We start from the raw sequence: 115,343 nt of genomic DNA, 5'->3' as shown, positions 1-115,343 counted from the left end.
ACATTGGTATGATGGTACAGATGATCGTGGTAGTATTCACTTTGATGGTGGTCTAGGTGATCATAACAAGAAGATCTTTGGTGATAAGGACAACATTGCTACTGATATGCTCTTTGCTAATTACAACTGGGGTAATTGGCATCTAAACGGTTCTGTCAGCACTGCTAATAGATTAGGTAGAAGTAGCTTCGACTATTATGCAGGTTTCGATATACAAGGACGTGCGTTGCGAAATAACAACTGGAGTGCATTATTGAACAATGACATCTCTATTGGCTTTTGGGGTGCTCACTCGCAAAGTCTCATCCATCAGAGTGCAACCGACGATGGAACTTCAGACATCGCAATACAGAAAGCCTATCTAAAGAAGCAAGAATTGATATTCAGTGGAGGTAATAACAACCCTGGTTATCTGCCTGGTATCAACACAAATTGTACGTTGGCTAACTCTAGCCTGAAGAACTTCCATGGGCTTGCAACCTTCCTTACAGCGAAGTCAACCATACAGCAGATACCATTTGTCTCACGTTTCAACCTTGGTAATGGATTGAGTTTCCGCAAGGATGGACAGGTCGCTTTTGATCATAAGTGGTATAACCTCAATACTCAAGACTTCATGCCAACATGGCGTTGGTGGATTACTGATAGCAATGATGAAGTGAATGGAAGCAACATCAACGGACTAGTGAAAGCAGAACTCACCTTCGATGATGCTTATTGGGGAGGCTCTTGTTTGTCACTCTCTGGACAGACAGACTTCTCTCGTGTGAAGCTCTTTAAGACCATGCTTGAGGTGCAACCTGACTATGAGTTCTCGGTTACCTATAAGACATTGAAGGGTACAGATTCTCATGCAAAACTCTTTGTTGCATTGAAGGATCACACCACTGACTACAAACAAGTTGATTTACCAGCTACAGAGACAGCAGGTAAATGGAGCACATTCACCGTTAAGGCTTCCGATTTAGGGCTTGCTGCAGGTGATAAGGTGGCTATGATGGGACTTGTTGTAGAGAATAGTCCTGCTGATTACCAGCTCCATGTTGGTGAGATGGCATTGCGTAATTCGACTCAATTATTCAATACTGCAACTCCAACCATTAAGCAAGTACAGGTGCTCCGTGGTCGTTACAATGCTTGTGACTTCAAGTTGCAATATGCTTCAAAAGATGAGTCAGACTGGGAGAAAACCTATAATGACGAGGTTGGAACATGGTATTATGAAATCTACTTCCAACAGAAAGACCAGCCACAGCAGTTGCTTACCGCTACAACTTCTTGGGCAGCTTATGTTGTTGATGCACCTATGGTATCAGGCAACGATAAGCGTGATTGTCGCTTTGGTGTACGTGCCGTTGCACCTGATGGCAAGCAGGGTTCTGAGATTGTTTGGACTCCTTACCAGAGAGTTGAATACAACCAGCCATTGAGCGATGTAGTTGCTGACCGTCCAGTTATCAAGCCAGGAGAGGAATTCACACTCAAGTATCTTGATGAGATGGTGCCTGCTGCTACCTCATGGATATTGAAAGATGCTGTGACTGGGGCTACTGTAGCAACCGCAGAAAGTGGTACAAGTGCTACATTCAGAGTTGACCAAGAGGGCACTTACGACCTCGTTGTTGTTGATAGTCAGGGTAATTCAACCACAACACGTGGTAAGGTGAAGATTACACCAGAGGCTACTGGTGCTGTTCCTCACATCAATACACTTACAGCTGATAAGCAAACAGAGCAAACAGGAAAGCCTGTTTCTTACACTTACGACGCTCGTTTGGGTGAGGGTATGGCTTCACATGGTTTGGTTATCACCGATCCTAAGATGTTCCGAATCCCTGGTGATGTTCAAAAAGGTAAGTCTTATTCATACGCATTGTGGTTCAAGGCAGATAATTTCAACCATGATAAGCAGGGTACAAACCTTATCAATAAGAACTCAATCAAGGATAGTTGGCCACATAACAACTGGGGTGATCTTTGGGTAACAATCCGTCCTGAGTGGCAAGGTCGTTCTCTCCACCCAGCGAATGAAGTCTCTTTCAATACGATGGGTTGGACCTCTCATGATATTCCTTATGAGGATGTGATGACTACGGGATATAGTGTTACTCCTGGAGTATGGAATCACATTGTTGTAACCCATACGGATGGTAACATTCAAAAGATTTATTTCAATGGTCGTGAAGTTGCTAGTCACAGCTTCTCAAACTCTATCCGTCGTGAGGATTCAAACGATAACCGTATCCGCAGTTATGAGGTAGCTGACATCTTTATTGGTGGTGGTGGTGTTTACAAGAGCGGCTTCAATGGTGTCATTGATGAGGTTCAGGTATGGGATAAACCATTGTCTAAAGAAGAAGTTTTAGAGGCTATGAAGGGTTATAAGGAAGGTTCAATACCTTCTAACTTGAAGGCTTACTTCACCTTTGAAGAGGTTGATGGTAAGAAGTTCAAGAACCTTGGTACTGCTGGTCGTGACTTTGATGGTTCTGTTGTAGTTACGGAAGGTAGCGGTGGTGAAAACACTTCTACTGCTGCTTATGTAGACCAACAACCAGACAACAATGTACTTGGTTTCCCAGGTGTTGTTGGAACATACGAGGTGAAGACTACTCCTACATGGGAATTAGGTGATGGCAGAATTTCATCAGAAAGTGATAAGACAGCTGTTGTAACCTATGCTGCTCCAGGTAAGAAGAACGTTACCTTGAAGTTGAAGAACGGATGGGGTGAAGATGAGAAGACGGTGAATGAGATTGTTGATATCACTGCAATTCCAGACGGAATCTCTACTGTTGAGGCTCAAACAGGCTTGAGTGTTTATCCTAATCCATTTGTTGAAAGTGTGAACATGCGCTTTGCTGAGAATGGTCATTATACAATAAATATCCTTGGCGCAACCGGTTCACTCTTACAGAGCAACCAGTTTGATGCAGTAGAAGGACAGGTTGTAAATGTCGCAATCAGTGGTGCTCGTGGTATCTACTTCGTACAAGTAATGAAGAATGGAAAGACTTACAAGACATTGAAAGTCATCAAGAAATAATTAGGTTAGTTTGTTAAGTGTTAGTGGGCTGGGCAGCTCCTACAAGTAATTGTGGGTGCTGTTTCAGCTCACTTTTCGTATAGTATCAGTTCCTCTTTTATGTAGATTAGTTTCTGATAGTTCGCCCCTTATATCCATCAAGTGCATATTGTTTTCTCTTGGTTGTCTATAGGGGATCTTTGCAAAGAACGCTGGATGATCTTCTTATTATTGCTTCATCCACAATAGAAAATGCTACACAAAAAAGAAGTAAAATTTGGTTGTTTGTTTTTTTTGCAGTATCTTTGCATCTGCAAGACCGCCGATATGGCTCAGTTGGTAGAGCAACGCATTCGTAATGCGTAGGTCCCCGGTTCGAGTCCGGGTATCGGCTCCATTGCGGAATTAGCATATCGGTAGTGCACGGGCTTCCCAAGCCTGAGAGGCGGGTTCGATTCCCGTATTCCGCTCAACTCTTTTCTCCACTGGAAAACATCAATTCTCAAGAATCTTATTAATTGTCAGTTTATATAATAATAGGTGTATATAAACTTACTTCTCAGCATTTGTACCACTGCTTACCATTCATCTTATTATAATGAAAGAGATAAGTGTTATCTTTCATCCATTGCTATCTTAGAATCTTATTTAAGGTAATCATACAAGAACAAAGGGAATGAATTTAAGATAGCAATCGACTTGTTCTTGAATTGACTACGGCACTCCTCTAAGGTCGTTCTATATGTGTGGAAATCTGCATCAGGGAGTTGTTTCGTATATTTCAGTGATTCTATCTTACGGATAATTCGCCATTAATCTTATATATCCATCTTTGCAAGCATAAAAAAAGAGGACTTCTAATAAATAGAAATCCTCTTTGTGCGCCCTTAGGGACTCGAACCCTAGACCCACTGATTAAGAGTCAGTTGCTCTACCAGCTGAGCTAAGGGCGCAAGCTAAACGATTGGTTTGGGTCAAAAACCTGTTAGTTGTGCGCCCTTAGGGACTCGAACCCTAGACCCACTGATTAAGAGTCAGTTGCTCTACCAGCTGAGCTAAGGGCGCTCAAATCGTTTTTGCGAGTGCAAAGGTATAGCTTTTTAATGAATTGACCAAACTTTTTAGCGTTTTTTTTTGACGTCAGCTCTGATGTAGGGTATATCTATTTAAGAGAGAGAGGGGCTTAATAAGAGAGCCTGCTACAAGCTTACTCCTAACTAGCTACAGCCTCACCCCCAGCCATCTACAGCCTCACCCCCGCCCCCTCTCCGAATGGAGAGGGGAGTGAAAACCATTGTTTGCAAAGAAAAAGGGCATTTATTTGATGCAAGGAGAGGCTCTCTTCGAGGCAAAGAAACGCCTTTCTCGATTGAAGAAGGGCGTTTCCTTAATTCTACTAAAAAGCCTCCCCAAGCCCCTCCGAAAGGAGGGGATGTGTTCCCCCAAGTGCTTCTTTCTATCTAAAAGAGCCTCCCTTGCAAGTTAAGATAATATCTAAAATACAACTTATTGAAAATAAAGAAGTTACCTTGTTGGTAAAACTGAATAGGTAACGATTTGGAAACGAGCGAGCTACTTGGCTTTGCTGTTTTCTGCCTAACAAAGAACGCTTGTTATTCTGTCTGCAAAGATAATACTTTGTTACCGAATAACAAGCGTTTATGCTAAGAAATTCTTTGTTTTGCGTTTTTTGTAAACTCGTGTGGCTTATAGTTTTCTCCCTCGTTTCTTACTGTTCGCTTGGTATCTGAGCTTGCGCTGCCATGCTGCTTCGGCATAATCATCGCCCTGTGCGGTTGGTGTAATCATCCCACCTAAGCCTTCCAACACTTCATCGACTACGCTCATGGCAGTATCAGCCACTGCGTCAATGGGACTTTGCATTTGTGGGATGTCATTGTCTCGTGAGATAGAGGAACGGCTTTTGGGTACAAGTTGATAACCTGTATCAGGCTGTTCGTTCTTTTCTATCGGTTCCTGTATCGTTTGGTGTGGTCTTTTTAATGCTTCTTTGTTAGTTGGTTCAAAGTTCTTCTTCAGGGAACGGTAGCCGAATTCCCTGCCAATTTCCGACGCCTTGAAAGATTGTCCTCCGTATGAGAACTTCAAGCCATAGACCTTTCCCTGCTTGTTCTTCACGCGCTCTATGGTAATGCCGTTCTTGTTTAATTTGTAGAGGAACATGGAATGTCCCGTGATGCCTGTACATTTGTATTTATCAAGCAGGGTATAGCATATTCTTTGCAGTTCTTTCTTTGCTTCCTCCCTTGTGGGATTGGCTTTTGACTTTTGGTATTTCCTTTCCGCCTTGACCTCCTTTGCGATAGTCAAGCCTTTCTCCCTGCTGATGTCCTCCGCCACCCTCGCTGCCCTGTTGCTCACAAAAGTGGTGTCATATACTTCTCCACACAGACTGATGCGGTTGGCAATGATATGAATGTGTCTGTTGTCGGTGTCCTTGTGCGTTACCGCCACCCATTGGTGGTTGTCAAGTCCCATTCGCTTGGCAAACAGATGGGCTATTCCCATAAGCTCGGATACAGGCAGTCTTTTCTCGTCCTGCGGTGCGATGCCTATTTCGATACGGAGAAACTTGTTCCTGCAACGGCTGTTATAGTCGCTGACCACTTTCATTTCCTCGTAGATAGTCTTTGGCTCCCTACTGCAAAGGTTGTGGAAGGCAAGCCGACTGCCAAGTTTACCCTCTCTGAAAATATAGTCTAAAGCCGTGCTGCCATGCGCTATTGCCTTACATTTTCCTATCATTTCTTGTTAGATTTAATACCTTATATACCTCATCGTCCACATGAAAATGAGGGTCGTAAAATCGCTTAAATGCCTCTTTGGCACATAGCGAAAGGTTCTGTGTAATATGTACCCATCTCTCATCTTTTACTTTGATGAGGTTAGAAATCTGCCCGTAGAACCTTCCTGTATGCTGAAGTATGGCAATGGCTTCCCTTTCATTTTCGGTCATCTTGGGAACGGCTGCCACCTCTCCATTTAGGAGTATCTCACGGCAGTAATCTGAGAACTTACGTCCCGCACTTTCTGCCTTTGACTTAATACGCTGCTTTTCTTCTAAGGTGCATCTTACCTTGATGAACTCTGTCTTGTTCATCTTCTGCTCTTCCTTATTCTGTTGCTGCCATCGGGCAATCTTTTTATTATATCTATTCATATAAGTTTCCTTGAAAGTTAATCATTGCAGATGATTCGTTGTTGCTTAATTCCCGAACACTGACCGATGAGAACGGAGTGATTACGGTCTAATCTCCCCGACGGTCCGACGAGGGGAGCAAGAGCAGTTTGTGGGTACAAACTGACGTCTTGCAATATCAGTTAAAATGTCGATAACACCTAAAAGCGTTGCTCCTACCGAAAGTGGATGCACGACATTCCGTGTTTAACAGCGTTCGTAGTATTCCCACCGTTCAGGCATTGGACTAATAATATGGTGTTATTTCTTTTGGGGAAGGGGCGAGGGTTTCAAGGAAAAGGGATGACCTTTTTGTGGAAAACTCTCGACTGTTTTTTCGTTCTTATAACTTTCTCCATTTCTCGATGTCTTCCCCATACTCATCCAAATGGCTGCGCACGATGTTCTCCACGAAGCTCGAAAGATTGCTGCCTCTGTCGCCCAATCTTCGCACGATGAAGTCGGCACGTTCTTGTGTCTCCCTGCTCAGATAGACAGCTTTCCTACTCACCAATTTGGTTGGAACAAGATAAGCTTGCTTGTATGCTTCGAGCGTTTCCTTTCTCATCTTGGCACTGATGCGTCTTTGAACGGCTGTATTCTCTGTGTGCTGTGATGGTTCAGAAATCTCTGCTATCACTTCTGATACGCTTTGCGGACTGTCATATTTCTGTTTCTGTACGCTTGATACTTGTTCTTTTTCTTGGACAATAGTTTCCGCTTTTGAAGTGGACTTGTCATCTTCTACACCCAAAAGCCATGAAAAATCTTTGTCTGCTGTATTTGTATTCTTTTTCATATCTCTATTTCATTTTATGTTTAACTTGTTTGACCTTTATGGAATTGGTTTGTGTTTGTGGCATCTTCAGTGATTGCCCTTTCTGCTGTTTACGCACCCTGTGGACATGGTACTCGTTGAGGTCTTTGAAGCTCCTGTAATGCACGGACATATCCTCTACCTTGAAACCAGCCTTTGCGAAATCCTCCGTAGTCCTGTGTCCTGCCTCGTCATTATCAAGGAAGGCACGGATGGAGAAAACATTTGCATCATGGAGATAGCGAATACTCCTTGCCACATTGCTTACGGAGTTCATCACAAGACAGTGGTGGATAACTTCTTCTTTCATTGAAAGGAAAGATAGAAAGTCCATAAACCCCTCGAATATACAAACAGGCTCAACTCTGTCCGCAAATATCGGAGTAATATCCTTTGGTGCTATTGTGCCCTTGAATATTCCATTATCTCGAAGCTCATAGCCTCCCGATTGATTGGCAAAGCCGATGGCTTGATAGTGCAGCCCTCTTACCTCATGGCTGATACAACGCAGAAAGGGCATAGTTTTTTCTAAGTTGATGCAGCGGTCTTCCTCAAGATACTTTAACAAGTGTGGAGGTAAGGTGTCTGATATTTCTATCAGTCTCCTTACTCCACTTGTAGACACTGCTTGCCTGATACTTTCTTGCTTGGAAGTGCCTTGAACACTTTCTCTACGAGGAACGTGCGTTATATCGGGAGCATTCTGCCCCAAAATGCGGATGGCTTCCGACAGTGTGCAGCCCTCTAACCTCATACAAAGGTCGATAATACTTCCGCCTCTGCCTTCGGCATAGTCTATCCAAAGGTTCTTCTCTGTATCCACCTTGAAGCTCGGATGCGTTTCTTCACGGAGCGGTGAGCGGTAGAGGGCATAGGCTGGTGTCCTGCGCACTGGTTTGATACCTTTCCTTTCAAGGTACTCCACAATAGAGTATCGCTTGATGCGTGATAAATCTTCTTCTTTCATTCTTATTATAATTATTGGTTGAAAATTTAATTATTCTGATTTTAATATCGGATTATATTATGATTATGCTGATAGGGCAAACTTCATTGATGCTTTTTCGTTTCCTAAAGTTTTTCCACAGTAAACTTTTTCTTCTTTCTTCTTACTACATACTATTTTGTGATAAGTGGTTGATTATCAGTATCGAATTGTGGTATATAATAATACTACTCATACTACTACATCAGGCTACTACAACTGTTAAGCAGGGGGGCATGGCAGAATTTTCCTAATCTTATACACATAGACAGGACTACAACCTTCACGCCTCTTGCTTACCTTTTCAAAGCCAGCCCTTTTGAGTGCTTCGCCCATACGTTTGAGTGTCAAAGGCTGATGGGTATAGATGCCTAAGTAGGCGAGTATTTCAGTAGTGGTCATATAAGCACAATGAGGATTGTCCTCTGTTGGCTTTTCAAAACAGCGTAATAGTAGTTCCATTTCTGCGGTCTGTACTTGGAACTCCTCACTCTCTTTGTAGAGTTCTGCTATTTCTTCATCGTTAAACCAATATCGAAAACCTGCGGTTAGTAAGGCCTTCGCTTCGGTATAGACGGCATCCATAGAAATAGCTTTTACTCGTTCAATGTCAATGGCAAGTACCTCAAAGGGCAGGAAGCGTCTGCAGCCTGTCGGGTCGGTCAAGAAGTCATTGCCGTTTACTGATGCTACGAAACTCGCCAAGTGGGGATGTTCTTCCACATACTTGTCGTAATGCATACGGTATTTAACCATAGGACAGGTAATAAGGTTCTTGAGTTCATTCTCATCACGCTTGTTGAGGGCTTTCAGTTGGTCGTCAATGTTTACGATAAGGTTCTGACCGATATAAGTAAGTGTGTCCTTCTCCTGCGGATATATTTTTCCTGTGTAGCTGTAACCTTTAAGTGCGGGCGGACAAAGCAAATCAAGAAAGGTAGTCTTGAACTTTCCTTGTTCCCCTGTTAGTACAAGACAGGTATGGTTACGGCATTCACGGTTGTCCATAGCGTTGGCAACCACTGCCACAAGCCATTTGGTAAGGTACGGCAGCCACTTCTCGGAGTTACGGACGATAACGCACGATGCAAGATTGGCGATGTCGCATTGGTTTATCTCTATCTTGTACAGCACTTCTGAAGCATCAACCGTTGGCAAAGCCTTGAAATACTCCTGTATGGGATTGATACGGGGAGAAAAGCTGCTTTCAATGATGGAATAGAGATTATCAGCGGAAGTAATAATACCTTCCTCGCTATCAAGTTCCCTGCGAAAGGTATTGATGTCATAACGGCTGACCTTACTATACACATTGGCATATTTGGGAGAAAACTCTGATCTGCCAAGTACAGTGTTGAACCTGAAGTCATAATGGGTGGAGAGGTAACTTTCTATCTCCTTGTTTTTGGAAGTTTGCCTACTATGCTTCGGCTTATCTTCTGTGCGTATATTGCTATTGTCTGCGCATTTCTTCATAATCGTCCTAAAATGATTTCTGAAAGTGAAGTTAAGGAAGATAATTCTGATAGCCAAGCATTCTCGGTGTGCTTGCATAATGTTGCATAGACTTGCTATAAAATTCCTCGTGGAAAATCATCAAACATCTTAGTTTTTAGTGGATTAAATGGAGAAATCAAAGGATAAAAGGAAATGATACAAATACCAATAATTGATTGGCTTTGTAACAAACCACATTCAAATGCGGTATTCTGCACATTTGGGTAGTGAGCTATAAGTAAAGGAATAACAAAGAACGGATAAGGCGAAAATAACTACCTATTTAAACAAAAAGCAATCCACAAAAAGATGTAAGCAAAAATTAAGAGCTTATCTCTATGTTCTCTGAAATCTTAGAACAAGGCAGAATACTTATGTCGAATGGTAGGTCGTACCTTTATAGCTATTGGCTGTGAAAGAAGAAAAGTGGGCGTACCAGCGTTGATAACGACAAGGAATAAGGAAAAGAATTTCATCGTATTTCCTTTGTTTTCCCTGCTGTTCCTTAGTGCTTTGAGCATAAGGAAACTATCCATACTTTTGCATCGTGCTGGAGCGCAAAAGGCTGCAACACAAGAAAACAGTAACAACAAACAAAACAATAGAAGTATGGGGTATTTAATAATTACAGACCAGAACTGGCAGAAACTAAGAGACGAGATATTAAGTCTTGCCGACTGCTGCCACAAGGCATTTGGAGAGAAGTGTAAGCACACAGATTGGCTGCACAATGGTGATGTGTGCCAGCTGCTTAACATCAGTAAGCGCACATTGCAGCATTACCGAGATACGGGCGTACTGCCCTTCTCACAGATTGGGCACAAGTGTTATTATAAACGTGAGGACGTGGAGAAGCTGCTCCTTGCGAAGACGGATAAAACTAAAAAGCAATAGAATATGGAAACAGCAAGAGATTTGAATTTCGGCTCCGATGAAATGCAGGTGGTGATTACTGCGCTGCATGACGTGGGCAGAAGAATAAGGGAAGTGGCAGAGACGCACAAGCCATTGTTTGGCGGTGAGCATTTTCTCACAGGTAAGGAGGTGTGCGAACGATTATATATCAGTCCTCGAACATTGCAAGATTATAGAGATAAGGGGATTATACCTTATACGCAATTTGCGGGAAAGATACTATATAAGGTTTCGGACTTGGAGAGGTTACTGGAAGAGTATTACAAGGTATAACAATAAAAACGCCTAACTAAGCATAGCCTGTTAGGTGTTTTTTTGCTTTAATCTTTCCTAAGATTCTTATAATATATTCACTTCTGTTTATAAAGTATATAAATCCAACTTTTTGAAAGTAAGAGCCAATTTGTCAAAGTATATTATAACTTTCCAGTACAAAAATTCAAATCGCTAACATCTGCAAAATTGCCATCTTTTATCTCTTGCAAAAATAGCCGAGCACACATTTCGGCATCATCGTCAGCACGGTAGTGTATACCATACGATATAGAAAAATGGTCGCAAAGATAGTCGAGCGTATTACAACCGAAATCATAGATGTGTCGGGCAGCACGGAGCGAACAGTAATAATCAATGTCAGGACAGGGTAGATGGTGTAGTTGTAGGGTATGGCGAATACAGCTCATATCAAAGGCTGCATTGTGGACTACTAGTACTGGACAATCCCTGAGATACGTTGTTATTTCCTCCCATACCTTTGGAAATGTAGGTGCTTAGGCTGTGTCTTGAGGATGTATGCCATGTATCTGTATATTCCAATAGCTATACCTGTCATCTTCGGGACGCACCAACCACGACTTGGTTTCAACCACCTTTCCTCCTTTTGCCACACATATACCTGCTTCACAGATAGATGAACGTTTGGCTGTAGCGGTTTCAAAGTCGATAGCTATAAAGTTTATATTGTTCATTTTTATTTCTTATAATGTGACAGTTGTCTATCCCCTCTAGGGCCATCTGGAGAGAATGCTACAATATGAGCAATTTGAGCAGACATACAATCTTCTGTTGTAATTTCATCCTCGTATAGTACGCAATTACAGCCTCTGAACTCGCACCTTCCTGCCAATTTTGCCCAAAGCCTAGCATAAGCTGCATCTTTTAATTTTTTACGAGGGTTGGAGACCTCCTGAACTGATATTTTTTTCTTTGTCATTATCCCAAAAACATTTTATCTGGCTTCAACATAATGACATAGATGTCAGTAGTATTAGACAGAATTATTATACATTATTAAATACAAATACCGTGCCATTGCTATGATAAAAATCAGATATACATCACTTTAAACCTATAAATCTATAATTTTACATAGTTAAGCCTTTTGTATCATCAAAACATCTTCAATCGATACAAAGACCTCTCTGCCATAACGGCTTTCCTGGTGGTTGTAAGTGTTGAATTTTGCGCCATTGTCAATATCAATATCCAGTACATTATTCCAGTATTGACCTTCTTGAAGAGGATACCCCGGATCAAGGCAGAAGAGACGCAAATATGCCTTATGTTCTTCGTAGCCAATCACCGTTATGGCATGACCACCTTTTCGTTTCCAAGAAAAGCCAAGTTCTATTGGTGAATGTTCGTCTAACGAGGATTTGATAATAGCATATAATTCTTGCTTCTTTGCATTTTCAGTAGAATACCATGCGGTGGACACGCACTTTTTGAAGGCGTGCAACAATTCCGTATTCAAGACTTCTAACTCGTAACCTTCTCTGACCAATCCTTTGGCGTTATTCAAGAATGTGTCCACTAAACGACCTTTAGAACTACGGCCATCATGTTTTTTGTCCAAATCTGTAACATCTAATCGTTTTATCGAGCGGTTGATTATTAAGCACATCATCAGACTATAAACAGCACAAGCTCCATCCATATCACCCTGATGAAGGTGAATGAGGTCTTTAGTTCCTGTGGCGACAAGACCATTGGACGTAAGGGAAACCTTATCGATTATATGTATCATAAGCCAAATCACATAAGTTCGACGGCTGTCAGCTCACTACTGGTTTTATAATTGCCAATCAAGTCACCTCGAAAAACTTTTCCAGCCTCCAGTCTTTTACCTTTCTCAATCTTGTGAATATAGAGGAGGTCATTGGGTTGAAGGCTACTGTTTACAGCTTCAATTACCATCAATGCCTTTTTTTCTTTATGCTCAACGACTTTAAATTTGACTGTTCGATCCATGTACTTTACAAGTACCTCGGAGTCCAACTCTAATTCATGGATGTACACGGCGGAATCTTGGAATCCCCAAATACTATCTACGGAACGAGCCAAAAGATAATCATCCCATGTCGAGAAACCCAAGTATAAGGCTATGGTGTTAAGCGTATAAGAGTTGGTACGATGGTCGTCATCGATATAACCCATTAATCGTTTGAGAGTAGTTACACCGATGGAACGCTGCGTTACGTCCAATATCAACTTGGCTAGCATGTCAAAATCCTTTGCCTGATCAAAGAGCAAACCAGATTTATCTTTTAGGTCGTCAATTACTATATTGCTTAATATCATTATACTGTTACTTTTATGAATGAATAATTATCATCCATGTCGCGAGCCATATCATCCAGACACTTCAGATTTACCTTGTCGCATGAAACTGCGTATTCTTCAACAGGGAGCTGCTTATGAAATCCATCAGAACATAAAAGAAACGTATCTCCTTCTGCAATAGATAGGACTTCAATAGGAATCTCTTCCTTAATTTCATCACCCATGATGGCACGAGTTACAATCGCTGAATACTTCGCATAGATAGAAGAAGTAATGGCCATTTTGTTTGAGAGTTGCTGAACAATAGAATGGTCTGTTGTGCAGAAATCCATTTTGCTCTTGCTAAATTTATACACTCTACTATCACCAAGCCATGTTATGTATGCATAGGTACCTTTAATAAAAAGCACCGCAATGACAGTTCCCATTTTTTTACCACCAATTTCCATCCGTTTAATCATAAGGACATCATTAGCAAACACTATTGATTCCCTCAAAAGATTTTCAGGAGTATAATTGGTAGTATTCTGCTCCACATACTCCACAATACTTTCAGCCACAGTTTGTGAGGCTATCTCACCATGTGAGTAGCCCCCCATACCGTCAGCTAATACAAATATTGCAGAGTCTGCAGACAGTGAACGATGGATTACATAATCCTGGTTCACTGTTCTACTTCCTCTATTTGAATATTCTATTATGTTCATTCTTATTTTACAGCTTGTATAGTATCTCCACCGTGTTTGGTTACACGAGGACGAATGCTAATCTTTATCGGACGCTGAGTAATCGCTTTATCAGTCGCTTTGTTAGCCCATAGGTAGGCTTCACCCGAGCCCAATGCAGCCATTTCAGTAGCTGTCAGCGTTTGAAGTGGAGTTATAGCCTTTTGAACATGCTTCACCCATGCAGGTGAACTAAAGCGGTGCATCACTACCATCGAACTAAGTTCGATGATTTCTGTAGGCAAACTCATTGGATCCTGACTGGCTATCATGATTGAAACGCCCTTATGACGCATTTCACGAATCGCCGTAGTAATAGAATCTACTAGTTCCTTGTTGTTCATATACTTATGAGCTTCATCAAATACAATAAACTTATTGAATGCCTTACCATCCACAGTCATCACACTTGAGAATATATTGAGCATGACAACAAATAAGCCTAATGCTTCCTCTTTTTCGATAAACTCATCACGCAAGTCAACGATGATAAGTCTGCCCGGGCGAAGGTACTGCTGCAGCTTACAACCATCAGTAATATACTCTTCAGCAAAGTCCAATTTGGTATTGGCCAATGCTCTTTGAGAAGTAGAAAGGTGGTCACTATTAGCAACGCCAGAACGTATGTTGGCCAGTGACATATTGTGACGACAAGCCTTCATAATCTGTTTCAGTTCTTTGATATAAGCAGAATCATTGCCCATCGCAGCTAAGAGGAACAACCAGTCACGAACCGATAATTCGCCTGAATCAAAGCCAATTGAATGAACTTCCAAATCAGGATATTGAGCTTTGCGCAATTCGACCTGAGCTTCAGGAGCAAGAAGGACTACATCTTTTACTGAATTGGGCTCAGCACCGTATTCAGCTTTCAACTTGGCCAACTGCCCTGCTTCATCATTAGGATATACCATTGATGTGAACTCAGGCGCATAATCCATACTTTCACTGAAATGGAATATCACACCTGCCATGGGTGCTGGCAACTTGTTCACGTTAGAGAACTGTTTGAGCACCATTTCTGTTACAGAACCAATCGTATAGCTCTTTCCTGCGCCTTGCACACCAAAGAGGCTGATGGTATTGCACTCATTGAGGTCCATACCAATAACACGACCATTGGATACCATCTTGCCCAGAACACCGAATTGAGGCGATTCGCTATTCTTACCAATGATAACATCCACTACAGGTTCTTTGTAGTTTGGATCAACCTCCGGAACAACGACTTCATCGTCATGAGATAGTTGCGACGGTATATCCTCTACAGGAGTATCTGTCACAGGAACATCTTTCTCCGGCTTTTCTTCCTTGGTCGGTTCTGTTTCCGAAGGCTGTTCTTCAGCTTCTGGAGTGACTGCAGGAGGCGTTTGAGGTTGCTCAACGTCCTCTTTAGGTTTATCGAATACCACAGAATCGTTATGTTCCTTCTTCTCAGATTTTACTGATTCAGCTGGATCATTATCCACCTTTTTAGGCACAATAACTTCATAGTCTGAATCATCAGTCGGAGCAACCACTGTAACAGACTTAACTGGCGATTCTTGAGTTGGGCTTGTTTGCTCGGCAGGAACGAAAGTGGGTTCGAAGAAGTTCACGAACTCATTGTCCTGAGCCTCCAATACCTGTGTTTTCAAGTTGCTATTCTCATCAAGAATTTGCTCGATAACAGGATTGCCCATCGTATAAATCACCGTATCACCATAGAAATCTTTCTTTTGGCGCTCAGCCTGCATAAAGTCGAAGATTACGCCAAGACGCTTAAATCGAATAGTATAGCCTTCGGAGAGTTTACTCAAGAACACCTTGTACTCATGAGCCTTGTCCGGATTTAGCTGGCCATATCTCAGTGAACGGTTAATATAGAACTCCAAGAGAGACTTCAACTCAAGCACTTTCAGCTCTCGATCAAGTCTATCATTGCCATCCACTGCAATCTCGAAGTGAGAACGCAGGGCGAAGATGGTATTCTCAATTTGATTTACAATCTTTTGATGAAGTTCGTCTGCTTGGTAATAAGCATTTCTGCATTTAATCTCAACCACATTGAAAAGGATTTCCTTACGGCTAGTATCAATCTTAACCACCAAGTTGTCGGCTCGGTCTTGCTTATCACTATCCAAATCGACAAATAGTTCCTTATGAAGGTCAATAGGAATCATGAAGGATTCTGTTGTGATGCCCTTCTTCTCCAAAAAACGCTTCGTCAACGTGGTACCAATCACCTCAAAGCCTTTTCTCGACGTTGTATTCACCTGCATGATGAGTGAACTACTAATTGAACGAACATCCTCAAGAATCTGCTTGAAATTCTTCTTGTCCTCAATGTTGATGCCATACTGCTTGAACAGAGGAACCATCAGTGCTGCGATTTCACTAGTAGGTTTCGTCGTCAAGTAAGATGAGATACCAGTAGCTTCGTCGTTAGGCACATAATCCAACAGATATGGAACGTCAGAATCGCCAAGACAAGGAAGGTCATAGAACTCAGGTCCCATATTCTTGTCAAACGTAACCACCCAGTCGCTGCTATCATGAATGAATGACAAGAGCATCATATCATTCTCCTTCAATCGCAACGTTGTGGCTGGCACAGACTCTTCAATGGTTGAAGACAACATCTTACCAATCACTTCCTGCAAGCGAGCAAACAAACTAACTTCAAGGTTGGCAGACTCTGAAACAGGATTAGGTAAGCTCTTGTTAGAATAGTATCTATTCCACACAAAGGTTTTACCCACAGGCTTTGCTTCTACAATATCTCTGCAGATAGTGCCATTCAAGAAGAAAGAACGGCTTAGTTCGCTTGGACGAGCAGGCTCCGTGTTCACAACAAACGGATTCACTAAGAAAGAAAGATGAGCCTGATAGTTATCATGCTTGTTGATAAAATCGCTTGTCTTATTCAAGGAGAAGCGAAGTTTAGGGAACAAGCGATTAGCAGAAGCTTGTGAGAAAACCTCTGCATCGTTTGCAACTGCTGATTCAGGGTCGAGCAAATCCTTGAATGCTTCACCAGATTGCAACATATTCTCATCGGTAAACAGTCTGATTTCATAAGCCAATTCATGACCAATACCAATCTTCTCCAGTCTAACCAACGCCTCTGCAAACGTAGCCGCATCACCTGCATTAAACAGGTTGATAACCAACTTATCAGTATAAGGGTGAGAAACGCTGTAATTAAAAAGATGGCGTACCACCAAATCCAAGTTCACATCGCTATCAATACGCTTTTCTCTTGCTACATTCAGCAACATCGAAACGTATGACTTCAACTGACGACTACCTGAAGAGAATGCCTCCTCTGACTGCGTAGGTTGTGCATAAGCACCCCAACCAAAGGTAAGTTCACCAATGTACTGATATGCTTCCTTTAGAGGGTCATCGCTAAGCACTATCGGTGCCACGTTCATTGGTATTTGCCCTTGGAAAAGCTTATCCAGTTTACGATACCAGGCTTTTCTATACTTAGGTACTTCAATTGTACGATCTTCCCAATCTTGATAAAGTTCGTACAGATTCACCATCCAAGCTAAACGCAGCGGATGTAAAGGACTTACCAACTTAATTTGGTTCTTGCTGCCGTCAGGCATTTCTACGGATAAGAGAACCGTATCGATGTTCTGCAGCTTAACCACATCGTCTGTATTTAAATCCTTCTCCAATTCCTCATTGAGCCAAGTATTGTACTCAGCAAGATAGGCTTTAATCAGACCCAAATTGGTTGTGAAGTCCAAAGTGCTTGTTAAGCCACTTTCGTCCTCGGCCGATTCTCTAATGATAGCAAAGAGGTCTTCTCTTAAAGCAATTAATTCATTGGGAATATTGACATCTGAGGCAGGCACAAACAGCGGTTCACGATTAGCCGTATCGTTCGGATTCATCAAATAAGCATCTGTTGGATTTCCGCCTAACAGTGCCTCGACATGACCAAACACATTGGCATTCTTCAAGAAAGTAGATTCCAACTGAATTAACTTCTTTGACAGCTGTATCTGATAGGCGTAAGCAGCACCAAAGTCAAAATGATAGGTATTATTCAAGTTACCATCCACCCACAGATTACGGTCAACACCATCTGTAGGAATATCCAAGTCTTCATTCTTTGCCAAATGGGCCGAACGATATAGAATAATAGCTTGTGTAAAGCTATTTACCTTAGCTCGTTTATCAATTTGACCTTCGGGCACATCACCATCGTTTACAATGGTGAATACAGCAGATTCGTTGCAATATGCCACGTGGTGTTCCAAACGATATTGTTCCATTTGGAGGTTCGGGTTCTTTTCCTTTGCCTCTTCCCAAGCTGCTTGTACGAGGTCTTCTTTGAACTCTTTCTTCTGTTCAAGTACAATGCCATTCTCATCAAGCGCACGAACACGCAGCAAGTAATCACCTTCATCAAACATGCCATCTGCAATGTTCACAGACATCTTACGTGACGCACGCTTATTCGTGCCAACTTTGGCTTTCTTTATAACACCAACTTCTGAAAAATCGCTGATGTCAACCAGTGCTATTTCAAAAGAAACAATCGCAGGATTATCCTTTGGAGCAGGATCAATAGTAATGGTAAAAGATACCTTCGACTTCTTCTCGGTAATGATGTTTAACACAAAATTGCCTTCGTCGTCTCTAACCAATTCTTTCTTCGAATCCTTACCCGTGTTTAAGTCAACCATTACCTTTACTGGGCCTGAAGACCCAGTTTCAAGCCATGGAATATTGGCATAGTTAAACTCTGGATGATTGCGCAGAATAGATTCAAACAAAGAATTAGCATCTTCTACAGAATCATCAGAGGTAAGAAAGCTCATAAGGGCACGTTGAATTGTTCCTCTCTCAATAGGAAGAGAAGAAATGCGATCAGCTGCAGTCAAAGAAAAATCAGAGATAATAACTGAAGCCTTTTCTTTGTTCAGCATGAAACGTCTGCGCACAGCATTCTCATCCCTGAGAAGCGCCATGTCAGGCCACATGCCAAACACAAATAATCCATTACCCCATGCTTCATCTGAGAACTGGTTTAGTTCCAAATAAAGTATGTACGAGATTACATCATTCTTGTAGGCATGAACCTCGTCTCTAAGCAGTTCAAATATCTGTGCCCAGCTATATTTCTTTTCCTCCGGAATCTCGTCAATCAACTTTAGAATGAAGGAATCCTGTAGGTCTGATGCTGACAAATTTTGGAACGTAGCGTCACCATAAGAGTCTTCTGCTGACGTTCTGCTATTGGTCGGTACCAAGATGAGCACTGCCTTTGTGGGGTCATTTCTCAATTCAATAAGCTTGGTTGCATGGATAAATTCCTCTCCCTTTTCTTCTTCAGAGAGAATGAACACCGACAAATCCTTATTGATGGGGCGCAACAAAGGAAGCAGAACACGAAGTTCTTTCAGCGCGAGGCCTGTAATCTTCATACAATGCCCCGGACGAACTTGCTTCAACTTTGGTGAATACGTTTCAACAACATGTTGTATGAAACGGTCGTAATATAGAGTTCTTATTTCTTCCATTGTTTACATTTTATAGCGTGGGCGAATCTTCTGTAGGATGCAAGCGTCACTCATATCGGTATAGAAACCAATCTGACGTAGTTTATCCTTAAAAGCTTCAACATTTTTACGGAATGCTTCATTCATTTCCACATCCGCATTGACAAAACGCTTCTCGTTTACACCATTGATGATTAAGCCATACCGGTCACGAATTTCACTGATTAATTCGTCAATCGATAAAGAACGAGTTTCGTAACCACCAGTAGGCTTTTCCTTTAACACAAGGAGCTGCACCAATGTCTCTAAGAGCTTCGAGCCGAGTGCACCACGTCGTGGATGGCGGCGTGAGCGACTATCAGCCAAAAGCATAGATGAAGAGTTCTTCATTGCCACTGCATCAAGAAACTCATGTAAGTAGCGATACTGATAGTTACCCAAGTTTGATTTTTCTAATACATGAACCAACATATCGAAGTAGTCATCTTCAGGAAACAGCTCAAGCATTTCTCTGAAGTCTTCTTTATCAAACTCTTTCTCATCCGAGTTGGGAAGATCCTTCCGGATTCCATTCAAAACGGATTCATAGAAACCATCTGACTTATTGTTCTCTTCTTTCAGTATTCTCAGCGCTTCGTCAATAGAGCATGGTTTTCTGTCTTGAATGATGTCAGCCATGTAGGTAGAACGAATGTATTTGCCAATGCCATTCTGCATCCTTTCTACATCTTTACAGGCGTATGCAGAAACAATGCTGTCCAAATCGTCAGTCACATCAACGAGCATCGACCAGTCGTCTTCTACTTGACGTGAACCTGCATCCACCATCTTCGGAAGCAAGTAAATCAGTTTCATTGCATACAAAGCCAAATGAAAACCACAAAGGATTCTCAGATAGTCAATGAATACGGCTCTTGGGAGCTTATCCTTGTAAAGAAGCAACCGACGAATATCGTCATTGAACAACGTAGCCTGGTCACGGAGGAACGGCTGTGGAATAGCCTCTGCCACTTTATTTAATGTCTTACGCTCACGCAAAGGCTTGGTGATATAAAGAATACCTGTAGTATCTACATCCAGATCTTCACTTGATACGATTTCTCCCGTCTGCTTATCCCAACCCTTACTAAGGTAGCGTACCAATCCATGCATTACTTCCGGATTGCTTCGCAACATGAGATAAAGTTGATCTGAGGCACGGTAGTCACGACAGAATTTACTGTTCTGAACACGAAAACTTAGCAAATGAAGCGGCTTTAATGTTGAGACATGCTCTTTCACCACGTTGCCGCGATTCACCAACTCCAATAGCGAACTGCGGAGCCAGTCTTCCACGCCATCAGGGTTGTCGCTTACGCCATGCATCACACCTTGATTTTCCAAGGTCGCCAAGTTCTCTTTTAGTATGTCAATGGTATATTCTTTACGGAAAGCCATTGATACCGGAGCACCGTCAGCATACATCTTAATAAAAAGATTGGTCAGCACACGGTCTAGCTTTACCGACTTAACATCGACATAGAATATTTCCTTATTCAGGAAGGCCTGTACGCCTGTTCCTTTCTTTAGTTTTAATATCATATCATTGCACGTTAAGAGGTTCAATTACTATATGCTTTTGACCATCCAATCGTATAGCAGTGAACTTGCGATTATTCTTTGTCACAAGTATCTCCGAATACGTTTTTGCCTCCAGCAAATTCTTAAATATCTGAAGTTCTATGAAGCGACCACGCAAGTCGTTCACAGAAGGGCTAAAGCCTGCGTGAATGTATTCCAGCATTTCATACAAGTCGAGACTTACCGTCAGTTGGATAAACTTATCCTTTTTATGGCGGAATATCAAACTGTCGCTTTCATACTCGATGTACTTTGTCAAGTATTCAGTCTTATTCACATAGAGCTCGAACTCATCCAATGAGAAACGACGGTAGCTCTTTGAAATGGGGTCTGCCACATTTGAACTTGCCAAAAGAAGATAACCCTTAGTTAGCATTTCATTAGAACAGCCCTCACTGGCAGAAATTGCACTCGCAAGGTCTTGCATAGTTTTGGTCAATTCCTTTGGATCTTCAAGGCGCAACTGCTTTTCAAAAGCACTGGCATATCGATAAGGTAATCTTCTTCTGAAATCAATGGCTCCTTCAAAATATTGATGACGCACGAACGACTTATGACGACTTGTAACAGCCATACGAACATCATCCGACTTCACTTCGTATGCAGGGATAATTTGATTGCAATCATTGAAATCCTTCAGCAAAGAGCGTGTACGGTCGCTGAAGATAATATAATCGTTCGGACGTTTCGTGCGATAGTACAAATCACGGTCGAATGCCGGTAAAGCCACACCTGCAACGTCTGTTTCACGAAGTAACTTTACCAAACGGTCGTTCGATTCCAGTGTCGGCAGCTCGAAGCATTCTACCTTGTTGGGGTCCGGGTATGTAACAGGCGCAGTCAGGTTGAAATAGTAATATTGCCAATAGTACTCAGGTACATTGTCGGCATTTACCAATTCAATCAGTGCCTTTACTTCCCCACACGAATAGTCGCGAGTCAACATCCACGCAATCATCGAGCGCAAGTCGCGCATGGTGATATGGAGTTCACGTTTATAAACGATGGTGCGCACCAACCATTCCAAACGGTTGATGACCTCATCACCAGCGCTGGTATCTTGGAAGGTGTCCACATTGTATTTGATAAAGCAACGGTCGGCCACAGGACAGTTTTGACACTTACCCCACAATTCAGGGCGTGTCAACTTCTTCATCTGTTGTGCCAACAAGCTCGGAGTCTTTGTTTCAGCATCGCGAGCTGTTACAGAGCGAAGGTTCAAGTTTATCACCATCAAACCCGGCAATAACTCAGCATGACCTTCTTTATAGAAGTACTCCTCGATGTTGTCCTGCAGCACACGCAATTCAGGACGCATTGACAAAAAGTCCACCAAGCGACCCTCGTTGATAGCAATCACACGTCCTTCTTGAGCTTGCGTATAATCATTCAGACCATAAAAAGGAGAAAGGAACTCAGCCAATACATCATCATTAGCTTTGTCGTCTTCATCCTGTGAACCATCATAATTTGACTCGAATCGAACACCAGAAATATAGAATTGCGAACCATTGTTCGTGTCAAATTGCTGCTTATCCACGCCCTTATCTTCTATGCGATGAATAAAGGCAGTCTTACCATCACCTGCATTACCAGTAATGATAATCAATTTGTACTTCAAAGCTTCAATATCGGCAATTAACTCTCTGTCCAAGCGAGTTTCAGAATAAGTTAACGTATCAAACGCATGTTGAGCTACGCCAGCACGTGTACCTCCATTGCCATGGCGGCTTTGGCTATATAATGAGTTAATGTAGTCCACAGGATTCCCAACATCTTCTCCATTGTGAGTAACAGAAATGACAGATGAATCCTTTTGCATACCATCCAATCCGATAGTGTTCAGTGCATCCAGCATCTCTTGTGCTGTTTTGAAACGATTATTCTTATCGGTAATGATCGACTTCATCACAAAATCAGCCATCTCATTGGATAGTTTATCATTATAGTTTCGAATATCAGTAGGCAACTTGTGAATGTTTGGACGCAAGTTTCCACCAGGCCATGGATAAGCATGGGCAAGCAGTTCGTAAAGCGTGATGCCAAGCGCGAATGTGTCGGCAGAGCAATCCCAGTCAATCTTATTGCCTGAAACGATAAGGTCAGGAGCCATATAAGGGAAGGTTCCTCCAAACGACTTATCATCTGTCGTAGCCGAAATATTGAAATCAATCAACTTGTACAGCTGGCGTTTGTGCCACATAATGTTGCTGGGCTTGATGTCGCGGTGGTACACAGGAGGCTCTTTGCTTTGCATATAGACCAAAGCATTAAGAATCTGTGTTGCCATCTTGAAAATTTCATCAGCAGGAAGGCGCAAATCACCCTTTGTGTATTCTTGAAGGTTTTCGCCATCAAGCAATTCCATCAAAGTAAAGAATAAACCACCGGGAACGGTTCTGTCGTTATGTTTGAACTCTACAATGTTGGGATGATGTAATTCTTTAAGCGCATTAAACTCATTGATGGCATTATCAATAGAGGCATCCTTCTCGAATATCTTGATGGCCAAGAACTGCTTCTGCATGTCGTGCCATACCTTAAATACTCGTCCAAAGCCACCACGTCCTAATATTTCATGAAGTGTCATGCTGGGAGAAACTTTCATACCAGGCTTCATATCCTTCAGGTACAACGCCTTCTCCGCATGTTGGGTCGAAGTCGTATGAGAAGTTGCAATCGTTTTATGTACTTCTTCATCAATCGCCGCATTGAGGAAGTCAAGCACTTCATCCGCTGTTTGCCAACGTTTATCTGCATCAGCCACAATCGTCTTCTTTACAAACTCATCCATCCATGCAGGTAGCTCTTTCAGCACATGGCTGGGTAGATGGTCTTCAGGAAGTTCACCACCCAAAGCGGTCATAAATGTCAAGACGCTATCAAAAGGTAATTTGCCCACCATCAGTTGGTAGAATACTACACCTAAAGAGTAGATGTCGCTGGCAGACGTTACATCGCCATCCAATAGTTCTGGAGCAGTGAAAGGAGACGACTGATCGCCCGCTGAATTTACTGAGAAACTCAAGTCGATATGCTCTACAAACCATGACATTCTAAAGTTAGCCAAGGCTGCTCTGCCGCCTTCATACACATAAATATTCTCAGGACACACATTACGATGATATACCTGCACCTTGTGGGCTGCCTTCAAAGCGTTCGCCACATCCATGATGATGCTAAGCTTATCGGTCTGCTTAAAAGTCTTTTGATTGAGCTTTGCACGCAGAGAACTCTCATCTTGATAGCGACTTATCTCATAGTAGTAAGTCTGCTCTTCGTTCATCTGGCACTTTGTATTGACAATATAAGGAGAGTCGCCAATCTTCTCCTGTGCCATATAAGCATTTTGCACAGACAGGTTGAGCTGCTGTAGTTCCTTCGGGCTCTTATCGGCTACATCCAGAGGATATTCGCGCACACGGTAACGAGCCGTAGCGATAAACTGCGGAACACAGAGGTACTCCGTAAACTCTTCCGTTTCTTGAAGTTTCTCTTCGATGGTATAGTTGAAAATGGTGGTGCGTTCTGCACGTCTTCTTTCCACAGATTCTCCTGTAAGGAAATCGGTAAGTTGCGCCATCAATGGCTGAATGCCGTTTTCCGAACGTGCCACGAGTTCATGGTTGGAGATAAAATCAACAAGCGCATCCCCAAGTGTGAACGTCTGCTTGTAAGTGTCACAAGTTGGATCCAAACCAAACTTTGATTGCTGAGGATGGCTCAACGTAACCAAAGTAATGATTTGGCCAAAGTTCCAGTCGGGATGTTGATTCTTAATTTTAGAAGCGAGGATGCGGCTCTTTAGTCCGGCTGTCTTATGTGGGTTTGCCACTTCTTGACCATTACGGAACCAAGCATAGTCGTCGCCTTCGAGATTTCCTGCCCAATCCTTATTTTCAATATGGTAGAGGGCATGAGGAGTCACCACAATACAGTCATACTCCCAATACTTCATGATACGGTTTGGTCCCGTAATGGCAATGTTGCAGTTGGGAATGATGAAATAATTGTTGGGCAACTTCACGGACAGATAATCGAGCAAACGCTGTTCACCGGCGTTTACAGGTCCATCATCATGAGGAGGTCTTTTGATTATTGCCATAAATATGCTGCTTTTATTTGTTATTATCAAGTATGTTCTTTAGTCTGCCAATGAGGCGGTCACTCAATATTTGTCTCCGAAGTTCGGGATCGAGGTCCACATTCACCGACTCCCAAAGGTCAAACTCACCTTTATGATGGCAGTGCGGACACTCTATTTGTTCTTTATGATACCTTGACATGGGCTATATGTTTTATATTAGTTGGAAGATCTTAAACAATCCGTTATCTTATCTCAGCAAATGACCAGCAAATAGAATCTACGTTATAAAGCATTGATACTCCATGTTAGCCCTAGTACATGGTGCACTTCAGCAAATGGCCAGCAAATAGAAATCGGAATATAACCGAATTATAACCGAATTATAACCGAATTATAACCGAATTTCAATGTAATATGCTTGATAATGAACTACTTTGCAAATTCATCCATGAATTATAGCCGAATTATAACCGCAGTTTAGTCAATCCTATTTCGGTTATTCTCCATGTTCTTCCTTCTATTTGAAGTAAGTCTGATACCCCCATCTTAGAGAGCAAACGCCCTAAATACCTTTTCTTTGAAGTAGCATTCATTGAAGCAGGAAGGTTCTTGTGTAAGGCTTCATAAACATCTGCCAACTTAAACCCTTCATTACCAGCATCCCTTGCTAATTGCAGAATGGTTTGCTCAAGCAGTTTTTCCTCAAGCCCCTTTTCCTTGGTGTAATGTCCAATTTGATGCGTCAACTTAGCGACAGTTAGCGAAATAATATAGTTGGGCGAACGTCCTTCTATGAGTCCTTTCTCCTTCAAATGCTTGATGGCATCTTTGGTGACAGGACGATGCTTTTGAATGGCATCCAACCAAACACATTCTTTTAGCGTCAAGTCTGTGTTTGTTTTCAGTAGAGAACTATACTTTTCATCAAGCATCTTACCGTAAATGGTCACGTCAACGCTACGCTTATTATTATCGATGTCATAGTCAGGCATTGGGAAATAGCGATTACGCTGTTCAGCAAAAATCTTTTTGATGCCACGTCCTACGGTATCAATCATGTTGAAGTTTACCATACCTGTGCAAAGACATTCATTACGATAATGGCGCTGAGGGCCTTTATGCTCTAACGCATTCTCGATAGTACCGGGAATGAAGCTGCCGCCATTGCCATAATACAGTTTGTCGTCGCCTTCCACAAACGAGATGCGTTCTTGAAGCGTATAGTCCTGGTGAGCAATACAATTGTGGAGAGCTTCGCGTATGGTATAGTCGTCATACTGCTTCATGGTGTCAGGAAAGAGCGTACCACCAGGCAATTCACGCATGGTTTTGTTACGTATCTTGGCCAAAACTTTATCCACGGTCAAAATAAAGGGAATCGTGAAGTGTTCGTAGTCAATCACAGTCTCATCTTTATTTTCCCATGTCCATGTAATCTGCGCCACAGCGGGATGTATCTTCTGGAGTGAGAGAGGTTTGCCAAGTAGCAAGATGGCAGCACGTGTGAGTTGTCCGTCACGCATTACGCCACTATTAGAGAGAAATTCGTCTACTGTCCAACCATCTATTTCTTCAGCAGGAATCGAAGATTTATGTACCTTCTTATACATGATACGAGCGGTAGCAATAGCCAACTCATCAAGATCATCTATCGTTGCGTTAGGCACCAATTGTGCTGTCCAATCAGGATTTGGTGGCTGTTGGCGTATCTCGTCTTGTTTGGCTTGGTTGAGTGGTTTCAAACTCTCACCATCACGTCCGTATGCAATGCCCTTCCACTTCATTACGATGTTGCGAGGTGTGGCAGGAACTTTGAAAAGGAGTACACGTTTGCCTTCCACCTCCAACGGAATAATCTCACGAAAGATTAATCCGTCCGTGGTGTGTTGCGACATATCTTGCTTTAATCTGTTAAGTGCCACTTCTCCATCTTTGAAGGAGGTACCAACAATCTCATGCTTCTTATCCCACACGCCAAATACAATCCAGCCAAACTCGCGTTCACGCAAGTTGGCTTCGTTGCTGAGAGCAGAAAAGTACTTGCCCAACTCATCTACATCGAAGTTGGTTTCAGCCTTCTTAAATTCTACCACCTCATTTTCGGCATGTTCCCATAGGCGAGTGAATATTTCTAAGTTTTCGTCCATACGCTAATTCTTTTTAGAGGTGGTCCAACTTTCTATTTCTGCTTCAACCATTGAGATGGCTTTGCGCTCTTTCTCTTTTGCTATTTCATTATAAGACACATATTGCATACACAGTGCATCTATACTATTCATAGTCTCATCGTCCAGTATAGGTACAGGAATCAATTCAAGATGATGTGCTTCAATTTGAGGAATAACAGAACCAAAAGCAAAGAGATTAATCAACTTCTTACCAATCTCAGAAGATAAAAATGCATATAAATAGCCGTTATGAACCTCTCCATTAGGAACAAGTCTCATAACATGCTGAGATACGGCACATGTTGCTAACTGATTGTCGACATATACTGTATTACCTATAGTACCACCACAAGTTACTAAAATGGTTCCTTGTTTCGGCATCAATTCTGGCATTCTTTTAACCTGCGGCTTTGATAGCTGTTTATAGCTAGAAGGAATTGCATTGAGAATATCAGCGCCACCTAAGAAAGTAATACCACCTTCTGTTACATATTGCCTCTTAAAAATACCAGGTCTAAAAATCTTTGTGCACAAATCTTTTAGACGCATAAACTCAACCTCTTCAACAATTGAGTCATAAATATTTCTATTATTACTTACATAATAAGAAGCTTCAAATCTTTGATTATGCGCTGCATAGATTTTTTTGATTGAAACGGATTTAATATTAGTGTCTTTATTATTAAAAGCAGAATGCAACAAAGTATGAGCTTTATCCAATGCGTCTGTAGCTTCTTCTCGCAATCTTGCAGACTTTTGAATCAAATCATCGACTTCTTGCTGAAAAGATACACGCGTATTAGGTATTAGTACTTTCTTTATGCCTGGTGCCTCAATATAACGCACAACAGAACCCGATGCATTTTTATTAAGCTGAGCAGAACCATATTTAGAAGCCATGAAGGCATAGATATAGCCATTAAGAACTTCACCTTTGGTTCGTATTCTTGCTACATTATTGGCATAACAGACTCCATCTTGATGTCTTGAAATGAGGCGTGCATTACCAATAGTTCCAAAACCTGTCACAAGAATGTCTCCTTTATGAACAATTGCTTTTATTCGCTCGGCTTGAGGTTTATAAACGAACACAGAACTGCTCTCAGAGGCTATGTTTACGTCCGAACTTTGGAAGTATTGTACAGCCCTTTCTGTTGGTGAACAGAATTGACGTTTGAACACAGGAGGATTCATCACATCAGCAACAGTTTCTAATGTGACACACTTATCGGCATTTCTCTCCAATGGCATACATAACAGAGAAGTCTCGTTAAGGAAGAACTTCCCTTCCATACGCATCTGCCCCTTGGAAATCATCGAATTGTTAATGGTTGCAACTCTCATCTTTGCTCCTCCACAAATTTAGCATAAGCCGCAGCCACTTCGGGCAGATCGTCAGCCAAACGCTTGATGCGTTCACGGCGGCTGCGTACAATTTCGCGTCCGTTGTCGGCATAGGTTAGCCATTTCTTTTCGTGGGAAAAGAGAATCTCTGCACCATCTTCATCCTTCTTATAGATGGGTACACCACGACGGTCTTTACCCACTTGCTCTACAATGGCCATAAACACATCGTAGTCTTCTTTATCCAAAGGAATTAGTAGTTCTTCGGCAGTCTTCTTTTGAAGGAATAGCAACGATGCCTGTACACCCACCTGAGGCAAGAAGGTCTCAACGGGAAGGTCCACTGATGCCAAGAGCTTGAAGTGCTCTAAAATCCATTTGCGCACGCTTTCGGTGTTGGGGTTACCCAAAATGCCATCAGGTAGCACAATACCCATCTTGCCGCCGGGCTTCAAGAAGTTGTAGCAGGCTTCAATGAAGAGCACTTCAGGAGCATTGCTATTCAGGGCATAGCGACGAGCAATCTCCACATCCACTTCCACCTTGGCACCAAATGGCGGGTTGGTGAAAATCATGTCAAACTTGCCTTGTGCGTTGTCTGCAGACGTGCCAAACGGGAAGTCCTTATCCTTGCTGTATTTGATGCTCTCATTGACAGCTTCTGCAATAAGTGGACGGTCGGGCTTATCACCTTGCGGATAATCCAGTGAATTGATGTTGAAGATATTGCTATGGCCATCACCTGCCATCACCATGTTCATGCGCGCTGCCTTCTTCAAGTCTGGATCGAAGTCGAAGCCAAAAATCATCTTCTCGGCATAGTTGCGTACCAAATCATCTACTTCGGGTGTGTTGACACGTGCAGCCAAGCGTACCTCGTCCAATTCAGGATAAAGGTTGCGTGTAATCTTGTGACGAACATGGTCGAGCACGGTCACTAAGAAACCGCCCGAACCACAAGCGGGGTCGAGCACACGGGTGTTCTGGTCGGGGTCGAGCATCTCCACCATACACTTGATAATGTTGCGAGGGGTGAAGAACTGACCAGCCTCCTGTTTTAGAGTGTTGCTCACAATGGTTTCGTAAGCCGTACCCTTTACATCAACCGTAGCATCAAGGAAAGAATACTTTGCCAACTCAGCTGCCACGAAAGCAAGGCCACGGTCGGAAAGCATAATCTGCTCCGAACCGTCAAAGACATCACGGAACACTTGGCTTTCTTTCAATTCTTCAAAAAGGCCTCTGATACGGTCAGCCACAGCCTTACGACCTTCTTCGGTAAACTGCTCCTTCACACCCACCCAAAAACGACGGCGATAACTGATACCTTCTTTGGCATCCATATTGCGACGCTTTTCATCGTAGAGTTTGCAGAAAATGAGGTTCAACAGTTCCCAAAAGGCCGTCTTCTTCATACCCTCATTGCCATAGATGTAGTCGTGGCAGCGCTTAAAAGTCTTGATAAGCGACTCATTGGCCGGCTTACGCGGCATGGCACGGTCGCCCTGAGCTTCAAGGTCAGCAAGTGTTTGTCCGTTGGCAGGAAAGTCCGAAATGTCTTGGGTCTCAGCTTGACCAAAGTCATCTTCCGTATAATAGCGATAATGCAAGTCCTCACCATTGGTCCAGCAGCCAAACTTACAGTCTGTGAAAGTAAGGATATTGTCGAGCATGGCATCCACGCCCTTCTTTGCATCGGTGGGCTTCACCTTTGCATCCTTAGCCACCACCACAAAGCGAATCAGATTCTCTACCACATGCGCCTTGCCAGCGTCAAAAATAGCCAAATCAACCGCTTGAGCCCGACTCTTATCAGAATCAGGTTCTTTATAAGTCACCCTAAAATCACGTTCCATGTCTTCAGGGGCAAATCCATATTCTTCAGCCATCATATCAATCATCGACTGAAGTGTGAGTTCTTTATCTGTAGCTTTCACAACCTTATTGGTGAGTGCACAAACCAGCTGGTTATCTTCCAATACCAGCTCGTCTTTTTCTTGTGCATTATCTACCGAAGTTGTCTTCTCTGCCATAATTTACAAAATTACTGTCTTTGTTCCACATAACCATATCCAAGTTTGTCCATCTGCTGATTTGCAGAAGATTAGTCTAGATTGGTCTTTATCTCACTCTTCGCAAGATGGAGCGCTCGCTGAGCCACACTGTCTGACTCGTCCTTTGTGACATTGATGATTTTATCTGCCGTCCACAAGGAACGCAGTTCATTCTCATCAACCTTGAGTATCTTCGCCATAGGCTTAATATACTCATCTCGGAAAGGTCGAATACCTCTCTCTATCCTGCTATACATCGGTGCATCCACACCAATTGCGTCTGCCATTTGACGCTGCTGTACATTCAGCTCTTCTCGGAGCTGCTTAATACGCGCGAGTAACATGTTTGAGTTTACCATGTGACCAAATTATATCATTAGTACTCTACAAAGATAATACATAATTGTCAAAAACAGACAAGTTTTATCCAAAATCTTCATTTTCAGCTTTATTTCCTTCATAAACATGCTATTCAGCATATATCTATGGCTATAACCTTATTATATAGCATTTTATCCATGTTATATAGATTCCATGGTTATACGAAATGTTTGCTATAATCTTGCTTCCAAAAAGAACAAATAACCCCAAAAGCAATGGAAAAAATAAAGTTTAGACCTCTGTTTGCAGTTCTCATAATGTGCTGCGTTTGTATGATCACATCTTCGTGCAGCAACGATGATGAAGATGAGCTTAGTCCTTTTACTTCACTCTTTAGTAAAACCGACCATTTCGTAGATATGCTCGATACTGTGTATGAGCATTACGATGCCTTCGGTTCTAAAGCAGCCGATTCGAGTGACGGCAAGTACCGAGTAACACCGATGGGACGATTGATTGTCGTAAAGAAAAATAGTTCAAGTAACAGTGTCTCTTATAGTCAAATTGAAGACGCGTTGACTAAGCACTATAAGAACAACAGTAAAGTGAATGATGTATTCCTCAACAATGGAGGAACCGTTACCATTGATTGCAGAAAGTAATTCAAACAATAATACCGTTATGAAGAAATTTATCTCAATGATGGCACTCGTGTTTTGTGCCATGTCAATCAATGCGCAGATTTTGCGTACCGAAGAACTGGAAGAGTATGCCAAAGAAAATTATGGCGAGAAATGGGTGGATGCAGCCGAAAATCTGGGTGGTCAACTCAAGTTGGACAAAAACAACGCCTTAACCTTTGTGCAGGTAATCGAAGCTCTGGGTAAGACTAAGGATCAACTTTACGTTTTACTAAATTATTGGTTTTCGGCTACCTTCAAAGATGCGAACTCTGTTATTCAGCTCAACGACAAAGATCTTGGTTCAATCATCGCTCAAGGCTATATGGAAGGTATCGCCTCTCACGCAGGCGGTATGAACTCATACGTTGTAAACATTAAGCCAGTCATCAAATGCGACCTCAAGGACAATAAAATACGTGTAACCTATACTGTTCCGTTCTATTCTGTTGTCCGCTTTGTTGGCGGTGGTTGGGTTGGCGCCATGGGTAGTGCAGCTCTCACACGTTCTGATAAAAGTTGGGTACTTGATGAATGCTTCCCATTTACTACAGAGAAGGACTCTCACAAGAAGACTTCCAACAAAGCACTTGTTATGTCTTATGCCTACTCTAATGTAGTCATGGACAAAATTGAAGAGTGCATTAAAAATAGTCTGGTTGGTAATGAAGACGACAACTGGTAAGCAAATCTACATATAGAGTAAGAGCATGTAATCGGTGATAAGCTGATTACATGCTCTTTATTTTTCTATCTATGACCTCAATCATCGCCATCGGATCAACATGCTTTCCCTTCAACTTGCAAGTAATATGCAAGTGTTCACCAGTGCTGCGGCCAGTGTTACCTGTTATTCCAACGATGGTTCCAGCTGAGACAACACCCCCTTTCTGAACGGCAACCTTTGAGAGGTGACAATAGCTAATGGTGATGTCACCATGGCGAAGTATGACGAAGATGCCGGAACGCTTGTCGTAGCCGACTTTGTGGACGATGCCTGGCAGCATGGCGAAGACTTTGTCGCCGCGTGCTTGTAGGTCAAGACCGTTGTGCATACGTTTTTTGCCGGTGAAAGGGTCACGCCGATAACCGAATGGACTGGTGACTTGAATGAATATGTTTAAGTGGATAGGCCACGCTCTTGCGTAGGTCTATCCGCTTTTTTGGTTGGCCAGTTTGGAGAGAGTTCGAGTTGGTATTGGTTGATGCTAAAGGTGCGTCAAGTAAGCGTGGAGTTGGCTGAGAGGCTGACCTCACGCTTACTTTGTATTTGGGCACGTCTTGCGACACGGTGTTGAACTGAGTAAAAGCTGTGTTTGCAGTCAACAGTGAAATGGCAAATAGTAGAACTTTATAGGGTTTCATGACTGCAAAAGTAGCCCACTAAAAGCGTAGTGAAGAATCTTACCCTGATTTATATTTCATCATTTCATATTATGGTTGAATCATTCGCAAAGTTATTCTTCTAATGTGCCAATTTACAGCATAGCATCAAGAAAGTAATGTGTTAGATATAAAATCATTTTTGTATGCTTTATTTTGGCATAACCTTGCTCATATCTTTGCAAAAAATGGTTGAACAATAAAAACAGATTTAGAGAAGAAAAGTTATTCTATCGTATCTTTTGGCTATCATGTCAATCGTATAATGAAGAAATGGGAAAATAGCTTTCCCACGTTTTCTTCAGAAAACCTTCCATACAATTATATCATTTTGACGGACGATGCAGATACTTATGCCTCTGTTATAGACGAAAAACTCAAAGGATATAATAGCCTTTTTCAGAGTGTCTATATTATAGACTTCAACGAACGTGCTGACCGTAAAAGACACAGCCAACACTGGGACTATTACAACATTCTGTTACATCGGCACGAAAGTATAGACGATGCCGTGGATAAGCTCTTGTGCTTTATTCATCAACATTTGATAGGACTTATCAGTTTTGATACCGAAGATTGGGAATGGCTTTTAAAGAAAGGCATTTTTCTTTCGGCAGTGCAGCAGAATAATCATTATTCTTTTTCCAACTGGAGTAAAGAGGGGGGATGACAAAGCAAGATTAATAGGTATCAATCATCCTAACCCTTTCTCTATATCCGCTATTGATAAGGAGGAGTTATTACCCCTAGTTGGAGGTTCTCTTTACCGGCTACGAGATTTTCGCTATTCTGTATCTCAGGGCAACAAGTCAATGAATTTGCTTATTGCTTATAGCGATAGACCTTCCCGTGCATACGATGAGACAGATCATCATGGCCGCCGTTCAATTTCACTGGTCAATAGCATCAATACGCATTACTCTTTTAGGGCATTTGGGAAACATGCTCAATGGGCACTTGCACAAATGTATCCTAACGAAGAGGATATTATGTTTTCATTCGAATTTATCCTCACAGATGGTGATAGAAAAGACAGGAAAACAATTAGCAAACTTTGCCAAAGCAATCAAGATAATGGTATTATAACCTATATTGTAGTATTGGGCAATAAGGAAACTGCTGGTCTATACGCAGAGATGGCAGATGAGGTTGTTGTGGCTAACCATGTAGATGACGCTGGCTATGCCATTGAAAATATAATGAAACGCTGGAAGAAAGATGCAAACTTCCTTTATTATTAATCAATATTGTTTATGAAAGATATAGAAAAGTATAAAGAGATTTTCAATTCTCCATTAGTTGAAGCGATAGAAAGAGAACTTATATGGACTGGGCACGATTGTGAGCGTGTGGGTGGAGAACAATACAAAGAGGCTGTTAGAAGTTTGCTGCGCGTAAGAAAGCGAGTGCTTGATAACCTATTTTCATCAACCGCAGAACATAAAATATTCTTGGAAGAGTTTAATCAAGCCGCAAAAACTGCCCTCATCAAAACACGCACGCAAACCATCAATACCTATCGCGCATTAAGCAAAGGCAATTGCAAAGGCGATATAGAAGTGAATGGATATTGCTTTTTAGGTTACGAATATCCAGCAATGCACCCTATACAGACGGATAGGGCTAAGAAAGTGTGAGATATACTAAGTGGAGTTATCGATCATTATATGCCTAGCTATAACGACGGTATTTCGATACCGGGGTATCGTATTCAAAGCATGGCCGACTGCGAAAGGATAATCAAAGAAGATGAGGAGATATGGATGTCGGATAATGATAATTAGAACGAGGGATTGGATTTGGAATGGAGTAAGGACATGCACCTTATCCACGCTTGCAGTAAATTGAACGATATATTAGATTTTTCAATCTTCGATTCATTATGGGTGAGGAAGTTTGAAGTAGAAGTTACGGTAGATATAGACTTAACCGTATAGCCCAAAGTGGTCTTTATAAACAGAACACTTTAGGCTGATGGCACATTTTATAATGGTCGTCAAGAATTGCAGCATTTGAGAATGTTGTTTCTCCATGCTTTATTGTACCGTATGCCTCGTGCGCATGACCCAAAAAGTGGTACTTAGGGCTTATATCCATCACCTTGTTTTTCAACGGAGCATTGCCCCAATGTGTCCCGTTGGATTTGTCTAAAATCATACATGGAGGCTCATGCGTTACAAGGATGTCTATGTCGGTTGGTATCAATTGTTCTGAATGGTTGTAACCTAAGCCATAGAACTTCATCCCTTCTATCTCACAACCTCTATCCTGAAGAAAATGCACGTTGCTGGGCAAACCCTCAATATCAGCTGCTTCCCATAAACAAAGGTCATGATTACCAGTAACAAAAACTTTGTGCTTATATGGCAATTCTATCAGCCAGTTAAGGAAATCGAGTACCTCTTGCTCTGTACCCATATCGGTAAAGTCGCCACAATGCACAAGAACATCGGCAGCTGGCAGATTAGCCAGTTGCCGATGATAGTTGTGCGTGTCAGAAATCTGAACAATAGTCATACTCTTAGTCCATTTGTTCTATTCTGCCTATCAACTCATCTAAGACATCTCGAACTTTTCCGTTGTCTAATTTATAATCAATCATTTTCTTCCATCGCTCTCCATTCCATTCCCATTCAGGCGTTGAGCAGATAGTGCTAAAGTACTCTCTTATGTTCTCTTCATCTGTTTTTCTACGGAAGAGTGTAATTGTACATTCTGTAACAGAGCAAACAACATCTATTGCTACATTTCTTTCAGTATTCTCTATTACAACACAATTGCCTATTTGTCCTTGATAATACCAAACCCTCCACTGAGGATATTTCTCATCGAACAATATGTTACCATTCTGCCACGTTGCACCTAATGAATACAATAAGTGGGCATTCTTTACTGCAAATGGCTTGCTCCAAGAGTTTTTGACCAAAATATGGTTTTTGCCATCATTACAAATAGTGTGTTTCGTGTTGCAATACTCAAGCAGATAAGGACAATGCACAAATTCTGCCCAATCTTGCTCTAGTGGGAACTCGTCGCACAATGATTTCAAATAGGCTTCAAGATCTGTTTCCGCGTTCTTTATACAATCATCAAAAAACTTTCTGAACGCTTCCGAGTTCTCCCATATCAGTTGATGCCAATCAGCCCAGCCCCATCCGAAGTTAAATTCATTACCTTGTTTAATTGGGTAGTTTGCCAATGAGCGAGTTAGCAGCGCACGCCTAACAAGATCGATGTTATCTTCGCAATTGCCTTCAAACAATCTATCAAACATATTTAAATAGCCATTGAACGCGTCAAGATGAAAACCGTTCTCAGCAGTAGCCCAGTCGATAAGTGGTTTTATTTCGCCTGCCCAGATGTGGTGGCTCTTTATCTCATCTCTATTTTGAGCCTTCCAAAAAGCCTCTTCTATCGCTTCTCTATCACCAATATTCTCCTTCAGGATGGTTAATTTCAGCCTTTCTTCGTCTGTCAGAATGGTTTCAGAGATTTTAAGACACTTCTTGTTTTCTATTAGCTCCAAAACATCTTGATAGCTTTTAACCATCTCGATAGCGTCATAAACCAAATCATTGACCGCTTTACCTACATCGCTTTTCCTTGCAATATTGTGCAAGAAATGATACCAACGCAGCAAGTTGCTATCTTTTGCTTCGGTAACATTCCATTGTAGACAGTAGGTCATTAACGGAAGTAATTGGAAGCAATCAAGCTGACTGATGGCTTTCTCACTCTCTTTAGGCGAAAGAAAATCTTTCTTTGGATATATGGTGTTACCCCATTCATTAAACAGAAATTGTGTAACCTTCCAACACTCATAAACTTTTTTAAAAGCTATCTTCTCGTAAGGAAAGTGAGCTGTCTTTTGCTTCAAAACTTGTTGTAATGTTTCTTTATCAGCGTAAGACATTGTCACCCATCTCAGAAACTCATCAAACCCAGCTTCTGCTGTATCGTTGCCGTTACCTCTATTTTTCCAAAACCATGTTTCTATCTCTTCCCAGTCGATAGCTATTGTAGATGTATGCCCATCGGCATCAGTTCTTGCATATCCCTTATTGATGTCAGCATGAATAACCAATGGTTTCAGATTTTGGGTTGCCGTCAGTGGTTCGCCCGTTGTATTGATTACAACAAAGGTTTCTTCTCCGTTCTTACGGTTGCCCATATCATAATACATAAAGGTGAGTTGTGTAGTGAGGAATTTTCCAAACTCATAACACCATTCGGCTGTCTTATCCCCAAGTATGGTTTCCATCTTTTTCAATGCCCTCAACATACTTTGGATACTTGCATCGTCCTTGTAATCGTTGAAAAACCATTGTGCGCTTTCGATATTCTCTACATACTTTACATTCTCCTTGTCATTCGCTTCTTCGATAAAGAAATGGCAAACTAAATCGCTAAGAAAGTAGAGCGACGACTCGCGAATGGAATATTGCAAGTAAGGTTCTTTATCATCTTTGAGATATTCATAATCAGAGATGAGGAGTTTTCTAAAAGGATTACCCTCTACCTTTTTATTAAGCATTCCTATCAAGAGGTACAAGGTTGTGATGCGTTGCTGCCCATCACAAAGCTGAATATGGCTTTCGAGTGATTCATACCCATATATTAAGCCAAGGTTGAGTTTATTGCGTTGCTCTTGCTCAAATGATTGTATTAGATTGGTTGTAAAATCACTAACCAATTCAATCTTGTTTTTGGTATGCACCTCATCTCCCCAGCAATAATCTCGCTGCAAATCGGGTATGATAATTTTTCCTTCATCAGAGAATAGCTCTGACAAAGTGTAGTTTGTCCCTGTTATAAAGTTTATCTTATTCATCATACTTTTTTTTCAATTCTTGGTAATCGTTTTCGAATTTCTTTATCATTGCCTTCTTATTTTCTGATATGGCTGTTCCGTTCCAACCGCCTCTTTCAGCAAATACACATATTGTGTGTAAAAGATGACGGCTCTTGAATAGTTCTTTTCGGCTTGGGTTGAAGAACATTATTTTTTTTTCCTCAAAATCACTGTTGTTAAACATCGAATTTTCATTCTTATAGAGCAGTACCAAGTTGCCGATGCTATGCTCAGTTGTTGTAAGTCCGTCTGCGGTCGTAATATCCTCACGTTTTAGCGTAATATCTTCCTCGCTACATTCTTTATCATCGCCTCTAAACCATTTGCCCTCTTCGTCTTGATGTCCTACTTTCGATTTAGGATAGATATGCTCCAAAGAACGATTGCTCCATATATCAAAAATGAAGGCTCTCTCCTGCTTGATGTCTTCATCTATATTCAGCCTAAGCAAGAATTGAAAAGCTTTTTCAGAATTTTGTATATACAGGAAGTCATCGTTCAAAGCTTTCAAAGTATTCTCATATTTCTCGCTAAAGCTTTTTGCATCTTTCTTTATAATTTCATCGTGCGTCATACCCAAGAAAGCAAGCATATAATAATCCTTCAAGGCTTTTTCATCATTTTGCTTATTTACAAAATAATGTTGAACAAACTTTCTTCTGTTGTCCTCTCTCATTATCAATAAGATAGCACCTATTTGGTTGTGGGTAACAGGGTTGGTAAAAGCATCTTCAAACTGCTTTTGTAATCGTCGAAGCCCATCAAACGCCATCTTTGCATCGCAGGGAGTGCCATTTGGTAGACAAGAATTTCTGAAACTTTCAAAGTTGAGTACTTCTTTTGTCTTCTTCGAAAGATAAGTGCTGATGAGCAGTCCCATAGTGTTATCGCACCTAAACAAGCGTTTCACGTCTTCTCTGTTCCACCAGTGTAGCCACTTATCCCATTCACGAGCATAACGACTTCTAAGCATATTTATTTCCCATTCGTGCGCTATACCGCCTGATTTCTCTTCACTTAATGATGCAAGGCGCAGTATCTCTGCTTTGATTATTTCTTCTTGCTGCATAACAGCCTTATTGCCATTCATCATGGTAAAAACTCTCTTGGCTTGCTCTTCATTGGGAACATTGATGTACAAGAATGTTACTTTCTTGAGTACGAAGGCTAAGAACGCCTCTTTATCTATATCCTGAAGCTTGTCTGCAATGATGCGAAGCGTTTTCTTAAAGAAATAATGGTCTTGATAAGGTTCATTTTCATCAGCCTCAATATCTTCCAAGTTAAGTTCTTTAAGAAACTTGCTCGATGCCTCACGAACCTTGTACATTATATCAAACTTCTCGCTATATCCCAACCATTTCAGTAAAAGATAAAGAAAGGTGGTGCGTTGCTGCCCGTCAATGAGTATGATTTCATCTTCGTACTCCGTAACAGTAACCCCTTGAAGGAATACCTCAAATCTGTTCTCATACCGTTGTATCAAATCATTCATCAGATACTCTACGGCGTTTGTCTTGCTCCTACCTTCTTGTCCCCAGATATAGCCACGCTGATAATCAGGAATGACAAAGGTTTTACCTTTAGAAAGGTATTCTTGTAAAGTAATAGTTGTTTTCATTTTATCATCAAGTTTTATCTACCTTGCAGACCCCAAAGTGCTTTTTAAACACAGCACATATAGTGTATCTATAACTTTAATAATTAGATTTTTACGCTAGTGCTACAAATATAATAAAAATGCTTCATTAGCCCAAATCTCATTTAATCTTCTATTTTCAGATAGAGCTTAAAACATATTTCTCTCGTACTTTCATCTGCTGAATGTATTGTCCATTTTATATCACAATCATCTGCAAAGGTTTGTTGAAAGAAGGTGTCAACGCTTTCTACAATGACTTTCCCTCGCTTATCATTAGGATATGCCACGATGTCGAACATGATACCATAAATATGCTCTCGTAAGAGCGAAGCAAATTGTTGAGCATCACTTATAAACGTTTGTGTTGAAGCTTTAATATCATTTATAGTGGCAGCCTCTGGCAACGAGTATCTCTTGACAAAAGGAATAATTCTTCCCTTTTGTCGGAGCATTACTATGCAGAAATCATTGAGGTCAAAACAAAGCAGACTGGGATAGAATACTGTGTGATACATATCTGTAAGGGCTTCTATCACATAGTTGTTAGCTTCTCGAAACGCCTCTACTATTCCACTGCTATTTAGTTGCAAGGCGTTAAACTCCACAAGTATATACCCATCAGCAGCATTGCGCAACAGTTCAAAGTCATGATATGCTTTTTGCATCCTCTCCCTACCTTCAACGGCAAAGGGCAAAGTAAAGCACACCAGCACATGGCTTTTTTGTTGCTTTGCCATTTCTATATAATAAGGTAAAAGCGCAGGCACGGTATCGCCACCCAAGCAAGCTATGAACACGGTAATACGAGAGAAGGAAACTTGTGTAGCTTTTCCTTTCACCTTGTTTATTACACTTAGTTCTTTTAAGTCCCAAGCGTTACCTATAGCCATAATGTCGATGCCACTGTTTTGCCATGCGTTTTCATCGCTTACCGCATATTGCTGATAAATACTATCGGCAATGATACCACCACCATTACCAATTCCACATACCGTAAGATATTTTTCCATACACATAAGATTGATGCTATAAAGTATTAATCTGTTGTATGATTTTATTATATTCTTCCTCCCTCATCTTTTTACGCATTGCTGCCCATAGTTCTGTTTCAACAAGAAGATCATTTGGTATATACTTCTTATAGCGATGGTAAAACAAGAACGGGTCTACCATATCATCTAAAAAAAGATCTTCAAGTCGGTCTAACAACATTGACCAATCTAAATGATTGGCATATTTATCTATTTTTTCAGTAGTCCATATCATCTCAAGGTTGTTGGTAAGTTTTGTCCAATTCCAGTGGTCAATAAACTTATCAATGATATTTTCCTGAAGCAATGCAGGGTTATAGTTGTCCGACAAAGTGTCCCAACAGATGTATTGTTCAAAACGTTCTAATAATGGAAGCGACCACAATACAACAAAACTTTCAGAAACTTTTTTCCAATCGACTTTGTCCTTAAATTTCTCAAGTAGCGGTATATCCCACTGCACCATCATAGACGCCTCCCCCATGCTTCTTTAGTTGTCTTTTCAATTAATTTCACATCTTTTATAATTCTTTTTTACTCATTTTATTTCCTTCTAATTTAATTTGTTTGGATTGTTTTTGAATTATACGGGAGGGGACATGAGGGCGTACCAAATGCCAAAAATGCCCTCTGCTTTCTGAATAGAAAACCCCTTTGCTTGTCCATGCAAAAAGAACATTATTTCCACATTCCAGTTTATAGAAGTGGCCTACTTCTCTTTTGTTATAACAAAATTTCCACGGATGTGTTCCTATGTCCGAACATTCTAGTATCCTACTATCTTTAGGGGATATGCGACAGAACTCTCCCTCACAGTATATCAAATTTGGCATAAGTTTATAAATCTTTAATTTATTTTGGTTGCAAAGTTACATACTGGATATGCCAAAACGTAGCATACCTTTAGAAAAGTAGTCATATTGTAGTTTCTGTATATCCTATATTGTAACTACTCGTTAATCCTTTCTCTTTCAACGCTTTACCTTTAATGTAGTTATGTAGTAAGATATAACAGTGAAAGAAAAAGAATATAATCAGTAATCTGTATAACTGCCAATCAGCACCCCTGTACGCCACTTGTATCAACAATAATAGGAATGAATCTTGGCGCAGGAGATTGCAGCCTTTGGTAGAGATATTTCCTAAACATACCTGCCTCTATGCTGTCAAGATGAAAGGAAAGGGCGATGATAATGGGCAAGGGGCATAGTGGCGCATAACTCTCTACGTTATCCCCCTGCTTACTTACGCTACTGATGGCATTAGCTGCTTTTATCTCATAATGCTTCAAGCACATAGTCTGTTTTATAAGCTTAACCTTGTGATTAACTTTTTGCCAACTAACTCCGAAAAACTTTGCAAGTTCGCCCTCCGTCATAGCAATCTCTCCTTTCCCTTGACGAATAACACACATACCATCGCTCCACTCAAAAAAGCAACGCTCGATAGCTTTTCTTATATTGTCATCGGACTGATTACACTCTGCCTTTCTCTGGTCGTCCTTTTGATTATGCTTTGCTTTCATATTCACACCTCTTTCATTGATTATCTGTTATTATTTTGTGATGCCTGAAAGTTTATTTTCCTCTCTGACCTTACACCACTGTTTTATATGCTTCCTTTTCCATTATCTCATTAGTACACTTATGCTTGGCAATGAGCCTGTCCATATCTTCCGAAATCTTGCAGTCCGTCACCTGTGCATAAATCTGCGTACTTGCAATTGATGCGTGTCCCATCATCTTGGCTATGCTCTCGATAGGGACACCTGCGCTTAGGCACATCGTACCGAAGGTATGTCTTCCCAGGTGATAGGACAAGCGTTGCTTGATACCGCAAGCCTTACCTATGATGCTTAACTGTTTAGCCAACACATTTCTGCTGCAACAAGTCTGAAAGATAAGGCGATTATCCATATCCGTGTTATTATCTTCTTCTTTCATCGTCTGTACCTCTCTTTGTTGTTCGATAATAGTCATGGCGATAGGGTGTAACGGCACAATGAACTCCACTTTGGTCTTCTGACGCTCCTTTCTGATATACATCTGTCCGTCCGCTGCACTCTTAATATGCCCAAACTTCAAGCGTTCCATATCTGCAATGGCTAAACCTGTAAAACAAGAAAACACGAACATCTGCCTTGTAAGTTCGGCATCGCTATCACATATCTTTATTGCCATCAGTTTTACTACATCGCTCTTGTTAAGAAAGCGGATAGTCTTTTCTTCCTTTTCATATTCTGCATGCTCAAATGGATTGTAGCAAATGATACGCTGGCTTACCGAACGAAACATCAAACGGCTCAGCCAACAAAGGTAATTGTTGATGGTAGAGCCTTTCAGTCCCTTCTTTTTAAGAAAGAAGCGGTATTCCTCAAACAAGTCCTCCGTAATGGTGGAAATGGATATGTCCTGCAATCCTTTATCTTTGATAAACTCGCGGAGATTTCTGTCAGAATGGGACAGGTTCAGATAAGTTCCCTCCGCCCTTGACTTGCCTACGCTCTCCTTGACAGATTGCAGTTCTGCCTTGCTCATGGTAAGGAGCGTGGTGGGGTTAGTAGCTATACCTTGCAAGAGATTCTTGATAAGTTCCACGCTTACCACTCCGTCTTCTATGAGTAGTTTCTGATAGGTCTTCTCGACCAGTTCTCTGAATGCTTGCAGGCGAAGATTTGTTTTCTTATCCGTAGTTATCCCCTGCTTGGAGTTCCACTCTGTGGGCTTGCATTCTTCGTTTGTGGTAATGACTGACTGCTTACCGTCTATTGTGATACGGCAGAGTATAGCGGTCATACCATTTGTTTTGGACTTTTGTCTGTTGATATAAAACAGTGTCTTGAATGTACTTCTCATCATGATTTTAGTTTTAATACTACTATTGCTAAATACTCATCTGCATATCCTCCGTGAAAGAAAGGAAACGTTCAAACTCCACAAACAGCTTTTGTGGCGTAACCTTTGCATACCGTTCGGTCATACTCACGTTGCTATGCCCCAACATCTTACTTACCGTTTCTATTGGCACTCCTTGTTCCAGTGTGATGAGCGTGGCAAAGGTATGTCTTGCCGTATGCGTGGTAAAGGGAAAGGCTATGCCGACTCTTAGGCGCAATGCTTTAAGATACGATTGATAGGTGGCATACTTCATAGGTGGCAGCAGCCTTTCTCTTTCATCGCTTCGATACTTCTCTATTATTCTGATGGCTTCGGGCAACAACTTGATACGGCAAAGTACACCTGTCTTCTGCCTGTTGAACTTCAGCCAAAGGCTTCCCTCATCATCACGGACAAGATACGACCTGTTTAACTCCATCAAATCGCAATAAGCTGCACCCGTATGGCAGGCAAAGACAAACAAGTCCCTTGCTGTTTCCATTTCCTCCTCCAACTCTCCAAACTGTATGTTCATTAGTTTGTCAAGCGAACACCTGTCAAGAGCTTTGGGTAGTTTCTTGTCGCCTTTGCTTACCTTGACTTTGTCAAACAACAAAATATCGGCTAATCCTTCACGGTAAGCCAATCTGCACACCGTTTTCAAATGGGTTGCAGCATTATAGAACATACTTTCCTGAAACCCGCAAATCCCCATAAAGTATTGTTGGAAGTCGTAGATGAACTGCTCAGTAAGCTGTGAGAAAGCCAAATCAGAAACCTTATACCTACTTTTTATAAAGTTCTGTAAATGAGTACGAGTGGAATGGTAGCCAAATATGCTTTTTCCCTTTATGTCAATGCCTATATGGTTTTCTTTCTCTTTGATGAGTCTATCCAGTCTTTCAATAAGCATACACTTAGATTGAACGCTTCCTTGAAATTCCTCTTTTATATCAGTTGCATCAAATGGACAACCTTTGGATAGCAGAGACTGATAGGCTGTTTGGACGGATAGCAGAAGGATTTCCAATCTGCCGTTCACTTCCACCGCCTCACGGCTCTTTCCGCCCATTCTACGTTCACGGGGATTCCACAAATCAGGGTTACAGGATAGTTTGCAGCTGAACTGCGCAATACTCCTTCCAAGCGTGATACGTCCCATGATGGGAGCCTTACCCGACTTGTCAATGCTGCTCTTTTTGAGATAGAGCAACACCTTCATCTTTACTGTTTTCATACACTTTAATTTTTATGGGCAAAGTTACCCGAATTAAAGCGTTCTTCACTTATGCAGAAAACTGCCGACCAATGCAACAGGCACACGAGAGAAAATAATTTCAGTTACCTACCTCTGCTTTTAGTTACCTACCTCAAATCTTGGTAATGATTTAGTAACTGAACTTCTACTTAAATCCGCACTTTCCTGCCTTTTACAAATAGAGCAGTTTTATGCAAATCATTTCATATCCTGTTCATTATCAGTTAGTTTGCGCAAACTCCGATTTTTCTTCATTTTCAAGGATTAGTTGCAGTATAAGAGGGCGTTTCCTTGCAATGAAAAGGGCGTTCCTTCACATTGAAGAAACGCCCTCTTTGTATTAAGAATGCCTTTTCCTAACTTGCTCCCGTTAGGCTCTCCCCTCCCTTCGGAGGGGCTGGGGGAGGCTTTTCCATTCGGAGAGGGAATGGGGGGGAGGCTGTAGAGGAGTTAGACGTGAGGCTGTGGTTGAAGTTAGGATGATGTTTTTTTTCTTTGTGGGGGAGGTTGACTGAGGTTGTTGAGATGGCTAGATAGGTTTTTAATTACGCCCATTTATCACTTAAATATGTGTTCGTACACACGTAGAATGTCATGAAAAAGTGTTGGATAAGTTTGCTAGTTACAATAAAAAATCATATCTTTGTATCGTTATCCTGAACACAATCTTTTACCTTTTAGAAAGTAACTAATACCTATTAGATTGCAAGCGATCACCTGAGAAGGCCATCGCTTTTTTATTGCTTGTAGGTTTTCAATCATTCAGGAAACCTGTTTTTATGTCCTAGTGGGATTGTAAATAAATATCAGAAATGACTTATCTCCGTTTTTACATATCCTTCATAGTGATCCAAAACACATATTCTTTTCTTGTAGTTCGTTTATTCTCAGTAGAATAGGGGAGGGAACTTTCCTTGACGGAAGAGGGTTAGGATAAAAAGAGAAATGGCTAATCTGCACAGTTGAAGAATGCTTCGCAGAATCTTACTAGTCTGCGTTTTCTGCGTCTAACAGCCTCGGAAGCCTGCAATCTGTTCGTGTTGTTGTGCTCTCATTCGGCGGTTGATCTGTTTGATCCATTGCTGGTGCGTAAGAATAAAAGGCAATCCGATGAGAGTAAGAAGAAGGTTAGATAGATTTTCTAGATGGTAGTTTTTCCCTAAAAGGATGACAGGCACGGGCAGACCGAGGACTATGAAAGGTACGATGTATTGCATGTATGGTATCTTCGTGTTCGATCGAGTCGCCGAGTGAGAGGCGTTCATTGGGTATGACACCTTATTATATATAGCCATTTGGAAGAGTATTCTATAAGTGAATCCAGCGGTATAAAGGAAGAAAGCGAGGATGAGCCACACACTCACATTACCCATTATCACGGCAGGAAGGAGGCACAATAAGGGGATGAGCAAGAGTACTGAATAAAAGTAATACTTGGCAAGTAAGAGTTGAGGTAGGCTCTTTGGCAGCATGACAAGGCACTCGAAATAGTTGCCATCATAGCACATCAAGGGTGTAAGAAAGGCTATACCATAGATTGAAAAACAATAGAGAAGAATGGTATCAGTGATGGTTGAATCGCTTTCCGACTGCCAAATCATCGCTATCGAATAAAAGATAATGAAGCAGGTGCTGTTGATAAAGGAGTGACGCAAGCGTTTATTGCGTTGGATGAAACGCACTTCCAGTTTCAAGTATTCGCTTAACTCTTTGAAATACTCTAGGAAATTGAGCGATAGAACATGCCTTTTTGTCGTCTTTGTTACGCCTGCTGTGTATGCTTCATAATAGAGATGACTCAACAGAACACGCCTGTTTATGAGTGTGAGGATGATGAGTAGGCACAGAGCTGGTAGATAGAAAGCGATATTCCCTTGCATGATTAGTTGTCCGAAGAGAGCCGCTTGCTGGAAGAGATCAGCTACAGATGGCACGAAGAAGAAGGGGATGAAGAGGAGTGGATAAACCACTATGGGTAAGAGATAATAAACAAGTCGGCGTGAGGATAGTGTTTGTGTGATTTGAAAAAACTGTCCGTTGATAAGACTAAGTAGGCATATTCCAAGCGTGTAGCCCATCATTTCCATTGGTCCGACGGCTGGTAATAAGGATTTCAAACCAAAGGGAATGGCGATGAGAGGTAGGAAGAGATTACCATGTTGCGCTATCTGACGCAGGATGAGATAGTCAACACAAGCGTAACGAGGCAATGGTAAGAGAAGATAAGGGCGCAATCGGAAGAATTCCTGACGTATTGTTCCATAGCGAAAGATATGGTCAACGATGAGAAAGAGGGGTAAGAGAATAAAGATGAGACGATAGCCACCATATTCAGGTTCGCTTGCTAAGTTGGCAAGTTGCCATCCGCCCCATGCGATATAAGCATACGCAAAGAGCGTCAACGCATAGTAGATATACCTTGCTATGCGGTTGGCTCTCCTTTGTTTTATGCGCTTTTCGGCGAGAGAGAAGTGTTGGCGAAGAGTTAGAAAGGTCTCCCAATAAGTCATCCCAGTCTCCTTCTGCTTCTTTCTTATCGCTTTCCTCTTTTCTTGATGATTGATAAATAAAGGAAGAAAAGAGCGTGTTTATTATCTTAAATCAACAACTTCTGCACTCGGGCAGTGCTTCTTATTGAAGTTAAAAATGCCGTCTGACAGACTCTTGCGTTGGATAGAACTAATCTTAATAGTAGTCCACTTCCCTCCTTGTTTCATCTTGATTCCCTGCAACTGATAGCCCTTGCTAACGGTTACATAAGCCTCAGACACACTGCGTTTAGCGTTTGTTGCCTTCATGTGAACGACGTATGAGCCGCCTTGAGACGTCATTGACAGGTCGTAACCTTGTCTATATAGGGTCATCAAAGCGTATGGGTTCATGGCTACTCGCTGTGCCTCAGTAGGGTTAGAAACGTTCACCTCGTTGGTAGACTTCATGTAAGTCCATTGCGTTTTGCCGTTAAACCAAATGGTAGCTTGCGGTGTTGTGGCAACAAACTTAGTACCTTTCACCGAGATGGAACCGCTGGTATGCCCCATGCTAGGGCTTGAAATGGTGAAACGAGCGGTGATACCGCTTTGGTTAGAGACGATTGCTGTTGCCTTATCGAGGCACTCCTTCGCCTTTGCCGCACTCTGTGCAAAGGTGCTGTTAGCCATCAAGATGGCTACAAGTAATAGTAGATACTTAATTTGTTTCATTGTCGTATTGTTTTAATCGACGTATTTCTTTATTTAAAAAGTTGCTGTTCTTTGTTTGTTATCCACGTAGACTTGCCAAGAGATTATCGAGACTCACCTCGTCACTAAGCAATACTTCACGTGGTTTAGAACCCTTCGCTGCTCCCACGATACCAGCTTTCTCCATCTGATCCATGAGCCTTCCTGCACGATTGTAACCGATAGAGAAACGGCGTTGAATCATACTCGTTGATCCTTGTTGATTGACGACAATGGCACGAGCAGCCTCTTCAAAGAGTGGATCCAGGCTGTGGGTGTCAAGCGAACCACCGCCAGCAGCATCGTCATCAGACAATGGCTCTGGGATTTCTAATGGTGCCACAGGTCCCAACTGATTAGAGATAAACTTCGAGATACTCTCTACTTCGGGTGTATCCACAAATGCGCACTGCACACGAACAGGGTCGGCTCCGTTGAGATAAAGCATATCTCCACGTCCAACAAGCTGTTGCGCACCTGGTCGATCGAGGATAATTCGAGAGTCCATCATCGCTCCCACACGGAAAGCAATGCGTCCCGGGAAGTTCGCCTTGATGTTACCTGTGATGATAGAAGTCGTTGGTCGCTGTGTAGCAATAATCATGTGGATACCAACGGCACGTGCTAGTTGGGCGATACGAGTGATAGGCATCTCCACTTCCTTGCCTGCCGTGAGGATCAAGTCACCGAACTCATCAATGATAACAACGATGTATGGCATGTATTCATGCCCCTCTTCTGGGTTGAGGTGGTGGTTCAGATACTTCTGATTATATTCCTTTATGTTACGAACACGGGCTGCCTTGAGTTTGTCGTAACGCTCATCCATGAGTACGCAAAGTCCTTTCAGCGTCTTTACCACTTTCTGCACGTCAGTGATGATAGGCTCTTCTTCGTTCTCTTCAACGGCTGCCATGAATGGTTTAGCTATTGGGGAGTACACGCTGAACTCAACTTTTTTAGGGTCAACAAGCACTATCTTCAATTCATTCGGGTGTTTCTTGTATAAGAGCGAAGTGATGATAGCATTCAAACCAACGGACTTTCCTTGTCCAGTGGCGCCCGCTACGAGTAGATGAGGGATCTTTGCGAGGTCGACCATGTACACATCATTAGTGATAGTCTTGCCTAATGCGATTGGTAACTCCATCTTCGACTCTTGGAACTTCTTAGAGTTTAGGATGGAGAACATCGATACGATGTTAGGTTTCGCATTAGGAACTTCAATGCCGATAGTACCCTTTCCAGGCATAGGAGCAATGATTCTTATACCGATGGCAGCAAGACTTAGGGCGATATCGTCCTCTAGGTTCTTTATTTTAGATATGCGTATGCCCTGTGCGGGAGTAATTTCATAGAGTGTGATAGTGGGTCCTACCGTTGCACGTATGCTCCTTATCTGTACGCCGAAGTCGTTTAGTACCTTTATAATACGGTCTTTGTTAGCCTCTAACTCCTCTTGACTCACATAGTTAGTCCGGTTATCTGAATCGTACTGTTTGAGTAAGTCGAGTGTAGGAAACTTCCATTTCGTGAATGGCTCACGTGGGTTTATAGGCGTTAAGAGTAATTCGTCGTTGGCAACAGTGTTTCCGCTTGCCTCTTCCGTCTTATGTGTCTCTTCAATATCAAAGCCCGGTTTCTCATTCTTCTTCTCGTTCTTCTGTGGTGTAGCAAGGACTGCTTTTTCAGGGAAAGAGTCGGGTAGACGCTCTACACCAGTAGGCTCGGTGGGCAAGTCGATAGGCTCGGCAAGGCTTGAATCAATGGGTTCAACCTCGTCTTGCAGTTCCTCGTTGGGCATGAGCACATCCTCTTCATCATTGTTGTTAGCATCTCCCTGATGTCGACCACGCACCACGGTGAACTTCACCTTACTACGTATGTAGCCCACAGGATTTAGTATTTTGCGTACAATAGTGATAGTTTCTGCAGTCAAATAGGTAAGGTATGCAATCATAACGATTACTAGTATCGACACCAAACCAGGTGCTCCTATAAGATTCTCCATATATTGGACGCAGAATGCCCCATGGTCGCCTCCTGGGTTAAAAACCTGCTCTCCCATCAAAGGAGTTAGGAATTTAGCAAACGTGACAGACCCCCATACCATTACAAGAGCCATCCCGAGAAACCATTTCGTTAAACTTATCTTCTTGTAAGCACCCATCATTCGAACGCCACAAAGCGCTATGAAGGCAGGAATAAGGAATGCGGGAATACCGAAACAACGTGAGATAAGACCGTAAGAAAGCAATGCTCCGATAGAACCACAGTAGTTCTGGAACTCACGAGCACTATTCTGAACCTCTCCAGGACGCATATCTACAACCAAACTCTGGTCTGCCTGTCCTGTAGAAAAGTAACTAATGAAAGCAATGCAGATGAATAAAGCAACACACAAAAGTATGAGTCCGACCACAAACCCCGTCTTGTCATTAATGATATTATTGAGTCCCAGTGCCTCAGTGAACGTCTTGCTCTTGCGTTCGGATTTCTTCTTTGCCATTTATCTTATCAATGTTTTATCCTTGCAAAAGTAATAATTTCGTGCCATATAAGTACATGTTTTAATACTTTTTTTATACTTTTGCAAGTCAGTTGAGTATTGGAAATGAATAAAGTAATATATAATAAGTTCGATAAAAGTAGGATATCTCAATTACCAAGAGTGACCTTTCCCGGTCGAATTGTGGTCATTCTCAATGAGACAGAGGCTGAGAAAGCAGTCGATTATCTGCTTTCCAGGGATATTATAGGCATTGACACAGAGACCAGACCAGTGTTTAAAAAGGGGCACCGACGCAAAGTTGCGCTGCTACAAGCATGTGATCACGATGTGTGTTTCCTCTTTCGTCTGAACTACATAGGTATCCCTGATTGTATAAAGAGGTTTCTTGAAGATACCACTGTGCCCAAGGTTGGACTCTCACTAAGCGATGATATGCTCATGCTTCACCAACGCGCCAACTTCAAACCAGGCTATTTTATTGATTTACAGGACTATGTTAAGTCGTTAGGAATCGAAGACATGAGTCTTCAGAAGTTGTATGCTAACGTATTCCACGAGCGTATTGCCAAGCGTGAACAGCTCTCCAACTGGGAGAATGAGGTGTTGAATGACAAGCAGAAACTCTATGCTTCCACCGATGCATGGACTTGTATTAAGCTCTATGAACGGCTGCACGAAATGAAGGAAACGGGCGATTACAAGCTAGTTGTTGTACCCACTCCAGAGCCAGTAACCCCTGTTGAGGCTGCGCACAAGAGCGAGTAAGCCCCCGTGTGAGCCTTTTGTTAATAACAAGATGAAAGGAATAATAAACGAAAAAACACTTTATGTATAAGCAAGTATACTTAAATAGAGGAAAAGAAGAGAGTTTACTTCGTTTCCATCCATGGATATTCTCAGGTGCAATTAATCGTATTGATGAAGGATTGGAAGAGGGTGATATTGTCAGAGTAATGACCCACGACAACCGCTTCATAGCTGTTGGTCACTTCCAAATAGGCTCTATTGCCGTACGAGTTTTATCATTTCATGATGTCAAGATTGACGATGAGTTCTGGGAGAGTAGGCTCTCAGCTGCCTTGCAGGTACGCAATGCCATCGGGGTAATTCGTCAGTCGGGTGAAGGCAAGGAGGGCTATCCCAATACCACATACCGCCTCGCTCATGGTGAGGGCGACAACCTTCCAGGACTTGTAATAGACATATATGGCACAACAGCTGTTATGCAGGCTCATTCCGTCGGGATGCACGTCTGTCGTGAAGTCATTGCTCGCGCACTGGTGAAAGTGATGGGAAATCAACTCGATAGTATCTATTACAAGAGTGAGACCACCTTACCTTTTAAAGCCGAACTAGGGCAGGAGAATGGGTTTATCTATGGTCAGACGGATAACAACATAGCGATAGAGAATGGTTTAAAGTTCCATATTGATTGGTTGAAAGGACAGAAGACTGGCTTCTTTATTGACCAACGGGAGAACCGCAGTTTATTGGAATACTATGCCCAAGGACGCAGTGTTCTCAATATGTTCTGTTACACAGGTGGATTCTCAGTGTACGCTATGCGCGGTGGAGCTAAGTGTGTTCATTCTGTCGATAGTTCGGCGAAAGCCATCGAACTAACCAATAAGAACGTTGCTCTAAACTTCCCCGAAGACACGAGACATGCGGCTTTCTGCGAGGATGCCTTTAAGTATCTTGATGACAACGAGGGCAAGTATGACCTTATTATACTCGACCCCCCAGCCTTTGCCAAACACCGACAAGCATTGAAGAACGGGCTTCGTGGCTATACACGTCTTAATGTGAAAGGCTTTGAAAAGATACGCTCTGGCGGTATTCTCTTTACGTTTAGTTGCTCTCAAGTAGTGACTAAAGACAACTTTAGACAGGCTGTTTTCACAGCTGCCGCACAAGCGGGTCGAAAGGTGCGGATACTCCATCAGCTCCATCAACCAGCCGATCACCCTATCAATATATATCATCCTGAAGGCGAATACTTGAAGGGCTTGGTGCTATATGTTGAATAAGATCAGGCGTTACATAGCCTCGGAACAGCTCTTAAAGCCTAAGGCTCATTGCCTTGTAGCCCTTTCGGGCGGTGCTGATAGCGTCGCCCTGCTGTTGACAATGCGCCAGTTAGGTTATGAGACAGACGCTGTTCATTGCAATTTCCACCTCCGTGGCGATGAAAGCAATCGTGATGAGGAGTATTGCCAGAGCCTGTGTAAACAATTAAACATACCTCTTCATATTGCTCACTTTGATACTTTGACCTATGCCGAGGTGCATAAAGTGAGTATAGAGATGGCTGCACGTGAACTGCGTTATCGTTACTTCTTTCAGTTGAAAGAGGCTCTTGGGGCTGATGCGATATGTGTTGGGCATCATCAAGAGGATTCGGTCGAGACGATACTCATCAATCTTGTGCGTGGAACGGGGCTTAGTGGTATGCTTGGAATCCGTCCGAAGAAGGGCGATATTGTGCGTCCTCTGCTCTGCGTGAGCCGTAAGGAGATAGAAGAATACCTCCATCAGCAAGCTATCTCGTATGTTACTGATAGTACAAACCTCGTTGATGACGTTGTAAGAAACAAACTCCGATTGAATATTTTACCCCAGTTAGCAGCCATCAACCCGTCTGTTAACGATGCTATTCTTACAACGGCTCGGCACTTAATGGATGTAGATAAGATTGTAGAGGCATCTTTATTACAGGCGTTACAATCGGCTGTTAAGCCTCTTAGGAATGGTCAGGAAATATCTTTCAAACGTTCTTTCATTTCTGAAGAGAATGTTCCTTTTGCTCTTGATTTACAGGTTGTTCGGCAATTCCCTGCGCCTTCTTACCTTCTTTTTTATGTGTTGAAACCACTCGGATTTACTACTTCGCAGATTACAGAAGTCGCCGAACTTGCAAACGAAAAGACAGGGCAACTATGGGAGTCAGCGGCTTATGAGCTTACTCACGATCGTCATTCTCTACTCGTTCTACCGCTTGAACACGATGTTCCACGCCCACTCGTCATTCCTGAAACGGGGCGTTATATCTATGATGAACATACTTCTATCCGACTAACGACGTCTTTTCGCAACCCACAAACACCCCTTTCTTTCTCGAAGGATGCGAATATCATCGACTTAGATGCAACCTCCATCCGTTTCCCTTTGACCCTTCGTCGAACAGAGGTAGGCGATCGTTTCACCCCATTGGGTATGCAGGGAACGCAATTAGTAAGCGACTTTTTAACCAATCGGAAGCGTAACCGCTTTGAGAAACGCACCCAGCTTGTCTTGCAAGATGCTACGGGGACAATCTTATGGGTTGTCGGTCAGCGTATTAACCACCACTTCCGTCTCACCGAAGAAACCACCAAGTGTTTGCGTGTGGAGGCTCTTCTTTGATTTAACTAAAAGCCTCACCCCAACCATCTACAGCCTCACCCCCGTCCCCTCTCCGAATGGAGAGGGGCGTGATTACTACTATTAGCTTGCAAAGTAATGCTAAACAGGAATAAAGGTAGTAATATTCTAAAATTAACGAAACGCCCTTCTCCATTAGAGAAGGGCGTTTCCTTATGTCGAAAAGAGCCTCTCTTCACATCAAAGAGACGCCCCCTTTATTTGCAATCAACAGTATTCACGCCCCTCTCCATTCGGAGAGGGGACGGGGGTGAGGCTTCTTCTTTCCCTACGAATAGGGTTGGGAGAGGCTTTTACTACATCCCGCAGAAGAACAGGACGATGATTTGTGCGGTGAAGATACGCAAGAACATGCTTAAAGGATATACCGTTGAGTAACCTATGGCAGGGGCTTCACCATTACAAATAGAGTTGGCGTAAGCCAGTGCTGGTGGGTCGGTATAGGTTCCAGCAAGCATTCCCATGATAGTAAAATAGTTGAATTTATACTTCATGCGAGCGATAGTTCCAACGATGAGAATAGGAACTATCGTGATGAGGAAACCCGTATATACATACTTCAAACCGTCTCCCTGCACCACAGTATCCCAGAAACCTGCACCCGCTTTAATGCCTACTGAGGCAAGGAACAAGGCTAGTCCGAACTCGCGTAACATCATGTTTGCGGAGGTTGTAGTATATGTTACGAGGTGCATGCGATAGCCAAATCGACCAATGAGGATGGCTATAATCAATGGACCACCAGCCAAACCGAGCTTCAAAGGAACGGGCATGTGTGGTATAGTCAATGGTAAGCTACCAAAGAGGATGCCCACGATAATGCCGATAAAGATGGTTGCGATGTTAGGAGTATTTAGACGTTTTTCAGAGTTACCCATTAGTTCGGCAACACGATTAACATTCTCTTCTGGACCCACAACCATAATGCGGTCGCCCACATTAAAGTGGTGATTACGACTTGCGAAGAGATCCATTCCCTGACGACTAATGCGCGTTACGTTCACACCATACACCGAACTGAAGTGCATCTTAGCCAATGTTTTACCATTCATAGCACTGTTGGTGACGATAATACGCTTGCTGACCATCTTCTTGGGTTGGTCTTCTTCGTGCCAATCAACCTCAATCTCTGGACCAATGAAAGCCTGGATAGCCTTTGCATCGCCCTCTGCTGAAACGATAATCACCTCATCGTCCGACTCGAGGATGGTATCTCTATTAGGTACAGATATGTCTCCCTTCTTATTAATACGTGTACAAACAATGTCACGATTGAGGAACCCTGAGATCTCTTGTAGTGTACGTCCTGCAATGTAAGCATTGGCTACCTTGAGTGACATAATGTGTGGTTTAGCATTCGGGTTCTCCCCTTCTTCCTCCATCAACTTGTCGTTCTCCTCTTGAAGATTGACCTTGCAGATGTAGCGAACAGCGATAGTTGCACCGATGATACCCACTACTCCCAATGGATAAGCGCATGCGTAACCATTGGCAATATCGAAGTTCATGTTGTCTTTGAACACACTATGCAAGGCTTCGGTGGCTGCACCAAGACCCGGAGTGTTGGTTACTGCACCATAAAGTGTACCTACCATCATAGGCAGGTTACTGCTGTTTGAGGTGTCAAAAAAGATGTAGTAGCATGCAAACATCATCAAGATGTTCAGCAGAATGGCTACTGAAGAGAGGATATTGAGCTTCAATCCGCCTTTACCGAAGCTCTCAAAGAAACCTGGACCAACCTGTAGACCAATCATAAAGACGAAGAGTATTAGTCCAAAGTCTTGTAGAAAGTTCAACACTGGGCGTGGCCCTGTGAAGTTAATGTGCCCTGCGAGGATGCCAACAAAGAGTACGAAGGTGACGCCGAGGGATATTCCTCCGATCTTAATCTTACCTAAGTAGACACCAAGAGCAATGACAATAGAATACAGTAACACGATGTGTGCTACCGAGTCTTGTGTTTGGAATAAATTTATTAACCAGTCCATAAGTATTAATATATCGCCTACAAAGTTAGACTTAATATTTTACTCCTGCAAATTTAATGCTTAGAAAAGGTAAAAGAGAGGCCTCACGTCTAACCATAACCAGCCTAACTCTCGTCCATCTACAGCCTCACCCCCAACCCCTCTCCGAATGGAACAACCCCTCCCAGCCTCCCCCAAGGGGAGGAGTGCCTAACGGGAGAAAGTTAGTAAAAGGCATCTTTAATACAAAGGGGGCATCTCTTTGATGTAAGGAGAGGCTCTCTTTGATATGACGAAACGCCCTTCTCCAATCGAGAAGGGCGTTTCGTTAATTCTAGAATATAATTACCTCTATTCCCACTAACCATCCTCTCCCATCCTACTAGTAGTTTTCACTCCCCTCTCCATTCGGAGAGGGGTTGGGGGAGAGGCTGTAGAGGGTTGAGAGTTAGGCTTCTCTTCCTTTCCTATTGCGCAATAATCTCCTTGATCATAGCGATGAGTTTCTCCTCACCTAAGCCCGAGCGCTCACCAGCGGAAGCAATCGTTGCCTTCTTAAGGATGAGCTTTCCGAGTGGAGAGTTTAGCATTTTGAAGGGTGTGTAACGTGCTGCAAGTTCCTTTTTCAGTGTTGGATAAGCTGCAAAAAGGTCTTTTAGCTGCGTTTCGGGAGTGATGGCAATAGGTTTCTTTGCCGTCCCTTCTGCTGAATCAGAGTCTTCTTCAGGATTGGTTGGGGTGCTTCCTGTGTTGTTACCAGTGGGAGAGTTTGGTTCCTGATTAGCCCATGTTAATAGCGTTTGAGAGCCTGTCAGCGAACGAATATGTGTGCAATCCTGCATCATTTCGAGTACACCTCGGAAATTACCAGCGTCATCGTGCACCGCAAAATAGACGATGTAAAGGAACACCTCAGGCTTGTTAATCCAAAATTCAGCCTTCTCCTGCTCCCCATTACGGAACTTCTCAACAATCTCCTTAACGATATGTACGCTCTTACGAGGGTGACAGTTGGATACTTCACGACCAATGACATTCTTCGAACGAGGGAATATTCGATGGTCAGTGTCCGAATAGAACTTCACCAATTCATGCTCATCTACGAAAGAGATGTCTACTGGTAAGTGCTTATAAATAAGGTTGATTTGTTCCAAGGTGAGCTTTCCCGTGGTTACATCTAACTCCTGATCTTTTCCAACGGAATAGCCATGTTTCTTTAAAAGTGCCTGTAAGTCAGCTGCAAAAGAGCTATCATCAGCGGTGGAAGTTGTGGCAGTCTTTGGCGTTTCTTCATGCTTAACATCGAAGAAAGCAAAGCCTATCTCTTGATCACCCGACTTCATATCCTCAAATTCGGCAGGGCTGATTAATGCCAAGGAAGTGGGATAGAGGATACGTTCCTCCTTATCCATAAGGTCGCGCGCAAGCTCTATCATCTCCTTTTGAGCAGCTATGAACTGATCCTCATCACCAGCTTCCAAGAGTTGATAACAGTTCTTGATAGCATCTCGAACGATGTCATCAAAGTTCCACATCGTCGTTGTTGGGCGATCAAAACCTTTCTTTTCCAATAGCGGATAGAGCTGGTTTTGCTTGCGATGGTAGTGCTTTGGATATTGACGGAACTGATCGTACAATTCGAGCCATTGGTTTTTAATGACGGGATATTGCACTAGATCCTCTGCAGCAAGCAGTAGTTTGCGCATCTCATCATTCTCTTTATAATAATGTGTAAGCGGATGGTCGGCTGGTAACTGTGGTCGACTCGTGTCCATGAAACCCTCCAGTAGCTCATTCACCTTGCGCATATCCACACGTACACACTCATCTTCAGCACCATCTTTAAGCGTTTGCTCCATGTAAGCAATGTGATAGGGGCGAATCTTCCCCACCTTTGTTCGCATGATTTCACGTGCTTCCTCGAGTGTTATCTTACCTGTTTCGTAACGCTCCTCAACGTCAAGAAGCGCCTTCATCTTATCCATTTCTATCTCTGGGAGATAGTCTTTCATCTTATTAACCATAGTCTGTTACAGATTAAATATTCGTTTGTTGCAAAGGTACTTACCGATAATGAATATCTTAGATAACATTTGTTACCTTATGATGTTAAATCCTTTTGGTTTTTAGTTAAATAACCTTTTAAATCCAGGAAGTCGCTACTTCATAATCAGAAAGTAGTGTGTTCGCAAGCCTTAAAAGGCCTCTCCTCTCATGACTTCATCCACTTTTATATCCGTCTTATCGGTTGGGATGTGTGCAAAGAACTGAAAGGAGAAGCAGACAGCGAACTTATAAGCACGACTTATCAGCGGTAGGAAGCGATCGTAATAGCCTCTTCCACGTCCGAGGCGATTACATTCTGCATCGAAAGCCATGCCCGGAATAAGGGCAAAGTCGATGCTTTCATAATCATCGAAATAGTTACCAGTGGGCTCCATGATTCCAAATGAACTGCATTCCATTGCTTCCCACCCCCGAAAGAGACGCAGTTCCATCTCCGTCGGACTCACTACTACGGGTAGTAGTATGCGCTTCCCGTCATCGTAGAGTTGCTGAATAAGCTCGTGTGTGTTGACTTCGTCGGGCATTGAGGTATATAAGAAAATGGTATTAGCAACCCTTAATTGCGGATGAGCCTGCACCTTATTTATAATAAGGTGTGACTGTTCTGTGAGTTCTTCAGCCGTGAACTGCTGTTTGAGCAGTCGTACATAACGGCGCAACTCAGGCTTCGTTTTCCCCCTAAAGTCCTCCTCCCATGTGGGAGAGGAGGGTTTAGGAGACAGGTTGTATGTCATTGTCTTCTTGGATTAGGACGGGTTCGTCCGTGCGAGACAGACGTATCCCGTGCATGATTTTGAGGTTTTAGAAGAAGGCTCCGAGGCATCTTGAAGACACTTAAAGCCCGTTTTATTGTTTCGTCCGTGAGGTTAGCATACTCGTAAAGAGCCTGCTCGTCAAGGATATTATAGATGATTCTACTGTTGAGGTAATCCTCCAGTAGGGTGTGCGAACGCATAATCATGAGGTTACGACGGTGTAGCCCATTGCGGTCGGCATAGTTAGCAAAGTCGCTGACAAGGTTCTGCTTAGACAGATAAGCAGCCAGTGGGCGCATTTCTGTGTAGGTACTTAACTTCTTACGATACTTGTCCGTGTAATTGAAGCAATACTGCATCATCAGTCCACTAAGCACCGCCTCTTTGAAATAAGACGTCACCTTCGATGTGTCTTCGGGCACGAATATATCAGGTGTAATGCCTCCTCCGCCATAAACAATGCGCCCGTTATGGGTGTGATAGGCTGGTCCTTTATGCTTGATACTATCCTGTGAGAAGAATTCCCCATTCTTGTAACGTGTGAGAATGTCGTTCTCATAGTCGATGTTATCGCCTGGCTTGAATGGTTTCTGTATGCATCTGCCTGACGGAGTGTAGTATCTTGCTACTGTAAGGCGTATCATGCTACCATCAGGGAACTGTATCTGCTGTTGCACAAGACCCTTTCCAAATGATCTGCGACCCACTATTAAGGCCCTATCATTGTCCTGCATTGCCCCCGCAAAGATCTCTGCTGCAGATGCAGAGTTCTCATTGATGAGTACAACCATTGGTATATGTTGATAGCTTCCACGCCCATCACTACGGTAATCTACCCTTGGGCTCTTCCTTCCTTGTGTATATACAATGAGTCTATTCTTCGGTAGGAACTCATTAGCCATTTGTACGGCGGCATCGAGGATGCCCCCTCCATTGTCTCGAAGGTCGATTACTAACTGTCTAGCTCCTTGTATATTCAAGGATTGTAGAGCGGCAAGCATCTCCGCATAAGTGCGTTCGCCGAAGTTCTTAACACGTATATATCCAGTGGAGTCATTCAACATATAAGCTGCCGAAATACTCTTTACTGAGATGTCACCACGCGTCACTGTGAATATTCTTGGTTGACGATCTCCATAGCGCAAAATGCCTATCTTGACCTTAGAGTCTTTAGGTCCTTTGAGCCTGCGCATGGCTTCTTCATTTGTAGCAGACTTCCCCACGAAAGGCTTACCACCGATACTTACCACCTTATCACCAGCCAGAATGCCAGCCTTATCAGCAGGTCCATCCTTGATAACATTCTGTACTCTCAATGTGTCGTTACGTATGATAAACTCAATACCAACGCCTGAGAAGGAGCCTTTCAAGTCGTCAGTAGCAGCCTGAACATCCTTTGCGCTGATGTAAACAGAGTGTGGATCGAGCTCCGAAAGGATCTCTGGTATAGCCTTCTCAACCAGTTCGTCGATATTGACAGAGTCGACATACTGATCATCAATAATGTGTAGTAAGTTATTCAATCGATTGCTTCCACTATTGATGATATTCAATCGGTTACCAGAGAAGTGATTGGCATAAAAGGTGCCAATGAGGACTCCGATGACTACTGACACAGCCATCAACAGCGGTACGAAACGATTATTTTTATCTTTATTCATAAATGTTCTTACTTATCAGCGGGCATTTCTTACACCTTATTATATTAGTCCTGTCCGCCCTCCAAAGCCTTATATTCAACCTTTACACCAGCCTTCTCCAGCAAGTCGACACCATCGGTTAGGCGATACTTCTCGGCATATACAACCCGACGAATCCCCGATTGGATAATCAGTTTGGCGCATTCTATACAGGGCGAAGCCGTTACGTAGAGCGTTGCCCCATCACTATTATTACTACTTCTAGCCAGTTTCGTGATAGCGTTAGCCTCGGCATGCAAGACGTAAGGAAACGTCGTTCCAGTCTCGTCCTCACAGACATTCTCGAATCCACTTGGCGTACCATTATAACCGTCACTAATAATCATCTTGTCCTTAACTACTAGTGCTCCGACCTGTCGACGACGGCAGTATGAGTTCTCCGCCCATATCCTTGCCATGCGTAGATAACGATAGTCTAGAAGGGATTGTTTGCTGTTCATGCTTAAAGCTCTTTGTTAGTTCTTATTCCATCACGCTCCATCAACGCCTGTATCGTTGGTTTCTTACCACGGAAACGCTTATAGAGTTCCATTGGATGTTCCGTCCCTCCGCGAGAGAGGATATTGTCGCGAAAACGTTGCGCAGTGCTTTGGTTGAAGATTCCTTCGTGTTTGAACACACTGAAAGCATCGGCATCCAGTACCTCAGCCCACTTGTAGCTATAGTATCCGGCAGCGTATCCTCCTGCCATGATATGCGAGAATTGCACTGTCATACATGTATCTTTGCGTTGTTCTCCGATAATCGCCTTTGCCCAAGCCTGCTTCTCGAAAGGAATGATATCATCGGTAAACTCATCCTTTTGTGTGTAGTACGCCATATCGAGCAAACCGAATGCAACTTGTCTTAAACAGGCTGTTGCTGCACCGAAGTTACGACTGGCAATAATCTTGTCAATCAGTTCGTCGGGCATCGGTTCACCTGTTTGATAATGGAAGGCAAAGGTCTTTAGGAACTCTTTCTCTACTGCGAAGTTCTCCATGAATTGCGAGGGTAGCTCCACAAAGTCCCACCATACGTTGGTACCAGACATGCTTTCGAAGCGCGTGTTAGCGAACATTCCATGTAGAGAATGCCCAAACTCATGCAGGAAAGTCTCGACTTCTCCGAGTCGAAGTAACGCTGGTTTGTCCTCCGTTGGCTTAGATAGATTCATCACTAAAGACGCATGCGGGCGCACGTTCTTGCCGTCTTTATCAATCCACTGACCCTGGAACTCGGTCATCCAAGCACCATCCCTCTTGCCTTTACGAGGGTGGAAATCGACATAGAGAACCGCTAAGTAGCTGCCGTCCTTGTCGTAGACTTCATAAGGCTTAACGTCTGGATGATACACAGGAATTGCCTTATTCTCCTTGAAGGTAATACCATAAAGGCGAGTGGCAAGCCCGAATACACCTTTAATGACATTATTTACTTCAAAGTAAGGGCGTAACATCTCAGGGTCGAGATCATACTTCTTCATCTTCAGCTTATGCGTATAATAAGCCGTATCCCATGGCTCCATCTTGAAGTCATCGCCCTCTATTTCCTTTGCTAAAGCCTCTACTTCCGCATGTTCGGATAGTGCAGTAGGCTTGTAAGCAGTTATGAGGTCATTCAGTAGTTTATATACATTCTCCACCGAAGAAGCCATGCGATATTTCATGACATAATCAGCGTATGTATCGTAACCAAGCAACTGTGCCATCTCACGGCGTAGGTTCACGAGACGCTTGCAGACCTCAAGATTATTCGTATCATTGTCCTTTATGCACAGAGTATTGCGTGCCATGAATAATTCCTGACGCAAGTCTCTTTGCGTACTGTACATCATGAACGGTCCATAACTCGGTGCATCGAGCGTGAAAACCCACCCTTCAAGCTCACGTTCTTTGGCAGATTCGCGTGCAGTCTCACGTGCCGTATCAGGTAAGCCATCGAGTTGCTGTTCGTTAATAATATGTAAGGTGTAAGCCTTATTCTCCTTAAGAAGGTTCTGAGAGAACTGCAATGAGAGCATAGAAGCCTCTTCGGTGAGCTGGCGGAGGCGGTTTTTTCCATCCTCATCGAGCAACGCACCACTACGAACAAAGCCGTCATAGCTATTCTCCAGTAGTCTGGCTTCCTCAGGGGTAAGCTCCCGATGGTGTTCATGCACACGTTTAATTCGTTCGAACACCTTAGGGTTTAGACTCACATCATTGCTATGCTTCGTGAGAATAGGGCTCATCTTCTGTGCTAAAGCATCCATCTCATCATTCGTTTCCGCACTTAGCATATTAAAGAAAACAGCCTCCACACGATTCAACAAATCGTAGTAATGCTTTCGTCCCTGTACATCATCTTCGGGTATGATAGTATTCTCGAAGGTTGGTTCTTCAGGGTTATTAACGATCTTCTCTATTTGTTCATCCTCACGACGAATGCCCTCCATCATAGCTTCCTCATAGTCTTCTAGGCGGATGCGATCGAATGGCACCGTGTCATGCGGTGTATCGTATGGTAGAAAGAAAGGGTTTTTGTGTGTCCCTTCTGTTGGTGTTTTATCTGTCATATTATATCTCTCAATCTTATCAATGTACAAAGGTAAACAAAAAAAAGGACTTTTCACTTATTTAAGAGAGTTTTTATAGAAAATTAGGCAAGGCTCTTCTTTAATTCAAAATTCAAAGTTCATAATTCAAAATTATGATTAGTTCTGTTTGGAATGAAGGTCTGCTAAGATACTCTGTAGCATATCGTCCAATGTAACGGGGCTGTCCCTGGTTAGCGTGAGTCATGAAGTAGCAAATGAAGAGACGCTCTTCTCGAATTGAGAAGGACGTCTCTTTGCATTAAGGAAGGCGTCTCCTCACATCGAAGAAACGCCCTCTTTGGATTAAAGTAAGCCTCCCCTAACTGGCTCCCGTTAGGCACTCCTCCCCTTGGGGGAGGTTGGGTGGGGTTATTCCATTCGGAGAGGGGTTGGGGGTGAGGCTGTTTGTTTGCACTTTGATTATGCATTTTGAATTCCAGCGAATAGCATATATGATGATAAAAGGTACTCGGTTTGCCTAAAAAACCTTATTATAAGCAGTCTACTTTCATAGAAAAGTAGTATCTTTGCACATTAGTATGTAATTATAAAACATAGGTAGTTTAGACAACAATTAAACATTCATAATCGTGGCTGAAACAAAGTATATCTTCGTAACGGGCGGCGTTGTTTCCTCTTTAGGGAAAGGTATTATCTCGTCGTCAATCGGTAAGCTCCTGCAAGCAAGGGGTTACAACATCACCATTCAGAAGTTTGATCCGTACATAAACATCGACCCTGGAACGCTAAACCCATACGAGCATGGGGAGTGCTACGTAACTGTTGACGGTATGGAAACCGACCTTGACCTCGGTCACTATGAGCGTTTTACTGGCATACAGACCACTAAAGCCAACTCAATGACTACTGGTCGTATCTACAAGAGTGTCATTGATAAGGAGCGTCGGGGCGATTATCTCGGTAAGACCATACAAGTTGTTCCACACATAACAGACGAGATTAAGCGTAATATCAAGCTCCTTGGCAAGAAGTATCATTATGACTTTGTGATTACAGAGATTGGTGGTACGATAGGAGATATTGAGTCGGCACCATTCTTGGAGGCTATTCGTCAGATGAAATGGGAACTCGGAAAGCGTGCTATCAACCTCCATTTGACCTATGTGCCATACCTTAAAGCAGCGGGCGAGTTGAAGACTAAGCCTACACAACATAGTGTGAAAGAGTTGCAGAGTGTGGGTATTCAGCCTGATATTCTCGTGCTTCGTACAGAGAAACATCTCGATGATGACATTCGCAAGAAGGTGGCTGCTTTCTGTAACGTGGACTTCGACTGCGTTGTACAAAGCGAAGACTTGCCTAGCATTTATGATGTTCCTATCAATATGCAAGCACAAGGTTTGGATGCAGCAATATTGCGTAAGTGTGGCGAAGAGGTAGGTCCTGCACCGAGCCTAGGCCCTTGGAAGGAGTTCCTCGACCGTCAACGCAAGGCAAAGAAAGAAGTTCATATCGGTCTTGTGGGCAAGTATGACCTGCAAGATGCATATAAGAGTATTCGTGAAGGATTGCTTCAAGCAGGTGTATATAACGACCATAAGACAGTTATAACATTCATTTCTTCAGAAGAGATAACCGAAGATAACGTTGCAGAAAAGCTAAAGGGACAGGACGGAATAGTGATTTGTCCAGGCTTTGGACAGCGTGGTATCGAAGGAAAGATAGTGGCAGCGCATTATACACGAACACATGACATCCCGACGTTCGGAATCTGTCTTGGTATGCAAATGATGGTTATTGAGTTCGCACGTAACGTCCTCGGATATAAGGATGCGAACTCTCGTGAGATTGACGGAAAGACTCCGCACAACGTTATTGATATCATGGAGGAGCAGAAGAACATAACCAACATGGGTGGAACCATGCGTTTGGGAGCTTATGAGTGTGTGCTTCGTCAAGGCTCAAAGACATTTGATATTTATAAACAAGAACATATTCAGGAGCGTCACAGACATCGTTATGAGTTTAATAACGACTATGAGAAGGAATTTGAAAAGCATGGTATGCAGTGCGTCGGACGCAATCCTGAGAGTGAGTTAGTCGAGATTGTAGAGGTATCGGGACTACGTTGGTACATCGGAACTCAGTTCCATCCAGAGTATCAATCGACGGTTCTTCACCCACACCCATTGTTCCTCTCATTCGTAAAAGCATCTATAGACAATCAGAAAAAACAATAAATGGATAAGAAAACTATTACTGGGTTCATCCTTATAGCCCTAGTACTTTTTGGCTTTGCATGGTGGCAACAACCATCTAAAGAGCAGCTTGAACAACAACAAAAAGAGGCTCAACTCGATTCTATCGCAGCGGCTAAGAAGAATGCAAGTCAGAAACTCCTTGCAGCAAAACAGGCACAACAAAAGGCACAGGCTGCCACTGATACGACGGCTCTCTTTCATTCGGCACTGAATGGAAAGGCGCAAGATATCACTCTAAAGAATGGTAAGGTGGAGTTGACCTTGTCGACTAAGGGAGGTGTTGTTCGTAAGGCAGTTATCAAGAACTATGTAGGTCATGACATCGATGTAAAGGATGGTTCTAAGGATCAGAAAGACCTTACTTTATTCAGTGGGAACGATCAGAACCTTAACTTCATGCTGTCTGCTAAGACTTCAAACATCGAAACAAAGGACCTTTACTTCACGCCTTCTAATGTCACAGATAGTACTGTTACGCTTACTGCTGAGGCTGGAAAGGGTAAGACCTTGACGCTGAACTATACCCTTGGAAAGGATTATCTCCTTCACATGTCATTGCAGGCTGAGGGCATGAGTGGTATGTTTGCACCTAATTATAACCAAATGGATATCAACTGGGAGGATAGGTGTAGACAGCAAGAACGTGGCTTTATGTTTGAGAACAGATATGCTACTCTGACTTACAAGAAGCACGATGGCAGTACAGACTACCTCAGTGAAACCTCTGAGAAAGAGGAGACTACAGAGGAGCCAATGGACTGGGTGGCATTTAAGAATCAGTTCTTTTCAGCGGTGATGATTGCTAAAGACAACTTTGCAACAGGTGCACAGCTCAAGAGTACACCGCTTGAGAAGGAGACAAAATACCTCAAGCAATATGCTGCCAACATGAAGGCTGGATTCGATCCAACGGGTAAGAAGGCATCAGAGTTTGAGTTCTACTTCGGTCCGAACGACTTTCGTCTATTGCAATCTGTCGAGAAGGAGAGTCGCTTCGGGAAAGACCTTGACATGCAGAGACTCGTCTATCTTGGGTGGCCACTGTTCCGTATTATCAACCGATGGTTCACTCTTTACGTCTTCGATTGGCTAAGTAAAGTGTTCCCAATGGGCGTTGTTCTCATCCTTATCACCTTATTATTAAAGCTCATAACATTCCCAATGGTGAAGAAGAGTTATATGAGTTCGGCTAAGATGAGGGTGCTGAAACCAAAGCTTGATGAGGCTACTAAGCAGTTTAACAAGCCTGAAGATCAAATGCAGAAGCAGCAAGCTATGATGCAAAAATACGCCGAGTATGGTGTGAGTCCATTATCTGGTTGCTTGCCAATGCTTATCCAAATGCCTATTTGGATTGCGATGTTCAACTTTGTTCCAAACGCCATCCAGTTGCGTGGAGAGAGCTTCCTTTGGATGAAGGATCTCAGTACTTACGACCCGATCTGGTCGTGGAATAGCGACTTATGGCTTATCGGTGACCACCTCTCACTGACGTGTATTCTATTCTGTGGAGCCAATCTTCTCTACTCTTGGTTCACAATGCAACAACAGAAAGATCAGATGGTTGGACAGCAAGCAGACCAAATGAAAATGATGCAATACATGATGTTTGCGATGCCACTCTTCTTCTTCTTTATGTTCAATAACTACTCTTCTGGACTCAACTTCTACTACTTTGTGTCCCTCTTCTTCTCGGCTGCTATCATGTGGACATTGCGTAGAACGACCAATGACGAGAAGCTTTTAGCAATCCTCGAAGCGCACCGAAAGGAAAAGAAGAACGATCCGAAGAAGGCGAGCGGACTCTTTGCTCGTATGCAGGCATTGCAAGAGATGCAGCAAAAACAGCAAGAGGAAATGCGTAAGAAACAGGACGAATTAAATAAAAGAAAGAAAGGTCTATAACTATGAACAGGAACTTAACGGTCGCAATGACAGCTGCTTTGATGATGACGGGGACTGTGTCTCAGGCACAGGAAGTCAATATCGGGCGTAGCAACATCACGCTAAAAAGCGACCTGATGACGCCTGAAGCTCTTTGGGCTATGGGTAGAATCGGGTCGGCACAAGCCTCTCCTGATGGTAAGAAAATCGTCTATCAAGTAGGCTACTACAGCGTTAAAGAGAATCGAGGACATCAAGTGCTTCGCATTATGGATGCCGATGGTAAGAATGACAAACTACTGACTACCTCTGCTAAAAGTGAGAGTGATGTAGCATGGTTGGACAACCAGACTCTAGCTTTCCTAACCGATGGTCAGCTATGGACAATGTCGACTGATGGCAGTAATAGACATCAACTGACTCACTCTGACATAGCCATCGAAGGCTTCCGATTCTCACCTGACAAGAAGCGCGTGGTATTGGTCAAGAGCATTCCTTATCATGGTACTATCAAGGAAAATCCAGATGATCTTCCAAAGGCAACAGGTATGTTAATCACCGATATGAACTATCGCCACTGGGATCATTACGTAACTTCTAATGCGCACCCATTCGTTGCCAACGTCACAGCTAATGGCGTGGATGCAGGCAAGGACATACTTGAGGGCGAGCCGTATGAGAGTCCAATGGCGCCTTTCGGAGGGATAGAACAGATTGACTGGAGCACTGATTCAAAGTCAGTTGCCTATACTTGTCGTAAGAAGGAGGGCACTCAATATGCCATTTCTACCGATGCCGACATATATATATATAATGTGGAAACGGGTAAGACAACCAACCTCTGCAAGCCAGCCGACTATGTTGAGCCAAAGATCGATGCGACAAAGAGCATGCGAGATCAGGCTGTCAACCATCAGTCAGGAGACTTTAATGTAGGCTATGATGTCAACCCTAAGTTCTCACCTGACGGCAAATACATTGCTTGGCAGAGCATGAAACGCAATGGATATGAGAGTGATCGCAATCGACTCTGCGTCTACGAACTAGCAACAGGACGCAAGACTTATGTCACAGAGAGCTTCGACTCGAATGTAGATGACTATACTTGGAGTGCTGACTCTAAGTCTTTATACTTCATCGGAGTATGGCATGCAACCGTTAATGTCTATCAGACCAACCTCAAGGGGGCTGTTCGTCAACTTACAAAGGGCGACCATAACTATGTAAGTATCGCTCTGTTAGGTAATAAACAGCTATTAGGTATCCGTCAGAGCATATCTCAACCGAATGAAATCTACGCTATCACGCCCTCAAAAGGCAATGCGGATAGCCAACAGACACAGCTTACTTTCGAGAATAAACACATCTTCGACCAACTCGCTTTAGGTGAGGTTAAAGATCGCTGGGTCGCTACTTCAGACGGAAAGAAGTTACAGGAATGGGTGATCACACCGCCTCACTTCGATCCTAACAAGCGTTATCCAACTCTCTTGTTCTGCGAGGGTGGACCTCAAAGTCCCGTCTCTCAGTTCTGGAGTTACCGCTGGAATCTACAGATCATGGCGGCTAATGGCTATGTAGTAATAGCCCCGAACCGACGCGGACTACCGGGTTATGGCAGTGAATGGAACGAACAAGTAAGTACCGATTGGACGGGTCAGTGTATGCGTGATTATCTATCGTCTATTGACGACGCAGCGCAGAATTTGCCCTTTGTTGACAAGGATAACTTGGCTGCAGTGGGTGCTTCTTTCGGTGGATTCTCGGTTTACTACCTTGCAGGAATACACAATAAGCGATTCAAGTGTTTGATTGCTCACGATGGAGCATTCAATCTCGAGAGTATGTACACGGACACTGAAGAGGCTTGGTTCAGCAACTGGGAGTATGATGATGCGTATTGGAACAAGGACAAGAGTGCGTCTGCTCAACGCACATATGCCAACTCTCCACATCTAAACGTTGATAAATGGGACACCCCGATACTATGTATCCATGGTGAAAAAGACTATCGTATTAATGCCAACCAAGGCATGGGCGCATTCAATGCCGCTCGATTACGTGGTATCCCAGCAGAGCTCTTGCTCTTCCCAGATGAGAATCACTGGGTGTTGAAACCACAAAATGGTATCCTCTGGCAACGCACCTTCTTTAATTGGCTCGACCGCTGGTTGAAGAACAAGTAAGCACGAGGAGGACTGGTTCTAGGTATCCTAATTGTTTGTAAGATACCTAGAACTTCTAGAAAACCAGCACTCATTAGAAAAACAAAAGACAATAATCAAGAAAAAACAAAACAATCAATTATAATGGTAGAAACAATTCAAAGAAAGCTCAGTGACAGTCCTAAAGCACGTTGGACAGCCCTGATTATAGTTGCATTTACTATGATGATGGGGTACTTCCTCACTGATGTAATGTCGCCATTGGAGGCACTCTTAGAGACTCCAAAGGCTCAGGGCGGACTCGGATGGACGTCAAGTAACTACGGATTCTTCGCTGGTAGTTATGGACTCATCAATGTCTTCCTACTCATGTTGTTCTTCGGTGGCATCATACTAGACAAGATGGGCATACGATTCACAGGTTTGATGGCATGCTCCTTGATGGTGATTGGTGTTGCAATTAAGTACTTCGGCGTTAGTACCGACTTTGGTGATAGCGTCTTCTCTATCAGTGCTTTCGACTTCAGTTTACCAATGTCTGCTGCCGTAGCATCGCTTGGTTACGCTATATTCGGTGTAGGTTGTGAGATCTGCGGAATCACAGTTTCAAAGGTAATCACTAAGTGGTTCACTGGTCACGAGCTTGCTCTTGCGATGGGAATACAGGTAGCTTTGGCTCGTCTCGGTACTGCTGGTGCCATGATGGGTTCGTTACCTTTTGCCAAGGCGATGGGTGGTCACGTTAGTGCACCTGTCCTTCTTGGTCTCGTTCTACTCGTTATTGGTTTGCTTGCATTCATTGTTTACACCGTAATGGATAAGAAGCTCGATGCGTCAACAGAGGCAGTTGAGGGACAGAATACGGCAGATAGCGAAGATGAAGGATTCCACTTCTCCGACTTGAAGTTTATCTTCTCCAACCCAGGTTTCTGGTGTATTACAGCTCTATGTCTGCTCTTCTATAGTGGAGTATTCCCATTCCTTAAGTTCGCAACGAAGCTGATGATTGCCAATTATAACGTATCCGACACCTTTGCAGGAGTACTTCCAGGATTGATACCATTCGGTACCATCCTTCTCACCCCGTTGTTCGGAACGCTTTACGACCGCATTGGTAAGGGTGCAACCTTAATGCTCATTGGTAGTACAATGCTCACTTGTGTGCACTTCATCTTTATGATTCACATCCTCCCAGTGGGCTGGTTTGCAGTCGTAATCATGCTTGTCTTAGGTGTAGCCTTCTCTTTGGTACCATCTGCCATGTGGCCAAGTGTACCAAAGATTATCCCTATGAAGCTCCTCGGTTCGGCGTATGCAATCATCTTCTACATACAGAATATCGGTTTGAGTCTAGTGCCAATGGCAGTAGGATCATTCAATAAGAACGACCCAAGCTACTTCTCTATGGAAGCGTTCTTCACTGGTTGTGGCGTTGCAGCAATCATTGTTTCGCTTGTACTTATCGTCATTGATAAGAAGAAGAAGTACGGTCTTCAGGAAGCAAATATCAAGAAGTAAGGGTGCAGGAGGGAGGTTCTATCCATCAAGGATAGCCTTCTTTAAACCCTATTCTTACACCCAGAAAAGCCTCCCCCAACCCTATTCGTAGGGAAAGAAGAAGCCTCACCCCCGTACACAACCAGCCTAACTCCTAACCATCTACAGCCTCACCCCCAACCCCTCTCCGAATGGAGAGGGGAGTGATGACTGCTATTTGCTTGCAAAGTAATGCTAAACAGGAATAGAGGAGATAATATTCTAGAATTGAAGAAACGCCCTTCTCGATTGGAGAAGGGCGTTTCCTTATGTCGAGAAGAGCCTCTCCTTGCATCAAAGAAACGCCCTATTCATTTGCAAACAATAGTATTCACGCCCCTCTCCATTCGGAGAGGGGACGGGGGTGAGGCTTCTCTTCCTATTAACGTAGGCGTCTGCTTCAATCCTTGCAATTCTCATCTATAGTCTCTTTGGCACATCCCCTCCTTTCGGAGGGGCTTGGGGAGGCTTTCTCTCCCACAATTAGAAAGGCCCATAAGAAGGACTATTCATCCAACTTATGAGCCTTTCCTCATTATATACATTATCTAATTCACGAGAGTCTCGATTTATCTATAAACATCGAGGGAGAGCTTAGCCACGGTCCAAGATCAGTAATCCTTGACAATCGGATGAGCCTAGGATGAATATTATCAACCATCGCCTCGTCCTTCCAAGAGCTATAATTAGAGATGTAGGCAGCCCATCCTCCAACGTCTAAAACGGGTTCGATATCCGAAGAAAACGAATTGCCCACCATCAATAATTGCTCTGTTCTGACGTTGAAACGCTTGCATAACCTGCGATAAGCGTCCTCTGTCTTGTCCGAAACAACGATGACATCATCGAAGAAAGACCTTAATCCAGATCGTTCCATCTTCTTCTCTTGATCGAGAAGTTCGCCTCGTGTGAACACAACCATGCGATATAAACCCGTTGAACGTAGCTGTTCTAGGCTCGATCGCACTCTATCAAAGGGCTTACCAGGCAATCGCAACAGCTCTTTCCCTATCCCAATTATCTGTTCTATCTCCTCTCCTGTAACCTTTCCTTGGCTTATATAAACTGCATTCTCTACTAGTGAAAGTATGAAAGACTTACTTCCACAACCATAAAGAACATTATTCTCTCTCTCAGTAGACCGAAGAGACCTTGATATCTCATCTGCTTCTGCATACGAAGCAAGGATCTCACAGTACACTTGCTCTACTGAATCGAAGTACGTCTGACTCCCCCATAAGGTGTCATCAGCGTCGAATGCTAGAAGTGTAATCTGTCTCATAAACTCAAACCAACTAATTTGATAATTGTATATCATGAATAGTCTCTTATTTAGGAAATACTTTCCTATGAGACAATGGATAAAAGGTTTGAATTCAGACTGATTGTCTTTTTTCCTTCATAGAAGCCTCCTCTCTTATTCAATCTTTCGATACAAAGATACAAGGTTATCGCTATATTCAAGTATAAAAGCACGTATTTTTCCAACAAAGTGCCGTTATTTCACATTTTTTATATAATCAGCTCCTCTCGAAAAGATTATTTTTATTATGGAAAAAAGCACCTTTTTATTTGAATAACTCAACTTTTTTCCTTTTCTTTGTACAACTTTATCCAACGAAGAACATGGATTGTCTTGCTTGCACGATACTTCATGATGACATATAGAAGATAATTAAAAACCAAATAGAAAAGAAACTTCTTACATTGGTGTTGCTCTCTTCTGCTGTAGGGGCAAGCACTTCTGCGATGGCACAAAAGACTGGGAAACAGGCGGGGAACCCCAATGTTATCATCATCTTAGCCGATGACTTAGGCTATGGAGACCTAGAGTGTTATGGGGCAAAGAACGTTCACACGCCGAATATCAACCGTTTGGCACAGTCGGGCATACGCTTTACTAATGGTCATGCAGTGGCTGCCACGAGCACTCCCTCACGTTACTCGCTCCTTACGGGGGAGTATGCTTGGCGACGAGAGGGTACGGATGTGGCTCCTGGTAATGCTGGGATGATTATCAAACCGAGCCAGTTTACAATGGCAGATATGTTTAAGAGTCAGGGATATGCTACCTGCGCTATTGGTAAATGGCACTTAGGATTGGGTGATAAAACGGGTGAGCAGGATTGGAATGCACCCTTACCACAGGCGTTAGGCGACATTGGTTTCGATTATCACTACATCATGGCAGCCACTGCGGATCGTGTTCCTTGTGTGTTCATAGAAAATGGGAAGGTGGCAAACTATGACCCCGAGCATCCGATAGAGGTATCTTATCGAAAGAACTTCGACGGAGAACCAACTGGACGAGACAATCCCGAACTATTGTACAATCAGCGTGCTAGCCATGGACATGATATGTCTATTGTCAATGGAATTGGTCGAATCGGTTACATGAAAGGCGGGGGTAAGGCGTTATGGAAGGATGAGAACATTGCAGACTCTATCCTTGTGCATGCCACTCGATTCATAGAACAACATCAGAAAGAGCCGTTCTTTATGTATTTCGCTACCAACGACGTACACGTCCCACGCTTTCCTCATCCCCGATTCAGGGGTCATAACATCATGGGAGTGCGTGGCGATGCCATCGAACAGTTTGATTGGACGGTCGGAGAGTTGCTTCGCAAGCTCAAAGAACTGCACCTTGACGAGAATACCTTGGTGATTCTTACGAGTGACAATGGACCCGTTGTGGATGATGGATATGCTGATGGAGCTGAGGAACTGCTGCATGGTCATAGCCCAGCAGGTCCTTTCCGTGGGAATAAATACAGTGCTTTCGAGGGAGGAACGGCTATTCCTCTGATTGTGTCATGGGCTAAACAGGTGAAAGGAGGTGAGGTTTCGGATGCCTTGGTGAGTCAGATTGATTTCCTTTCATCGCTTGGTTCGCTCATTCATGCCACCCTTCCAAAGGGGAGTGCACCGGATAGTAAGGATTATCTCTCAACCTTGCTCGGTCGCAATAAGCAGGGGCGCGATTATGTCATTGGGCTTTCCAGTAATCATGTTCTGTCTGTTCTCACTCACAGATGGAGGTATATCGAACCGAATGATGGTGCTCCGATGATCCAATGGGGGCCAAAGATTGAAACAGGCAATGCACCTGTTCCCCAGCTTTATGATATGCAGGCAGAGAAATACGAAACGCATAACTGCGCTGCCGAACAGCCCGAAGAAGTGTTTAAAATGCAGACGATATTGAGGAAGGAAAGGGCTCGTTGACATTCAAAAATCATAATTTACAAATCAAACTTATGGTTAGGTTGAATTGAAGAGTAGGCAAATTATTTATTAAGTAAACGAGTTAACAAGTGGACTCGTTTACTTATCAACCTGAAATAAACACTCGTTTACTTATTAATTAGTAATCTATTCAACTTGAAAAACATCTAAAATACTTATAAATAGGTATTGTGGTAAGCGTGTCAACATGCTACCTTTGCACAAAATTTACAAACAATTAGTAAACAACTTGTCTACATGCAGTGGCATGCTAAACGATTAGCTGCTATAAAAGAAGAATCTTCGGATTCTCAACCCAATGCAAGGTTGCTATAAGTTTGATTATCTAAATTATGCTTTATAATACAAAATACATGTTGTCTCTGCTGTTAGTTCTGACTCCACTGAGCATGTGTGCCCAGACACAAGACAGTCTACAAACAGAGCAAAAGAGTGCTTTAACCGACTCGGTTCATCGTATGACCGAAGTGATTGTACGCTCCAATCAAATGCTGGGGAGCAAGTTTGAAGCTCGTAACCGCACAGGTTCGGCTTATTATATATCTCCCACTGAGATTGTGAAGTTCGGTTACACCGATATTAATCGTATGCTTAAGAGTGTGCCGGGAGTGAATGTTTACGAGGAAGATGGATATGGTCTTCGACCGAACATCAGTCTTCGAGGCACCAAAGCCGAGCGCAGTGAGCGCATCACCTTGATGGAGGATGGTGTGCTAGCAGCCCCTGCTCCCTATGCAGCTCCAGCCGCTTATTACTTTCCGAATGCGGGTCGTATGTACGCCATAGAGGTGTTGAAGGGTAGTAGTCAGGTGCAGTACGGTCCTTTCACGACGGGTGGTGCTATTAATATGGTGTCTACCCCCATCCCTTCCAAGTTCAGTTTGAAAGCGAACGCATCCTATGGTAGCTATAACACATTGAAGTCTTACTTCAGTGTAGGTAATCGCTTCAAGTACACTGGATTCATCATTGAGTATCTACGTTACCAATCGGATGGATTCAGAAAGGACGTCCCGAACGAGCGAACAGGATTCAAACGCAATGACATCATAGCCAAGTTTGCCGCCCAGACCAATAATGAGGAAGGGCTCAATCATCTGTTTGAACTGAAGTTCGGGTTTGCCAATGAGACCTCTGATGAGACCTATCTTGGATTGTCCGAACAGGATTTTGCCCTCCGCCCGTACTATCGCTATGCAGGAGCACAGAAGGATAACCTCAAGACGAGACATACCCAATGGGTGGCAACTTACGTCATCGAGTCGCCAAGGAAACTCAAAATAACCACCAATCTATACTATAATTACTTCTTTCGTAACTGGTATAAACTCAACGAAGTAAGGGTGGGGAATACCAAAGATGAACGCCGTTCGATAGATGCAGTATTGGCTGACCCCGAGACAAATAAAGCCTACTTTGATATTGTGACAGGGCAGACCGATTACGTAGGGGAGGCTTTAATGCTGCGTGCCAACCATCGTGTTTATCACTCACGAGGCATTCAGTCGAAGGGAGAATACCGCACAATGCTATGGGACGGATACCTCACTGCCGAGCTTGGATTGCGTTATCATGCTGACAGTGAAGACCGTTTTCAGCAAGACGACGGCTATTCCATGCAAGGAGGACGCATGCAGCTCTTCTTGAAGGGGCTCCCCGGAAGCAACGCCAACCGCATTACTACGGCACATGCTTGGGCTGGTTACTGGTTGGCGAAATGGTCGAAAGGAATCGTCACCCTTACTGCCGGTATGCGTTACGAAGACGTTGATCTGTTGAAGAGAGACTACACTAAGGCCGATCCTCGTCGAACAGGAATGGTGCGCATAGAGACTTCTAACCATGCAAGAGCACTATTGCCTGGTATTGGAGTAAACGTCAAACTCCTACCTACACTATCGGCTTTCGGCGGTCTTCATAAGGGTTTCGCCCCTCCTAGTGCTACCTTAGATCAGAAGGCAGAAAGCAGTGTTAACGTTGAAGCTGGCTTGCGATACACTACCACAAAGATGAAAGTTGAGGCTATTGTATTCAATAACAACTACTCCAATATGCTTGGGAGTGACCTCGCAGCACAGGGTGGGCAAGGAACACTGGAGCAATTCAATGTGGGTAAGGCACTGGTCAATGGATTAGAGTTCATGTTTCAGTATCAGCCCATCCCACAACATCTCGCTCTCCGTCTGCCCTTACAACTATCTTACACTTATACCAATACGAAGATGAAAAACGATTTCGTCAGTTCGGCATGGGGGCATGTTGTCTATGGAGATGAGATACCTTATATATATAAGCACGCTTTGAACCTACAGATCGGACTTGAGTATAAATGGTTGGAAGCCAACTTTGGAGCACGATACAATGGTGACATGCGCACAACGGCAGGGCAAGGTCGCATTGCAGAAAGGGAAAAGATTCCACATCACCTTATATTAGATGCCTCATTGAAAGGGCGTATCAATAAGCGACTCACCCTCACTCTGAATGCTATCAACCTAACGAATAAACGCTACCTCGTGTCCCGTCATCCTTCAGGATTGCGTGCCGGTCACCCTTTGGGAGTGTATGGAGGATTGCAATTTAAGCTCTGATAGTGTATAAACCATCAATAGTTACAAGCAAAAAGAACAATCATGATAAAAGAGATAAATAGATTTATCAACAAACGAAAAGCTCTGCTGACCCTCATCCTGCTGTTTATGACGCTCACACTGACGGCACAGACAACAGGAACCATCAGTGGAACGGTCAAGAACGAACAGGGCGAAACACTCATCGGAGCCTTTGTGCAGGTTGTAGAAACTAAGCAGAAAGCAGTGAGCGACATGGATGGTCACTTCACTATCAAGGCTTCTCAAGGGCAGACCTTACAGGTGAGTTACATCGGAATGACACCTCGGAAGGTAAAAGTGAACGGTCAGAACCTTACCATCACACTAAAGGCTGATGCGCGACAGATTGATGAAGTCGTTGTTACAGGCTATCAGAACATCCGTAATAGAGTATATACAGGAGCGGCAACATCGGTTAAGATGGATGATATTAAGCTGGAAGGTGTTGCCGACGTATCGCGTATGTTGGAAGGTCGAGTGCCTGGTTTGTCTATTCAGAGCATATCGGGAACCTTCGGATCAGCCCCTCGTATTAATATTCGTGGGGGTGCTTCGATCATCGGAAACGTGCAACCTCTGTATGTCATAGACGGTGCGGTGTATGAAGACTTGGTGCATCTCAGCCTCGACCAACTCGCATCTGGTGATGCTGTGACGCTCATCTCCTCAGCAATATCAGGTTTGAATCCTGCCGACATACAAGATATTCAAGTGTTGAAAGATGCTTCTGCTACTTCAGTCTATGGTGCTCGTGCCTTGAATGGAGTAATCGTCATCACCACAAAAGCGGGTAGAAGAGAGTCTCCCCTACGTGTAACTTATTCCACAGAGAACTCCATTCGCCTCAGACCGAGGTACTCCGACTTCGACTTACTGAACTCACAAGAGACCATGTCACTCTATCAGGAGATGAATGATAAGGGCTATTTCGGTGTGACCAAATCGTTATATGGACGGCGAAGTGGCATTTATTACCAGCTATATAAGGCTGTTAGCACCGTCAATCCAGCAACGGGTACTTACTATCTGCCCAATACGCCTAATGCAAAGATGGACTTCCTGCGCAAGAGGGAGTATGCCAATACAGACTGGTTTAAGCTCCTTTTCACGATGAATCCTACCACTAACCACATGATAACACTGTCGGGTGGTGGTAAGAACACAGCTACTTACGCTTCATTAGGTTTCTATCATGATGCTGGATGGACGATAGCTGATAAGGTAAGTCGCTTTACGGCAAATGTAAAAAACACCTTTTACATTAACGACAAACTGACTGCCACGCTCACAGCACAGGGCAATATCCGTTCGCAGAAAGCACCGGGAACGATGCCGCAACGCAAGAATAACGCCTTAGGAGTGTTCGAACGCGACTTCGATATCAATCCTTTTTCTTACGCTTTAGGTACGAGTAGGACTTTAAGTCCTTATGATGACGAGGGCAATCTGGCATATTATCGCAACAACTGGGCACCTTTCAATATCTTGAATGAGTATGCTAATAACAAGATGGATATCGATGTCTTGGACTTCAAGATACAATCCGAAGCAACCTACCGAATCAACCCTGAGCTGGCTTTGAAAGGCTTAGTTGCACTCAGACATGCCTATACCAATACGACGCATGAGGTGCTTGAAGGATCGAATATCATACAGGCCTTTCGTGCGAACGAGAATCCTTTTGTTGCCAAGGAGAATATTTATTTGGTGCATGATAAGGACAATCCGCAGTTGCAACCGAGGGTAGGTCTGACTCACGGAGGCATTCTCAACAAGACAGAAGCATCCTTAAAGAGTTTCTTGGGACGCATAGCCATCGACTTTGATAAGCGGTTGGGACAACATGACCTAAAGGCTTTTGCCTTCACAGAGTTGCGTTCGGCTATTCGCACAACCAATCCTTTCGAGGGTTATGGTATCCAATATGACCGAGGCAATCAGGTATATACTAACCCCTTGATATTCAATAAACTCATTGATGAAGGGAGTAGTTACTTCAGTTACCACAAGCGGAATGACCGCGGAATAACCTTCTCTTTCAATGGTACTTATGGGTATGCTGGCAAGTACATATTCAATGTTGTGGTTAATACCGAGGGTTCGAACACATCGGGAAAGGGTGCTCGTGCCTTGTGGTTACCCACTTGGAACATTGGAGGAAAGTGGAACTTAGACCAGGAGGAATGGTTGAAAAACAATCAAACTATCTCTCGTTTGGCTCTAAGAGCTAGTTACGGCTTGACCGCGAAGATGAATGAAGAGGCCATCAATGCTAATGCTGTCTATCGGAGTGGGATAGTGAATCGATTCCAGTTCGGCGATAGAGAGAACAAACTAAACATCTTTCACTTAGAGAACAGAGACCTCACATGGGAGAAGATGTACGAGTTGAACATTGGTATGGAACTAGGTTTATTCAACAACCGAATAAGTACAACACTGGATGTATATCAACGAAATACATTCGATCTCATCGATCTCGTCCGAACATCGGGAGTAGGAGGTGAATATTACAAGTACGCTAACTTTGGTGATATGCGTACGCAAGGTGTAGAACTCGGAGTGCATACAAAGAACATTATCAGTAAGGACTTTCAATGGTCAACAAGCCTCACCTTGAGTGCTATGAACCAAAAGATAACACGCTTACTGAATACTCCTAATGCCTTTGATATGGTCGCTGGGCGAGGCAGAGGGAACATAGTTGGTTACCCAAGAGGCTCTCTCTTTGCCTTTAACTTCCAAGGATTGGATCAGAACGGACTACCAACTTTCGACTTCGGGCTTTATCCTTCTAATCAAGGAGAGTATGCGAAGAATGCTGGGGCAGACTTCCTTGATACGCAATATGCCAAATCTTACCTCTTATATTATGGACCTATTGAACCGCAGGTGATAGGTGGCTTGTCCAATACTATTAGGTATAAAGACTGGGAACTATCGTTCTTTCTGACCATGCAAGCTGGTAATAAGATTCGGCTGAACCCCACTTTCGACCCCGAGTTTGGTGATTTAAATGTCTTCTCGAAGTCTTACTACAATCGATGGCTCAATCCCGGAGATGAGAGAAGGACGGATGTTCCGGTACTTCCATCGCAAGAGTTGATTGAAAAAGTGGGTAAGGAGAACATCGAAAGGGCGTATAATACTTATAACTACTCGCAGATGATGATTGCAGATGGTAGTTTTGTACGCATGAAGAACATCTCTTTAGCCTATCATGTACCTAATGATTTCCTAAAGAAGATGAGGCTACAAACAATGGATCTACGCCTTAATGTGACCAATCCCTTCCTCCTTTATTCAGACAAGAAACTAAAGGGACAGGATCCAGAGTACTATAAGTCGGGTGGTGTGTCACTACCAACTCCCAAGCAATTTACCCTAACATTGAATATAGGTTTCTAACTGAATGAAGATGAAGAAATACATATCATTACTGCTTTTAGCCGTTAGCTGTCTGCTTGTCGGCTGTAACGACTTCCTCGATAAGAGCCCCGATTCGGACTTGGATGTCAATATTGATTCTGAGAAGAAAGTAGCGGAACTACTTACGGGAGCCTATCCGGAAGCAAGCTATATACCCTTTCTTGAACCTCGAACAGATAATGTAGAGGAACGCACGAATGGGGTTCATACACGATTGAATGAGGCTATGTTCTTCTGGGAAGACTATGACCAAGAGGATTTAGACACGCCTCTCAACTATTGGAATGCGTGCTACAAAGGTATTGCGCAGGCTAACAAAGCATTGGAACTATTAAGTCGTTACCCTAAAACGGAGCGTGTGAAAGCGTTGTACGGAGAGGCTTTCTTGTTGAGAGCCTATCTACATTTTATGTTGGTGAATATATGGGCGGAGCCTTATGGAGGTGCTTCGGATAATCCAGGAATACCCTATATCACCAAGCCAGAGAAGCACGCCTTGGTCAATTACGAACGTGGGACTGTAAATGAGGTGTACGATAAGATAGAGAAAGACTTACGCTTAGGTATATCCTTAGTATCGGATAACTATTATACACATCCTAAGTTCCATTTCAATAAGAAAGCCGCTTACGCTTTCGCAACTCGGTTCTATCTCATGAAAGGAGAATGGCAGTCTGTGATCGAATATGCCGATTATGTCTTAGGGAGTGAACCGAAGAGTCAGCTTCGATCATGGCGTCATTACGCTGATGAAATGGAGTTTTCTCCACAAAACTTATACCATAGGTATATGGCTGCGGATGAACCAGCTAACCTCTTACTAACAACTACTGAGTCGCGATGGGCACGTTCTGTGGTGAATGAAAAATATGGTTCTACATTCAACACCATTGATAAGATCTTTGCGCAAAGGGGCATAGAAGGAGGCGGAGATTACGCTAAGATGAATTTCATTGGTACTTATCTCTTCACTTCCTCACCAGCTCCTACGACCACAGGACGATACATGGCTAAGTTTGATGAGTTGGCTAACTCCGAGCAAACAGGCACTAAGCCTCGTGGTATCTATGTGACTAATGCACTCTTCACAGTCGATGAAGTGCTCCTCAACAGGATGGAGGCTTATGCTATGCTAAGGAACTATGACCATGCAATCGATGATTACCTGCAATACATGCAAGGCAAGTTTGGCTTCATGCCATCCGTCGAACGTGCAGTGTACACATCGACTAACAGCAATCGATATAACCTATATTCTCCCTTCTACGGGATGACCTTGAAGCAGCTTGCAATGGTACAACTAATACTCGACTTCCGCCAAAAGGAGTTCTTCCAAGAGGGCTTACGTTGGTTCGACATCCGTCGCTTTCACATTGCTGTAAAGCGTTCGTCGAAAAGCTCCTATTACTTCCCCTTGGAGAAAGATGACCCTCGAAAAGTTCTTCAGATACCAACAGAAGCTATCCAACGAGGGCTTACTCCTAATCCCCGTGAGCGTCAGCAATTGCCAAGATAAGTATGATGAACAAGTAAATGATTAGAAAGATGATAAAGATAAAAGCAATTCTTCTCCTGTTCGCAACCGTCATTCTCGCTGCTTGCAGTAGTGAGAAACTAAGTGAGATAAGCGTCATTGACGAAGGGAGAAAGCAGATAGCAACCACCGAACTGGATAAGTGGATCCTTGAGAATATCACAATCCCTTATGGGATAGAGGTGGTCTACCGATGGGAAAAGAACGCTGGTTCAGCCGGCTCTTACATATATCCTCCAAAGCTGGAGAACGTTCGTGAGGTACTTGAAGCAGTACGAGTAATGGGCTTAGAGACCTATCGCCTCAAGGAGACGGGTGGGGAAGAACTATTGCTCGGGAGGCTCCCTATCAAGTTATATCTATATGGAGGAGGGAATCCAGATACGCATGGTGTGGAACGACTTAACAATCCGCAACTCACTGCGAAAGAGATGTGTATCTATCATGTAGACGATTTCAACCCTGCAGATAAGGATAAGGTCTTTGTCCTTATGCGCAGTGTTCACCATCAATTAGCCAAGTGCTTAATGCTACACATTGCCTATGATCGTGACAAATTCTCGATGATCAGTAAACAACGATACACTGGTTCGACAGAGTCTCTGGCTGCTCCTTTAAGCTATGCACGCACTGGCAAGGAACGTTTTGGGCTCGACTCCTATGCCAATAAACGTGGTTTTTATACGATGTTAGGCTTCCTCTCTCCTGAAGATGACTTTGCCGAAATCATCAGTGCCACGCTTACCAGTACGCCTAAGGAGGTTTATGACGCATCAATCACAGCCCAAACTCCCGACACAGACATCGATCCCGAGGTAAATGCCCGATATGCAGAAGAGGCGAAGCAAGCCTATAAGGAGTTTACTGAGAAACAGTCGTTTGTGAATGAGTATGTACTCAAGTCGTGGCATATAAACCTAAAGCAAATGCAAGTAATAAGCATCAGAAGAATCAATGCTTACATCAAACAACACCAGAGATGAATAACAATAAGATGAAATACTATCTATTAGCAATGGTGCTCCTCTTGGTTGCTTGCACCAGTAATGATGATGTTTTCGATAAGAGTCCAGCACAACGCAATAGTGAGAGTATTGCTAACTTGAAACGAGAACTCGTAGAGGCACCTTACGGATGGCGTGTCCTTTATTTCCCAAAGACCGACTCCTTGCTCTTTTCCAACCCTTCAGAACTGATTTCACAACAGGCTTTCAGGGGGCGATATGGCTATGGAGGCGACTATTACACAATGCAGTTTAAGGATGATAACACGGTTGTAATGCGTGCTGACTACACCGAGCAGACTGCTACACAACCAATGACAAGCGAGTATCTTATTGGTAGGAATAGTTTCACCCAACTGACTTTCTCCACTTATAACTATATCCACCAATTAGTGAACGACCGCTTTGAAGGGTCGTCAGACTTCCTTTTCATGGGACGAAATGAGGATGGAGATTTAGTTTTCCGCACGGCGTCCTACCTTCAACCTGCACGTGAGTACATCGTCTTTTCGAAGTTGAAAGCACCAGAGGAAATAACCTCCTTCGTGCAAAAAGCGTATGAGAATCGGGCGTTCTTTGAGCGTATGACGAACCCACAACTGCGTATCCATCGTGGTGGGCGCACGTTCTTTCAAAGTGACATATACATCAAACGCAACGTAGAGACTAATCAAGCTCTATTGAAGGAGATTGTTGCGAAGCGCTATTATCTCTTCCTTTTCACACAGAAGAAGAACCCTATTCCGGGTTATCCAGCCAAAGAGATGACCGGATTAGGCTCTGGTTATGCAGGCACAGAACAGGGTATTACCTTCCGATCTGGGCTTCGTTATGACAGTAAAACGATGTTCTTCGACTTCCAACGACAGGGTGATCGCTTTGTTGCCGAGCTTGTTTCGGTGTACGATCCACTATTGCGTACCACCCGACTGGTCAGTAAGCACCTTCATCCCGAAGGTGAGTTTACAGGCTTGGAAGCCGAAATCTGGGATGCACCCACCGAATAATTCGACAATAGAAGATAGGTAAATACATTCAATAAGACAATCAACTATGGTGAAAAAACTGATTTATTATATATTAATAGGTGTGCTGCTCCTTGCTACGGGTTGCACAAGAAGTAGTGAAGAATATGCCGAGGAGGACTACGAGAAACTATTTCCTTTCAAAGGAATAGATAAGCCGAAGCTCTCTTACGAAGATCAGGTTATACAGCTCGGGAACCCCGATGCACCTGTTACTGATTATGTGTATCCCGGTGTAGACATTACCGATAACGTAAGAGACTACACTGTTACGCTCACGTGTTCCTATACTGAGGTGAACCTTTTGGGACAACTCGTGGAAGATAGTGACATCTCTTCTCGATACACCATAAGGTACATTTCGCCCGATAAACAGCTGCATGTCATAGCAAGCAATCGCCGAGATGAAACTGCAACAACCTTCCTGACCAATGGAATGGAGTATAAGATCACCTTCACTGCACACTCTGGTTATCCTATGTATATCTGTGTGAATGGTGTCGGTCCACGTGGTTCTTCCATTAAGGCAACCATCTCTGCAGTATCAGAAGATGGACTTACTATCGTGAAGCCACTCACTGTCAACCAGCATCAAAACGAAGAGGGAATCGACAAGATAAAGTCTCCTTTCTGTGGTTATATTATCCTTCCATAATAGAGAAAATGATGAAGAAGAATCCAATCAATTATATCTTACTATTCTTATTACCGCTCTGCTGCCTCGCTTGTAACCAATGGGAAGGAGAGACGGTAGAGTCGGCTTATCGTGAACCAACTATCCCCGACCCTGTCTATCAGTTTAAACGCAATGGTGCAAGTAGCGTTGATTACTTGGAGTGTAGTTTGTTGCGTGACCCCATGGACTATATCTATAACAGCTATTTAAAGATAGCGGCTATCATGTATCCAGCCAACATGACGAAGGTACAAGACTATTTTCAGAATGGCGAATTTGGCTTAAAACCAATGGAGGAAGTGGCTGCTTCGTCCTTACACAAGGCTGACCGCAACCGCATACTGGCTGATATTAACGACATCTTCACCACTACGGGCAAGTTAAGCGGACTATCACAACCGAGTCCGGGAACGGCTCGTAATCATCGTGCAGCACGAGGGGAAGCAGGCTATGTGGGTACGAATATCGGTGATGTCAACATTGCTTTTGTCAATGAGAAAGGGCTTGTTGTGGCAGAGATGTTTAATGGTATCGTATGGGGAGGAGTGTATCTTGACAAGGTACTGAACGTACACCTCAATGACAGTTTATATACAGATAGCCGTCTACGACACGACCATGAGCTAACAAAACTACTGCCCGGTCGTAATTACACAGAGCTTGAACACCATTGGGACTTGGCTTATGGCTATTATCAATATTGGTTACCTGTGATCCAAACAAGCAGTTTGCCCGTGCTACGGGAGAGTCGCATTAAGATTTACAACGCCTTTGCACGAGGTCGACAAGCACTCACGGAATATCGTTATGACGATGTACACGAACAGTTACAACTGATTAGGAGTGAGTTATCAAAGGTCGCCGCCGTACAAGCCATGACCTTCCTTGTGGGCGAGATAACACGTGTCAATCTTGATGAAGAAGCCCAGAATGCCCTCGTTTTCTTGTCTCGTGGCTGTGGAGCTATATATGGTTTGCAGTTCACGGTGCAGTCTTCTGGCAAGCCCCACCTTAGTTATGACGAGGTGAAACAATATATCAATCAGCTCACAGCCGATGGCGGACTATGGGACAAGCAACGCCTCTTAGCACCGGAAAGCACCGAGGGTTCGCTGCGCAATATAGCTTCGGCAATAGGCAAACACTATGGCTTGACGCTGGCAGACATCAATCAATTTAATCAATAAATACGCATTCTATGACAAATAAAATCTATCTCTTTCTGTTCTGCCTATTGTCCTTCTCTTATACAGCAAAGGGACAAGTGGGACAAGAACTGATACTCAATGGAGGATTTGAAGACTATCCTCCAGAAACGATGCAACCAAGTGATGATGAGGAAGAAGGCGAGGAACAGGACCCTAACTATTATGATCCTTACCTCAAACCACGCTATTGGTACTTCAATTCCTCATTGGCTTACTCAAGGACAAAAGATGCCCATAACGGCACCTATGCTATAAAACTCTATCCCAATGGAGGCTCTTTTTTCTCACGCGACAAAGAGTTTAATCCTTATCACATCGTGGTAGAACCGGGTGCTGAATATCAACTTACTTATTGGTACAAAGGCTCTTTGAAACGTCCAAACATTACCGTTACGGTGGACTGGTATCGTGACTTAACATCCATAAAAAAGGATACGCGCGAGAAAGAAAAGGTTCGGAAGTTTACGAATCAATGGCAGATGATGACCATAACTGTCAAAGCGCCGGCAGGTGTAAATCGTGCTGGTGTGGGCTTGTATATCGAGAATGACTATGAGTCGGCAGAGTCTGGTGGATTCGTTCTCATCGATGATATCTCTTTTAAAATGACGAAGAAAGGAACGGTGACACCTACCTTGGAGGCTCCTTCTAACCTCGTTGTCCGTCCGCAACAACGTGAGGTTGAACTTTCATGGAAGCCTGTTGCTGATGCTGATGTGCGTTATCAGGTGTTGAAGAATGGACAGGTAATTGCCACGACAGCGTCTACCTCTTTTGTTGTTGAGGCTCTCGAGCCGGGCAGCTCTTATCAGTTTAGCGTGAAGACTGTCAAAGGTTCGGAGCAATCGAAGCCCACAGACCCTATCACCGAACAAACGCAACGCATGAACATGGGCGTTGAAGAGGAAGGACGCATACCTTATTTATATAAGGTGAGTGAGGCAGGAACCTGTCCTCGAAGTCTACCGCTTTATTATCACGACTTGGCTAATCCGAATGCAGCTATCACTTATCAAGTGGACGGCACACCGGTTACACCAGTCGAAGGAAAGATTGTTTTCCCCTCAAAAGGGCAGCATCTTCTGCAGATAGAGATAGTGGAGACGCCTGAAAGAAAGTGGGAAATTGAATATAAACTGATGGTAGATTAAGACGTTATGAAACAAAAGTTATATCTTATCTTACTCTTCGCTTGCAGCATTCTCTTTGTTGCTTGCGATAAAGACAATAGTCCTGAAGCAAAGGACATACAGCTTAATGGGGAGACACCGAACGAGGTTGCACTCACGAAACTATCCACACGTATGTTCCTCCTAACGGGTGGCACGGGGAAATATATCGCTTATGTTGCCGATTCAAAGGTTGCTGGTGTGAACATCAGTAAGGACACTTTGCGTGTAAATGGTATCTGGGAAGGTACGACCTATGCGACTATCATCTCTGGAGATAAGCGTCAGCGTATTGACATCCATGTGGTTGCTCCGGAAATTAGTATTAGTCAGTCGGAGATCAGACTCTTCCCTCGTGACGAGAGCAAGTTCGTTAGTTTGAACGGAGGAGGTGATATTGTCGACTTGAAAGTGGATGATCCTGACAAGGTGATGAGCGTTAAATGGAATGCAAAAACCAATATCTTGGAGATTCAAGCACACTATGAAGGGGAGGCAAAGATACGTGTTATCTCGCAAGACAAGCAAGAGAAAACATTGAAAGTGACGGTGCGTTGTGAGGGAACTGCCTCTCGTGTGGGCGTTTATGGCACCACTTCGCACAGCCTTTATGCGCAGATGAACACGGTGATGGCGGTTCGCCGACCGGGAGTAGGCGTTTGGCTCTGCAATGGAGCACGCCCTTATTCGTCGAAGAAGGTCGTTAAGATTACGCCAGCCATCGTCAACCCAGTTGTTGGAACACGTATTCCAGTCTCGCTCTCTATGCTTTATCCCGATGAATTTAGTAGTAGTGGACTAAAAGAGGGAGCACAACAATTATATGTGGAAGAGGTTCGGGAGAAGGATGTTGTACTACGAGGACGTGGCTACAAGTTCGTTATCCCTTATGAAAAAAGATGATATTTATTAATTAAAAAACAATCAGTAACAAATGAAAGTCTTTACATCAAAGAAAGTATTAACCGTAATTGCACTTGTATGTGCGTGTTTCACGGCTCATGCTCAGGAGTCATTAACAGTGAAAACAGAGGCTGGGAAACTCGCAACTCACATCCCAGAGGCTAAGAAGTATCAGATAACTGACTTGAAGGTGACGGGTGAAATCAACGGAACCGACATCCTGCTCCTCCGCCAAATGGCTGGTAAAGGACTCCAGGTGAGCGATAAGACGGAGGGAAAACTCACCTCTCTTGACCTCTCGGAAGTACGTATTGTTGAAGATGGTGAGAACTATTGTGCGATAAAGCAAGGGCTATCCACCAAATATTATAAGCCTACCAAAAAAGATGCTATACCCCCTTATATGTTCTATAGGCTCAATCAACTTACTAAGATCCAACTCCCTGCTTCGATAAAGAAAATAGACAAATTTGCTCTGACGGGTTGTACAGCTTTGACGGAATGTGCCATCCCTGAGAATGTAACAAGCATTGGGGATTATGCTTTCGCATCGTGTGAAAAGCTCACAACTATGACCTTCCCGTCTGCTTTGGAAGAGATTGGTGCGCATGTATTTGAGGGTTGTTCAGCCCTTACCACGCTTTCCGAGTTCCCCCAGACATTGACAGATATAGGAGAGAATGCCTTTTATAAGACTGCAGTGACTGCATTCTCTGTATCAGAGGAAAACGAAGATTATGCTGCTGTTGATGGTGTGCTTTATAATAAAGAGCTGACTTCTCTCATAGCTTACCCTACTGGTAGCACCTCAACTACAGTGCAGTTTCCTGCAGAGATAGCCGATATAGAAGCAAACGCCTTCGCCTATGCTAAGAACCTAAAGAGCATTGTCTTGCCCGAAGGACTTACCAACATTGGAGAGAGCGCATTTGCTTACTCGGGTCTAACTCATATAACATCTCTTGCCTCAGGGTTATCTATAAAGGAGCAAGCCTTTACTGGTTGTGCGGACTTAGTAAGCGTCAACTTCAAAGGAGCTGTCTCTGGTATCGATAATAAAGCATTCTTTGGTGCGAATAAGTTAGCCGTAGTTCATTTTGCAGGTACGGGTATCCCGGAGTTCGGAGCGTCAGTCTTTACTGCTTTCCGCACGCAACTCTCCATCTATGTACCTGCTGAGATAATAACGAAATTCAAGGAAATTCTGGTGAAGAAAAGCGTTGTCTTGGGTAGTCGATACGATGTACTCGATATTACGACATCGGATATTAAGACAGCAAATCAGCTCTACAATGTCTCTGAATCAGCACGTTATGACCTGAATGGCAACCATCTCTCTGCACCAGCAAAGGGTATTAACATCCTCAAGCTATCGAATGGTAAAGTTATCAAGAGGGTGGAGAAGTAGAAGAAAGAAGCCTCACCCCCGTCCCCTCTCCGAATGGAGAGGGGCGTGAATACTATTGTTTGCAAATAAAGGGGGCGTCTCTTTGATGTAAGGAGAGGCTCTTTTCGACATAAGGAAACGCCCTTTTCAAATCGAGAAGGGCGTTTCTTTAATTCTAGAATATTATTACCTCTATTCCCGCTAACCATCCTCTCCCATCCTACTAGTAGTTTTCACTCCCCTCTCCATTCGGAGAGGGGACGGGGGTGAGGCTGTATATGGTTAGGGGTAAGGCTGTTTGTTGAATAAAAGAAGCACTTTCTGGGAACACATCCCCTCCCTTCGGAGGGGCTTGGGGAGGCTTCCCTTTAGGAACTCTGTCCCCTTTCAACAACTGAAGTAATCATAATTTTAAATCATGGATTACGCATTTTGAATTATTTTCTATACCTTTGCGATGTTAAAAATAGGGCGATGTTGCCCTTATCAATCAATTTGAACCATAAGTGGTTATCAATTATGAAGAATTTATTTGCAGCTTTTGCAATGCTAATGGTTATGTCATTTACGAGCGTAACCATCGTGTCAGCACAAACATCCAGTAGTCCTGCTCCAACTGCAACAGCCGTTGCGTCAGCTGATACTCTATCAGATGATGCATTGAACAATACCGGTGTTGCCGATACAAGTAAGGTGCAGTCTCTACAACAGCCAACAGGTTTCCACCAGTCGTTGAAACGTAAGTTTATCGAGGGAAATGCGGGCTTTATGTCCCTTGTTGCACTAGCGTTAGTGTTGGGATTAGCCTTTTGTATTGAGCGAATCATCTATCTTAGTTTGTCGGAGATAGACGCTAAACGATTCGTTGGTAAGCTAGAGGATATGATAGAGGCAGGCGATATCGAAGGGGCAAAAACACTCAGTCGTGATACGCGCGGACCGGTTGCGTCAATCTGTTATCAGGGTTTACTTCGTATTGACGATTCGATTGATAACATCGAACGAAGCGTTACTTCTTATGGTAGTGTGCAGAGTGCTAACCTTGAAAAGGGCTGTTCGTGGATTACACTCTTCATCGCTATGGCACCGTCATTGGGCTTCCTTGGAACCGTGATTGGTATGGTGATGGCGTTCGATCAGATACAAGAAGCGGGCGACATCAGCCCTACCATCGTTGCAGCAGGTATGAAGGTTGCATTGATTACCACGATTTTTGGTATCATCGTAGCCCTTGTTTTGCAAGTATTTTATAACTATATTCTATCGAAGATAGAGCACATCACAGCCCAAATGGAGGAGTCGGCTATCTCCTTACTAGACGCTATTATGAAGTATAAACTCAAGAGATGAAGAAGATAAAAGGTTTTAGAAAGAAGGATGAGGAGCGTATTTCGCAACGGATTCTCTATGTTATTGTTGCACTGACAGCCGTTGTCTTCATGGCATTCTACCTTGTTGGATTCAACGAACCATTGGCTAGTGACCCTGCATTTAATGCCCCTTTGCTAACCGATGTGTTGATTGGTTTCATGTGGGTCTTGCTTGTTCTTGCTGTCGTGGCAGCCTTAGTAGCAATGGTGAAGGGACTTCGCATGAGCAATCAAGATGAGGGATTAAGCAACGGCATACCGTCTAGGAAGATTGCATATAGCACCTACGGCATTACGATTCTACTCCTTGTTTTGTCCTTCGCATTCGGTTCTTCGAAGGCAATGATGGTCAACGGAGCACACTTCACAGATGCTTTTTGGTTGCGTGTAACCGATATGTTCGTCAATACCTCATTGTCTCTTCTTGTCATAGCAGCGGGTGTTGTCATCTTTGGAGCAACCCGTTATTATAGAAAGGAACACCAAAAATGATGCGATTTCGGCGTGAGAAGAAACGCACAGTACCGGGTTTGAATACTACATCAACAGCCGACATCTCGTTCATGTTGTTGATACTCTTCCTTGTAGCCTCGTCCATGGACCTGGACAAAGGAATCTCTCGTCAGTTGCCACCGATGGATAAGACGCAGAAACAAGCAACTGCCATCGATGGGAAGAAACTAATGCGTATAGCAATAGATGACGATAGTAAGGTGCAGTTGGAGGGGAAGGCTATAGCCGTGGAAACGCTCCACCAGCGTGTACAACAGTTCATTGAGGCTAACGGAAAGGCACACATGATACAACTGCAAACCTCTCGTAAGGCTTCGTATGACGTCTATGTGCAGGTGCAAAACCAGTTAGTTGAGGCTTATAACACCCTTCGCAATGCACGTTCGGAGGAGTTATTTGGAAAGGAATTTGAGCTTTGTAGTCATGAGCAACAAGCCCAAATCATGGATGAGATACCGCTAAGAATATCTGAAGTATATGCTATTCCTGCAACAGGAAAAGCCGAGAAAGGAGGTACGGAATGAGACTTTACAGACGTCGTAACCACGATATTCCAGCATTGAACACCGCTTCTTTGCCTGATCTTATCTTCTCCATCCTCTTCTTCTTCATGTTAGTTGTACACATGCGAAAGGCTACTGTACATGTAAAATACCAAGTGCCGTCAGCAACGCAGCTATCTCGACTTGACAACAAGTCGCTCGTTCAACATATATATATAGGTCGTCCGATGGACGAAACGGGCAAGGTTACAAGCCAAACACCCGTTGTGCAGATGAATGATAAGGTCACCAACATCCCCGAAATACGCAATTATCTCATCCATCTGGTTGCCTCCTTGCCTCCAGAAGAGCGTAAGCAGTTAAGCGTGAGCATAAAGGCTGACCGTCATGTAGACATGGGCTTGATCATTGACCTTAAGCAAGCTCTGCGTGAAGCAAACATCCTCAATGTCAATTTCTCAGCCACTATGAGCCATAAAAAAGGGTAGGAATAAGCACTGTTAGTTGTGGATTGTTACGAAAGAAGACTTTTTTCTTTGCGGATTAAAGGCTTTTTTGTATCTTTGCAGATAAATATAATAGTTTATACAGAATGGCACATAGAAGTTTAGACAGGCTTGACAAGAAGATATTACACTTGATATCTGAGGATGCACGTATCCCTTTCTTAGAGGTTGCACGTGCGTGTAATGTGAGTGGAGCAGCTATCCATCAACGTATTCAGAAGTTAACAAACTTAGGTGTACTAAAGGGTTCGCAATTTGTTATTGACCCAGAGCGTATAGGTTACGAGACGTGTGCTTTCATCGGTCTTAACCTAAAGAATCCAGAGAAGTTTGACGATGTTGTCGATGCTTTAAAGCAGATTCCTGAGATCGTGGAATGCCACTATACGACTGGAGAATACGACCTTTTCTTGAAGATGTACGCATATAATAATCATCATCTGATGTCCATCATCCATGACAAACTAATGCCTTTAGGCTTGTCAAGAAGCGAGAGTTCTATCTCTTATAACGCTGTTATCGACCGCGCCTTACCAATCGAAGGAATGCGAGTAGCCGATACTGTGGTGATAGATGACGATGATGAGGACGATGAATAACGTCTCCGAAAGTAGAATTTAATTAATATTTTAGTAGGGATGCGCAGCTTGTGTGTCCCTATTTTTGTATAGTGTCACGAATGCAGTTAAGTGTGTGTCACTTCATACGAAACGCCCTTCTCCAATCGAGAAGGGCGTTTCCTTATGTCGAAAAGAGCCTCTCTTTACATCAAAGAAACGCCCCCTTCATTTGCAAACAGTAGTATTCACGCCCCTCTCCATTCGGAGAGGGGACGGGGGTGAGGCTGTAGATGGACGGGGGTGAGGCTTCTTTATTACAACACAGGAGTAGTAACTCCCGATAGAGATGACTGCTTTGTATCGTTGAGTTGTTCGAAGATTACGATGTCATTCTTGCCTTTCTTGAGGTAACAACCAGGTAAGTAAAGGGTTTGTTGGGGACCCACCTTCCAGTAACGACCTAAGTTGATACCATTGACAAAGACGATTCCTTTGCCCCAATGTGCCATATCTAAGAACGTATCCCCTACTTTATCGAGGTTGAACGAACCACTATACAGAACGGGCAAACCTGCTTTGTAGCCTGCTGGTAATCGGTTGGTATCAGGCATAGAAGCCATTGGCAACGGGTACATCTGCCATTCACCAGTAATCTCGTTATCGTCTATTGTGATAGGACGAGTGATTCCCTTCGTACTTTCCACGATACGTGCTCCGTAGTTAATGCGCCCCATGTTCTCCACAAGAATATCCAAGGTGCTGTTGAAAGGAATGTCGATTTCCATGCTATCTTTGTCGAATACTTTGTTTAACTCGCCCTTCTTCTCACCATTCACATAGACTAGGGCGTAATCAGCCAAGCCTTTCATGCACATGAGACCACTAATAGGTTGGTTGAAATGGCGGCGATAAAGCACATAACCAGAGCCTTGGTTGAGTTCCTCAAAAGTCATAGGATGGTCGCTCTCAACGGCTTTCATCGTGTTAATCATCGTCATTACGTCGACCGATTTACCCAAAGTTATATTCGGAATAGCGATGACTGGGATGCGTTCAGGCACTTCTGGCACCTTATAATCGACCGACTTTATCATCAAGTCACGCAATGCGTTGTATTTAGGAGTAGCCCAACCCGCCTCGCTGATAGGTGCATCATAATCGTAACTGGTCATATCTGGCTGTATATTCGTTGCGTTGCTATAGTTCGCACCAGCGCTAAATCCGAAGTTAGTACCGCCATGTACCATGTAATAATTAAAGCTGATACCATTGTCGAGATACTTCTTTGTCTGCTTAACAACGCTCTCTGTCGATACACGTGGGAAGGGTTCTGCCCAGTGACTAAGCCACCCTGGATAGAACTCAGCCACCATGTAAGGTCCAACTCCACCATGATACTCATTGACAACCTTCTTTAGTTTATCAATATCACCCTCTCCGTTGGCTGTTGGAAGTGTCCCTTCGATGGCTCCACCCTTAAAGAGCCAACTGCCATCAGACGTGAACATGGGTACAGAAAAGCCCGCATTGAGCAATAGCTGACGTATTTGTGCAGCGTACCTCTTGTGTGTTTCGAGTGGAATATCCTTGCGTTGAGCCACATAGGAACCAAATTCATTCTCTGCTTGAACCATTATCACGGGTCCACCCTGCGTCACTTGAAGGTCAAGCACTTGCTTTGCTAACTGATTGATGTACACTCGGCAGGAGTCTAGGAAAGGCTTATTATCGGTGCGAATCACCAAATCCTTGTTCTTAGGAAGCCACCATGGATAACCGCCGAACTCCCATTCTGCACAGCAGTAAGGGCCTGGTCGGAGGATAACCATCAGTCCCTCCTCGCCCGCAGTCTTAATGAATTGACGCAAGTTGTGCGTTCCTGTGGTCCAATCCCACACCCCCGGACTAGTCTCGTGATGGTTCCAAAAGATGTAAGTAGCCACTGCGTTGAGTCCCATAGCCTTCATCATCTTCATGCGATGACGCCAGTATGGAGCTGGAACACGTGCATAGTGCATTTCACCCGAGTGTATTTGGGTGGGCTTACCATCGTAGATAAAGTTGCCATTAGCGATGGCGAACGTATGTTTCGTTTGTTTCGCAGCCATGACAGAACCTGCTGCTAGCAGTAAGACTGCCAATAATAAGAGTTTAATTTGCCTCATTCTATCAATTATATAGGTTAGATTAAATATTTATCTATAGGTTTTTAGAAGTCCGTTTAAGCTCCTTCATGGATAAAGATAGGTTCAGACTCCGAAGGACAAAGTTCTTAAAAAAGAACGAGAGTAGCAAATAAAACGATTGAAAAGTGTGTCTTTTGTACGATAAAGGGATGATCGTAAATCATGAAGATATTGGTTTTTAAGTCTTTCGTCAGCAATAATTTGCGATAGAGATGAGGCTTTCCTTAGTTTTTTTTAGTAAACGATATGTAATTGAAAAGAATGATGTATTTTTGCAAGACAATACATCTATTATATATTGTCAAGCTATTAAATGAAACGTAAATTCTTAATAACTATACTCCTTGCAATGGGTCTTGAGGTTGCTGCGCAATCACATTCAACGTCCCTGTCAGTAGGTGATAACAAGCCAACCAATAGCGTTGCTCAATCCTATGCAGACTCTTTGCAAATGTTGCGAGATAGTCTTTTCATGCCGAAGAAACAAAAACTAACATCGGTGAAAGTATCAGATGCGAACCATATGCGGCTTCTCTTCCCGTTGACCTTCTATCGGGATGTAACGCAGCAGTTGTTCTCTAACGCCGATGCCGAGCGTGATTTCAATGCTAATCTCATGCACCTTTATCTCTATCGTCCCGACTTAGTGAGTACGACGGAACGGGCTGTGCAGCAACAACAAACGACACTCAATGACATTGAAAAGCCTATTCAACATGAGGTGGACATGGTTAGTAGGGTGAAAGAACCACCTATTGAACCTATCGAAGCACCGGTTGAAGTACTTGTTAAAAAGCCTAACTTCTGGACTTACAAAGGCGACTATGCCTTGCAGTTCTTACAGAACTACGTGTCAGGAAACTGGTTTCGAGGGGGCGAAAGCAACTATGCTGCACGTGGATCAGTGGTTATGCAGGCTAATTATAACAATAAACAAAAGGTGAAATGGGATAACTGTTTGGAGCTAAGATATGGTATGCAGAGTAGCAAGTCGGACTCGTTACACAGCTTTAAGAGTACGGAAGACTTGATACGTCTTACTTCGAAGTTGGGCTTACAGGCAACAAAACAATGGTACTACACCCTTCAGCTCATCGGACAAACACAATTCTCACGTGCGTATAAGTCGAATGATCCAACGGTATATGCCGACTTCCTTGCACCATTCAACTTGAATCTCTCTCTCGGTATGGACTATTCCGTCGATTGGTTCGAACACCGATTAAAAGGTAATATTCACCTTGCTCCGTTGGCATATAACATGAAGTACACCCGCTTCCGGTCGTTATCAAAGCGATTGGGTATCGGTGATAACAACCACTTCCTACATGACTATGGATCGGAATTCACCGTTGATTTGGAGTGGAAGATTATGGAAATGCTCACATGGAAGACCCGTCTTTATGGCTACACCACCTATAAGCGTGCCGAACTGGAGTGGGAGAACACCTTTACCTTACGCTTCAATCGCTTCATCTCAAGCCAGTTGTTCATCTATCCTCGCTTCGATGATGGAGTGAGTAGAGACTCTCGTTATGCTTTCTGGCAGCTGAAAGAGTTTGCTTCTATCGGTTTCCAGTATAGCTTCTAACGCCTCCCCAAGCCCCTCCGAAGGAGGGGATGCGCCTCACGGAACGCAGAAGTAAAAACAACGGAACGCCCTTCTCCAATGGAGAAGGGCGTTCCGTTGTATTGAAGAAGGCGTTTCTTCACATCGAAGAAACGCCTTCTTTATTTGCAAACAATCGTCTTCACGCCCCGTCCTATTACTTTACTGGAGTGAAGATGTCCTGACATGCCTTCCAATCATAGTGCTTGTAAAGCATGTTCAACTTCGCTTCGCGCTCCTTAAAAGAGCCGTAGTTCTTCTTTGCATTATCGGTCCATCCCGTTTCAGCTAAGGCTGCCACACGTGGTAAGAGTTGGTAGAAAGCGAGGTCACGACCCACTATATACTCTGTCCAAAGATTAGCTTGTACACCCTTAACATGCGTCTTTAACGCTGGAGTTGCATCATCAGGAACAGGGTTATAACTATATGTCTTCTCTGTCGGGAGATACCCTCCTATGAGCGTGAGTCTATTGTCCTTCGTCTGATAATAGTCGATGTAATAGTACGTAGTAGGCGACATGATGACATCCAAACCACGCTTAGCAGCTTCGAAACCTCCGTCTGTTCCACGCCAGCTCATGACCGTTGTCCCCTTGTCGACATCGCCTTCGAGGATTTCATCCCAGCCTATTATCGAGCGTCCCTTAGCGGCAAGGTGCTTTGCAACTTGGCTCATGAAGTAACATTGTAATTGCGCTTCTGCAGAGAATCCATTCGATCCTTTCAATCCGAGTTTCTTAATCTCTGCCTGGCAACGAGGGCATTCCTTCCATCTGTCACGAGGCGATTCATCACCTCCAATGTGGATGTATTTAGATGGAAATATGTCTACTATCTCATCGAGAACATTATTAACAAACTCGTAAGTCTGTGGGTTTCCAGCACAGAGAATGTCGGGGAATACGCCCCAAGACTCAGCCACTTTGTAAGGTCCACCAGTACATCCAAGCTCTGGATAAGCAGCCAGTGCGCCTAGCATGTGACCGGGCATATCGATCTCAGGAATCACTGTTATGTGACGTTCGGCAGCGTATTTTACAACCTCACGCATATCGTCCTTGGTGTAATAACCACCATAAGGAGTATCGTCATAAAGCCCTGTGTTGCGTCCAATTACCGTCTGCGCACGCTTCGAACCGACCTCAGTTAACTTCGGATAGCGGTCTATCTGTGCCCTCCACCCTTGGTCTTCTGTGAGGTGCCAATGGAATGTGTTGATGTTATGAAGTGCCAACATATCAATGAATTCCTTGATGAAATCCATCTTAAAGTAATGTCTCGCACAATCAAGCATCGTACCACGATAGCTGAAACGGGGCTGGTCAACGATTTGAGCAAGAGGGAAGCTGACGTTCTTTGCCTGCTCTACTGGCAATGACTTACGCAATGTTTGTATGCCATAGAACACTCCTGCGGCTGTCTTCCCTTCGATGGTAATGGTCTTAGTCTTTACTGTTATGACATATCCCTCATCGTTTTCTATCTTGTTATTGAGCTTTAGTATGATAACAGAACCCTTCTTGCTTGTGCCTTCAGGAGCGATTCCTGTGGTCTCACGAATATACTGTTTTAGAAATTGCACATTGCGTTGCATCGCCTCATCAGGGCTTAGTGAGAGGACAGAAGTTGTACCATCAAGTACAAAGGCTTCGCCTTTCTGCAATGCAATAGATTGTGGTAAAGGTACTACCTGATAGTTTGCATCCGTGGCATGTAGGGCTATCGATGCCATCATAAGAGCCACGGAAAGTAGGATCTTTCTCATTTTCTTCGTTGTTTCTAAATGTTTTGTATTGATAAATAAATTATTTTCTTCGTTAGAGATAGGACTGGGTAAGCCCATTACTCATCGTCCCGTGAGATTGTCTATAGTGTGAGTTCAAGAATATAATCAATCTCCTTCGGAGCCTCATCCATGTTAACTGTAATGCCATCACCCGTCTTTGTGAATCGAACAGGCTTACCCGTGGCAAAGACTTTAGCACTCTTTACCTTGCGATTACCCGTCGGGAGATACAGACTGGAGTCCATGCAATCAAGGATGTGGACGTATAACTTGTTGCCACGTTGCGTGCTTACGCCCCAGTCGTGAGGCGCAATTATACCACCACGAGTGCCATAGATGGTCTCACCATATTGTTTCAACCATTCGCCCATAGCCTTTAGTCTATTCAAGGCAAGGTCTGGCAGGGCACCACCAGGCTCTGGACCGATGTTGAGCAAGAGGTTTGCATTCTTTCCAGCAGCCCTCACGAGCATCTGAATCAACTCCTTCGGCGACTTGTAAAGGGTATCGGTAATGTTGTAACCCCAGTGGTCGTTGATTGTTTGACACGACTCCAATGGTAACCGACTGATGTCTTGTCCAGACAAACCAGCCTTATTCTCGCCCGGTAAGTCACGCTCGAAGATCTGGATATCCTCGCCTTCGTTAGGCGTTTGATGGTGGTTATTGCCAATGAGACATTGCGGTTGTAGCTTGTGAATGAGGGCATATTGCTCTGGTAACTGCCAATCGAAAGGCTTTGAATCACTATCATGATCCCACCAACCATCAAACCATATCGCACCGACGGGACCATAGTTTGTGAGCAACTCGGTTAGTTGTGTGTTCATGAAATGATAGTAACTTGCCCAGTTTGCTTTGCTCTTGTCACGCCCAGTACCTAATCCGGTGCGCCCTTGTGGATAGTCCTCCCTACCCCAATCGAGGTGTGAATAATAGAGGTGGAGCTTGATTCCTTGTCGCTTGCAAGCCGCTGCCAGTTCCTTAATAATATCCCTTTTGAAGGGCGTTCCATCGACAGTGTTATAGGTACTTGTTGCTGTCTTGAAGAGCGAGAAACCATCGTGATGACGGGTGGTAATGGTGATGTACTTCGCACCAGCGTCCTTGATAGCCTTCACCCAAGCATCTGCGTCGAACTCAGAAGGATAGAAGGTCTTAGCTAACTTAGGGTATTCTCGATAGTTAATGTCCTTGTTGTGCATCACCCACTCGCCCACTCCCATCATCGAGTAGAGCCCCCAATGCAGGAAGACACCGAACTTCTCATCTTGAAATTGTTGACGTGCTTGAATGTTTTCAGGCGTTGGATGATAGGCATCTTGTGCCCAACTCGTGTGCGCAAGGAGCATAATTGCTACTGAAAGTAAAGTCTTTTTCATTCTAATAGGTAATTGTTTAGGTTGTTTGCAAAGATAGTTAAAAACTTTGATAAGTATGCACTCAAAGGGAAGAAGATATGTCCTTTATACAGGTTAAACCTCTTTTCGATTGCAGGAAACCCACCTTTAGTGGATTACCTGCACCTTTCTTGGCTCTTCCTCGCCCACCTTTATTATATAGACACCTGATGGTAAGTTGTCAAAGTAGAGCTTATCTCCCTTGCTCTGTATGCGCTTGATCAATCTACCTGTTGTGTTGTAAAGTTGCACGAAGGTACCTGCTTTCGTACCAGAGAGCATTATCTGTCCCTTGTATGTGGTGAGGCTGATAGTTTCTGAGGTCTTTGCTGTGATGATACCATTGGGTGTGTTGCCCGCAGTATCAGTCTTTTTACGTTCGATGAAAAGCTGTACACCGCTCATCTTACCGCCTCGTTCCACTGTCCATGTGCGTGTGGTAAGGTTATCGTCAGTGGTTTCTCTATAAGAGAGAGGTACCTTCTGTCCCCGAACCAATGCTATGATATTTGGTTTCGGAGGCATTTCATCGTCCTTGCCAATGGTCATATAGGTTTCTTCTGGTACTCCTTTAAACTCCACTTCAGGCTTCGTAACCTCAATACCACCATCTTTTTTCGAGTTATTCGATATGTCATAATAACGGATATCATCGCCTATTGTCTCTATACGGAGCAGTCCCTCGCTAGCAAAGTAGATGTCTATTTTCTCTCCAGTATCGGGTATTACGAAGCTATAAGTAGGCACTCTCTTCATCAATCGTTGTGGGATAAAGACGTCACAAGCGCCATCGTTGTCCGTTGAAGGGAGTAAGACGTGGCGGAAGGTATGCCCCATATCATCCGACATCAGCACTCGCACCTTACTTCCTGATCGAAAGAATGACTTGTCAACTGTCCATGTCAAATGTAGGAGATCACCCATTTCATAAGTACTGCCAATGCGTGTCTTGAGTTTAAAAGGTATAGCAGGAACCACCTTAACATTCGCTATGTAACTATCGTAAAGGGGTGCTTGATGTTTCTTCATAGCCTCCTCTACAGGGAGAGCATCACTCACACTGAACCAGAAACGATAGTCTCCTACAGGGATACTATTCGAGTTTGTCACCTCCGCACCAGTGCCATTATACCTCACACCAAAGTCTATTACATTGCTTTGTTGTGGTGCATAAACAGGGAAGTGAGCGGGCTTCTGCGGTGTACATCCATATTGATTAAAGGTGTAATGAAGCGTTTTTTGCTCTTGATCCGTTGCATAAACAGGAATGGAGAAAAACGTCCCTTCTGGTACAACATAGGTGTCCTTCATGCGTTCGCGATCGATGTGTGGAGCTGTATTAGTCGTATTTGGGAATCGTTCCACCAATCGGTAATCAGCCTTCGGAGTCTCATGAAGAATCTTCTTGAGGCACTCCAATGATACAAAGTCCTGCTCCGATGATGATCCATAACTAATGATTGACTGTCCAGAACCAGGCTCCGTACCATATCCGAGCATCCCTTGACTCTGCGTGAAGGGGTGGTTTGAACCCAATAAATGCCCCAGTTCGTGGGCGATGGTGGGCATGGATTGATTGATGACAATACCTGTTCCCTTCCAAGTATCATTCCATATCCCCCCGACGGAGGCAAGTCCTTGCATTCCACCACTATCTGAGTAATCGAGAACAATACCTATATCGTAGTTGTCAATACCAATAGCTGCATTGATGAGAGCGGTTCCATCTTGATAAGTATAGTCCCGATTGTAAGTCTTCTCAACCAATCGTTCGTCCTTGATAACCTTGAATTGCAATCCAAAGTCACGTACATAGATACTATTCAGATAGGTTTCCAGCTCTGTCCAAAAGGCTTTGATCTTATTGTAATCGCGGTTGAATTTATCGGAGTTGTACTCCTTTGCACTCATAAAGACAGCCAGTCTCATCACACGATAGACCCCGTCTGTCACCTTCGTATCCTCTTCTTCACTACCTCGTGTGCGTGCTCTCTCTTGTAGGGGATCGATACCCAACACTCCACACTTCATCTCCTTCGCCTCTAACGGATGGTTGACAACCTGCGCATGGAGCTTTGACTGCAATGTTGGAAACACCATTAATGCACCAACGAGGGTAATGGTTGGTAAGATTCGACTCATCTTGTAATGTTTTAAATAGTTGTTTCTTAGAAATAATTAGAACTCTGTTTGATTACTGCAAGGGCTTGACAGGTATCTTATCGACAAACTTCTTCAATAGATCTCGTCGACAGAAATTGAAGCCAGCAAGGCTTAGGTAGGCTGCATCCTTCGACACTCTTTCACGGAAACTATCGTAGTTTTTGAGCTTTTCGGGCGTCCATCCTGCTTCAGCAACAGCCAAGAGACGTGGCAAAGCGAGGTATTCTAGGTAAGAGACTGTCTTTACATGCTCTGTCCAAAACGTCGCTTGCACACCTTGATAATAGGTTTGCAATGATACTGGTAAGCCCTCGGGAACAGGTTTAACACAATAGGTTACACGCAAGCTATCCGCTCCTTTGCCTGCTGCGTTAGGCTCATCTGCAGCCGTACTCTGCCTCCTGTTGATATAATAAGGGCCGAAGAAGGTCACGACATTATCGAGTTTCTGCTCTGCTGCCATGCGTGCCGACTGGGCTGCGGGATACCAACAATAAACCTTTACACCCGCTTGTTTGATAAGTTCCAATTCTGTTCCTTCAGCCGTAATAGCCTCGTTCCACACCGCTGTCGTGCGTCCTCTCGAATGGAGATAATCCGCCATCTGCTTGATAAAACGGCTCTGTAACTGTCGGTAGTTATGGAGTCCTTCTGTCTTATAGAGGCTTTGGCACTCCTCATTCTGCCGCCACGCATCATCTGGACATTCGTCTCCTCCGATGTGAACAATGCGTCCGGGAAAGAGATCGCACACCTCTTTTAATATGTCACGAGCGAAGTCCACGGCTGCAGGATTAGCCACATTCAACACATCATGAGATACTCCCCACTCTGTCCAAACGCTGTGCTGCCCTGCAGGGTCGCAACTATACTCTGGGTAAGCGGCCATTGCTGCCATGAAGTGACCGGGCATATCGATTTCAGGAATCACGTTGATATGTCGCTGATGAGCATAAGCTACGACCTCCCGAATCTCCTCTTGTGTGTAAAAGAAGGGTCCGTAAGGTTCGTTACTACGCACTTCTCCCAACTTCACATCCGAGTATTTCGTACCTGGAGCAGTAGCTCCAATGGTGGTTAAGCGTGGGTATTTCTTTATCTCGATACGCCATCCTTGATCGTCAGTGAGGTGCCAATGAAAGTTATTCATCTTGTAGTTCGCCATGAGATCAAGCAGTCTTTTAATCTCAGAGACGCCGAAGAAGTGGCGAGCTACGTCCAACATGAAGCCACGATAAGCAAAACGTGGACTGTCCGAAACGCTCATGCAAGGGAGTGTGAGGGCTGTCTTCTCCATCTTCTGACGGGCTGCGAAGGCTGGTGGCAGGAGCTTTTTAATAGTTTGGAAGGCATAGAAAAAACCCGCTGTAGTCGTTGCCTTAATCGTAATATCACGCTGCGTGATATGAAGTTGATAGCCTTCTGCGCCCTCAGTAGTCGTGTGGATGAGATGGATAAAAGGGTTCTTAAGATTCTTCGAAACCTTGAGTTGGTGGTTAGTCACCTGCTGGTAATGGGCAGCGAAGTTCTTGGCTTCCGTCAAGATAGTATCTGGAAGTTGTTGACCACCTATCGAGAACGAAGCGGGCAAACGCAGTGTTCCACCCGTTGCAACGATTTCGCGCGGTTGAGGAATGAGTCCGATGGCTTGTTGCGCACGCATGGCACAACTGAAAGTAACGACTATCAGTAAAAGAAAGAATCTGTTCTTTTGCATGAGGATATAGTTATATAATAAGGTATTGGTTATATTGGTCTACATAAAGATTAGGTTTTCATGTACCATAAACACGCCCACAAAGATAGCAAATTATTTTGACTTGTCCACTTCTTCACCCCTTTTTTGTATCTTTGCAGCAAGTTAACTAAAATACAAGGAATCGTTATGGGAATGATAGATAAATGTTGTTCGTGGATGAAGAGACGCATGGGAGGACAGGTAACAGTCGGTGAGATATTCTTTTCGATGTTACTCCTTTCACTCCTTCTTGCATGGCCTTTAGTTGCCTTGGGGACGGTCTTTTTATATGACCAAAGCAGTGTTCCACTGGCTATTGATATATCCAGATGGGTGGTTACACTCGTTATCTGGCTTTATCCTGTATATATCATTCCCTTGCTCTTCATGGCTAAGAAGATGGCAAGGAAGCATGGGAAAGCATTGTTGTTTTATATCATCTCGGGTGCACCTATTATATTACTGGCACTCAGCATACTCTTAGCTGTGAGTCCATTAGCGCAAGAGTTGCCCAAAGGAGCAGACTTCTTCACTTATAAACGGATTGGAGATGAAATCGGCGGAAGCTACTCGATGGATGGAAACCATGTGTATTATATGCTTCAAGAGGTTAAGGGGGCGGATGCCAAGACATTCCAGGTTATGACCAACGAGGGCGATTATGGCGTGGATAAAAACCATGTTTACTATCTTGGGGAGGTGTTAAAAGGGGCTGATCCAACGACCTTTAAGGTGGGAAAGAACGGCAAGGCTTACGACGGGAAGGACTGTTTTATCTATGGAAAGCCCTATCATGTCGCCGATTATAAGACGTTCCGCATGGGTAAAGGGAACTGGGATTTGGATTGTAAATACGCCTATTACTTGGGTGATAATGCGCAGGAAGAAGGTGCAAAGAGGCTTCGGATCAGCGATTGGAAGTCGTTTAAAGGCTTGAACGAACTGTACGCCAAGGACAAGAAACAGGTGTATTTTAAAGATAAGGTGGTGCAGGGTGCCGATGCCGCCACGTTCTTTACTTATAAAGACAATAAGCATGTGGGACAGGATAAGACCTGTGTTTATTACGATGGACAGCCTCGCGAATTGAAAGATTATCGACTATTAACGCCGTCAAACATCAATGATAACTATTATACTTATGGGCAATCAGTCTATAACTCTGAGCTTCTGAAGATGCCTTCATGTACTGACTTAAAGCACTTGCAATCGCTTGATTACACCGATTGGAGTAAGGATTTGCGCCATGTCTATTGGAAGAATAGACTGGTCAAGGGGGCTGATCCAGCCACATTCAGCCCCTTGCCATCGTTGTTATTAACGATTGATTCGAGTGATGACATTAATAAAGATAGTGATTACGGGAGGGATGCGACGCACATATACTATCGTGAGGTAATGCTCAAGGATGCCGATTACAACAGCTTCATCTGTGGGTGGGATGCACAAGAACAGATGGCTTTCGCCTTTGATAAACACCGATATTATGAGGGGCACCCAACGCCCCTTATCCGTAAGTATAGAGGCTCCACCCACGCCCACAACTAGCCTTACCCACGCCCATCTACAGCCTCACCCCCGTCCCCTCTCCGAATGGAGAGGGGCGTGAATACTATTGTTTGCAAATGAAGAGGGCGTTTCTTTGATGTAAAGAGAGGCTCTTTTCGACATAAGGAAACGCCCTTCTCGATAGGAGAAGGGCGTTTCCTTAATTCTAGAATATTATTACTTCTATTTCTGCTAACCATCCTCTCCCTTCCTACTAGCAGTTTTCACGCCCCTCTCCATTCGGAGAGGGGTTGGGGGTGAGGCTGTAGATGGTTAGGAGTTAGGCTGGTTGTGGTTGGGGGTGAGGCTTCTTCTCGATAGAAAGAAAGGCTTTGGGGGAACACATCCCCTCCTTTCGAAGGGGCTTGGGGAGGCCTTTTGTTGGATTAAGAAAGGCTCCCTCTCCTCAAGTACTGACCCGTAAGACTCTCCTTACAGTTGGCGACTTCCTCTGGAGTACCAGTTATCACGAGGCGTCCCCCTTTGTCTCCTCCATCGGGACCAAGGTCTATGACGTGGTCAGCACACTTGATGACGTCAAGGTTATGTTCGATGACTAGGATGCTGTGACCACGTTCGATGAGTGCATGGAAGGCTTTGAGCAATCGCTTAATATCGTGGAAATGAAGTCCTGTAGTCGGTTCGTCGAAGATAAAAAGCGTCTGTTCCTGTTGCTCTTGACCAATGAAATAAGCCAATTTAACACGTTGGTTCTCTCCACCTGACAGCGTGGACGAGTTCTGACCGAGCTTGATATAACCCAAACCAACATCCTCTAAGGGCTTTAACTTATTTACTATCGCACGTCGTTTATGCTCCGTAAAGAACTGAATAGCCTCTGATACGGTCATATTCAACACGTCATTGATGTTCTTACCATGGAACTGCACATCAAGAATCTCACGTTTGAAACGTTGCCCGTGACAGGCTTCACACTCCAAGACAAGGTCTGCCATGAACTGCATCTCAACTGTTATGACACCCGCCCCCTTGCATTCTTCACATCTACCACCGTCTATGTTGAACGAAAAGAACTGTGGGCTGAAGCCCATCTGTTTGGCTAATGGCTGTTCAGCAAATAGCTTTCTGATCTCATCATACGCCTTCACGTAAGTCGCCGGATTAGATCTTGTACTCTTACCGATGGGGTTTTGATCCACAAACTCCACGTGTTTAATCTGCTTCCAATCGCCTCCAAGACTTGAATACTCGCCTGGAACGTCAGCAACCTCATCCAGTCTGCGCTTCATGGCAGGGTAGAGAATGCCCTTGACAAGCGACGACTTACCACTACCACTCACCCCTGTTACAACTGTGAGGACGTTCAGAGGGAATCGAACATTTATCCCCTTGAGGTTGTTCATGCGTGCTCCTTTCAGTTCGATAGCCATGTTCCAAGGGCGACGAGAGGTTGGAGTTGGGATCATTTCAGCCCCCGTAAGATATTGAATAGTATGTGATTTCGGGTATTCTGATAGTAGTTTCTTCGATTCGGCATTGCCTTCTTTGTCCTTACCAGTGGGGTCAATGCGCTTAATATCCGACACTTTGCCTTGGAAAACAATCTCTCCTCCGAGCCTACCAGCGTCAGGTCCCACATCAATCAAGTAATCCGCAGCCCGCATAATCTCCTCATCATGCTCCACAACTACCACTGTGTTGCCCAGAGCTTGCAACTCTTTGAGTACGTGGATGAGCCTATCAGTATCGCGACTATGCAGTCCGATGGAGGGTTCATCAAGTATATACAACGATCCAACGAGTGAGGATCCAAGCGAGGTGGTGAGGTTTATGCGCTGACTCTCACCTCCACTCAATGTGTTCGATTGGCGGTTTAGGGTCAAGTAACCCAATCCCACGTCTAAAAGGAATTGTAGTCTGTGAGTGATTTCAGTGATAAGTCGCTTGCTAACTTCCTTTTCGTGTTCCGTAAGTTGCAGCTTGTCAAACCATTGCTTGAGCTCAGCTATAGGCATATCAACGAGGTCTGTGATTGCACGTCCGCCTATCTTCACCCATGAAGCCTCCTTTTTTAATCGTGTTCCACGGCACTCTGGGCATATAGTCTTACCTCTGTAACGACTCATCATGACGCGGTATTGAATCTTATATTGGTTCTCTTTGACCATTTGGAAGAATGAATCAATGCAGATACGGTCGTGTATATCCTTCTTCCGATCGCTTGGTAGTCCCTTCCAAAGGCACTCCTTCTCTTGCTTCGAAAGCTCGAAATAGGGCTTAAAGATGGGGAAGTCGTCTTGAGCAGCACGTCTGCAGAACTCTTCCTTCCATGCTTCCATCTTGTCACCATGCCAACATTGCACGCAACCATCATACACTGATAGCCCCGAGTCAGGTATTACTAACTTCTCATCAATGCCTATCACGGAGCCAAAACCCTCACAGGTAGGGCACGCACCGAGCGGTGAATTGAATGAAAACATGTTGTCGTTGGGTTCTTCAAAGCGTATTCCATCAGCTTCGAAACGTGTAGAAAAGGTGTAAGTGAGCTTTGCGGGCAGTATCATCAAGCGTAGAGTGCCGTCTCCCTCATAGAAGGCTGTCTCGCAAGAGTCGGTTAATCGAGAGGTAGCATCCTTTGAGTTCTCCACCGACATACGGTCTATCACAAGGTAGACTTCGGCTTTCTCTTTCTCTTCCGATGGTTTCTTCTTATCTTTCTGTTGCTTATCAGCCTCATTTACAGGGTGCTCTTCAAGCCAATCCTCTATGCGAATGAACTCTCCATTGACGTAGATACGAGAGTAGCCCTCCTGCATTTCCATCTCAAGTTGTGCCTCTTGAGAGCGTCCCTCGACCACATGTAGAGGCGAGAGAATGCAGAACTTCGTCCCTTCAGGGTATGTTTTTACACGTTCAATGACGTCTTCAACGGAGTGATGCTTCACTTCCTCGCCTGAAATGGGGCTGTAGGTACGCCCGATACGAGCGTAAAGCAGACGGAGATACTCGTATATTTCAGTCGAAGTACCCACTGTTGAGCGTGGATTACGTGCTATCACCTTCTGTTCAATGGCTATTGCTGGGGGCAAGCCTTTGATGAAGTCGACCTCAGGTTTCGACATTCTCCCTAGGAACTGACGTGCGTATGCCGACAAACTCTCTACGTATCTGCGTTGTCCTTCAGCGTAGAGTGTGTCGAAAGCAAGGGACGATTTGCCCGAACCCGATACACCTGTGATAGCGACGAAATCGCCTTGAGGGATCTTGACATCAATGTTCTTGAGGTTATTCACCCGTGCTCCTTTTACCTCGATATACTTATTCATAACTCTTAATAATTCTTATCTACACTCAACGAATATGCTTAAAAGAAGTTTAAGTAGGGTTGAGTCTCATGCAAAAGTACGAAAAAACTTTGGTTCTTTGTGGCTTTTCGCTTATATTTGCAGCCTATTTTTGATTTTAAAAGAATAAGATTATGAGAGTTAAAAAGTTATTGGTAATGGCTCTGATAGCACTTCCTACAATGGTAATGGCGCAGAGCACTTATGAGCCAGTGGGCAGTTCGGATAACAAAACACCACTAGAGAACAAGACTGTAAACCCTGTTTACCAGCAGTGGTTGAGCCAGTATGTAGAGGTAGGACGCAAGATTAACGATATATCTGCACAATATCAACGTGAGATCGACAAGCGTGGTTACCCTAAGAAGAAGACAGTTCAAGCTAAAATGGAGCTCGTTAGCCAGTACATCTATTTGTTGAAACAAGAGCGCGATACGCCCGAGTTGAATCAAAACCTTGATGTTCAGAAGGTCAACGATAAGATAAGTCTATGGCAAAGTCAGCTTGATGGCTTGGCAAACTTGCTGAAGAAGATCTAATAAAGAGTATTATTTCATACGCTAGAAGGCGTCGGAAGTTCTGTTAATCGAACTTCTGACGCCTTCAGCTATTTGTATATAAAGGTTTACGTAGGTCTTTCAAAGCCTCTAGTCATTTGTTTGTAAAGATTTACGCAAGCCTTTCAAGACCCCTAGCAACCAATGACAACGCATGGAGATGAGCCTTACTCGGATTCTTTGGCTTGCTCATTTCCTTCCGTATCAAGCAACACCTCTTTGTCACCAATGCGTGCCTCAAAGTACGGCGGTTCGTCTCTTAGCGATATACTATCATATATGAAAGGTGCCACAACGGTGCCTTTACCATCTGGAAGAATCAGTCCCAACTTGCCGTCCAGTTGCGCTATTAGCGGCATAGTACGCAAGTCGTCCACATAAACATAGCATGTGCGGAGGAACTCATACTTAGGTTCTACGAGCGTGCGACCCCTATGGTCGAGGATACCAAAGCGTCCATTGCGTTCGATCACCTCGTGATACTTGATGTAAATCTCACGTATCAAGTTCAAGTATCTGACCATCTTTCGCTTGTCATTGACCAACGTTACAAGATAATCAAAGGTGTCGGAATAGTTCGCCATAGCACGAGCTAGGACGATCTTCATATCTAATCCCTTGATAACCTTGCGGTTCAAGTCGATGTAATGGGCTATTGCTGCCTCCTTCTCTTCCAACGATAAGTCCTTTAAATGCTCCTCGAAGCGCAACATCTGTTGCTTACTTCCGTGCATAGCTTTGATATATCGGTGGATACGTCGCCCCATTTCCATGCAAACGAAATGGCGTATTCTCTGTTCCTCTATCGGGTCAGTGTATTCTTGGTTGAAGTTGTCTAGCGTAATCATGGGCGTTACCTCCTATGTTTTTCGCCAAAGTTACAGACTTTTCGTGGCTCCACCAAGAATTATAAAGAGTTTTTTATAAGTTCAACGTAACATCCTTTCCAAAGGGAGCAAGGCACAATCCTGCCATCTTGAAGTGCTGCTTTGCGAAGGGAATCCCTATAATGGTTATCCCTAAGAGGAGGCCGAAGAAGACATGACAAAGCCATGCCCACAAGCCACCGAAGATAATCCAAATGATATTAAGGGGTACTGTGAGGCACCCGAAAGTATTGTCGGTGTTATGCACCTCAGCCCCGAACGGCCATAAACAAAGCAATCCGAGCTTGAAAGTTTGTATAGCGACAGGGATGCCAACGATGGTCAATGCCATGGCAAGACTCCCCGTGAAATAACCGATGGCAGCCTCCAGTCCACCGAAGAGCCACCACAGAAGGTTTCCAATAAAGCGCATATATATAATAAGGTGTAAGTTGATAAATAAGGTGAAAGGCGTGACGAGGTTAAGTTATATCGTCTCCGTTATCTCCTCCAAAGGCTTCCGTTTCTTCTCATTCATCGGACAGTCAGGGGCGATGTGACCAATAGGAATAATCGCAACTGCCTCATATCCAGCTCTAGGGAATGCCTCTTTGATTTTTGCTACATCATAATTACAAACCCAACAACAGCCTAAGCCTCGTTCTGCAACAGCCAAACAAAGGTGTTCTGTGGCAATGGCTACGTCAATATCTCCGTGTGACTTACTATCTTCCGAGCGTACCCAACAGCCTTCCACAGCCTTCATACAAATGATGTAAAGCGGTGCTGAGGCAAACCACTCACGTTTGTAACAGGCTTGCAACTGCTTGCGTGCCTCTGACGACTTGACCACAACGAACTTCCAAGGCTGTTTGTTCACTGCCGAAGGAGCCATGCGTGTCACCTCAAGAATATACTTTAAGTCCTCTTCCGATACCTGTTCGGCTGTGAATTTACGTACTGAGAATCGCTTTTGTGATAGTTCTAATAAGTTCATAATACCTTTGTTTGTAATTGATCCTTATAATAAAGTAGCGCCTTGATAACCACCTGTTCCGCTTCATCAAGCGTACAATTCAGTTTACCACCAGCTGCATCTGCATGTCCACCACCATTGAAGAACCTTGTAGCCATGGGCTGGCAATGGAACCCGTTACATGACCTTAGACTCACCAAGATGGTGTTTTGCCTCTCAGTATCCTCTCTTAACGATATACTGAGTTTAAGTCCTTTGATCTGTTGAGGTATGTTCACGAGTCCTTCCATGTCTCCTTTAACAAAGTGGAATTGCGTCATATCCTCCTTCGTCACCGTATAATACGAAGCATGTAACTCCTCAATGACCTTCATCTTATTAAGGATTATATGCGAGCGAAGGCGCAATGCGTTCGTAGAATAGTTGTGGAACACTCGGTTATAGATCTCATCTTTATCAATCCCCTTCGTTAGTAACTGTCCAATGATGTAGTAGATCTCTGGTCGGGAAGAGTTATATGTGAAGCCACCAGTGTCTGTCATCATACCACAATATATACATTCAGCACACTGACGGGTCATCGTCTCGAATCCATCTAACTGACAGATGAGGCGGAAAACAATCTCACTTGTACTCGACATATCTGGTCTAGAGATAGCCAGCGCACACCCTTCATCAGGGTCCAAGTGGTGGTCGATGAGCAAACGGGGGGCTTCCGACGACTCCAAAGCGTCCTGCATTGCATCCACACGGGAGGGCTGATTGAAATCGAGACAACACACCAGATCAGCCTCTTTAAAGATTCGCTCCACCTCACGAGGGCGTCGGTCATAACGAATGACGGTGTTACTACCAGGCAACCAATGTAAGAAGTCGGGCGTAGCATCAGGCATACACACCTTCACGTTGGTCTTTCCTATCCCATTCAGATAGTTCATCCATGCCAGAGAAGAGCCCATGGCATCACCATCAGGTGCTCTGTGAGCACAGATAACAATGTTTTTCGCAGTGGTAAGCAACTGTCGTAATGAGGCAAGCTCCTCCTGTTTTAATAAGTTTAAATCCATTGTGTGTTGTTCTACTTATAGATATTGTAGGGGTGAAACAATCCTTCCTTCACATCCTATATGTCGAAAAGGAAGGAGAAATCAAAAGCTGGGGTGCATGACTTATGGGGCTTAGAACAATCGTTCCTTACCAGCGCACAGGTCACACATCCCCATGACTTCTTTATTTAAAATAGCTTAGCTGGGTAAGTACCATCGTCTATCAACGACTGAATTTTCGCAACGACACTCTCTCGATCAGCGGCATATGTAACGCCAAACCACTTGCTCGTCGTGTCAAGCACCTTCACTGTTGCAGTGCCATCGTTGATGAGTTTGTTCACCATTAGCGGTATGAAGTACTCCGCCTTCTTGTTTTCTATGTTCTTCGGATCCGATAAGAACTCCTTGAAATAAGCCTCGCTATAATCGAAGTAATCAGGTGTGAAGCCCCATACATTCATAGAGACAGGGGTGTTATCACTCACTGCTACCCACTCGCCCTGCTCATCCTTGTATTTCACTTCGCCCTCACGACGCTCAATCTCGGTGCGTTCCACAACCGTTGTGAGGTTACCTTCTGCATTCGTAGAACAGATACCACGTGCCACAGTTCCATTATCGCTAAGGGTGTTACCAACGCGGAATCCAACCATAGCATACTTGTTCTTAGCACCTTCGGGGAGGTCGGCTAGGAACTTACCAATGACCTTGAAGCAGTCACGATTGTAGAAATCGTCGCAGTTGATGACGCAGAAAGGCTCCTTGATAACGTCCTTTGCCATCAAAACAGCATGATTGGTGCCCCATGGTTTCTCACGTCCTTCAGGTACAGAGAAGCCCTCTGGCAGTGCATCAATGCTTTGGAAGACTAGCTCGGCAGGGATATGTCCTTCATACTTAGATAGTACCTGCTTGCGAAACTGGTCCTCGAAGTCCTTACGAATGACGAATACTATCTTGCCAAAACCAGCCTGGATGGCATCATAGATAGAGTAGTCCATGATTGTTTCACCATTGGGTCCGAGCTCATCGAGCTGCTTGAGACCACCGTAGCGGCTTCCCATTCCAGCCGCAAGAAGTAATAATGTAGGTTTCATCTTTTTGTTTTTATATCGTTAATCTATTGTGGTTTGCTAAACAGACCATCTATTGTTATATGCTGCAAAGGTAAGAAAAAGATTTGTATATCATAGTTTTTTTAGATAGAATACATAGCCTTATCCAAACAACAAAAAGCCAAACAACCGTCCACAACCAGCCAAACAACCGTCCATCTACAGCCTCACCCCCGTCCCCTCTCCGAATGGAGAGGGGCGTGAATACTGCTATTAGCTTGCAAGTTAATGCTAAGCAGGAATAGAGATAATTGTATTTTGGAATCAAAGAAAAAGCCTCTGGGTAAGACATTCCCTCCTTTGGAGGGGCTTGGGGAGGCTTTTTTTTAAATTAAGGAAACGCCCTTCTCCATTCGAGAAGGGCGTTTCGTTGCTATGAGAAGAGCCTCTCCTTACATCAAAGAGACGCCCCCTTTGTATTAAGAGTGCCTTTTCCTAGCTGGCTTCCGTTAGGCACTCCTCCCCTTGGGGGAGGCTGGGTGGGGTTTTAACATTCGGAGAGGGGATGGGGGAGAGGCTGTTCGCAAGACGATAGAGAGCTTTCGGAATAGTCCAGAAAGCGAATATCTATGGAATGCGAAGCCCCGTTTTGGTAAGACATTAGCCGTCTATGACCTTTGCATGAAGATGCAGTTTCGGAATGTGTTAGTGGTTACGAATCGTCCAGCCATTGCCGACTCGTGGTATTTCCGAGTAGAGCATGGACGCTTTGTGCATGATGAGTCGGTGGATAAATGGCTCGATGCGCTCAGCAGACAAGCACGTTATCCGTTCTCAACAGAGGCATTGCGCAATGAAATAAGGCATAGTTTCTGGTTGTTGAATCGTGTTGATTCGGCAAAGGCATTGGCTAAGAAGCTAAGAGACACACAACGACATCCAGAGTTCGCAAGCATTGAGATTGTTGTTGCAGCAGGTGACGGCAAGACCGATAACGATGAGATTATAGAGGACGAGAGTTCCTTGATGCGTGTAAGGAAAGCCATTGCGGAACATCCGCAAGGCACGATTACGCTCTCCGTAGGGCAGTTGACAACGGGAGTAACTATCCCCGAATGGACAGCGGTGTTGATACTCAGCAATATGAAAAGCCCTGCCCAGTATATGCAAACGGCGTTTCGTGCGCAGACACCACACCTTTATATAGATGCTGATGGTCGGTATCATAGGAAAGAGAATGCCTACGTCTTCGACTTTGACCCAGCCCGCACGCTAAGTATCTATGAGGAGATGGCAAACGGACTAACGGCAGAGACGGCGTCGGGAGGTGGCGACATCGACACGAGAAAGGCGCATATCAGAGAGCTACTCAACTTCTTCCCCGTGATAGGCGAGGATGAGCAGGGCGAGATGGAGGCACTGGATGCCGAACAGGTGATGCTTATTCCTCGACGAATACGCTCTAAGGAGGTGGTGAGAAGTGGCTTTATGAGTAACTTCCTCTTCGCTAATATCTCCAATATCTATGGGTGTTCTGCAGGTGTCATCAGCATTATCAATAAGTTTGATGCTATAAAAGAATCGAAGAAGAACAGCATTAATACCGATGATGTGGAGCAATTATCTCATGAGATAGATGCCGATGGGAATGCCCAACCGAGTGCCAATCAGGTGGCAGAGAGACAGGCAAGATTGTTTGGAGATAAGATATATGGTGAACCGAAAGAAGCAATGGATAACATCATTGAAGAGAGTTTCGAGCGGTATAGCCAGGCGAAAGAGAAGAAGGGAAAGAGTGCCGAGGAACAGATGATTGATAGTGTGAGTGAACAGCTGACAAGCGTTTTACTGACCCATGCCAAAGAGCATGAAGAATCGAAGGAGGAGGCATTGTCGAAACGAAATCAGGGTCTTGCCGCAGTGAGAATCAAGAAGGCTGTGAATGAGCAGATAGGTAAGTATTGTCATCAAGCAGCCGTTGAGAAGAACACGTTGGACCATCAATGTAAGGAGGAGTGTGTTGGTAAGACAACACAAGAGCAACACGACATCCGAAAGCGGTATGAGGCTGATAAGCAGGTGATAGACAAGGAGTTAGAGAAGACAGTGCAAGGAAAGTCGAAGGAGTTGCTTGAGAAGAGTGCAGAGATTGTTGCCGAGACCTATGAGCAACAGCGTATTGATGTGAAGAAAAGCGATGTGAATGAGGTTGTTCGCAATCATCTCCGTGGTTTCTCACGTACAATACCATCGTTCTTGATGGCTTATGGCGATGAAGCAACCACCTTGCAGAACTTCGATCAGGCTATTCCAGAGGAGGTGTTCTTAGAGGTGACAAGTGTGACGAAGGCGCAGTTCCGCTTGTTGAGAGATGGTGGTGAGTTTGTAAATGAGGAGACAGGGAAAACGGAGAATAGCCCTGGTCACTTCTTCGATGAGGTAGTTTTCAATGATTCCGTTAAAGAGTTCATGGCGTTGAGGAAGCGTCTTGCCAATTACTTTGAGCCTTCTAACAAGGAAGATATATTCAATTACATCCCTGCGCAACGCACAAATCAGATCTTCACGCCTAAGGAGGTGGTGCGTAAGATGGTAGACTTATTAGAAGAGGAGAACCCTGGTTGCTTCGATGACCCACGTAAGACATTCGCTGACTTGTATATGAAGTCGGGGCAATACATTACAGAGATTGTGAAGCGATTGTATAATAGTCAAGGGTTGAAGAAGGCGTTTCCTGATTCGGAGAAACGCATTCGCCATATCTTTAAACATCAAGTGTATGGACTCGCTCCGACCGAGTGTATCTATCGTATCTCACTGCGTTATATCCTTGGATTTGACGATACTATCCACATTGATGAGGCTGATCATCACTTGCGTCAAGCTGATAGTCTGCC

81 protein-coding genes, 4 tRNA genes and 3 pseudogenes (2 of these 88 cut by a window edge) are annotated in these 115,343 nt (G+C 43.7%); 37 read left to right on the top strand and 51 right to left on the bottom strand.

Annotated features, from left to right (window positions below; translation table 11 throughout):
- The 3 genes from F0475_RS05450 to F0475_RS05440 all read left to right on the top strand — a co-directional run.
- A protein-coding gene (locus tag F0475_RS05450; RefSeq protein WP_155715819.1) for an endo-beta-N-acetylglucosaminidase crosses the window boundary here: on the top strand, positions 1-3,046 show its 3' portion. It extends 725 nt beyond the left edge of the window; only the last 3,046 of its 3,771 coding nucleotides appear in the window; its start codon lies off the left edge, out of view; it ends in the stop codon at positions 3,044-3,046.
- Positions 3,047-3,346: 300 nt separating this feature from the next.
- Positions 3,347-3,422: transfer RNA gene (locus F0475_RS05445), tRNA-Thr, on the top strand.
- Between the two features lie 2 nt (positions 3,423-3,424).
- Positions 3,425-3,495, top strand: a tRNA-Gly gene (locus tag F0475_RS05440).
- A gap of 410 nt (positions 3,496-3,905) precedes the next feature.
- Here F0475_RS05440 and F0475_RS05435 read toward each other — a convergent pair.
- From F0475_RS05435 to F0475_RS05400, 8 genes and pseudogenes are all read right to left on the bottom strand, one after another.
- Positions 3,906-3,978: transfer RNA gene (locus tag F0475_RS05435), tRNA-Lys, on the bottom strand.
- 39 nt (positions 3,979-4,017) lie between these two features.
- Positions 4,018-4,090 (bottom strand) — tRNA-Lys (locus F0475_RS05430).
- Between the two features lie 642 nt (positions 4,091-4,732).
- Positions 4,733-5,791 carry a relaxase/mobilization nuclease domain-containing protein gene (locus tag F0475_RS05425; protein WP_155715818.1) on the bottom strand — a complete coding sequence of 353 codons (1,059 nt, stop codon included), beginning with the start codon at positions 5,789-5,791 and terminating at the stop codon, positions 4,733-4,735.
- Positions 5,775-6,206 carry a plasmid mobilization protein gene (locus F0475_RS05420; protein ID WP_155715817.1) on the bottom strand — a complete coding sequence of 144 codons (432 nt, stop codon included), beginning with the start codon at positions 6,204-6,206 and terminating at the stop codon, positions 5,775-5,777. The genes F0475_RS05425 and F0475_RS05420 overlap by 17 nt, the downstream gene beginning before the upstream one ends.
- 361 nt (positions 6,207-6,567) lie before the next feature.
- Positions 6,568-7,023: a DUF3408 domain-containing protein gene (locus F0475_RS05415; protein ID WP_155715816.1), complete on the bottom strand. Its 456-nt coding sequence runs from the start codon at positions 7,021-7,023 to the stop codon at positions 6,568-6,570.
- Positions 7,024-7,027: 4 nt separating this feature from the next.
- Entirely contained in the window at positions 7,028-8,008 is a 981-nt protein-coding gene (locus F0475_RS05410; RefSeq protein ID WP_155715815.1) for a toprim domain-containing protein, read from the bottom strand.
- A gap of 218 nt (positions 8,009-8,226) precedes the next feature.
- Positions 8,227-9,502, bottom strand: a pseudogene (locus F0475_RS05405) (VapE domain-containing protein).
- A 374-nt stretch (positions 9,503-9,876) separates the two neighbouring features.
- Positions 9,877-10,059 (bottom strand): hypothetical protein, encoded by a 183-nt coding sequence (locus tag F0475_RS05400; protein WP_155715813.1) that lies wholly within the window; start codon positions 10,057-10,059, stop codon positions 9,877-9,879.
- A 73-nt stretch (positions 10,060-10,132) separates the two neighbouring features.
- On the opposite strand from F0475_RS05400, the gene F0475_RS05395 reads away from it, so the two are divergent.
- Together F0475_RS05395 and F0475_RS05390 are read left to right on the top strand one after the other, a co-directional pair.
- Positions 10,133-10,417, top strand: a complete 285-nt coding sequence (locus F0475_RS05395; protein ID WP_155715812.1) for a helix-turn-helix domain-containing protein — start codon at positions 10,133-10,135, stop codon at positions 10,415-10,417.
- A 3-nt stretch (positions 10,418-10,420) separates the two neighbouring features.
- Positions 10,421-10,711: a helix-turn-helix domain-containing protein gene (locus F0475_RS05390; protein WP_155715811.1), complete on the top strand. Its 291-nt coding sequence runs from the start codon at positions 10,421-10,423 to the stop codon at positions 10,709-10,711.
- A gap of 143 nt (positions 10,712-10,854) precedes the next feature.
- On the opposite strand, the pseudogene F0475_RS05385 reads toward F0475_RS05390, so the two are convergent.
- From F0475_RS05385 to F0475_RS05325, 13 genes and pseudogenes are all read right to left on the bottom strand, one after another.
- Positions 10,855-11,406, bottom strand: a pseudogene (locus F0475_RS05385) (exonuclease domain-containing protein).
- A 2-nt stretch (positions 11,407-11,408) separates the two neighbouring features.
- Positions 11,409-11,651, bottom strand: a complete 243-nt coding sequence (locus F0475_RS05380) for a hypothetical protein (protein ID WP_155715810.1) — start codon at positions 11,649-11,651, stop codon at positions 11,409-11,411.
- Positions 11,652-11,810: 159 nt separating this feature from the next.
- Positions 11,811-12,464 carry a hypothetical protein gene (locus tag F0475_RS05375; protein WP_155715809.1) on the bottom strand — a complete coding sequence of 218 codons (654 nt, stop codon included), beginning with the start codon at positions 12,462-12,464 and terminating at the stop codon, positions 11,811-11,813.
- An 8-nt stretch (positions 12,465-12,472) separates the two neighbouring features.
- Complete coding sequence (locus F0475_RS05370) at positions 12,473-13,018, bottom strand: hypothetical protein (protein ID WP_036921374.1); 546 nt, start codon at positions 13,016-13,018, stop codon at positions 12,473-12,475.
- A complete protein-coding gene (locus F0475_RS05365) occupies positions 13,018-13,707 on the bottom strand; it encodes a PP2C family protein-serine/threonine phosphatase (RefSeq protein ID WP_155715808.1) in 690 nt (229 codons plus the stop codon). Before F0475_RS05365 ends, F0475_RS05370 begins: the two co-directional genes overlap by 1 nt.
- Before the next feature lie 2 nt (positions 13,708-13,709).
- A complete protein-coding gene (mads8, locus tag F0475_RS05360) occupies positions 13,710-19,247 on the bottom strand; it encodes a methylation-associated defense system ATP-binding protein MAD8 (protein ID WP_155715807.1) in 5,538 nt (1,845 codons plus the stop codon).
- Positions 19,248-19,250: 3 nt separating this feature from the next.
- Positions 19,251-20,807 carry a methylation-associated defense system protein MAD7 gene (gene mads7, locus F0475_RS05355; RefSeq protein ID WP_036921368.1) on the bottom strand — a complete coding sequence of 519 codons (1,557 nt, stop codon included), beginning with the start codon at positions 20,805-20,807 and terminating at the stop codon, positions 19,251-19,253.
- Position 20,808: 1 nt separating this feature from the next.
- Positions 20,809-24,951, bottom strand: a complete 4,143-nt coding sequence (mads6, locus tag F0475_RS05350; RefSeq protein ID WP_036921365.1) for a methylation-associated defense system protein kinase MAD6 — start codon at positions 24,949-24,951, stop codon at positions 20,809-20,811.
- Positions 24,952-24,964: 13 nt separating this feature from the next.
- Positions 24,965-25,132: a CpXC domain-containing protein gene (locus F0475_RS05345; protein WP_081722904.1), complete on the bottom strand. Its 168-nt coding sequence runs from the start codon at positions 25,130-25,132 to the stop codon at positions 24,965-24,967.
- Between the two features lie 265 nt (positions 25,133-25,397).
- Positions 25,398-27,080, bottom strand: coding sequence for an RNA-binding domain-containing protein (locus F0475_RS05340; RefSeq protein WP_155715806.1), 1,683 nt, complete (start codon positions 27,078-27,080; stop codon positions 25,398-25,400).
- Between the two features lie 3 nt (positions 27,081-27,083).
- A complete protein-coding gene (gene mads5, locus F0475_RS05335) occupies positions 27,084-28,445 on the bottom strand; it encodes a methylation-associated defense system restriction endonuclease subunit S MAD5 (protein WP_155715805.1) in 1,362 nt (453 codons plus the stop codon).
- Positions 28,442-30,478 carry a methylation-associated defense system DNA methyltransferase MAD2 gene (mads2, locus tag F0475_RS05330; RefSeq protein ID WP_155715804.1) on the bottom strand — a complete coding sequence of 679 codons (2,037 nt, stop codon included), beginning with the start codon at positions 30,476-30,478 and terminating at the stop codon, positions 28,442-28,444. Before mads2 ends, mads5 begins: the two co-directional genes overlap by 4 nt.
- A gap of 71 nt (positions 30,479-30,549) precedes the next feature.
- Positions 30,550-30,858: a helix-turn-helix domain-containing protein gene (locus tag F0475_RS05325; protein WP_155715803.1), complete on the bottom strand. Its 309-nt coding sequence runs from the start codon at positions 30,856-30,858 to the stop codon at positions 30,550-30,552.
- A 237-nt stretch (positions 30,859-31,095) separates the two neighbouring features.
- Between F0475_RS05325 and F0475_RS05320 the strand changes: the two genes are divergently transcribed.
- Both F0475_RS05320 and F0475_RS05315 read left to right on the top strand, forming a co-directional pair.
- Positions 31,096-31,482, top strand: a complete 387-nt coding sequence (locus tag F0475_RS05320; RefSeq protein ID WP_155715802.1) for a hypothetical protein — start codon at positions 31,096-31,098, stop codon at positions 31,480-31,482.
- 19 nt (positions 31,483-31,501) lie between these two features.
- Positions 31,502-32,185, top strand: a complete 684-nt coding sequence (locus tag F0475_RS05315) for a DUF4468 domain-containing protein (protein WP_234422964.1) — start codon at positions 31,502-31,504, stop codon at positions 32,183-32,185.
- Positions 32,186-32,231: 46 nt separating this feature from the next.
- On the opposite strand, the pseudogene F0475_RS05310 reads toward F0475_RS05315, so the two are convergent.
- Positions 32,232-32,865: pseudogene (locus F0475_RS05310) on the bottom strand (M23 family metallopeptidase).
- A 283-nt stretch (positions 32,866-33,148) separates the two neighbouring features.
- On the opposite strand from F0475_RS05310, the gene F0475_RS05305 reads away from it, so the two are divergent.
- The 3 genes from F0475_RS05305 (at position 33,149) to F0475_RS05295 (ending at position 34,520) form a co-directional block, all read left to right on the top strand.
- Positions 33,149-33,553: a hypothetical protein gene (locus F0475_RS05305; RefSeq protein ID WP_155715801.1), complete on the top strand. Its 405-nt coding sequence runs from the start codon at positions 33,149-33,151 to the stop codon at positions 33,551-33,553.
- A gap of 142 nt (positions 33,554-33,695) precedes the next feature.
- Complete coding sequence (locus F0475_RS05300; RefSeq protein ID WP_155715800.1) at positions 33,696-34,124, top strand: hypothetical protein; 429 nt, start codon at positions 33,696-33,698, stop codon at positions 34,122-34,124.
- Positions 34,125-34,136: 12 nt separating this feature from the next.
- Positions 34,137-34,520, top strand: coding sequence for a hypothetical protein (locus F0475_RS05295; RefSeq protein WP_155715799.1), 384 nt, complete (start codon positions 34,137-34,139; stop codon positions 34,518-34,520).
- A 313-nt stretch (positions 34,521-34,833) separates the two neighbouring features.
- On the opposite strand, the gene F0475_RS05290 is transcribed toward F0475_RS05295, so the two are convergent.
- The 11 genes from F0475_RS05290 to F0475_RS05240 all read right to left on the bottom strand — a co-directional run bounded on the left by F0475_RS05290 (position 34,834) and on the right by F0475_RS05240 (position 50,272).
- Positions 34,834-35,400: a metallophosphatase domain-containing protein gene (locus tag F0475_RS05290; RefSeq protein ID WP_155715798.1), complete on the bottom strand. Its 567-nt coding sequence runs from the start codon at positions 35,398-35,400 to the stop codon at positions 34,834-34,836.
- Positions 35,401-35,404: 4 nt separating this feature from the next.
- A complete protein-coding gene (locus F0475_RS05285) occupies positions 35,405-37,717 on the bottom strand; it encodes a DUF262 domain-containing protein (protein WP_155715797.1) in 2,313 nt (770 codons plus the stop codon).
- Positions 37,707-39,356 (bottom strand): DUF262 domain-containing protein, encoded by a 1,650-nt coding sequence (locus tag F0475_RS05280; RefSeq protein WP_155715796.1) that lies wholly within the window; start codon positions 39,354-39,356, stop codon positions 37,707-37,709. The genes F0475_RS05285 and F0475_RS05280 overlap by 11 nt, the downstream gene beginning before the upstream one ends.
- A 143-nt stretch (positions 39,357-39,499) precedes the next feature.
- A complete protein-coding gene (locus F0475_RS05275; protein WP_155715795.1) occupies positions 39,500-40,387 on the bottom strand; it encodes an FtsZ/tubulin family protein in 888 nt (295 codons plus the stop codon).
- 16 nt (positions 40,388-40,403) lie between these two features.
- On the bottom strand, positions 40,404-40,892 hold the full coding sequence (locus F0475_RS05270; protein ID WP_199879788.1) for a hypothetical protein: 489 nt from the start codon (positions 40,890-40,892) through the stop codon (positions 40,404-40,406).
- A 573-nt stretch (positions 40,893-41,465) separates the two neighbouring features.
- Positions 41,466-41,933 (bottom strand): hypothetical protein, encoded by a 468-nt coding sequence (locus F0475_RS05265; protein WP_155715793.1) that lies wholly within the window; start codon positions 41,931-41,933, stop codon positions 41,466-41,468.
- Between the two features lie 70 nt (positions 41,934-42,003).
- Positions 42,004-43,263, bottom strand: coding sequence for a site-specific integrase (locus F0475_RS05260; protein WP_155715873.1), 1,260 nt, complete (start codon positions 43,261-43,263; stop codon positions 42,004-42,006).
- Between the two features lie 28 nt (positions 43,264-43,291).
- On the bottom strand, positions 43,292-44,521 hold the full coding sequence (locus tag F0475_RS05255; protein ID WP_155715792.1) for a site-specific integrase: 1,230 nt from the start codon (positions 44,519-44,521) through the stop codon (positions 43,292-43,294).
- 1,028 nt (positions 44,522-45,549) lie between these two features.
- Positions 45,550-47,052 carry a DUF5687 family protein gene (locus tag F0475_RS05250; RefSeq protein ID WP_155715791.1) on the bottom strand — a complete coding sequence of 501 codons (1,503 nt, stop codon included), beginning with the start codon at positions 47,050-47,052 and terminating at the stop codon, positions 45,550-45,552.
- Between the two features lie 81 nt (positions 47,053-47,133).
- Positions 47,134-47,745, bottom strand: coding sequence for a LolA-like putative outer membrane lipoprotein chaperone (locus F0475_RS05245; protein ID WP_155715790.1), 612 nt, complete (start codon positions 47,743-47,745; stop codon positions 47,134-47,136).
- Between the two features lie 58 nt (positions 47,746-47,803).
- Positions 47,804-50,272 (bottom strand): FtsK/SpoIIIE family DNA translocase, encoded by a 2,469-nt coding sequence (locus F0475_RS05240; RefSeq protein ID WP_155715789.1) that lies wholly within the window; start codon positions 50,270-50,272, stop codon positions 47,804-47,806.
- Between the two features lie 105 nt (positions 50,273-50,377).
- Between F0475_RS05240 and F0475_RS05235 the strand changes: the two genes are divergently transcribed.
- From F0475_RS05235 to tilS, 3 genes are all read left to right on the top strand, one after another.
- Positions 50,378-51,040, top strand: a complete 663-nt coding sequence (locus F0475_RS05235) for a 3'-5' exonuclease (RefSeq protein WP_155715788.1) — start codon at positions 50,378-50,380, stop codon at positions 51,038-51,040.
- Between the two features lie 62 nt (positions 51,041-51,102).
- The gene (locus F0475_RS05230; protein WP_155715787.1) at positions 51,103-52,305 is read left to right on the top strand and encodes a class I SAM-dependent rRNA methyltransferase; all 1,203 of its coding nucleotides are present in this window, start codon (positions 51,103-51,105) and stop codon (positions 52,303-52,305) included.
- Positions 52,295-53,680, top strand: coding sequence for a tRNA lysidine(34) synthetase TilS (tilS, locus tag F0475_RS05225; RefSeq protein ID WP_155715786.1), 1,386 nt, complete (start codon positions 52,295-52,297; stop codon positions 53,678-53,680). Before F0475_RS05230 ends, tilS begins: the two co-directional genes overlap by 11 nt.
- Before the next feature lie 314 nt (positions 53,681-53,994).
- On the opposite strand, the gene F0475_RS05220 is transcribed toward tilS, so the two are convergent.
- The 6 genes from F0475_RS05220 to F0475_RS05195 all read right to left on the bottom strand — a co-directional run bounded on the left by F0475_RS05220 (position 53,995) and on the right by F0475_RS05195 (position 62,726).
- Entirely contained in the window at positions 53,995-55,689 is a 1,695-nt protein-coding gene (locus F0475_RS05220) for a putative transporter (protein WP_155715785.1), read from the bottom strand.
- A 446-nt stretch (positions 55,690-56,135) separates the two neighbouring features.
- Positions 56,136-57,692 (bottom strand): DUF438 domain-containing protein, encoded by a 1,557-nt coding sequence (locus F0475_RS05215; RefSeq protein ID WP_155715784.1) that lies wholly within the window; start codon positions 57,690-57,692, stop codon positions 56,136-56,138.
- Between the two features lie 171 nt (positions 57,693-57,863).
- A complete protein-coding gene (locus F0475_RS05210; protein WP_155715783.1) occupies positions 57,864-58,469 on the bottom strand; it encodes a 5-formyltetrahydrofolate cyclo-ligase in 606 nt (201 codons plus the stop codon).
- The gene (locus F0475_RS05205) at positions 58,466-60,151 is read right to left on the bottom strand and encodes a S41 family peptidase (protein WP_155715782.1); all 1,686 of its coding nucleotides are present in this window, start codon (positions 60,149-60,151) and stop codon (positions 58,466-58,468) included. The genes F0475_RS05210 and F0475_RS05205 overlap by 4 nt, the downstream gene beginning before the upstream one ends.
- Before the next feature lie 44 nt (positions 60,152-60,195).
- Complete coding sequence (locus F0475_RS05200) at positions 60,196-60,630, bottom strand: deoxycytidylate deaminase (RefSeq protein WP_155715781.1); 435 nt, start codon at positions 60,628-60,630, stop codon at positions 60,196-60,198.
- Positions 60,631-60,632: 2 nt separating this feature from the next.
- Positions 60,633-62,726: a M3 family metallopeptidase gene (locus F0475_RS05195; protein WP_155715780.1), complete on the bottom strand. Its 2,094-nt coding sequence runs from the start codon at positions 62,724-62,726 to the stop codon at positions 60,633-60,635.
- A 611-nt stretch (positions 62,727-63,337) separates the two neighbouring features.
- On the opposite strand from F0475_RS05195, the gene F0475_RS05190 reads away from it, so the two are divergent.
- The 4 genes from F0475_RS05190 to F0475_RS05175 all read left to right on the top strand — a co-directional run bounded on the left by F0475_RS05190 (position 63,338) and on the right by F0475_RS05175 (position 70,536).
- Positions 63,338-64,948 (top strand): CTP synthase, encoded by a 1,611-nt coding sequence (locus tag F0475_RS05190; RefSeq protein WP_287315154.1) that lies wholly within the window; start codon positions 63,338-63,340, stop codon positions 64,946-64,948.
- The gene (yidC, locus tag F0475_RS05185; RefSeq protein ID WP_155715779.1) at positions 64,949-66,874 is read left to right on the top strand and encodes a membrane protein insertase YidC; all 1,926 of its coding nucleotides are present in this window, start codon (positions 64,949-64,951) and stop codon (positions 66,872-66,874) included. It abuts the gene before it with no gap.
- 2 nt (positions 66,875-66,876) lie between these two features.
- Complete coding sequence (locus tag F0475_RS05180) at positions 66,877-69,039, top strand: S9 family peptidase (RefSeq protein WP_198005090.1); 2,163 nt, start codon at positions 66,877-66,879, stop codon at positions 69,037-69,039.
- Between the two features lie 72 nt (positions 69,040-69,111).
- Entirely contained in the window at positions 69,112-70,536 is a 1,425-nt protein-coding gene (locus F0475_RS05175) for an MFS transporter (RefSeq protein ID WP_394349997.1), read from the top strand.
- A 571-nt stretch (positions 70,537-71,107) separates the two neighbouring features.
- On the opposite strand, the gene F0475_RS05170 is transcribed toward F0475_RS05175, so the two are convergent.
- A complete protein-coding gene (locus tag F0475_RS05170) occupies positions 71,108-71,836 on the bottom strand; it encodes an HAD family hydrolase (RefSeq protein ID WP_155715872.1) in 729 nt (242 codons plus the stop codon).
- A 404-nt stretch (positions 71,837-72,240) separates the two neighbouring features.
- Between F0475_RS05170 and F0475_RS05165 the strand changes: the two genes are divergently transcribed.
- From F0475_RS05165 to F0475_RS05090, 16 genes are all read left to right on the top strand, one after another.
- The gene (locus tag F0475_RS05165) at positions 72,241-73,782 is read left to right on the top strand and encodes a sulfatase-like hydrolase/transferase (protein ID WP_394349996.1); all 1,542 of its coding nucleotides are present in this window, start codon (positions 72,241-72,243) and stop codon (positions 73,780-73,782) included.
- A 410-nt stretch (positions 73,783-74,192) separates the two neighbouring features.
- On the top strand, positions 74,193-76,394 hold the full coding sequence (locus F0475_RS05160; RefSeq protein WP_394349995.1) for a TonB-dependent receptor family protein: 2,202 nt from the start codon (positions 74,193-74,195) through the stop codon (positions 76,392-76,394).
- A 42-nt stretch (positions 76,395-76,436) separates the two neighbouring features.
- Positions 76,437-79,823: a SusC/RagA family TonB-linked outer membrane protein gene (locus F0475_RS05155; RefSeq protein ID WP_155715775.1), complete on the top strand. Its 3,387-nt coding sequence runs from the start codon at positions 76,437-76,439 to the stop codon at positions 79,821-79,823.
- Positions 79,824-79,833: 10 nt separating this feature from the next.
- Positions 79,834-81,360 carry a RagB/SusD family nutrient uptake outer membrane protein gene (locus tag F0475_RS05150; RefSeq protein ID WP_155715774.1) on the top strand — a complete coding sequence of 509 codons (1,527 nt, stop codon included), beginning with the start codon at positions 79,834-79,836 and terminating at the stop codon, positions 81,358-81,360.
- Between the two features lie 17 nt (positions 81,361-81,377).
- Positions 81,378-82,361, top strand: coding sequence for a putative zinc-binding metallopeptidase (locus F0475_RS05145; protein ID WP_155715773.1), 984 nt, complete (start codon positions 81,378-81,380; stop codon positions 82,359-82,361).
- Entirely contained in the window at positions 82,358-83,389 is a 1,032-nt protein-coding gene (locus tag F0475_RS05140) for a DUF4302 domain-containing protein (RefSeq protein WP_155715772.1), read from the top strand. The genes F0475_RS05145 and F0475_RS05140 overlap by 4 nt, the downstream gene beginning before the upstream one ends.
- 46 nt (positions 83,390-83,435) lie before the next feature.
- Complete coding sequence (locus F0475_RS05135; RefSeq protein WP_155715771.1) at positions 83,436-84,062, top strand: hypothetical protein; 627 nt, start codon at positions 83,436-83,438, stop codon at positions 84,060-84,062.
- A gap of 11 nt (positions 84,063-84,073) precedes the next feature.
- Complete coding sequence (locus tag F0475_RS05130; RefSeq protein WP_155715871.1) at positions 84,074-85,270, top strand: DUF4856 domain-containing protein; 1,197 nt, start codon at positions 84,074-84,076, stop codon at positions 85,268-85,270.
- 11 nt (positions 85,271-85,281) lie between these two features.
- Entirely contained in the window at positions 85,282-86,442 is a 1,161-nt protein-coding gene (locus F0475_RS05125) for a fibronectin type III domain-containing protein (RefSeq protein ID WP_155715770.1), read from the top strand.
- 6 nt (positions 86,443-86,448) lie between these two features.
- The gene (locus tag F0475_RS05120) at positions 86,449-87,363 is read left to right on the top strand and encodes a hypothetical protein (protein ID WP_155715769.1); all 915 of its coding nucleotides are present in this window, start codon (positions 86,449-86,451) and stop codon (positions 87,361-87,363) included.
- Positions 87,364-87,394: 31 nt separating this feature from the next.
- Positions 87,395-88,771 carry a leucine-rich repeat domain-containing protein gene (locus F0475_RS05115; RefSeq protein ID WP_155715768.1) on the top strand — a complete coding sequence of 459 codons (1,377 nt, stop codon included), beginning with the start codon at positions 87,395-87,397 and terminating at the stop codon, positions 88,769-88,771.
- 498 nt (positions 88,772-89,269) lie between these two features.
- A complete protein-coding gene (locus F0475_RS05110) occupies positions 89,270-90,100 on the top strand; it encodes a MotA/TolQ/ExbB proton channel family protein (RefSeq protein ID WP_155715767.1) in 831 nt (276 codons plus the stop codon).
- Positions 90,097-90,612: a hypothetical protein gene (locus tag F0475_RS05105; RefSeq protein ID WP_155715766.1), complete on the top strand. Its 516-nt coding sequence runs from the start codon at positions 90,097-90,099 to the stop codon at positions 90,610-90,612. Before F0475_RS05110 ends, F0475_RS05105 begins: the two co-directional genes overlap by 4 nt.
- Positions 90,609-91,157: an ExbD/TolR family protein gene (locus tag F0475_RS05100; RefSeq protein ID WP_155715765.1), complete on the top strand. Its 549-nt coding sequence runs from the start codon at positions 90,609-90,611 to the stop codon at positions 91,155-91,157. The genes F0475_RS05105 and F0475_RS05100 overlap by 4 nt, the downstream gene beginning before the upstream one ends.
- Complete coding sequence (locus F0475_RS05095; protein ID WP_009435806.1) at positions 91,154-91,624, top strand: ExbD/TolR family protein; 471 nt, start codon at positions 91,154-91,156, stop codon at positions 91,622-91,624. Before F0475_RS05100 ends, F0475_RS05095 begins: the two co-directional genes overlap by 4 nt.
- Before the next feature lie 104 nt (positions 91,625-91,728).
- Entirely contained in the window at positions 91,729-92,241 is a 513-nt protein-coding gene (locus F0475_RS05090; protein WP_009435945.1) for an Lrp/AsnC family transcriptional regulator, read from the top strand.
- Between the two features lie 275 nt (positions 92,242-92,516).
- On the opposite strand, the gene F0475_RS05085 is transcribed toward F0475_RS05090, so the two are convergent.
- Positions 92,517-94,367, bottom strand: a complete 1,851-nt coding sequence (locus F0475_RS05085) for a beta-galactosidase (protein ID WP_155715764.1) — start codon at positions 94,365-94,367, stop codon at positions 92,517-92,519.
- A gap of 334 nt (positions 94,368-94,701) precedes the next feature.
- Between F0475_RS05085 and F0475_RS05080 the strand changes: the two genes are divergently transcribed.
- Entirely contained in the window at positions 94,702-95,979 is a 1,278-nt protein-coding gene (locus F0475_RS05080) for a DUF3078 domain-containing protein (RefSeq protein ID WP_155715763.1), read from the top strand.
- 175 nt (positions 95,980-96,154) lie between these two features.
- Here F0475_RS05080 and F0475_RS05075 read toward each other — a convergent pair whose 3' ends face one another.
- The 4 genes from F0475_RS05075 to F0475_RS05060 all read right to left on the bottom strand — a co-directional run bounded on the left by F0475_RS05075 (position 96,155) and on the right by F0475_RS05060 (position 103,066).
- Complete coding sequence (locus F0475_RS05075) at positions 96,155-97,765, bottom strand: beta-N-acetylhexosaminidase (RefSeq protein ID WP_155715762.1); 1,611 nt, start codon at positions 97,763-97,765, stop codon at positions 96,155-96,157.
- Between the two features lie 101 nt (positions 97,766-97,866).
- Positions 97,867-99,168 (bottom strand): alpha-L-fucosidase, encoded by a 1,302-nt coding sequence (locus F0475_RS05070; protein ID WP_155715761.1) that lies wholly within the window; start codon positions 99,166-99,168, stop codon positions 97,867-97,869.
- A gap of 126 nt (positions 99,169-99,294) precedes the next feature.
- Positions 99,295-101,328: a zinc-dependent metalloprotease gene (locus F0475_RS05065; RefSeq protein WP_155715760.1), complete on the bottom strand. Its 2,034-nt coding sequence runs from the start codon at positions 101,326-101,328 to the stop codon at positions 99,295-99,297.
- A 52-nt stretch (positions 101,329-101,380) separates the two neighbouring features.
- Positions 101,381-103,066: a beta-N-acetylhexosaminidase gene (locus F0475_RS05060; RefSeq protein WP_155715759.1), complete on the bottom strand. Its 1,686-nt coding sequence runs from the start codon at positions 103,064-103,066 to the stop codon at positions 101,381-101,383.
- Positions 103,067-103,240: 174 nt separating this feature from the next.
- Here F0475_RS05060 and F0475_RS05055 point away from each other — a divergent pair, with 174 nt between their 5' ends.
- Positions 103,241-104,635: a DKNYY domain-containing protein gene (locus F0475_RS05055; protein ID WP_234422963.1), complete on the top strand. Its 1,395-nt coding sequence runs from the start codon at positions 103,241-103,243 to the stop codon at positions 104,633-104,635.
- A gap of 386 nt (positions 104,636-105,021) precedes the next feature.
- Here F0475_RS05055 and uvrA read toward each other — a convergent pair whose 3' ends face one another.
- On the bottom strand, positions 105,022-107,925 hold the full coding sequence (uvrA, locus tag F0475_RS05050) for an excinuclease ABC subunit UvrA (protein WP_155715757.1): 2,904 nt from the start codon (positions 107,923-107,925) through the stop codon (positions 105,022-105,024).
- Between the two features lie 152 nt (positions 107,926-108,077).
- On the opposite strand from uvrA, the gene F0475_RS05045 reads away from it, so the two are divergent.
- Positions 108,078-108,482: a hypothetical protein gene (locus F0475_RS05045; RefSeq protein ID WP_009435776.1), complete on the top strand. Its 405-nt coding sequence runs from the start codon at positions 108,078-108,080 to the stop codon at positions 108,480-108,482.
- A 185-nt stretch (positions 108,483-108,667) separates the two neighbouring features.
- Here F0475_RS05045 and F0475_RS05040 read toward each other — a convergent pair whose 3' ends face one another.
- From F0475_RS05040 to F0475_RS05020, 5 genes are all read right to left on the bottom strand, one after another.
- A complete protein-coding gene (locus F0475_RS05040; RefSeq protein WP_155715756.1) occupies positions 108,668-109,348 on the bottom strand; it encodes a hypothetical protein in 681 nt (226 codons plus the stop codon).
- A 73-nt stretch (positions 109,349-109,421) separates the two neighbouring features.
- Positions 109,422-109,799, bottom strand: coding sequence for a YccF domain-containing protein (locus tag F0475_RS05035; protein ID WP_155715755.1), 378 nt, complete (start codon positions 109,797-109,799; stop codon positions 109,422-109,424).
- Positions 109,800-109,853: 54 nt separating this feature from the next.
- On the bottom strand, positions 109,854-110,363 hold the full coding sequence (locus tag F0475_RS05030) for a nitroreductase family protein (RefSeq protein ID WP_155715754.1): 510 nt from the start codon (positions 110,361-110,363) through the stop codon (positions 109,854-109,856).
- Positions 110,360-111,409, bottom strand: coding sequence for a DHH family phosphoesterase (locus F0475_RS05025; RefSeq protein WP_155715753.1), 1,050 nt, complete (start codon positions 111,407-111,409; stop codon positions 110,360-110,362). Before F0475_RS05025 ends, F0475_RS05030 begins: the two co-directional genes overlap by 4 nt.
- A 167-nt stretch (positions 111,410-111,576) precedes the next feature.
- Positions 111,577-112,488 carry a glycosyltransferase family protein gene (locus F0475_RS05020; protein WP_009435947.1) on the bottom strand — a complete coding sequence of 304 codons (912 nt, stop codon included), beginning with the start codon at positions 112,486-112,488 and terminating at the stop codon, positions 111,577-111,579.
- A 483-nt stretch (positions 112,489-112,971) separates the two neighbouring features.
- Between F0475_RS05020 and F0475_RS05015 the strand changes: the two genes are divergently transcribed.
- On the top strand, positions 112,972-115,343 hold the 5' portion of the coding sequence (locus tag F0475_RS05015; protein ID WP_234422962.1) for a hypothetical protein. 49 nt of this gene lie beyond the right edge of the window; the window shows 2,372 of its 2,421 coding nt (coding positions 1-2,372); it begins with the start codon at positions 112,972-112,974; its stop codon lies beyond the right edge, outside the window.

Source organism: Prevotella vespertina (assembly GCF_009728485.1).
In the GTDB taxonomy this organism is placed as follows: domain Bacteria; phylum Bacteroidota; class Bacteroidia; order Bacteroidales; family Bacteroidaceae; genus Prevotella; species Prevotella vespertina.
Note: the sequence above shows the minus strand (reverse complement) of the source record. Positions and strands in the feature narration are given on the sequence as shown.

Excerpts from the sequence above, each read along its gene's own strand:
- F0475_RS05425 (WP_155715818.1), bottom strand. The coding sequence starts at position 5,791 with ATGATAGGAAAATGTAAGGCAATAGCGCATGGCAGCACGGCTTTAGAC.
- F0475_RS05420 (WP_155715817.1), bottom strand. The coding sequence starts at position 6,206 with ATGAATAGATATAATAAAAAGATTGCCCGATGGCAGCAACAGAATAAG.
- F0475_RS05415 (WP_155715816.1), bottom strand. The coding sequence starts at position 7,023 with ATGAAAAAGAATACAAATACAGCAGACAAAGATTTTTCATGGCTTTTG.
- F0475_RS05410 (WP_155715815.1), bottom strand. The coding sequence starts at position 8,008 with ATGAAAGAAGAAGATTTATCACGCATCAAGCGATACTCTATTGTGGAG.
- F0475_RS05400 (WP_155715813.1), bottom strand. The coding sequence starts at position 10,059 with ATGGATAGTTTCCTTATGCTCAAAGCACTAAGGAACAGCAGGGAAAAC.
- F0475_RS05395 (WP_155715812.1), top strand. The coding sequence starts at position 10,133 with ATGGGGTATTTAATAATTACAGACCAGAACTGGCAGAAACTAAGAGAC.
- F0475_RS05390 (WP_155715811.1), top strand. The coding sequence starts at position 10,421 with ATGGAAACAGCAAGAGATTTGAATTTCGGCTCCGATGAAATGCAGGTG.
- F0475_RS05380 (WP_155715810.1), bottom strand. The coding sequence starts at position 11,651 with ATGACAAAGAAAAAAATATCAGTTCAGGAGGTCTCCAACCCTCGTAAA.
- F0475_RS05375 (WP_155715809.1), bottom strand. The coding sequence starts at position 12,464 with ATGATACATATAATCGATAAGGTTTCCCTTACGTCCAATGGTCTTGTC.
- F0475_RS05370 (WP_036921374.1), bottom strand. The coding sequence starts at position 13,018 with ATGATATTAAGCAATATAGTAATTGACGACCTAAAAGATAAATCTGGT.
- F0475_RS05365 (WP_155715808.1), bottom strand. The coding sequence starts at position 13,707 with ATGAACATAATAGAATATTCAAATAGAGGAAGTAGAACAGTGAACCAG.
- mads8 (WP_155715807.1), bottom strand. The coding sequence starts at position 19,247 with ATGGAAGAAATAAGAACTCTATATTACGACCGTTTCATACAACATGTT.
- mads7 (WP_036921368.1), bottom strand. The coding sequence starts at position 20,807 with ATGATATTAAAACTAAAGAAAGGAACAGGCGTACAGGCCTTCCTGAAT.
- mads6 (WP_036921365.1), bottom strand. The coding sequence starts at position 24,951 with ATGGCAATAATCAAAAGACCTCCTCATGATGATGGACCTGTAAACGCC.
- F0475_RS05345 (WP_081722904.1), bottom strand. The coding sequence starts at position 25,132 with ATGTCAAGGTATCATAAAGAACAAATAGAGTGTCCGCACTGCCATCAT.
- F0475_RS05340 (WP_155715806.1), bottom strand. The coding sequence starts at position 27,080 with ATGGACGAAAACTTAGAAATATTCACTCGCCTATGGGAACATGCCGAA.
- mads5 (WP_155715805.1), bottom strand. The coding sequence starts at position 28,445 with ATGAGAGTTGCAACCATTAACAATTCGATGATTTCCAAGGGGCAGATG.
- mads2 (WP_155715804.1), bottom strand. The coding sequence starts at position 30,478 with ATGGCAGAGAAGACAACTTCGGTAGATAATGCACAAGAAAAAGACGAG.
- F0475_RS05325 (WP_155715803.1), bottom strand. The coding sequence starts at position 30,858 with ATGGTAAACTCAAACATGTTACTCGCGCGTATTAAGCAGCTCCGAGAA.
- F0475_RS05320 (WP_155715802.1), top strand. The coding sequence starts at position 31,096 with ATGGAAAAAATAAAGTTTAGACCTCTGTTTGCAGTTCTCATAATGTGC.
- F0475_RS05315 (WP_234422964.1), top strand. The coding sequence starts at position 31,502 with ATGAAGAAATTTATCTCAATGATGGCACTCGTGTTTTGTGCCATGTCA.
- F0475_RS05305 (WP_155715801.1), top strand. The coding sequence starts at position 33,149 with ATGAAGAAATGGGAAAATAGCTTTCCCACGTTTTCTTCAGAAAACCTT.
- F0475_RS05300 (WP_155715800.1), top strand. The coding sequence starts at position 33,696 with ATGAATTTGCTTATTGCTTATAGCGATAGACCTTCCCGTGCATACGAT.
- F0475_RS05295 (WP_155715799.1), top strand. The coding sequence starts at position 34,137 with ATGAAAGATATAGAAAAGTATAAAGAGATTTTCAATTCTCCATTAGTT.
- F0475_RS05290 (WP_155715798.1), bottom strand. The coding sequence starts at position 35,400 with ATGACTATTGTTCAGATTTCTGACACGCACAACTATCATCGGCAACTG.
- F0475_RS05285 (WP_155715797.1), bottom strand. The coding sequence starts at position 37,717 with ATGATGAATAAGATAAACTTTATAACAGGGACAAACTACACTTTGTCA.
- F0475_RS05280 (WP_155715796.1), bottom strand. The coding sequence starts at position 39,356 with ATGAAAACAACTATTACTTTACAAGAATACCTTTCTAAAGGTAAAACC.
- F0475_RS05275 (WP_155715795.1), bottom strand. The coding sequence starts at position 40,387 with ATGGAAAAATATCTTACGGTATGTGGAATTGGTAATGGTGGTGGTATC.
- F0475_RS05270 (WP_199879788.1), bottom strand. The coding sequence starts at position 40,892 with ATGGGGGAGGCGTCTATGATGGTGCAGTGGGATATACCGCTACTTGAG.
- F0475_RS05265 (WP_155715793.1), bottom strand. The coding sequence starts at position 41,933 with ATGAAAGCAAAGCATAATCAAAAGGACGACCAGAGAAAGGCAGAGTGT.
- F0475_RS05260 (WP_155715873.1), bottom strand. The coding sequence starts at position 43,263 with ATGAGAAGTACATTCAAGACACTGTTTTATATCAACAGACAAAAGTCC.
- F0475_RS05255 (WP_155715792.1), bottom strand. The coding sequence starts at position 44,521 with ATGAAAACAGTAAAGATGAAGGTGTTGCTCTATCTCAAAAAGAGCAGC.
- F0475_RS05250 (WP_155715791.1), bottom strand. The coding sequence starts at position 47,052 with ATGACTTATTGGGAGACCTTTCTAACTCTTCGCCAACACTTCTCTCTC.
- F0475_RS05245 (WP_155715790.1), bottom strand. The coding sequence starts at position 47,745 with ATGAAACAAATTAAGTATCTACTATTACTTGTAGCCATCTTGATGGCT.
- F0475_RS05240 (WP_155715789.1), bottom strand. The coding sequence starts at position 50,272 with ATGGCAAAGAAGAAATCCGAACGCAAGAGCAAGACGTTCACTGAGGCA.
- F0475_RS05235 (WP_155715788.1), top strand. The coding sequence starts at position 50,378 with ATGAATAAAGTAATATATAATAAGTTCGATAAAAGTAGGATATCTCAA.
- F0475_RS05230 (WP_155715787.1), top strand. The coding sequence starts at position 51,103 with ATGTATAAGCAAGTATACTTAAATAGAGGAAAAGAAGAGAGTTTACTT.
- tilS (WP_155715786.1), top strand. The coding sequence starts at position 52,295 with ATGTTGAATAAGATCAGGCGTTACATAGCCTCGGAACAGCTCTTAAAG.
- F0475_RS05220 (WP_155715785.1), bottom strand. The coding sequence starts at position 55,689 with ATGGACTGGTTAATAAATTTATTCCAAACACAAGACTCGGTAGCACAC.
- F0475_RS05215 (WP_155715784.1), bottom strand. The coding sequence starts at position 57,692 with ATGGTTAATAAGATGAAAGACTATCTCCCAGAGATAGAAATGGATAAG.
- F0475_RS05210 (WP_155715783.1), bottom strand. The coding sequence starts at position 58,469 with ATGACATACAACCTGTCTCCTAAACCCTCCTCTCCCACATGGGAGGAG.
- F0475_RS05205 (WP_155715782.1), bottom strand. The coding sequence starts at position 60,151 with ATGAATAAAGATAAAAATAATCGTTTCGTACCGCTGTTGATGGCTGTG.
- F0475_RS05200 (WP_155715781.1), bottom strand. The coding sequence starts at position 60,630 with ATGAACAGCAAACAATCCCTTCTAGACTATCGTTATCTACGCATGGCA.
- F0475_RS05195 (WP_155715780.1), bottom strand. The coding sequence starts at position 62,726 with ATGACAGATAAAACACCAACAGAAGGGACACACAAAAACCCTTTCTTT.
- yidC (WP_155715779.1), top strand. The coding sequence starts at position 64,949 with ATGGATAAGAAAACTATTACTGGGTTCATCCTTATAGCCCTAGTACTT.
- F0475_RS05180 (WP_198005090.1), top strand. The coding sequence starts at position 66,877 with ATGAACAGGAACTTAACGGTCGCAATGACAGCTGCTTTGATGATGACG.
- F0475_RS05170 (WP_155715872.1), bottom strand. The coding sequence starts at position 71,836 with ATGAGACAGATTACACTTCTAGCATTCGACGCTGATGACACCTTATGG.
- F0475_RS05160 (WP_394349995.1), top strand. The coding sequence starts at position 74,193 with ATGTGTGCCCAGACACAAGACAGTCTACAAACAGAGCAAAAGAGTGCT.
- F0475_RS05155 (WP_155715775.1), top strand. The coding sequence starts at position 76,437 with ATGATAAAAGAGATAAATAGATTTATCAACAAACGAAAAGCTCTGCTG.
- F0475_RS05150 (WP_155715774.1), top strand. The coding sequence starts at position 79,834 with ATGAAGAAATACATATCATTACTGCTTTTAGCCGTTAGCTGTCTGCTT.
- F0475_RS05145 (WP_155715773.1), top strand. The coding sequence starts at position 81,378 with ATGATTAGAAAGATGATAAAGATAAAAGCAATTCTTCTCCTGTTCGCA.
- F0475_RS05140 (WP_155715772.1), top strand. The coding sequence starts at position 82,358 with ATGAATAACAATAAGATGAAATACTATCTATTAGCAATGGTGCTCCTC.
- F0475_RS05135 (WP_155715771.1), top strand. The coding sequence starts at position 83,436 with ATGGTGAAAAAACTGATTTATTATATATTAATAGGTGTGCTGCTCCTT.
- F0475_RS05130 (WP_155715871.1), top strand. The coding sequence starts at position 84,074 with ATGAAGAAGAATCCAATCAATTATATCTTACTATTCTTATTACCGCTC.
- F0475_RS05125 (WP_155715770.1), top strand. The coding sequence starts at position 85,282 with ATGACAAATAAAATCTATCTCTTTCTGTTCTGCCTATTGTCCTTCTCT.
- F0475_RS05120 (WP_155715769.1), top strand. The coding sequence starts at position 86,449 with ATGAAACAAAAGTTATATCTTATCTTACTCTTCGCTTGCAGCATTCTC.
- F0475_RS05115 (WP_155715768.1), top strand. The coding sequence starts at position 87,395 with ATGAAAGTCTTTACATCAAAGAAAGTATTAACCGTAATTGCACTTGTA.
- F0475_RS05110 (WP_155715767.1), top strand. The coding sequence starts at position 89,270 with ATGAAGAATTTATTTGCAGCTTTTGCAATGCTAATGGTTATGTCATTT.
- F0475_RS05105 (WP_155715766.1), top strand. The coding sequence starts at position 90,097 with ATGAAGAAGATAAAAGGTTTTAGAAAGAAGGATGAGGAGCGTATTTCG.
- F0475_RS05100 (WP_155715765.1), top strand. The coding sequence starts at position 90,609 with ATGATGCGATTTCGGCGTGAGAAGAAACGCACAGTACCGGGTTTGAAT.
- F0475_RS05095 (WP_009435806.1), top strand. The coding sequence starts at position 91,154 with ATGAGACTTTACAGACGTCGTAACCACGATATTCCAGCATTGAACACC.
- F0475_RS05090 (WP_009435945.1), top strand. The coding sequence starts at position 91,729 with ATGGCACATAGAAGTTTAGACAGGCTTGACAAGAAGATATTACACTTG.
- F0475_RS05085 (WP_155715764.1), bottom strand. The coding sequence starts at position 94,367 with ATGAGGCAAATTAAACTCTTATTATTGGCAGTCTTACTGCTAGCAGCA.
- F0475_RS05080 (WP_155715763.1), top strand. The coding sequence starts at position 94,702 with ATGAAACGTAAATTCTTAATAACTATACTCCTTGCAATGGGTCTTGAG.
- F0475_RS05075 (WP_155715762.1), bottom strand. The coding sequence starts at position 97,765 with ATGAGAAAGATCCTACTTTCCGTGGCTCTTATGATGGCATCGATAGCC.
- F0475_RS05070 (WP_155715761.1), bottom strand. The coding sequence starts at position 99,168 with ATGAAAAAGACTTTACTTTCAGTAGCAATTATGCTCCTTGCGCACACG.
- F0475_RS05065 (WP_155715760.1), bottom strand. The coding sequence starts at position 101,328 with ATGAGTCGAATCTTACCAACCATTACCCTCGTTGGTGCATTAATGGTG.
- F0475_RS05060 (WP_155715759.1), bottom strand. The coding sequence starts at position 103,066 with ATGCAAAAGAACAGATTCTTTCTTTTACTGATAGTCGTTACTTTCAGT.
- F0475_RS05055 (WP_234422963.1), top strand. The coding sequence starts at position 103,241 with ATGATAGATAAATGTTGTTCGTGGATGAAGAGACGCATGGGAGGACAG.
- uvrA (WP_155715757.1), bottom strand. The coding sequence starts at position 107,925 with ATGAATAAGTATATCGAGGTAAAAGGAGCACGGGTGAATAACCTCAAG.
- F0475_RS05045 (WP_009435776.1), top strand. The coding sequence starts at position 108,078 with ATGAGAGTTAAAAAGTTATTGGTAATGGCTCTGATAGCACTTCCTACA.
- F0475_RS05040 (WP_155715756.1), bottom strand. The coding sequence starts at position 109,348 with ATGATTACGCTAGACAACTTCAACCAAGAATACACTGACCCGATAGAG.
- F0475_RS05035 (WP_155715755.1), bottom strand. The coding sequence starts at position 109,799 with ATGCGCTTTATTGGAAACCTTCTGTGGTGGCTCTTCGGTGGACTGGAG.
- F0475_RS05030 (WP_155715754.1), bottom strand. The coding sequence starts at position 110,363 with ATGAACTTATTAGAACTATCACAAAAGCGATTCTCAGTACGTAAATTC.
- F0475_RS05025 (WP_155715753.1), bottom strand. The coding sequence starts at position 111,409 with ATGGATTTAAACTTATTAAAACAGGAGGAGCTTGCCTCATTACGACAG.
- F0475_RS05020 (WP_009435947.1), bottom strand. The coding sequence starts at position 112,488 with ATGAAACCTACATTATTACTTCTTGCGGCTGGAATGGGAAGCCGCTAC.